General features: G+C 36.4%; 95 protein-coding genes, 1 tRNA gene and 4 pseudogenes (1 of these 100 running past the window's edge). 40 read left to right on the top strand and 60 right to left on the bottom strand.

Translation table 11 applies throughout. From position 1 onward, the window contains the following. The 3 genes in view from C1A06_RS11525 to C1A06_RS11515 are tightly spaced (at most 20 nt apart) and all read right to left on the bottom strand, a layout consistent with a single transcriptional unit that may run on beyond the window. Window positions 1-1,474 carry the 5' portion of a DUF3945 domain-containing protein gene (locus tag C1A06_RS11525; RefSeq protein WP_004291455.1) on the bottom strand. 98 nt of this gene lie to the left of the window's left edge, so 1,474 of the gene's 1,572 nt are visible here — the first part of the coding sequence; its start codon is at window positions 1,472-1,474; its stop codon lies beyond the left edge, outside the window. Between the two features lie 20 nt (window positions 1,475-1,494). Further along, entirely contained in the window at window positions 1,495-1,845 is a 351-nt protein-coding gene (locus C1A06_RS11520) for a helix-turn-helix domain-containing protein (RefSeq protein ID WP_004291454.1), read from the bottom strand. 3 nt (window positions 1,846-1,848) lie between these two features. Further along, window positions 1,849-2,274, bottom strand: a complete 426-nt coding sequence (locus tag C1A06_RS11515) for a helix-turn-helix domain-containing protein (protein ID WP_004291432.1) — start codon at window positions 2,272-2,274, stop codon at window positions 1,849-1,851. 138 nt (window positions 2,275-2,412) lie between these two features. Between C1A06_RS11515 and C1A06_RS11505 the strand changes: the two genes are divergently transcribed. Both C1A06_RS11505 and C1A06_RS11500 read left to right on the top strand, forming a co-directional pair. Further along, window positions 2,413-2,712, top strand: coding sequence for a helix-turn-helix domain-containing protein (locus tag C1A06_RS11505; protein ID WP_004291426.1), 300 nt, complete (start codon window positions 2,413-2,415; stop codon window positions 2,710-2,712). 31 nt (window positions 2,713-2,743) lie between these two features. Further along, complete coding sequence (locus C1A06_RS11500) at window positions 2,744-3,049, top strand: helix-turn-helix domain-containing protein (RefSeq protein WP_004291424.1); 306 nt, start codon at window positions 2,744-2,746, stop codon at window positions 3,047-3,049. 77 nt (window positions 3,050-3,126) lie between these two features. Here the strand turns inward: C1A06_RS11500 and C1A06_RS11495 are convergent, their stop codons facing one another. Next, on the bottom strand, window positions 3,127-3,489 hold the full coding sequence (locus C1A06_RS11495) for a hypothetical protein (protein ID WP_004291423.1): 363 nt from the start codon (window positions 3,487-3,489) through the stop codon (window positions 3,127-3,129). A gap of 11 nt (window positions 3,490-3,500) precedes the next feature. Continuing rightward, window positions 3,501-4,736 (bottom strand): site-specific integrase, encoded by a 1,236-nt coding sequence (locus C1A06_RS11490; protein WP_004291422.1) that lies wholly within the window; start codon window positions 4,734-4,736, stop codon window positions 3,501-3,503. Window positions 4,737-5,097: 361 nt separating this feature from the next. Between C1A06_RS11490 and metA the strand changes: the two genes are divergently transcribed. Genes metA through C1A06_RS11440 form a run of 9 tightly spaced genes read left to right on the top strand, consistent with a single transcriptional unit; the run spans window position 5,098 to window position 12,008 of the window. Continuing rightward, entirely contained in the window at window positions 5,098-6,051 is a 954-nt protein-coding gene (gene metA / locus C1A06_RS11480) for a homoserine O-acetyltransferase MetA (RefSeq protein WP_101690404.1), read from the top strand. Between the two features lie 24 nt (window positions 6,052-6,075). After that, complete coding sequence (locus C1A06_RS11475; RefSeq protein ID WP_101690403.1) at window positions 6,076-7,899, top strand: peptidase U32 family protein; 1,824 nt, start codon at window positions 6,076-6,078, stop codon at window positions 7,897-7,899. A 37-nt stretch (window positions 7,900-7,936) separates the two neighbouring features. Next, window positions 7,937-8,356: a VanZ family protein gene (locus C1A06_RS11470; protein WP_101690402.1), complete on the top strand. Its 420-nt coding sequence runs from the start codon at window positions 7,937-7,939 to the stop codon at window positions 8,354-8,356. After that, complete coding sequence (locus C1A06_RS11465; RefSeq protein WP_101690401.1) at window positions 8,353-8,886, top strand: TlpA family protein disulfide reductase; 534 nt, start codon at window positions 8,353-8,355, stop codon at window positions 8,884-8,886. The genes C1A06_RS11470 and C1A06_RS11465 overlap by 4 nt, the downstream gene beginning before the upstream one ends. Before the next feature lies 1 nt (window position 8,887). Beyond that, entirely contained in the window at window positions 8,888-9,475 is a 588-nt protein-coding gene (gene hisH / locus C1A06_RS11460) for an imidazole glycerol phosphate synthase subunit HisH (protein ID WP_101690400.1), read from the top strand. After that, the gene (gene hisA / locus C1A06_RS11455) at window positions 9,472-10,188 is read left to right on the top strand and encodes a 1-(5-phosphoribosyl)-5-[(5-phosphoribosylamino)methylideneamino]imidazole-4-carboxamide isomerase (RefSeq protein WP_101690399.1); all 717 of its coding nucleotides are present in this window, start codon (window positions 9,472-9,474) and stop codon (window positions 10,186-10,188) included. The genes hisH and hisA overlap by 4 nt, the downstream gene beginning before the upstream one ends. A 1-nt stretch (window position 10,189) precedes the next feature. Next, the gene (locus C1A06_RS11450) at window positions 10,190-10,651 is read left to right on the top strand and encodes a GNAT family N-acetyltransferase (protein ID WP_101690398.1); all 462 of its coding nucleotides are present in this window, start codon (window positions 10,190-10,192) and stop codon (window positions 10,649-10,651) included. A 4-nt stretch (window positions 10,652-10,655) separates the two neighbouring features. Continuing rightward, window positions 10,656-11,408 carry an imidazole glycerol phosphate synthase subunit HisF gene (gene hisF / locus C1A06_RS11445; RefSeq protein ID WP_101690397.1) on the top strand — a complete coding sequence of 251 codons (753 nt, stop codon included), beginning with the start codon at window positions 10,656-10,658 and terminating at the stop codon, window positions 11,406-11,408. A gap of 3 nt (window positions 11,409-11,411) precedes the next feature. Continuing rightward, complete coding sequence (locus C1A06_RS11440) at window positions 11,412-12,008, top strand: acyl carrier protein phosphodiesterase (RefSeq protein ID WP_101690396.1); 597 nt, start codon at window positions 11,412-11,414, stop codon at window positions 12,006-12,008. Here C1A06_RS11440 and C1A06_RS11435 read toward each other — a convergent pair. The 3 genes from C1A06_RS11435 to C1A06_RS11425 all read right to left on the bottom strand — a co-directional run bounded on the left by C1A06_RS11435 (window position 12,003) and on the right by C1A06_RS11425 (window position 14,320). Next, window positions 12,003-12,866 carry a hypothetical protein gene (locus C1A06_RS11435; RefSeq protein WP_101690395.1) on the bottom strand — a complete coding sequence of 288 codons (864 nt, stop codon included), beginning with the start codon at window positions 12,864-12,866 and terminating at the stop codon, window positions 12,003-12,005. The two genes, C1A06_RS11440 and C1A06_RS11435, sit on opposite strands and share 6 nt — an antisense overlap. A gap of 51 nt (window positions 12,867-12,917) precedes the next feature. Next, complete coding sequence (locus C1A06_RS11430) at window positions 12,918-13,655, bottom strand: LexA family transcriptional regulator (RefSeq protein WP_101690394.1); 738 nt, start codon at window positions 13,653-13,655, stop codon at window positions 12,918-12,920. Window positions 13,656-13,765: 110 nt separating this feature from the next. Continuing rightward, window positions 13,766-14,320 (bottom strand): hypothetical protein, encoded by a 555-nt coding sequence (locus C1A06_RS11425; RefSeq protein ID WP_101690393.1) that lies wholly within the window; start codon window positions 14,318-14,320, stop codon window positions 13,766-13,768. A 231-nt stretch (window positions 14,321-14,551) separates the two neighbouring features. On the opposite strand from C1A06_RS11425, the gene kbl reads away from it, so the two are divergent. After that, the gene (kbl, locus tag C1A06_RS11420; RefSeq protein ID WP_101690392.1) at window positions 14,552-15,745 is read left to right on the top strand and encodes a glycine C-acetyltransferase; all 1,194 of its coding nucleotides are present in this window, start codon (window positions 14,552-14,554) and stop codon (window positions 15,743-15,745) included. Next, window positions 15,742-16,698 carry an NAD-dependent epimerase/dehydratase family protein gene (locus C1A06_RS11415; protein WP_101690391.1) on the top strand — a complete coding sequence of 319 codons (957 nt, stop codon included), beginning with the start codon at window positions 15,742-15,744 and terminating at the stop codon, window positions 16,696-16,698. Before kbl ends, C1A06_RS11415 begins: the two co-directional genes overlap by 4 nt. A gap of 52 nt (window positions 16,699-16,750) precedes the next feature. Here the strand turns inward: C1A06_RS11415 and C1A06_RS11410 are convergent, their stop codons facing one another. The 4 genes from C1A06_RS11410 to C1A06_RS11395 form a co-directional block, all read right to left on the bottom strand. Further along, a complete protein-coding gene (locus C1A06_RS11410) occupies window positions 16,751-17,767 on the bottom strand; it encodes an AI-2E family transporter (RefSeq protein WP_101690390.1) in 1,017 nt (338 codons plus the stop codon). An 89-nt stretch (window positions 17,768-17,856) separates the two neighbouring features. Beyond that, window positions 17,857-18,873, bottom strand: a complete 1,017-nt coding sequence (recA, locus tag C1A06_RS11405) for a recombinase RecA (protein ID WP_101690389.1) — start codon at window positions 18,871-18,873, stop codon at window positions 17,857-17,859. 19 nt (window positions 18,874-18,892) lie between these two features. Continuing rightward, on the bottom strand, window positions 18,893-19,354 hold the full coding sequence (bcp, locus tag C1A06_RS11400; protein ID WP_101690388.1) for a thioredoxin-dependent thiol peroxidase: 462 nt from the start codon (window positions 19,352-19,354) through the stop codon (window positions 18,893-18,895). A 10-nt stretch (window positions 19,355-19,364) separates the two neighbouring features. Next, the gene (locus C1A06_RS11395; protein WP_101690387.1) at window positions 19,365-19,946 is read right to left on the bottom strand and encodes an LOG family protein; all 582 of its coding nucleotides are present in this window, start codon (window positions 19,944-19,946) and stop codon (window positions 19,365-19,367) included. A 120-nt stretch (window positions 19,947-20,066) separates the two neighbouring features. On the opposite strand from C1A06_RS11395, the gene C1A06_RS11390 reads away from it, so the two are divergent. After that, complete coding sequence (locus C1A06_RS11390; RefSeq protein WP_101690386.1) at window positions 20,067-20,573, top strand: surface-adhesin E family protein; 507 nt, start codon at window positions 20,067-20,069, stop codon at window positions 20,571-20,573. 137 nt (window positions 20,574-20,710) lie between these two features. Here the strand turns inward: C1A06_RS11390 and C1A06_RS11385 are convergent, their stop codons facing one another. The 12 genes from C1A06_RS11385 to C1A06_RS11330 form a co-directional block, all read right to left on the bottom strand. Next, window positions 20,711-21,079: a YccF domain-containing protein gene (locus C1A06_RS11385; protein WP_101690385.1), complete on the bottom strand. Its 369-nt coding sequence runs from the start codon at window positions 21,077-21,079 to the stop codon at window positions 20,711-20,713. Window positions 21,080-21,105: 26 nt separating this feature from the next. Next, window positions 21,106-21,522 (bottom strand): ribosomal maturation YjgA family protein, encoded by a 417-nt coding sequence (locus C1A06_RS11380; protein ID WP_221405685.1) that lies wholly within the window; start codon window positions 21,520-21,522, stop codon window positions 21,106-21,108. After that, window positions 21,506-22,432, bottom strand: a complete 927-nt coding sequence (gene rsgA / locus C1A06_RS11375) for a ribosome small subunit-dependent GTPase A (RefSeq protein ID WP_101690384.1) — start codon at window positions 22,430-22,432, stop codon at window positions 21,506-21,508. The genes C1A06_RS11380 and rsgA overlap by 17 nt, the downstream gene beginning before the upstream one ends. A gap of 78 nt (window positions 22,433-22,510) precedes the next feature. After that, window positions 22,511-23,071 (bottom strand): ribosome recycling factor, encoded by a 561-nt coding sequence (frr, locus tag C1A06_RS11370; RefSeq protein ID WP_101690383.1) that lies wholly within the window; start codon window positions 23,069-23,071, stop codon window positions 22,511-22,513. 41 nt (window positions 23,072-23,112) lie between these two features. Next, the gene (gene pyrH / locus C1A06_RS11365; protein ID WP_101690382.1) at window positions 23,113-23,823 is read right to left on the bottom strand and encodes a UMP kinase; all 711 of its coding nucleotides are present in this window, start codon (window positions 23,821-23,823) and stop codon (window positions 23,113-23,115) included. 60 nt (window positions 23,824-23,883) lie between these two features. Beyond that, window positions 23,884-25,584: a S41 family peptidase gene (locus C1A06_RS11360; protein WP_101690381.1), complete on the bottom strand. Its 1,701-nt coding sequence runs from the start codon at window positions 25,582-25,584 to the stop codon at window positions 23,884-23,886. Window positions 25,585-25,703: 119 nt separating this feature from the next. Next, the gene (coaD, locus tag C1A06_RS11355) at window positions 25,704-26,174 is read right to left on the bottom strand and encodes a pantetheine-phosphate adenylyltransferase (protein WP_101690380.1); all 471 of its coding nucleotides are present in this window, start codon (window positions 26,172-26,174) and stop codon (window positions 25,704-25,706) included. A 1-nt stretch (window position 26,175) separates the two neighbouring features. Continuing rightward, on the bottom strand, window positions 26,176-28,368 hold the full coding sequence (recQ, locus tag C1A06_RS11350; protein ID WP_101690379.1) for a DNA helicase RecQ: 2,193 nt from the start codon (window positions 28,366-28,368) through the stop codon (window positions 26,176-26,178). A gap of 154 nt (window positions 28,369-28,522) precedes the next feature. Continuing rightward, window positions 28,523-29,770 (bottom strand): ATP-dependent Clp protease ATP-binding subunit ClpX, encoded by a 1,248-nt coding sequence (gene clpX / locus C1A06_RS11345; RefSeq protein WP_101690378.1) that lies wholly within the window; start codon window positions 29,768-29,770, stop codon window positions 28,523-28,525. Window positions 29,771-29,773: 3 nt separating this feature from the next. Continuing rightward, window positions 29,774-30,445, bottom strand: a complete 672-nt coding sequence (clpP, locus tag C1A06_RS11340) for an ATP-dependent Clp endopeptidase proteolytic subunit ClpP (protein ID WP_101690377.1) — start codon at window positions 30,443-30,445, stop codon at window positions 29,774-29,776. Between the two features lie 171 nt (window positions 30,446-30,616). Further along, complete coding sequence (gene tig / locus C1A06_RS11335; protein WP_101690376.1) at window positions 30,617-31,993, bottom strand: trigger factor; 1,377 nt, start codon at window positions 31,991-31,993, stop codon at window positions 30,617-30,619. Between the two features lie 304 nt (window positions 31,994-32,297). Then, on the bottom strand, window positions 32,298-32,549 hold the full coding sequence (locus tag C1A06_RS11330) for a type B 50S ribosomal protein L31 (protein WP_101690422.1): 252 nt from the start codon (window positions 32,547-32,549) through the stop codon (window positions 32,298-32,300). Between the two features lie 195 nt (window positions 32,550-32,744). Here C1A06_RS11330 and C1A06_RS11325 point away from each other — a divergent pair, with 195 nt between their 5' ends. From C1A06_RS11325 to C1A06_RS11305, 5 genes are all read left to right on the top strand, one after another. Continuing rightward, window positions 32,745-33,920: a lactonase family protein gene (locus C1A06_RS11325; protein ID WP_101690375.1), complete on the top strand. Its 1,176-nt coding sequence runs from the start codon at window positions 32,745-32,747 to the stop codon at window positions 33,918-33,920. A gap of 130 nt (window positions 33,921-34,050) precedes the next feature. Further along, window positions 34,051-34,124, top strand: a tRNA-Arg gene (locus C1A06_RS11320). A 282-nt stretch (window positions 34,125-34,406) separates the two neighbouring features. After that, the gene (locus tag C1A06_RS11315) at window positions 34,407-35,633 is read left to right on the top strand and encodes a site-specific integrase (protein WP_101690374.1); all 1,227 of its coding nucleotides are present in this window, start codon (window positions 34,407-34,409) and stop codon (window positions 35,631-35,633) included. Window positions 35,634-35,641: 8 nt separating this feature from the next. Then, window positions 35,642-36,031: a virulence RhuM family protein gene (locus C1A06_RS11310; RefSeq protein ID WP_101690373.1), complete on the top strand. Its 390-nt coding sequence runs from the start codon at window positions 35,642-35,644 to the stop codon at window positions 36,029-36,031. 1 nt (window position 36,032) lies between these two features. Beyond that, window positions 36,033-36,578, top strand: coding sequence for an ORF6N domain-containing protein (locus C1A06_RS11305; RefSeq protein WP_101690372.1), 546 nt, complete (start codon window positions 36,033-36,035; stop codon window positions 36,576-36,578). A gap of 82 nt (window positions 36,579-36,660) precedes the next feature. On the opposite strand, the gene C1A06_RS11300 is transcribed toward C1A06_RS11305, so the two are convergent. Further along, window positions 36,661-37,254 carry a sugar O-acetyltransferase gene (locus C1A06_RS11300; protein WP_101690371.1) on the bottom strand — a complete coding sequence of 198 codons (594 nt, stop codon included), beginning with the start codon at window positions 37,252-37,254 and terminating at the stop codon, window positions 36,661-36,663. 805 nt (window positions 37,255-38,059) lie between these two features. On the opposite strand from C1A06_RS11300, the gene C1A06_RS11290 reads away from it, so the two are divergent. From C1A06_RS11290 to C1A06_RS11260, 9 genes and pseudogenes are all read left to right on the top strand, one after another. Next, window positions 38,060-38,605: a hypothetical protein gene (locus C1A06_RS11290; protein ID WP_145996397.1), complete on the top strand. Its 546-nt coding sequence runs from the start codon at window positions 38,060-38,062 to the stop codon at window positions 38,603-38,605. A gap of 273 nt (window positions 38,606-38,878) precedes the next feature. After that, entirely contained in the window at window positions 38,879-39,442 is a 564-nt protein-coding gene (locus C1A06_RS11285; protein ID WP_101690368.1) for a Crp/Fnr family transcriptional regulator, read from the top strand. A 104-nt stretch (window positions 39,443-39,546) separates the two neighbouring features. Continuing rightward, window positions 39,547-40,065: pseudogene (locus tag C1A06_RS15250) on the top strand (HAD family hydrolase); the annotation flags it as partial. 99 nt (window positions 40,066-40,164) lie between these two features. Next, on the top strand, window positions 40,165-40,797 hold the full coding sequence (locus tag C1A06_RS15245) for an NUDIX hydrolase N-terminal domain-containing protein (protein WP_281253954.1): 633 nt from the start codon (window positions 40,165-40,167) through the stop codon (window positions 40,795-40,797). 80 nt (window positions 40,798-40,877) lie between these two features. Next, a pseudogene (locus tag C1A06_RS15365) lies at window positions 40,878-41,570 on the top strand (RteC domain-containing protein); the annotation flags it as partial. A gap of 24 nt (window positions 41,571-41,594) precedes the next feature. Beyond that, window positions 41,595-45,374 (top strand): annotated as a pseudogene (locus C1A06_RS11275) (helicase-like domain-containing protein); the annotation flags it as partial. Window positions 45,375-45,488: 114 nt separating this feature from the next. Continuing rightward, window positions 45,489-45,917 (top strand): DUF3788 family protein, encoded by a 429-nt coding sequence (locus tag C1A06_RS11270; RefSeq protein WP_101690366.1) that lies wholly within the window; start codon window positions 45,489-45,491, stop codon window positions 45,915-45,917. Beyond that, window positions 45,914-46,435, top strand: a complete 522-nt coding sequence (locus C1A06_RS11265) for a DUF2867 domain-containing protein (RefSeq protein ID WP_101690365.1) — start codon at window positions 45,914-45,916, stop codon at window positions 46,433-46,435. Before C1A06_RS11270 ends, C1A06_RS11265 begins: the two co-directional genes overlap by 4 nt. Before the next feature lie 74 nt (window positions 46,436-46,509). Further along, window positions 46,510-46,806 carry a hypothetical protein gene (locus tag C1A06_RS11260; RefSeq protein ID WP_145996396.1) on the top strand — a complete coding sequence of 99 codons (297 nt, stop codon included), beginning with the start codon at window positions 46,510-46,512 and terminating at the stop codon, window positions 46,804-46,806. 88 nt (window positions 46,807-46,894) lie between these two features. On the opposite strand, the gene C1A06_RS11255 is transcribed toward C1A06_RS11260, so the two are convergent. Beyond that, window positions 46,895-47,254 (bottom strand): helix-turn-helix domain-containing protein, encoded by a 360-nt coding sequence (locus tag C1A06_RS11255; protein ID WP_101690363.1) that lies wholly within the window; start codon window positions 47,252-47,254, stop codon window positions 46,895-46,897. A 2-nt stretch (window positions 47,255-47,256) separates the two neighbouring features. Beyond that, window positions 47,257-47,622 (bottom strand): helix-turn-helix domain-containing protein, encoded by a 366-nt coding sequence (locus C1A06_RS11250; protein WP_101690362.1) that lies wholly within the window; start codon window positions 47,620-47,622, stop codon window positions 47,257-47,259. Between the two features lie 809 nt (window positions 47,623-48,431). Here C1A06_RS11250 and C1A06_RS15360 point away from each other — a divergent pair. The 3 genes from C1A06_RS15360 to C1A06_RS15095 are packed head-to-tail and all read left to right on the top strand — an operon-like array spanning window position 48,432 to window position 50,172. Beyond that, entirely contained in the window at window positions 48,432-49,439 is a 1,008-nt protein-coding gene (locus C1A06_RS15360) for an RHS repeat domain-containing protein (RefSeq protein WP_370738369.1), read from the top strand. 1 nt (window position 49,440) lies between these two features. Continuing rightward, window positions 49,441-49,992, top strand: coding sequence for a hypothetical protein (locus tag C1A06_RS11240; protein WP_145996395.1), 552 nt, complete (start codon window positions 49,441-49,443; stop codon window positions 49,990-49,992). Between the two features lie 42 nt (window positions 49,993-50,034). After that, window positions 50,035-50,172 carry a hypothetical protein gene (locus tag C1A06_RS15095; protein WP_159461414.1) on the top strand — a complete coding sequence of 46 codons (138 nt, stop codon included), beginning with the start codon at window positions 50,035-50,037 and terminating at the stop codon, window positions 50,170-50,172. Between the two features lie 66 nt (window positions 50,173-50,238). Here the strand turns inward: C1A06_RS15095 and C1A06_RS11235 are convergent, their stop codons facing one another. After that, entirely contained in the window at window positions 50,239-52,542 is a 2,304-nt protein-coding gene (locus C1A06_RS11235) for an outer membrane beta-barrel family protein (RefSeq protein WP_101690359.1), read from the bottom strand. A gap of 235 nt (window positions 52,543-52,777) precedes the next feature. Here C1A06_RS11235 and C1A06_RS11230 point away from each other — a divergent pair, with 235 nt between their 5' ends. Both C1A06_RS11230 and C1A06_RS11225 read left to right on the top strand, forming a co-directional pair. Then, window positions 52,778-54,151, top strand: a complete 1,374-nt coding sequence (locus C1A06_RS11230) for a sensor histidine kinase (RefSeq protein WP_245872053.1) — start codon at window positions 52,778-52,780, stop codon at window positions 54,149-54,151. Continuing rightward, window positions 54,151-54,837, top strand: a complete 687-nt coding sequence (locus tag C1A06_RS11225) for a response regulator transcription factor (protein WP_101690357.1) — start codon at window positions 54,151-54,153, stop codon at window positions 54,835-54,837. The genes C1A06_RS11230 and C1A06_RS11225 overlap by 1 nt, the downstream gene beginning before the upstream one ends. A 345-nt stretch (window positions 54,838-55,182) precedes the next feature. On the opposite strand, the gene C1A06_RS15355 is transcribed toward C1A06_RS11225, so the two are convergent. The 17 genes from C1A06_RS15355 to C1A06_RS11145 form a co-directional block, all read right to left on the bottom strand. After that, window positions 55,183-55,329: a phage integrase SAM-like domain-containing protein gene (locus C1A06_RS15355; RefSeq protein ID WP_159461413.1), complete on the bottom strand. Its 147-nt coding sequence runs from the start codon at window positions 55,327-55,329 to the stop codon at window positions 55,183-55,185. Between the two features lie 15 nt (window positions 55,330-55,344). Beyond that, window positions 55,345-55,668, bottom strand: a complete 324-nt coding sequence (locus C1A06_RS11220; protein WP_145996394.1) for an Arm DNA-binding domain-containing protein — start codon at window positions 55,666-55,668, stop codon at window positions 55,345-55,347. Window positions 55,669-55,834: 166 nt separating this feature from the next. After that, window positions 55,835-56,944, bottom strand: coding sequence for a metallophosphoesterase (locus tag C1A06_RS11215; protein ID WP_101690355.1), 1,110 nt, complete (start codon window positions 56,942-56,944; stop codon window positions 55,835-55,837). A 99-nt stretch (window positions 56,945-57,043) separates the two neighbouring features. After that, window positions 57,044-58,510 (bottom strand): RagB/SusD family nutrient uptake outer membrane protein, encoded by a 1,467-nt coding sequence (locus C1A06_RS11210; protein WP_101690354.1) that lies wholly within the window; start codon window positions 58,508-58,510, stop codon window positions 57,044-57,046. 21 nt (window positions 58,511-58,531) lie between these two features. Continuing rightward, window positions 58,532-61,570 carry a SusC/RagA family TonB-linked outer membrane protein gene (locus C1A06_RS11205; RefSeq protein WP_101690353.1) on the bottom strand — a complete coding sequence of 1,013 codons (3,039 nt, stop codon included), beginning with the start codon at window positions 61,568-61,570 and terminating at the stop codon, window positions 58,532-58,534. 608 nt (window positions 61,571-62,178) lie between these two features. Then, complete coding sequence (locus C1A06_RS11200) at window positions 62,179-63,390, bottom strand: glycoside hydrolase family 88 protein (RefSeq protein ID WP_245872054.1); 1,212 nt, start codon at window positions 63,388-63,390, stop codon at window positions 62,179-62,181. A 38-nt stretch (window positions 63,391-63,428) separates the two neighbouring features. Further along, window positions 63,429-65,096: a glycoside hydrolase family 43 protein gene (locus tag C1A06_RS11195; RefSeq protein ID WP_101690351.1), complete on the bottom strand. Its 1,668-nt coding sequence runs from the start codon at window positions 65,094-65,096 to the stop codon at window positions 63,429-63,431. 3 nt (window positions 65,097-65,099) lie between these two features. Continuing rightward, window positions 65,100-66,452, bottom strand: coding sequence for a hypothetical protein (locus tag C1A06_RS11190; protein ID WP_101690350.1), 1,353 nt, complete (start codon window positions 66,450-66,452; stop codon window positions 65,100-65,102). Further along, window positions 66,449-69,193: an endo-acting ulvan lysase-like protein gene (locus C1A06_RS11185; RefSeq protein ID WP_101690349.1), complete on the bottom strand. Its 2,745-nt coding sequence runs from the start codon at window positions 69,191-69,193 to the stop codon at window positions 66,449-66,451. The genes C1A06_RS11190 and C1A06_RS11185 overlap by 4 nt, the downstream gene beginning before the upstream one ends. 6 nt (window positions 69,194-69,199) lie before the next feature. After that, window positions 69,200-71,134, bottom strand: coding sequence for a glycoside hydrolase family 127 protein (locus C1A06_RS11180; RefSeq protein WP_101690348.1), 1,935 nt, complete (start codon window positions 71,132-71,134; stop codon window positions 69,200-69,202). A gap of 9 nt (window positions 71,135-71,143) precedes the next feature. Next, a complete protein-coding gene (locus C1A06_RS11175) occupies window positions 71,144-73,135 on the bottom strand; it encodes a glycoside hydrolase family 97 protein (protein WP_101690347.1) in 1,992 nt (663 codons plus the stop codon). A gap of 61 nt (window positions 73,136-73,196) precedes the next feature. Then, window positions 73,197-74,813: a hypothetical protein gene (locus tag C1A06_RS11170; RefSeq protein WP_101690346.1), complete on the bottom strand. Its 1,617-nt coding sequence runs from the start codon at window positions 74,811-74,813 to the stop codon at window positions 73,197-73,199. Between the two features lie 113 nt (window positions 74,814-74,926). Next, on the bottom strand, window positions 74,927-76,318 hold the full coding sequence (locus C1A06_RS11165) for an alginate lyase family protein (protein WP_101690345.1): 1,392 nt from the start codon (window positions 76,316-76,318) through the stop codon (window positions 74,927-74,929). Window positions 76,319-76,387: 69 nt separating this feature from the next. Beyond that, window positions 76,388-77,950, bottom strand: coding sequence for a DUF4979 domain-containing protein (locus C1A06_RS11160; RefSeq protein ID WP_101690344.1), 1,563 nt, complete (start codon window positions 77,948-77,950; stop codon window positions 76,388-76,390). Between the two features lie 32 nt (window positions 77,951-77,982). Further along, window positions 77,983-79,728, bottom strand: a complete 1,746-nt coding sequence (locus tag C1A06_RS11155) for a RagB/SusD family nutrient uptake outer membrane protein (RefSeq protein ID WP_101690343.1) — start codon at window positions 79,726-79,728, stop codon at window positions 77,983-77,985. Window positions 79,729-79,738: 10 nt separating this feature from the next. After that, window positions 79,739-82,963, bottom strand: coding sequence for a SusC/RagA family TonB-linked outer membrane protein (locus tag C1A06_RS11150; protein ID WP_185116840.1), 3,225 nt, complete (start codon window positions 82,961-82,963; stop codon window positions 79,739-79,741). Window positions 82,964-83,280: 317 nt separating this feature from the next. Further along, window positions 83,281-84,678 carry a glycosyl hydrolase family 28 protein gene (locus C1A06_RS11145; protein ID WP_101690342.1) on the bottom strand — a complete coding sequence of 466 codons (1,398 nt, stop codon included), beginning with the start codon at window positions 84,676-84,678 and terminating at the stop codon, window positions 83,281-83,283. A gap of 186 nt (window positions 84,679-84,864) precedes the next feature. Here C1A06_RS11145 and C1A06_RS11140 point away from each other — a divergent pair, with 186 nt between their 5' ends. After that, window positions 84,865-87,588, top strand: a complete 2,724-nt coding sequence (locus C1A06_RS11140) for a ligand-binding sensor domain-containing protein (protein ID WP_101690341.1) — start codon at window positions 84,865-84,867, stop codon at window positions 87,586-87,588. Window positions 87,589-88,080: 492 nt separating this feature from the next. On the opposite strand, the gene C1A06_RS11135 is transcribed toward C1A06_RS11140, so the two are convergent. The 14 genes from C1A06_RS11135 to C1A06_RS11070 all read right to left on the bottom strand — a co-directional run bounded on the left by C1A06_RS11135 (window position 88,081) and on the right by C1A06_RS11070 (window position 109,793). Continuing rightward, entirely contained in the window at window positions 88,081-90,369 is a 2,289-nt protein-coding gene (locus C1A06_RS11135) for an OmpA family protein (protein ID WP_159461412.1), read from the bottom strand. A gap of 80 nt (window positions 90,370-90,449) precedes the next feature. Continuing rightward, entirely contained in the window at window positions 90,450-91,439 is a 990-nt protein-coding gene (locus tag C1A06_RS11130) for a DUF5106 domain-containing protein (RefSeq protein ID WP_101690339.1), read from the bottom strand. A gap of 43 nt (window positions 91,440-91,482) precedes the next feature. Next, window positions 91,483-92,646 (bottom strand): clostripain-related cysteine peptidase, encoded by a 1,164-nt coding sequence (locus C1A06_RS11125; RefSeq protein WP_101690338.1) that lies wholly within the window; start codon window positions 92,644-92,646, stop codon window positions 91,483-91,485. A 167-nt stretch (window positions 92,647-92,813) separates the two neighbouring features. Continuing rightward, a complete protein-coding gene (locus C1A06_RS11120) occupies window positions 92,814-93,524 on the bottom strand; it encodes a TlpA family protein disulfide reductase (protein ID WP_101690337.1) in 711 nt (236 codons plus the stop codon). Between the two features lie 34 nt (window positions 93,525-93,558). Next, window positions 93,559-95,499: an FISUMP domain-containing protein gene (locus tag C1A06_RS11115; RefSeq protein WP_159461411.1), complete on the bottom strand. Its 1,941-nt coding sequence runs from the start codon at window positions 95,497-95,499 to the stop codon at window positions 93,559-93,561. A gap of 42 nt (window positions 95,500-95,541) precedes the next feature. Then, window positions 95,542-97,569 carry a fimbrial protein gene (locus C1A06_RS11110; RefSeq protein WP_101690335.1) on the bottom strand — a complete coding sequence of 676 codons (2,028 nt, stop codon included), beginning with the start codon at window positions 97,567-97,569 and terminating at the stop codon, window positions 95,542-95,544. 38 nt (window positions 97,570-97,607) lie between these two features. Then, complete coding sequence (locus C1A06_RS11105) at window positions 97,608-98,510, bottom strand: FimB/Mfa2 family fimbrial subunit (protein WP_101690334.1); 903 nt, start codon at window positions 98,508-98,510, stop codon at window positions 97,608-97,610. Between the two features lie 198 nt (window positions 98,511-98,708). After that, window positions 98,709-99,797, bottom strand: coding sequence for a hypothetical protein (locus C1A06_RS11100; RefSeq protein WP_101690333.1), 1,089 nt, complete (start codon window positions 99,795-99,797; stop codon window positions 98,709-98,711). A gap of 77 nt (window positions 99,798-99,874) precedes the next feature. Continuing rightward, on the bottom strand, window positions 99,875-101,329 hold the full coding sequence (locus C1A06_RS11095) for an OmpA family protein (RefSeq protein ID WP_159461410.1): 1,455 nt from the start codon (window positions 101,327-101,329) through the stop codon (window positions 99,875-99,877). Window positions 101,330-101,401: 72 nt separating this feature from the next. Further along, window positions 101,402-102,052, bottom strand: a complete 651-nt coding sequence (locus C1A06_RS11090) for a DUF3575 domain-containing protein (RefSeq protein ID WP_245872052.1) — start codon at window positions 102,050-102,052, stop codon at window positions 101,402-101,404. A 567-nt stretch (window positions 102,053-102,619) separates the two neighbouring features. Beyond that, window positions 102,620-104,404 (bottom strand): helix-turn-helix domain-containing protein, encoded by a 1,785-nt coding sequence (locus C1A06_RS11085; RefSeq protein WP_101690330.1) that lies wholly within the window; start codon window positions 104,402-104,404, stop codon window positions 102,620-102,622. Window positions 104,405-104,543: 139 nt separating this feature from the next. Beyond that, window positions 104,544-105,731, bottom strand: coding sequence for an OmpA family protein (locus C1A06_RS11080; protein WP_101690329.1), 1,188 nt, complete (start codon window positions 105,729-105,731; stop codon window positions 104,544-104,546). A gap of 30 nt (window positions 105,732-105,761) precedes the next feature. Next, window positions 105,762-108,518, bottom strand: coding sequence for a collagen-like domain-containing protein (locus tag C1A06_RS11075; protein ID WP_145996392.1), 2,757 nt, complete (start codon window positions 108,516-108,518; stop codon window positions 105,762-105,764). Between the two features lie 645 nt (window positions 108,519-109,163). Beyond that, entirely contained in the window at window positions 109,164-109,793 is a 630-nt protein-coding gene (locus C1A06_RS11070; protein WP_101690327.1) for a hypothetical protein, read from the bottom strand. Window positions 109,794-110,039: 246 nt separating this feature from the next. On the opposite strand from C1A06_RS11070, the gene C1A06_RS11065 reads away from it, so the two are divergent. The 6 genes from C1A06_RS11065 to C1A06_RS15085 all read left to right on the top strand — a co-directional run bounded on the left by C1A06_RS11065 (window position 110,040) and on the right by C1A06_RS15085 (window position 114,659). After that, on the top strand, window positions 110,040-110,648 hold the full coding sequence (locus C1A06_RS11065; RefSeq protein ID WP_145996391.1) for a hypothetical protein: 609 nt from the start codon (window positions 110,040-110,042) through the stop codon (window positions 110,646-110,648). A 26-nt stretch (window positions 110,649-110,674) separates the two neighbouring features. Beyond that, a complete protein-coding gene (locus tag C1A06_RS11060; protein WP_145996390.1) occupies window positions 110,675-111,865 on the top strand; it encodes a hypothetical protein in 1,191 nt (396 codons plus the stop codon). Then, window positions 111,834-112,697 carry a hypothetical protein gene (locus C1A06_RS11055; protein WP_101690324.1) on the top strand — a complete coding sequence of 288 codons (864 nt, stop codon included), beginning with the start codon at window positions 111,834-111,836 and terminating at the stop codon, window positions 112,695-112,697. The genes C1A06_RS11060 and C1A06_RS11055 overlap by 32 nt, the downstream gene beginning before the upstream one ends. 87 nt (window positions 112,698-112,784) lie before the next feature. Further along, window positions 112,785-113,444, top strand: coding sequence for a hypothetical protein (locus tag C1A06_RS11050; protein ID WP_101690323.1), 660 nt, complete (start codon window positions 112,785-112,787; stop codon window positions 113,442-113,444). Next, complete coding sequence (locus C1A06_RS11045) at window positions 113,437-114,375, top strand: carboxypeptidase-like regulatory domain-containing protein (RefSeq protein ID WP_101690322.1); 939 nt, start codon at window positions 113,437-113,439, stop codon at window positions 114,373-114,375. The genes C1A06_RS11050 and C1A06_RS11045 overlap by 8 nt, the downstream gene beginning before the upstream one ends. Window positions 114,376-114,503: 128 nt before the next feature. Beyond that, window positions 114,504-114,659 (top strand): hypothetical protein, encoded by a 156-nt coding sequence (locus tag C1A06_RS15085; RefSeq protein ID WP_159461409.1) that lies wholly within the window; start codon window positions 114,504-114,506, stop codon window positions 114,657-114,659. Between the two features lie 406 nt (window positions 114,660-115,065). On the opposite strand, the pseudogene C1A06_RS11040 reads toward C1A06_RS15085, so the two are convergent. After that, window positions 115,066-115,343, bottom strand: a pseudogene (locus C1A06_RS11040) (MFS transporter); the annotation flags it as partial.

Here is a 115,343-nt window from a genome sequence, read left to right as displayed (position 1 = left end):
CTCTCAGATTCTTTGTAGCCTCGTTGGTCTTGCCATCGTTGTTCACCGCCACCTGCGTGCGGCTCTCGTTGGACGGAGCAACCTGCTGTGCATTGTCAGGGTTCGTGTCGTAGCGGTACGGGCGTCCCTTCTCCGGGTTGAACTTGATATACATCGTGGCATGGAAGCCCTGCTTGTCGGTCACGTTCTCCAGCTTCACGGCTTTACCCGCCACATAGTCGGCTTTCTGCTGGTCGGTGAAGCTCACGCCGCTCCATTTGCTGATGGGGCGGATGCTGCCGTCCTCGTTCGTCCACGTGTTGCGGCGTTGCTCCTTCTTGGTCTGTGCGGCATTTTCCCCGCCCTGCGCCTGACTTTTCGATGTGTCGCCTTTGGTTTCCTGTGTCTGTGCGGTACGGGGCGACTTGCCGGTTCCCGGCACGAACTCCACGCCGCGCTGCTCCACGTTCACTTGCAGGGTGGTGACGAACTTTCTGCCGTCGTTGCGCTCGATGAGCTTGTCGCGTACGGGCAGTCCGGCGCGGAGCATGTCCCGCTCCTGCGTGGTGATTTCCGTCTTGCCGATGCGCTCCGGGATGCGCACCCTGCTTGCCGGAATGTCCGTGATTTCATTCGTCTTGCGGTCGATGCTGATGTAGGAGGGGATGATCTCGCCCGTTTCCCTGTCCACAATGTCCACGACCCTACCGAGATTGCCCGTTTCGCGGAGGTTCTTCCGGTCATTGTCGGAGAATTTGTGTTCCTTGTACTCATCCAGCTTCTGCTCCTTGCGGATGAAGTGCGGCACGAGGCTGATGTTTCCCTCACCGTCCTTCTTGAAGGAGAGGCGGGCGTCCAGCTCGAATGATTCGCCGCCGAAGGTCGGTTTGACCTTTACCAAGTCGGACTTGCCATAGTTGAGCATCTTCGTAAGGTCGCCGGACTTTTCAAGGTTGTCCCGCTTTACGCCCCATCTGTCCTCCAGCTCCTGCCAGTTGATTTTACTCTCGTCGATGGGCTGGTAGCCACGTTTGCCCTGCATCTGTTCGGATTTGTCCTGTTGCTGTTCTTTCCGTTGTTCCATGTTCTCCTGTTTTTGAGGTTCTTGTTTCTCTGTCTGTTGTGCTGCCATCTCTTCCTGCACCTTCTTCTCATAGTCGGAGGTGTCCACCTTGTGAGGGGCGAGCAGCTCCTTGTTCGCTTCGGGGTCTTTCAGCAGTTGCTTCATCACCTCTAAGAGATTTTCAGCTTGGTCTGCCGCAATGCGGTAGAAACCGAAGCGGCTGGGTTCCTTGCACTGCCGGAAGAAGTTCTTGAAGAAGTTGTCCAGCACGTCGCCATGTCGGTCGAATTGCAGGAAACTCTGCGCGTTCTCCGCTTTTGCGGGGGTGCGCTTGGGTGTGCCGTCCGCGTTCAGCCCGGCTACCACGCTGATCTCGCCTGTCTTCTCGTCACGGACTACCAGCACGTCCTTTTCGTCTTTTTTCTTTGCCATCTGAAAAATGTTTTAATGGGTTATTTATGAAAGAAATTATGGATACGAGCCTTGTAGAAGGCTATATCTTCCTTTTTGAAGTCCTTGATATGGTTGGAAAGGAATGTCAGCACGTCCTCCTCGCTGTAATAGGTCTTCTTGCCCAGCGTCTTGTAGGGCAATGCGCCTACGCTGCGGTAGCGTTGGAGGGTGCGTTTGCTTATCTGGAGCAACATGCACAAATCCTGATTGTCGAAAAGGCGGATGCTTTCCGTGATAGTGGGCTGTTTCCCCTCAGCCTTCATCGCCAGCAGCAGTTCGTCCTGACGGTCGAGCCGTTCCATCAGCTTCTGCATCCAGCCCTCGAAGTTGTTTCGTGTGAGCAGTTCCATGACCTATGTCCTCCTTCCTTTTGGTTTGCCGCCCGTGCGCAGCGTGTGGTTGTGGAACAGGGTGTCTATTGTCCCTTCCTCGTTCCTTACTGTGTTGTCCTCCAATAGCCGCAGTATCTCGGAAAGGCGGTAGCGGCAGCTTCCGCGTACCACCACATACTCGATACGGTGGTCGGTGCGCATACGCTGCATGGTGCGCTTGCTCACGTTGAGCATCTTCGCCGCCTGTGCCGTGTCAAGCAGCTTGTCTTCGGTTTCCCGCTTCCGTTTCTTCTCGTCCCTTGCCTCGCGGATGTACCCTGCGATGTTCGCAATCTGCGCCATCATCTCCTTGTAGGCGGAACTTTCCATTGTTATCACTTTCATGTTCAGTCCTTTCTTTTTGTTTCTGCGACAAAATTCGGCAATAAACAAAAGGGGCTTTAACAACTCACTACGTGACTCACGTAAGATTTTTGCGGAAGATGGCTCCGTAACCCGGTCAAACGGCGCAACAGGCAGCCTTTCAGCGGAAAACGATACGTCTTGTATGCCGTTTCGTTACCTTTGCGGCAAACTCTAAATGACATGAATATGGAAATAGTATCTATCGAGAAAAAGACTTTCGAGATGATGGTGGCGGCATTCGGCGCACTCTCGGAGAAGGTCGCCGCCCTGAGGCGCAAAAGCGACACGGGGCGCATGGAAAGATGGCTCACGGGCGAGGAGGTCTGCGGGCAGTTGAGAATAAGCCCGCGCACGTTGCAGACGCTGCGTGACAGGCGGCTTATCGGCTACTCGCAGATAAACCGCAGGTTCTATTACAAGCCAGAGGAGGTGAAGCGGCTGATACCGCTTGTCGGCACGCTCTATCCGCACGGCAGATGATTTGATTTATTCACCCACTGAATCCGAAGTTATGATGAACGAGAACAACGATGTTTTTACGATGGAAGACGAGCCGATAGCCTCTGTGGTGCAGGATATGCGCAAAGGCTCGAAATGGCTGTCCGCATTTCTGGAAAGCTACCGTCCTCCGCTGGACGGGGAACGTTACCTGACGGACGGCGAGGTGTCGGAACTGCTCCGTGTGAGCCGGCGCACCTTGCAGGAATACCGCAACAACCGCGTGTTGCCCTTCATACTTTTGGGAGGGAAGGTGCTTTACCCGGAAACGGGGCTGCGCGGGGTACTGGAAGCGAACTACCGCAAGCCGCTGGAGTGAGGCGGTTTCATGAAAAAGTAAACGGGTGACACCTTTTGTGGTGCTACCCGTTTACTTGTCTTATGGGGTATGTGCAATCAGCAATACCCGGCTTTTCCGTTCTGTATGAACATCACGTATGTCTGCCGTTTCTCTTGTGAGAGTGCCTTTCCCACCAGCCATGTGCGGAACAGGTGGGTGTTGTAGGTATTCACCCTGAAAGCGACCGGGATGATGATTTCAAGGGCGTACACGTCCGCGTGCAGCCCGTTTTCAAGCTGCATGTAGCGGCACACCTCGTAGTCGTTCAGCACGTCCGACTTGCGGACGGCTCTGATGGCGGCGTTCACTGCCGGGACGGTCGTATGGAACAATCCGGCTATTTCGGTGGCGGTCATCCACACGTCGTTACCGGTTACGCTGACTGCCTTGTCCTCGATGATGATTGTGTCACGTTTCATGGCTTTTCTTTTTAGATGGTGCAACCTGCAAATTCCTCGACGCCGTTCAATCTTGCGGCAAGGTTCTCCATGTCCTGATTGAGCTTCTCTTTGGTTATCTTTGCGTAAATCTGCGTCGTCTTTATGCTCTTGTGTCCGAGCATGGAGCTGACCGTTTCGATGGGAACACCGTTGGAGAGGAATATCGTCGTGGCTGCCGTGTGGCGGCTCTGATGCCACGTGATATGCTTGGTGATGCCGCAACGCTTGGCGACGGCACGGATACCGGCAAGGCACGTGTTATAATGCGGAACGGGAAATATCCTGCCGTCCCCGCACAGTCCCCGGTATTTGCCGATTATGCGGTTGGCGATGTCGAGCAGGCGGATGTTGGACACCACGCCCGTTTTCTGGCGGTTGATGTTTATCCACTCGTGTTCGTCGAAGTAGGTGCGGATATTCTCTTCCGTAAGGTTGCGCATATCCGCGAACGACAGCCCCGTGAAGGCGCAGAACAGGTAGAGGTCGCGGTACAATTCCTGTTTGGCGTTTTTCAGTTTCCCCTCCATCAGCAGGCGGATCTCATCTTTGGTCAGGAAACTGCGTGTTGTTTCCTCCTTCTTGATTTCATACTCGCGGAACGGGTCGCGCGTCAGCCACTCGTTGTTGATGGCGATGAATACCATCGTCCGTAACGGGCAGACGTACAGCCACACGGTATTGGTGCAGCAGTGCTTGTCCGTGCGCAGGAACATCTCGAAGTCGGAGATGAAAGCCGGGGTAAGCTCTTTTAGGGCGATGTCCTTCACATGGTAGCGGATGTCGAGGAACTCTTGCATGTGCTTGTAAACGGTGCGGTACTTCAGCAGCGTGCCTTTGGCTTTCATGCCTGCCTCCACCTGCTTCTCGTAGTCCTCGTTGTGCTGGCGGAACACCTGCATCAGCGTGTGGTAGCGGTGTTCCAGTCCGAGAAAGGCGTTCTTCACCTTCTCCGCCGTGACGAAGTTGTCACGCTCCATGATTTCCTGATAATGCCTGTTGATGCGTACCCGCATCTTGTCAAGCATACGGTTCGTTTCGAGTGCCGCCGTGCTTCTGCCCGTGACACGTCCACCTTTGGTGTCCCACAGTTTCGGATCGACAGTCAGTTTGCAGCTGAACTGTGTCTGGCTGCCGTCCACCGTGATGCGTCCCATGACGGGAACTGTCCCGTCCTTTTTCACTACCTGACGCTTGAGGTAGTAGATTACTGAAAATGTACTCTTCATTGTCCTTAATTTTTGGGTTTCAAAATTAGTTGGTGAAGAGTCCGGTGTTGGTACGCAAAACGGGGAGGAACGGCGCAATCTTTTTCCGTAACCTGATTTTTCGCATGAGTTATGGATAACTCACTATTCCTTAGAGCCTTGTTTCGCTATTCGTACCCGTTTGTCGCATTTTCGGGCATGGTTACGAACAAGTAACGTAGCGGCGTCAGGATTTGGCTTCGGCAGGGATTGTAATGGCTTCACGGATTATCGCCACTTCAACCAAAACCCTTGTAACTCAATTCTATCACTATATCTTTCCGCATTTCACTTTTTTGTAGTAACTTTGCATATTAAAGATTAATCTGAATAACTTTTTAAGATGCCAGTTAATATACCTCAGAACCTTCCGGCAATAGATATCCTGAAAAAGGAGAATATTTTTGTATTCGATCAATTGCGAGCTAATCAGCAAGACATACGTCCACTGCGTGTACTTGTATTGAATCTGATGCCGATAAAAATAACAACAGAAACGGATATTATCCGTTTACTATCGAATAATCCGTTGCAGGTAGAGATTGATTTTCTGAAGCTCGAAACTCACGAATCGAAAAATACTCCGGAAGAACATCTTATTATGTTTTACAAAGGATTCAGCGAGATAAAAGAAGATTTTTACGATGGTATGATTATTACCGGAGCTCCTGTAGAATTGTACAATTTTGAAGATGTCAACTACTGGCCGGAAATTACTAAGATCTTTGATTGGGCACGTACGCACGTTACATCTACTCTTTATATTTGTTGGGCAGCACAAGCAGCAATGCATCATTTTTATGGTGTGGAAAAAGTAGCTCTCGAAAATAAGATGTTCGGAGTCTTTAAACATTTAGTACAACAGAAGAGCTTCACTCTTTTCAGAGGGTTCGATGATGAATTCAACATACCTGTCAGCCGTCATACAACAATAGACAGAAACGATATTCTTTCGAAAAACGGATTAACCATACTTGCCGAATCTAAAGAATCTGGTGTAGGTATTGTCTGTTCCCGCGGAGGACGCGAATTTTATTTTACCGGTCACTCTGAGTATTCGCCATATACTTTGCACAATGAGTATATTCGTGACTTAGAGAAAGGACTAGAAATTGAAATTCCTCACCATTATTATAGAGATAATGATCCTCAGAAAGGACCACTGGTTACATGGACTGCTCATGCAAACTTATTATTCAATAACTGGTTGAACTACTTCGTATATCAGGAAACTCCATACAAGATAGAAGATATTGAAAAACTGGGCGAAATAGCTCAACCAAACTATGAGGACTAACCCTTAATTATAATTGACAAGAACTTGATCACAACTCGTAAAATAGAACTTTTAGCTCCGGCTAAAAATTTGGAATGTGGTATCGAAGCCATCAAACACGGAGCTGATGCGGTATATATAGGTGCACCTATGTTTAGTGCACGGTCGGCAGCTGGAAATACAATAGAAGAGATAACAGCATTGTGCGAATATGCTCATATGTACAATGCTAAAATATATGTCGCACTAAATACAATCCTCAACGATAAAGAGCTGAAAGACGCTGAAAGACTCATCAAACAATTGTATTATGAAGCAAAAGCTGATGCGCTGATTATTCAGGATATGGGAATACTAAAGCTGAATCTCCCCCCTATCCCACTTCACGCTAGTACACAAATAGATACTCGTACTCCCGAAAAAGCGAAGTTTCTAGAAGAAGCCGGGTTCAAACAAATAGTTTTAGCTCGCGAATTGACAATTGATCAGATTCACGATATAACATCACAAGTAAAGACTCCAATCGAAGTTTTTGTTCACGGAGCTTTATGTGTTTGCTACAGCGGACAGTGCTATTTAAGCGAAGCACTATCTAACCGCAGTGCAAACAAAGGTTCGTGCGCACAATATTGCCGCTTGCCATATACGATGGAAGATGCTAAAGGCGAAGAAATAATTGCTCGCAAACATCTTCTTTCGATGAAAGATCTAAATCTCTCGGATGATCTGGAAGATTTATTGGATGCAAGAGTTACTTCCTTTAAGATTGAAGGTAGATTGAAAGATGTAGAGTATGTAAAAAATACAGTTGCATATTATCGAAAAAAATTAGACTCAATCTTTGCTAGACGCCCAGAGTATACGAAAGCATCTGATGGGGTATCAACATATACTTTTGAACCAAATTTGGAGAAAAGTTTCAATCGTGGATTCACAAAGTATTTTTTACATGATCGCACATCAAACATTTGGTCGGTAGATTCCCCGAAATCGGTAGGTGAACCTATTGGTAAGGTTTCTGAAATAACAACCAAATTCATAAAGATTAATACAACAAAGCAAATTAATAATGGTGATGGACTTTGTTTCTTTAATCACAAGAAAGAATTAGAAGGCATACATGTTAATCGTGTAGAAAAAGACATGATATATCCATTAACAATGCCAACACTACGTAAAGGGGCTTATATATATCGTAATAATGATCACGAATTCAACAAACTGCTTTCAAAAGAATCGGCTCAGCGTAAAATCGATATCCGTATCGAAATAAAAGATATCCCATTGGGATTCTCACTTAAAGCTACAGACGAATCTGGGCATTATGTAGTACTCAATTTTGATCAGACGAAGGAAGAAGCTAAAAAGGATCAGACTGATAATATCAAGAATATTCTTTCTAAGACAGGAAACACGATATTTAACACAATTGAAGTGGCAATCAATTTATCAGACAATTGGTTTATCCCGTCTTCTGTACTTACAGAATGGCGCCGGCAACTTACTGACAAACTTCTTTCTCTGAGAAAAACAAAGTATAGTCAAGATATAGCTAAGATTATTGAAACTAAACATGCTTTTCCAACTAAAAACATTACTTATCTAGGAAATGTTATGAATGATAAAAGTCGACAATTTTATGTTCAACATCAAGCTAATGTATCGCAAGTAGCATTCGAAAAAGAACATTTAGATGCTGTTCCGCTGATGTTTACACGTCATTGCGTAAAATACTCGATGGGCTGGTGTCCTAAAGAGCAATCGGATAAACACCCCTATAGCGAACCATTCTATCTTATATACAATAACACAAGGTTACGACTTTCATTTGATTGCAAACTATGTGAAATGAAAGTATATAAAGATTAGTCATAAATCATTATCTTTGATTTTCAAAAATAGAAATATGCTACAAGCAATCTGGAATTTTATCAAATATACATGGGCACCATTTGTAGTGGCCGCCATTATTTTCTATCTGTGCTGCCTTATCTCGGTAGACGACATGCCAGAAGCAGGCTTCGAACTTTTCGTTCACGCCGATAAAGCAGTACATTTTTTAATGTTCTTTGGATTATCACTTGTAGCGTCATGTAACTATGTCTATTTGAATAAAGGGAAAATAATAATATTGAAAATGATCTTTTTCGCAATATTATTACCAATAATTTATGGGGGATTGATTGAAGTCATTCAACATGAATATTTTCCAAACAGATATGGAGACTGGTTTGATTTTCTAGCAGATAGCTTAGGCGCAATATCTGCAATTCCATTCGCTTTAATTTTAAGAAGAAAACTATTAATAAAATATCATACGATATGAAACGTCTTATACTATTCACACTGGCATTGACGCTAACATTTGGACTATATAGTCAAACCTCGAACAAACCGAGTGATTATCAATACATCGTTAAAGTTGGAGATATGGCTCCAGATTTTGATATGACACTTCCTTCAGGTGAAGTTGTAAAATTATCAGACTTGAGAGGTAAAGTAGTTATGCTTCAATTTACGGCTAGTTGGTGTGGTGTATGCCGAAAAGAAATGCCGCATATAGAGTCTGAAATATGGCAAAAGCATAAGAATAATTCAGAATTCGCCTTATATGGTATAGATATGGACGAACCCGCTGAAACAGTTATACAGTTTGCTGAAAAAACAGGTGTAACCTATCCTATTGGTCTAGATCCTAAAGCTTCGATATTCAAACTTTATGCCGAAGAGGGTGCGGGCGTTACGCGTAATGTCATTATTGGTAAAGACGGACGAATAGTAATGCTTACAAGATTATATAAAGTAGAGGAGTTTAACGAGATGGTCAAACTTATCGACTCGCTATTAGATAAATAAAATGATTGCAATTATAAATTATAACGCAGGTAATATTTATTCAGTCGAACACGCTTTTAAGCGTTTAAATACTGAGATTGTAGTTACTGACGACAAAAAAATCATCTCACAAGCTGATAAAGTTATTTTCCCTGGCGTTGGCGAAGCTAGCTCTACTATGCTATATCTTCGTCAAAGTGGTATGGATGAACTTATACTAGGCTTGAAGCAGCCAATACTAGGTATCTGTCTGGGGATGCAACTTATGTGTTCTTATTCGGAAGAAGGTAATGTAGATTGCTTAAAAATTTTCGATTGCGATGTAAAACGTTTCGTTGCAAATAAACACGAGGACAAAATTCCTCATATGGGTTGGAATACTATTAGCGATCTAAAAAGCAATCTTTTCGATGCTTCGCTGAATGATCAGTACGTATATTTCGTTCATAGTTTCTATGCTCCAATATGTGAGTATACGGCTGCAACGACCGATTACATTCTACCATTCAGTGCTGCGCTACATAAAGACAATTTTTATGCAACACAGTTTCACCCCGAAAAAAGTGGCTGTGTGGGAGAACAAATACTTAAAAACTTTTTAGAACTATGATAGAAGTTATACCAGCAATAGATATAATAGGCGGCAAATGCGTGCGCCTATCACAAGGAGATTACAATGCAAAGAAAGTTTACAACGAAGATCCTCTTGAGGTTGCGAAAATGTTTGAAGATGCAGGCTTGTATCGTCTGCATTTAGTAGACTTAGACGGTGCTAAAGCTCAACGTATTATAAATATAAAAGTACTTGAACGAATTGCGAATAAGACAAATCTTATTATAGACTTCGGTGGAGGTATTCAAAGTGAACTGGATATTGCTAAAGCTTTCAATGCCGGAGCTTCGATGGTAACAGGCGGTAGTATTGCTGTCCGTAACAAAGAATTATTCTGCTCGTGGATTGATAAATATGGAAGCAACAAAGTCTTTTTAGGAGCCGACTGTAGAAATCATAAGATTGCAGTATCTGGTTGGCAGAAAGAAACAGAGATTGATGTTATTCCATTTATTGGCGAGTATAAGAAAAAAGGAATCGAATACGTTGTTTGCACCGACATAAGTAAAGATGGCATGTTGCAAGGTTCCTCAGTTGATCTATACAAGGATATATTGAAAGCATATCCTGATCTATACCTCATAGCCAGTGGAGGAGTTGGAAGTATGCAAGATATCCGTGACCTCGAAAAAGCCGGTGTTCCTGCCGTTATTCTAGGTAAGGCTATCTATGAGAATAAAGTTAGTTTGAAAGAATTAAGTTATTTATGATATGCCGGAATTGCTAATAAGAAAAGTAACGAATACCGAAGATATTCCATACCATTTATTACATCTAGCCGATCCTTCGGAAGAAGCTGTGCAATACTACTTGAATAGAGGGATATGCCATGTAGCCTACCAAGGAAAAGATACCATAGGTATCTATGTTCTTTTGCCCACTCGCCCATTCACTATGGAATTGGTAAATCTTGCTGTTGACGAATCATTTCAAGATCAAGGGTATGGTAAACGTCTAATTCATCATGCTATCGAGACTGCACGAGAAGAAGGTTTTAAGGTATTGGAAATCGGTACAGGAAATGCTGGAATAAAACAATTGGCATTGTACCAAAAATGTGGTTTCACAATTAGTTCTGTAGATTTTGACTTTTTCAGAAAACACTATCCAGAACCCATATTCGAAAATGGCATCGAATGCCGTCACATGGTACGTCTAACAATGGATTTATAAAATTATGCTTGCAAAAAGAATTATACCCTGTCTTGATGTAAAAGATGGAAAAACCGTTAAAGGAACAAACTTCGTAAATCTACGCGATGCAGGAGATCCCGTAGAACTGGCTGTAAAATACAGCCAAGAAGGAGCTGACGAATTAGTCTTTCTTGACATTACTGCCTCGCACGAAGAACGAAAGACTTTTACCGACTTAGTAAAGCGCGTAGCTGCCAATATCAATATTCCTTTCACTATTGGTGGAGGCATAAATGAGCTTAGCGATGTAGATAGACTACTAAATGCGGGTGCAGATAAAATCTCCATCAATTCAACAGCAATCAGAAATCCTGAACTTATTAGTGAAATCGCTCTGCATTTTGGCTCACAAGTTTGTGTATGTGCTATAGATGCTCAATTGGAGAATAATGTATGGAGTTGTTATACTAGCGGCGGTCGTAATAAAACCGACAAAGAACTCTTCACTTGGGCTAAAGAAGCCGAAGAGAGAGGTGCAGGTGAAATATTATTCACCAGTATGGATCATGACGGTGTAAAAGCAGGATTTGCAAACGAAGCACTACGAAAACTATCTGAATCTTTGAATATACCAATTATCGCTTCTGGTGGAGCTGGTAAGATGGAGCATTTTCGAGATGTATTTATCGAAGGTAAAGCTGATGCAGCACTTGCTGCCAGCGTCTTCCATTTCGGAGAGATTGCTATTCAGGATTTAAAGAGCTATCTTAGAAAAGAAAATATAATAATACGTTAGACTATGAATTTCTTGGCACATACTTATCTTTCATTTGGTAATGATGATGCCATCGTCGGTAATCTTGTTGCCGATATGATAAAAGGGAAACAAATAGATTCACTACCTGAGAATATTCAAAAAGGTATTGTATTGCATCGCCAAATAGATGCATTTACGGATAGACACGAAGTAAATAAATCAGCCAAGAACATATTCACAAAAAGTGTCGGCAGATACAATGCCAGTTTTCTTGACGTAGCATACGATCATTATCTAGCTACGGATACTCAAAGAATACCCAACGACGGTTGGCAAAGCTTTGCCAACAAATGCTATTCAGCAATAGAATCAAGACATCAACTTTTGCCTCAAGATTTTCTAAATATGTTTGTATATATGAAAAATGAAAACTGGCTGGCAAACTATCAGAATAGTTGGCTTATCGAACGAAGTTTCGAAAGGTTGGCACGAAGAGCAAAATACCTTGATGAGTCTGTTAATGTATTCAATGACTTCGAAAAGAACTATACACTGATAGCTGATAGTTATGGAGCCTTTTTCCCTGAATTAGAAGAATTTGCAAAGAACACTTACATAGAGCTCTATGGAGATTTATGAAGCGGACATTCTTATTATTGCAACAATAAACATTACAGCCGATATTCCCATATAGATCATCCCATTTGCTAGAATATCATCTTTTTCTTTCTTATTCGCAGGCATGCGAATCGTTAGATTAGAAAAGCCCATTTTCTTTTCTAAAACTACGTGCGTTCTCTGACGGTAAAAATACGACCAAGCCATTGCACCAATAGCTCCGGCTAATTGAAGTAGAATTGTTGCAATCAGAGCAAATAGTCCAAACTTAATAAAATCAAGAGACTTTTTCTCCTTATAACCAGCATAGTCTAATATTTTACGAGCCTCTTTTTCGTCAATAAGCTCCTTATTAACCATTTCACGATAAACTCCATTGGCTTCTTCTCTAACAGGTAACATCACTAAAGCTCTGTATGCATCATAATCACGAACTTTTGAGTTTGTATTCTTCCTAAGCTCAGTTTCTTTTACTACTTGAACTTTAGGAACGATAGGCTTAGGAGATTGTTCTTTTGATACTACTTTAATCTCAGGAACTGGTGGTGGTATAACTTGAGCTGTTTTTTGTTCTTTTACTTCGGTGTCTTCACTTGTGGATACAGATTGTTTAATCGTACCCTGATTTCTATTCTCAAGCTTTCTTGTCGGAATCCTCTTTATTGGTTTATCAAGTACATCAATTGTTCGCTCGGTATTTCCTGGATCATAAATACCTTTTTCTTGCTTACTATATGCTCCTTCTTGCTGGGTAATTTCTTTATAGGATTTAACACGTCTTTCAAGCTCTTTCTTTACCAAAGCTTTATCTTCATATGATTTGACATAATCACCATCATACGTCTTTCTATATGTACTTTCCGAATAATTTTGCCCCATAAAGTGATAACCAATTTCTTGATTCTAAGATAATAAATATATTACGATTTATTAAAAGCTACTTGATACTCTTTGGACAATATTGCACAATTGTCTTACATCTGATAATTTCAATTCGAAATCAGCATATTCAGGAGAAGGATTTAAAGAATGGCAGATTATTGAAAAATCATTTATATTCTGATTTATAATCTGTTTACATAATACAGTATTATCAAGAACAATAATCCAATTAGGGAAATCATCTGTCCGTAATTTATTATGCCAATGCTCTTGTCCTAATTCACGGGCCAGAACAATATCACCATTACATAAACTCCTTTTACTATCATCATCCATGCTATCGCCTTTTATTTCAAAAGCGTAATAGCGTCCATGTCCGATTTGATCGACAATGAAATCAAATTCATCAAAACTCTCACCAACAAATTCAGCGTCTCTACTTTCATCAACATATTTAGCATAAGCCTTTACAGGTATAAAAGGAACACGCATACGGAATTTACCACTAGCCATTTCATAATACTTTGTACCTGATTTCGTCACAAGAAATGGTTCTTCAATTTTCACATTTCCCTGACGTTCCATCTGTCCCTCACCTGTAGCAAGCCATTCTTCATTGACATCAAAATACTGAGCCAATAAAGCTATATTTGATTTGTTGGGATTTGTCTTACCCTCTAGATAATTTCCTATAGTACCTTTAGTAATAGCAGTATCTTTCCAAATACGATATGCTGTTACATTATCTCTATCTAATAAGCTTCGAAGTCTATCTTTAAAATCCATAAGATTCAATATTTAACCAACAATATTATATACGGAGCAAATGTAGTTAAATTTTAAATCAAGTTCAATAATAATTTACAGAACTTGATCTAATATAAGTATTAATTCAATCAGTTTATTAACTGAAGAATAGTCGAATCATTTTGTTCTTTTATAACATACTTCTTTTTGTAGAATAAGGTATCTGGACGGCCTTCCAATTGATGTGCATAAAAGTCTAGCGCATCTAAATCTCGCAGAATATCTGATTCATCAAATATATTTTGGCTTATGCCCTGTTTATTTCCATAGTACAAAATAAGATTTTTCCCTAAACGGGTATATCCTTCAACTTTATCCCGATTTAAACCATAACCTGTCATAAGAGTTACAATATTATTATTTCCTTCTTTTGTAAATGATAAATAATATAAGCGACGTAATTTCTCATAACCTGCCAGATTAATATCTGACATAGCGTTTACATAACTTTCCATCTCAGCCTCTAATGATGGACTCATCGGACGAAGATTATTCAATGAATCCTGTTTAGCTATCTCTTTTTGGCGCGCTATCTCTTCAAACTTCTCAACTCTTTCCCTAAGCTGATCTTCCTTATATCCATAAACAAAATAACTGACAACAAGCATTACAAGGCAAACTATTACTAAAGTCTTCTTTTCCATAATTCAAAATTTAGAAGTTATACAATCTTTTACTTAATAGGTGCAAAAGATTCTTATATTCCATAAAACAGATCAATATTTTTCTACATCAATATTCAAAGATACAATTTTGGCTAAGACGACACTAATTATACAATAAAATCAATCTGATTTTTAGCAAGCAACAACTAACATTTTGCTATCTTTACACTATCATACTAATGGCTAAACACCAAATCTAAATTATAAGCTATGAGCAAATATCAAAATTTCCAACAGTACCTCAAAAAAGAGCTGAATGATATACATACAGCGGGTTTATACAAAGATGAGAGAATCATAATTTCTCCTCAAAGTGCAAGCATACGTGTAAGTTCTGGACAGGAAGTTCTCAACTTTTGTGCGAATAACTATTTAGGCTTATCTGACAATAAGGAACTTATTGAAGCTGCTAAGCAAGCATTGGACACTCATGGCTATGGCATGTCTTCTGTTCGATTTATATGTGGAACACAAGATCTACATAAACAACTCGAAGCTTCAATAGCTAAATTCTTCGGGACAGAAGATTCTATCCTATACGCTGCTTGCTTTGATGCAAATGGAGGTGTATTCGAACCACTTCTTACTGATCAGGATGCTATTATATCAGACTCATTGAACCATGCATCTATAATTGATGGCGTGAGACTCTGTAAAGCAGTAAGATATAGATATGCCAATGCTGATATGGCTGATCTGGAAGAACAATTGAAAAAAGCTCAAGCTCAACGCTTCCGCCTTATAGTAACCGATGGAGTATTTTCTATGGATGGTAACGTTGCTCCTCTAGACGAAATATACGAATTGGCTAAAAAGTACGATGCAATGATCATGGTTGATGAGTCACATTCAGCCGGAGTTGTAGGACGTACAGGACGAGGAACTACCGAATTATTCAATCTTCGTGGAGAAGTAGAAATTATCACCGGCACATTAGGTAAAGCTTTCGGTGGTGCTATTGGAGGATTTACAACTGGTAAGAAAGAAATCATAGATATGCTTCGCCAGCGTTCGCGTCCATACCTATTTTCCAATTCAATTCCTCCACTAATTGCTGCAGCAGGTATAAAAATGTTTGAAATGATAGATCGTACAAATGATCTACAAGACAAACTTCATAGTAATACAGCCTACTTTGTAGAAAAACTAACAGCAGCTGGTTTCGATATAAAACCGACTCAATCGGCAATCTGCGCAGTGATGTTATACGATGCTAAATTATCGCAAGATATGGCTGCACAACTTCAAGAAGAAGGAATATATGTTACAGGATTTTACTATCCGGTCGTTCCGAAAGGCCAAGCAAGAATACGTGTTCAAATATCAGCAGCTCATGAAATAGAACATCTTGACAAATGTATCGCTGCTTTCACTAAAATAGGTAAAAAACTAGGTGTTATATGAAGAAAATTCTAATTGTTGGTAGTACCGGACAGATCGGATCGGAACTGAGCGTAAAACTTCGATCAATCTATGGAGAGGATAATGTTATATGTGGATATTTCAAACCTCCATTTCCGGAGAACTTCTTCGAAGCTGGACCAACTGAAGAGATTGATGCCACAGACATTAATCAAATAGCATCAGTTGTCAAGAAATACAATATTGATACAATTTACAATCTTGCAGCTATTCTATCAGCCACAGCCGAGAAGAATCCGAAATTGGGTTGGGATGTTGGAATGGGAAGTTTAATGAACTGTCTGGATGTAGCTCGTGAATACAAATGCGGTTTATTCACACCAAGCTCAATCGGAGCATTCGGAGCAAATACACCCAAGGATAAAACTCCGCAAGATACAATTCAACGGCCTAATACCGTTTATGGTATTACCAAGGTTGCAGGCGAGTTACTTAGCGATTACTATTTCTCCCGATGGGGTGTTGATACAAGATCGGTTCGTTTTCCCGGACTTATCTCAAATATGACATTGCCTGGCGGGGGAACAACAGACTATGCTGTCGAAATATACTACAAAGCAGTAAAAGGCGAGACATTTACCTGCCCTATTGAAGCCGGCACATATATGGACATGATGTATATGCCTGATGCTTTGAACGCGATGGTCAACCTGATGGAAGCAGATCCTAATAAGCTTATACACCGTAACTCATTCAATATTGCATCTATGAGTTTCGATCCTGAGATGATCTATACAGCAATCAAGCAGCATTATCCTAATTTTATTATGGAATACGATGTTGATCCTTTGAAGCAAGCTATTGCAGATTCGTGGCCTAATTCTCTTGATGATTCTTGTGCCCGCGAAGAATGGAATTGGAAACCCGAATACGATCTAAATAGTATGACCGAAGATATGATTAAGGTTTTAAAACAACGACAAGTACATTTATAATAAGCTCTAATGAAATAAAAGACCTACTAAAAATTAGTAGGTCTTTTATTTACTATGCCTTCAAGTATTCATTTTTGAATATATTGACTAGGACAAAAAACATTGACAACATAAGTGGGCCAAAAATCACCCCCCAAAAGCCAAACAACGTAAGACCTGCAATAGCACCAAAAACAGTTATCAACGGATGAACATCTGCCAGCTTCTTTTGAAGCATAAATCTGAACAGATTGTCTACATTAGAGATAACAAGCAATGCATAAATCAAAAGCCCTATTGCATCTTGCCAATTACCGCTTAAAGCTAAGAATAGGACTAGTGGTGCCCATAAAAAGCCTGTACCTACAATCGGTATTATACTAGCAAAGCAAGTTAAGAATCCAAATAAAACAGGATTGGGCACATCAAACAGATAATAACCTAATGTAGCAATCGCTCCTTGCAAGATTGCAAGAATAGGTATTCCCACAGCATTAGAAGTCACCATCCTTTTCACTTCATCCAAAACAATTCTCTTGTTTGACTCATTAAAAGGAAGCAAGTCGTATATAAATGTTTCCATCTCTCGATTACCTATCAACATAAAGTATAAAGCAAATAATAAGACTACTGCATTAACTACAAAATAGCTTATTTGTCCAACAAGCGTTTGTAGAAACATTGAAAAATAGGATGTTGCTTTCGTTATATTCTCCTGACTCAATAGATCATACCCTGTTCGTTCCTGAAATACAGATACAAACCGCTGCATCACGTTAAAAAGCTCTGATGGCTGTATATTTGCCCCATAGTGACTGAGATTACCTACAACCAACCAAATTATTAGAAAAGTGGGCAAAAGAATGCAGAGTATAACTTCAAGCAGAATAATAACAGCTGACAAGTTCTTACCTAACTTCTTCGTTTCATTGAGGTATATCATCTGTCGACGTACAATTACATAAACAGTGAATGCACCCAAGAAACCTCCTAAAAAAGGAGTTAGTTCAGAAAATATCAATATAGCAAATAATAAAATAACTGCTATTAAAGATAAAAGCTTGTAATAATCTTTAAACGTTTGCTTCATATAGATAACAATATAGAGTTTGCCCTATAAAAGTACAATAAAAGGGCTTATTTTTAATGAAATAAGCCCTTTTTAGAGAAATATTTTGCTTAATGCTTTTCTTTCAGTGCTGCGAAGATCAAAGCTTCTAGTTCTTCCGCTAATTCAGGATTATCTTTTACTGTATCCTTAGCAGCTTCGCGTCCTTGACCTAATTTGGTGTCGTTATAGCTATACCAAGATCCGCTTTTCTTAATTACTCCCAACTCTGCACCTAAATCGATAATTTCACCTGCACGAGAAATTCCTTCACCATACATAATATCGAATTCTGCTTTGCGGAAAGGAGGAGCTACTTTATTCTTAGCAACTTTCACTCGCGTTTGGCTACCTTTTACTTCATCGCCATCTTTCAATTGCCCGATACGACGTATATCAAGACGGACTGATGAATAGTATTTCAATGCGTTACCTCCGGTTGTAGTTTCTGGCGAACCAAACATAACACCAATTTTATCACGTAGCTGGTTGATGAATACACAAACAGTATTTGTTTTATTGATAGCTGCAGTCAGTTTACGTAAAGCCTGAGACATCAAACGTGCCTGAAGTCCCATTTTAGAGTCGCCCATCTCACCTTCAAGTTCAGCTTTTGGAGTCAATGCCGCAACCGAGTCAATAACGATAATATCGATAGCTGATGAACGAATCAATTGCTCGGCTATTTCCAAAGCTTGCTCACCGCTATCCGGTTGAGAAATCCATAGATTATCGATATCTACTCCAAGTTTTTCTGCATAAAAACGATCGAATGCATGTTCAGCATCGATGAAAGCAGCGATACCACCTAATTTCTGAGCTTCGGCAATTGCGTGGATTGCCAATGTTGTTTTACCCGACGATTCTGGTCCATAAATTTCCACAACACGTCCACGTGGGTAACCACCTACTCCTAGAGCCGCATTAAGGGCAATCGAGCCTGTAGGGATAACTGCTACTTCAGTTATTTTCTCGTCACCCATTTTCATGATCGAACCTTTACCGTAGTTCTTCTCTATCTTATCCATTGCTGCCTGCAATGCTTTCAGCTTCTCTGCATTTGCCGGAGCCTTATTCTCTTCTGCCATTTCTTATATTTGATTTAAATTATTGATTTACTAATATTTGTGCTGTATGATCTTTTGTTTTCACTTCTTTTGGGCCAATAACGCGAGTTATAACTCCATTCTCATCAATCAAAAATGTTGTACGTAATGTCCCCATAAACTTTTTACCCATAAACGACTTTTCACCCCATACACCAAAAGCCTCTACGAGTTTCTTATCTGTATCAGCAATCAATCGGAACGGAAGTTCTTGTTTCTCTATAAATTTAAGATGCGATTTTTCGCTATCTACACTTACACCAAGCACTTCGTATCCCTCTTTCTGCAATACTGAGTAATTATCTCTCAAATTACAAGCCTGAGCTGTACAACCCGGTGTACTATCTTTCGGATAAAAGTATAATACTATTTTTTTACCTGCATAGTCCGAAGCTTTCACTTCGACACCATTCTGATCCAAACCTAAAAGGGCTGGTATTTTATTTCCTACTGTTAGTCCCATATTCTTTTATTTATTTTAGAGCAGGTTCAAACCACTTATCATTTAAAGGAGCAACATAATGTTCCATTTTATTAAGTAATTGCTCTATGTTATTATCTACAAGCATCATATCACGATATTCAGCTTTAACGAAACGTTTCTCTATCATCTGATCCACAAATGCCATCAATGGATCATAATAATTCTCTGTATTGAGTAGACCAATCGGTTTCCGGTGCAAAGCCAATTGTCCCCAAGTTAGCATTTCAAACAATTCATCCATTGTACCAAAACCTCCGGGAAGAGCAATAACTGCATGACTCAACTCATCCATTTTCGCTTTTCGCTCGTGCATAGTCTCTACCAGATAGTTTGTTTTTACTCCTGAGTGAGCTAATTCCTTCTTCTCTAGGAAACGGGGAATTACTCCAATCACATCACCTCCTGCATCCAATACACCATCAGCTACAGCACCCATTAACCCTACGTGAGCACCACCATAAACAAGTCCGTAATCGTGCCTTACCAATGCTTTTCCCAATTCGAATGCTTGTTCTCTATATATTTTTTCTTTACCTTCGGCTGATCCGCAGAAGACTGTTACGTATTTCATATTTTTGCAAGTTTACCAACAAAGATAAGAAATAATATCAATCTCGTCGGGTAGTAAACCATCAAAGAGAACGGAAGTTTTCCACAATTGATACATTATTTTTATTTAATTCATAACACAATGAAATACAATACCATAATACTTTTATCTATTCTAGCAATTCTATCGTTTGATAGCTGTAATTCTTCAAAAAAAGTACAGAATACTGTTGAGAATTGGGCAAATACAGCCGCTAGTGCTGACTTCGAAATATATGTAGATTTATCATCTATCAAGCGTGAAGGCTCTATTGTTTATGCTCGTGAAAAACGTATATATACCTCTCCTGAAGATAGGGCAAAATATGTCGAAAATATTGCCAGCAAGGGACTGAAAATGTACAAAATTGAAAGATGGAACGATTTCAGTTATTGTATATACGAATATGAATGCGATTGTGCTAACAAGAAATCTCGGGTTATTGCTGTTGAGGATTATGACTCTACGGGCAAATTGATCCTTCGCTCAACCATTGACAAAAAGAAAAGAGCATGGAAAGATGTAGAGCCCGATACGGTTGAAGATTATACCTTCTTTTTGATTTGTGACTATGAGGATTTAAAAAGTAATTCTGAATCTAATCCTTAATCAACGAAGTACCAATTGTTAAAAAGTAACACTTGTATACAGTTTTTGATTGATTACAGTATTGTATACTTCTGAAATATCAAAGAGCTTTTCTTGTATAGATAAAGCTCTTTTTATTTTATGCCATTTTATTTAGTCTAGACAATTCTTTTACCGAACGGGCTAAGAGCTAATGCCATCAGCTTGAAATGCTGCTTTCCGAATGGGATTCCTATAATTGTTATACAAAAAAAGATTCCCCACAATAGATGAGTTAGCATTATCCAGAAACCTGCAACAAAGAACCAAATTATATTCATCACTACATTCAGGTAACCAACAGTATCTTCTGCTTTTTCTATTTTATGCCCGAATGGCCATATCGAAAAAACACCTAACTTGATACTCTGAATACCAAAAGGGATTCCTATAATAGTAATCATCAGGGTAACACCGCCTAAAATATACTCCAAAGCTATCATCCAGCCTCCGAATATAAACCATATCAAATTTCCTATTGTTTTCATCGTTCTAACATTATTGGATTTCTAATCTATTCACTTATTGTACTGACACTTGTAGCTGACTTATCAAAAAAGTAACACAAAACTCCACCTATCGTATAGCAAAGCATATCGCCCCACGTGAAAACTGTTCCAAGAACAATACGTGCTACTCTATTATTTTGCAAACCAAAAAGTTCTACCATATTCAGATACTGACCAAATTCTACTAAATAGGCAAATAACAGAACTGCAACAACCAAATATAGTTTTTTAATTTCAAAAAATGCTTTTATAAAATAATATATTAGTATGACTACCAATATATCGCCGACATAAGGTCTTATGATTTTATCATCAACATACAATGCTATCAGAACTTCAACGAAGAAAATAGTTATAGCAATAAGCAACGATTTCAGATCAAATCGGAAACGCAACAGAGGGGATTTATCGGTATTTTTCATCAATATCTTCCTCCATCATACTCAAGTATGATTTATAGCGACTTTCGCTGATATAATGGTTTTCGACTGCATCTCGGACTGCACAACCCGGCTCGTTCAAGTGTAAACAATTGTTGAATCGACAGTCTTTCGAAAATTTAAAAATATCTTTAAAATAATGAGATATCTCTTCTTTTTCCATATTCACCGTACCGAAGCCTTTCACTCCAGGTGTATCAATTATATAGCCTCCCGATTCCAGTTCGAGCATCTCAGAAAAGGTTGTAGTATGCATCCCTTTATTGTGAATTTCAGAAATTGCTCCCGTTCGCAATTCGGCTTCAGGTACCAAAGCATTTATCAATGTTGATTTTCCAACTCCCGAATGCCCCGAAAACAGTGTTACTTTTCCTTCAATCAGCTCATGAAGTGTATCTAGATTCTCTTTCTCTAAAGCAGAAACTTTAATACACGAGTAACCTATCGTCTCGTACAGATTTGTTAGAGCATCAAGATAAGCTAATTCATCTTCATCATAAATATCTACTTTATTGAAAACAATACAAGTAGGTATACTATAAGCTTCACTCATAGCTAGAAAACGATCGATAAAAACTGTCGATGTTTCAGGGAAACTCACAGTTACTACTAGAAAACACAAGTCTACATTCGCCGCTAAAATATGAGATTGTTTCGATAAATTCGAAGCACGGCGTATAACGTAGTTCTTACGATCTTTTATTTCTGTAATAAAGGCCGTACCCTCAGGATTCTGAATGATAGTTACCCTATCCCCTACTACAACCGGATTTGTACTCCGGATTCCCTGCAAACGAAAGTTACCTTTAATTTTACATTCAACATCAGTACCCTCATCCGTACGAACAAGATACCAACTACCAGTATTTCTTATGACTAATCCTTCTGTCATTCAATATATTTATATAAGCAACGAGAACCCAAAGTAACAAATAGTACTTTGAGTTCTTGTTTATTTCATTGCTTCAATTTAGACTGTCAAGATTTCTTTTTCTTTCAATGCAAAAACTTCATCTATCTTTTTGATATACTTATCATGAATTTTTTGCATGCTAGCTTCAGCATCTTTCGCTAAATCTTCGCCTAAACCTTCTTTAACAAGTTTTTTGTATCCGTCAATTGCATCACGACGAGCATTACGAACACTAATTTTTGCATCTTCAGCTTCGCCCTTAGATTGTTTTACCAATTGTTTACGACGCTCTTCTGTCAAAGGAGGCATACTCAAACGGATCATCTCTCCATTATTGTCCGGTGTAATACCTACATCCGAATCAAGGATTGCTTTTTCTACTTCACGCAACATTTGCTTTTCCCATGGTTGTATCACGATTGTACGCGCATCAGGCGTATTGATCGATGCAACTCCACTCAATGGTGTCAATGTTCCGTAATAATCTAGTTTAATTCCGTCTAAAATATGAGGATTAGCTTTTCCTGCACGAATACGTGACAATACTTCTTCCAAATATTCTACAGAACCTTGCATTTTCTCTTCTGCTTTCTTGGTTATTGCTGCAATATCTGACATAGATTTTTACTTTTATATAATTATTTTATCAAATTCTCAATTTATGCATGAACATATGTTCCAATATTCTCGCCACGCATTACTTTTTCCAGATTACCCGGTGTATCCATATCGAAAACTACAATTGGCAGATTGTTTTCTTTACACATTACTGTAGCCGTTAAGTCCATCACTTTCAGCCCTCTTTCCAATACTTCGTCATACGAAATCTTATCAAATTTAGTTGCTGTAGGATCTTTCTCTGGATCAGCTGTATAGATACCATCTACACGAGTTCCTTTCAGCATAACATCGGCCTCGATTTCAATTCCTCGAAGAGAAGAACCTGTATCTGTTGTAAAGAATGGATTTCCTGTTCCGCATGAAAGTATAACAACTTCGCCGTTGTCCATAGCTTCAATGGCTTTCCATTTTGTATATATTTCGCCAATAGGCTCCATACGGATAGCTGTCATCACACGCGATTTAACTCCGGCAGCTGTCAATGCTGAGCTGAGAGCTAAGCTGTTGATAACAGTAGCAAGCATTCCCATTTGATCGCCTTTTACTCGATCAAAACCTTTGGATGCTCCGCTCAATCCTCTGAAAATATTTCCTCCACCTATCACGATACTTATCTGAACACCCATTTCAGAAATGGATTTAATTTGTTCAGCGTATTCGTTTAAACGCTTTGTATCAATACCATATTGCTGATCGCCCATTAGCGATTCGCCACTCAGTTTCAGGAGGATTCTATTATATTTAGCCATTATATTTCTTAAGTTTTTACAAATCTAATATTTTTTTCTACACTAAACAATATGAATTTGTTACTCACGTCCTTTCTGTAAAAGCTCATTATACAGATTTTCGTCAGTAATGATTTCAATACCTTTCTTATAGATATTGTTCTCTTTATTCATAATTTTATAATATGCTGCATTTTCGTACAGATCACGGGCAATTAGAGATTTAAGCTGCGCTTCTATCAATGTCTTCGAACGCTCCAACCCCTCTTTATCAGATTCCTCGTCTTTCTTCTTGATTTCTGTTTTTTCTTTTTCCGCCTCGTTATGTTGAAGTCCAGTACTGCTTATTTGTTCTGAGGCCACACTTGTTGTGTCCTTTATTTCAAGCTTCATTTCTTTATCAAGTTTAGCAAACATTTCGTCCGAAACTACATATTTTGCATCAAACTCTTCGACTGTTGGATATTTAGCCAATAGCTGTTTCCTGTTTTTATCGACTTCATCCATCGATACTTTGTAAATAGCACCACTATAAATCAACTTATTATGATAAGCCGAGTAACGCGATGTATCGATTGGTACAAAATAGTCAGGCATAATACCTCCGCCACCATAAACAGTACGTTCGTTGACTAATGTTTTATATTTTAGAGAATCAGGAAAATGAATACTATCTGCCGACATCATCTCACCTTTATTGTATCTATCAATCACATCTCGCGCGTATGATTCAGGTTTACCATTTTCATACGGCTTCTGAATACTTCTACCTGTAGGTGTATAGTATCTTGCGACAGTCAATCTTATTTCCGAATTGTCATGTAATCTGAAAGGTCTTTGTACGAGTCCTTTTCCGAAGCTTCTACGTCCAACTATTACTCCCCTATCCCAATCTTGTACGGCTCCCGAAACAATCTCACTTGCCGATGCCGATGCTTCATTAATCAGAATAACTAATTTGCCATCAGTCAATGCTCCACGGCTGTTTGCTTCTGCAACTTGTCTCGATTGTTTTGTACCTTCTGTATAAACAATCAATTGCTTCTTATCTAAGAACTGATTTGCTATTTCAATTGCAGCAGTCAGATATCCTCCGCCGTTACTTTCAAGGTCGAGAATAAGATTCTTCATCCCTTCTTTTTTCAATTTACCACAAGCTTCCATAAACTCGGCTGTAGTAGTTGCTCCAAAACGGCTCAATCTGATATAGCCAACTTCTGATGCTACCATATATGCAGCATCTAAACTATAAATCGGAATTTTGTCTCTTACAATCTTGAAACTTATCAAATCAGGAACTCCACGACGCATAACTTTTACGTTTACAGAAGTTCCTTTCGGGCCTTTCAATCGCGACATGATATTCTTATTCGACATTTTCACTCCTGCAATCACAGTGTCATTCACCATGATAATTCTGTCGCCTGGTAGAATTCCTACTTTTTGTGAAGGCCCACCCGAAACAGTCTCGATTACATACAATGTATCTGTCATCATATTGAACATGATACCTATGCCATCAAAGTTACCTTGCAAAGGTTCTTCCATTTCTTTGATATCTTCGGCACTAATGTAACTCGAATGCGGGTCTAACTTTTCTAATGTAGCTTTTATAACGTCTTCAGATAGCTTCTTATCATCGACTTCATCTACATAAAAATTTTCAATAAGAGCCATCGTATTTGCGACCTTCTTGGTTCCTTCGCTCATTCTCATACTCTGAGCATAACCTGACAAACAGAAAATTGCTAAAAGTAAAGCCGTGAATATCGTTTTTTTCATATTTGGTATATTAAAATAAAACTCGATAACAAATTATCGAGTTGTGTTTCGAATTAAGTTTATATTGAAATGTAAAGATGTAAAAAATTTACGATTCTCTATTACAGCAACGAAATCAATTAATCTTTTTTATCAATATCAATTCCTTTGGGTACAAACTTACTGACATCGTGTCCATAGCGTATAAGTTCGCGTACGATCGTCGAGCTAATATGAGTAAGTTCAGGTTCAGTAAAAAGTATAACAGTTTCTATTCCCGACATTGTTCGGTTCATATCTGCTATATTCTTTTCGTACTCAAAATCATTGATTGAGCGTATTCCCCGAATAATCATCGTTGCATTTTTCTCTTTAGCAAAATCGATTGTCAAACAGTCGTAGCTAGAAACAGAGATACGGGATTCGTTTTTATACAAATCCCGTATTATTTCTAAACGCCTTTCGAGCGAAAAGCAACTTTTTTTAGTATCGTTAATACCAATGGCAATTACCAACTCATCGACCAAATCCAACGATCGCTTAACCAGAGAGTCGTGACCAATAGTAAATGGATCGAATGTACCTGGAAATAAGCCTATTCTTTTTTTCATATTAGTTAGCCATGTCAGAGATAAACTTGATACGCACCAAGCGTATTTCAGTTTCTGTATATTCTCCTAGTTCATTGATAGCTTCTTCCAAATCATCTGATTCTGCCTCTTGGAAATACATAAATATATCATCAAGGTGATCTTCATCAATTACCTCACGCAAGAAATAATCAATATTAATCTTAGTACCAGAGAATACGATAGCTTCTACCTCGTCCAACAACTCATTAAATTCGATACCTTTCGATTCTGCCAAGTCATCTAAAGCAACTTTTCTGTCAATGGCTTGTACGATAGCTACCTTCATTTTTGATTTATTAGCAACAGTCTTAACTCGAAGATCCTCAGGGCGAACCATTTCATTCTCTTCAACGTGACGTTTGATAATATCAACAAACTCTTGTCCGTATCTTTTAGCCTTACCTGCACCTACACCCGGTATATTCTGCAGTTCATCAAGTGTAATCGGATATATTGTAGCCATCGCCTCGAGTGATGGATCTTGGAAGATAACATAAGGTGGCACATTTAACTTTTTTGCCATTTTCTTACGTAAATCTTTCATTATCGAGAATAGCTCAATATCAACGGCCGAACCTCCGCCACCAGATTTGATTGCAACTTCGTCTATATTTTCATCGTCAATCTCATCTTCATCGATCTTCGATATCTTGAACGAAGTTGGTTTCTTCAGAAAGCTATTGCCTTTTTTCGTGACTTTCAGCAGTCCATAGTTTTCAATATCCTTTTCGAAAAAGCCGTCAATTACAGCCTGACGGAACACTTCGTTCCATACCTGTACATCAACATCATCTCCCGAACCGAATACTTCCAATTCCTGATGACCATAAGTTTCAATCTCAGAGGTTTCTTTACCTCTCAATACGTTAATTACGTAATCTGTTTTAAATTTTCCTTTAAGCGCGATTACACCTTCAATCGCTGTCAATAATAAGTCTTTTGCTTCCACTAGAGTTTTTGGATTAATGCAATTATCACAATTCCCACAATTCAATTCTTTATATTCTTCGCCAAAGTAATGTAAAAGTACTTTTTTACGACACATAGATGTTTCTGCATAAGCTGCAGTCTCCAGCAATAGTTGTTTTCCTATTTCTTGCTCGGCCACAGGTTTACCTTGCATAAATTTTTCCAACTTTTGCAAATCTTTGCTCGAATAAAAGGCTATACACTTACCTTCGCCGCCATCACGGCCTGCTCGTCCCGTTTCTTGATAATATCCTTCCAAGCTCTTAGGTATGTCATAGTGAATAACATATCGAACGTCTGGTTTATCAATTCCCATACCAAAGGCAATCGTAGCTACAATTACATCTACTTTCTCCATCAAAAAAGCATCCTGATTTTCAGAACGTGTATTTGCATCTAATCCTGCGTGGTAAGGACGGGCATTTATATCATTTGCCTGTAATATCTCGGCAAATTCTTCAACTTTTTTTCTACTTAAACAGTAAACTATTCCCGATTTTCCGGGATTAGCTTTAATATACTTGATGATATCCTTATCTACTTCATTCGTTTTGGTGCGAACTTCATAATAAAGGTTCGCCCTATTAAACGATGATTTAAATACATCAGCCTCTATCATACTAAGGCTTTTTTGGATATCATATTGCACTTTAGGCGTTGCAGTTGCAGTCAGCGCAATTACCGGATGCTTACCGATCTCATTTACTATCGGACGAATACGTCTATATTCAGGTCGGAAATCGTGTCCCCATTCTGATATACAATGCGCTTCATCAATTGCATAGAACGATATTTTAACATTTTTGAGAAATTCTACATTCTCTTCTTTTGTTAAAGATTCCGGAGCAACATACAACAATTTAGTCTTTCCACTCAAGATATCACCCTTCACTTTCTCTATAGCGCTTTTATTCAAAGACGAATTCATGAAGTGTGCAATACCATCCGTCTCGCTAAAATTACGCATAGCGTCTACCTGATTTTTCATCAGGGCTATCAACGGAGAAACAATAATTGCTGTTCCATCCATTATCAATGCAGGCAATTGGTAGCAAAGCGATTTACCGCCACCAGTTGGCATTAAAACAAAGGAATCTCGTCCATCTAATACATTTTGTATTATAGCCTTTTGGTTTCCTTTAAATTTATCGAAACCAAAATACTTTTTTAGATCGAGTTGCAATTTATCATTCTGATTGGGCATTTTCTAAAAGCTTCAGTTTGGTTGTCTATTTTAATATTTGTATATATCCAGCAATGGTTCTATACGAACTTAGTTCTTTTACACTAATACGAAGTTATACCCGAATTTCAAATAAACAAACCTTTTCCATGTTTTTTTATTCACATATTCATTTTTAACATGATGCCTTCAGTCTGTCCATATTGGATTTGCTCAATTGATCTTGAGCATAATCTCTTGTAATATGCAAGCTGTCAGTCTTTGTAGACGGCACGTTATACATCGCATCGATCATAATTGTTTCTACTATAGAACGTAGTCCACGTGCACCCAACTTATACTCGATAGCCTTATCGACTACATAGTCATAGACATCATCATCAAATGTAAGATCCACATTATCCATTTTAAACAATTTAGTGTATTGTTTAATAATAGAATTCTTAGGTTCTGTCAGAATTCGTCTTAATGTTTCACGATCCAACGCATCGAGATTTGTCAATATAGGCAAACGACCTATTATCTCGGGAATCAAGCCAAACGACTTCAAATCCTGAGGTGTTACATATTGCAACATATTATCTCGATCAATATCGGCAGTACTTCCGGCTGATGCATAACCTACAACGCGTGTATTTAATCGCTGTGCTATTTTTCGCTCAATACCATCAAAAGCTCCACCGCAAATGAACAGAATATTTTTCGTATCTACTGCTATCATTTTCTGATCTGGGTGCTTACGCCCTCCTTGTGGTGGCACGTTAACAATTGATCCTTCGAGCAATTTCAGCAAACCTTGCTGTACTCCTTCGCCACTCACATCACGTGTTATCGACGGATTATCACTTTTGCGCGCAATCTTATCTATTTCATCAATAAATACGATACCTCGTTGAGCTTGATCAACGTCATAGTCTGCAGCTTGAAGCAAACGGGTCAAGATACTTTCGATATCTTCTCCTACATAACCGGCCTCAGTTAATACAGTCGCATCCACTATAGCAAAAGGCACATGAAGCAGTTTAGCTATTGTTCGAGCTAAAAGTGTCTTACCTGTACCCGTAGGACCCACCATGATGATATTCGATTTCTCAATTTCTACTTCATCATCAGTTTCCTGCAGCAGTCTCTTGTAATGATTATAGACTGCTACAGATAATGATCTTTTTGCTTTGTACTGACCAATAATATATTGATCAAGATATTCTTTTATTTCCTTTGGTGTTGGCAGCTTATCTTTCTCTACATTAAGACCACTTTTGGCAGTCTTTTTTGTTTTCAGATTTTCTGTCACTATTTGATATGCCTGTTCAACACAGCTATCACAAATTTGTCCTGAAAGTCCGGAGATCAAGAAGCTGACATCATCATCACTTCTCCCACAAAACGAACAGTAGGTATTATTGCTATTTTTTTTAGCCATTTGTTATTTTTTCTCCCTGATTAAGACTTTATCAACCATACCGTAAGCCAAAGCTTCGTCAGAAGTCATCCAGTAGTCACGGTCCGAATCACGTTCTACGTCTTCGTATGGTTTACCTGAATGGTCAGATATAATTGTATAAAGTTCTTTCTTTACTTTTCCTATCTCGCGAGCTGTAATTTCGATATCAGAAGCTTGTCCCTGAGCACCACCTAGAGGTTGGTGAATCATCACACGCGAGTGTTTAAGTGCAAAACGTTTTCCTTTCTCTCCTGCAACCAACAGAACTGCAGCCATCGAAGCAGCAATACCTGTACAGATAGTTGAAACGTCGCAACTTATATATTGCATAGTATCATATATACCGTAACCGGCATACACTGAACCACCTGGAGAGTTAATATATATCGAAATATCTTTTCCTGGATCTGCAGTATCAAGGTAAAGTAATTGAGCTTGAATTACATTTGCTGTATAATCATCAACTTGCGTTCCCAGAAATATAATACGATCCATCATTAAACGTGAAAAAACATCCATTTGAGCAACGTTCAACTGACGTTCTTCGATAATAGTTGGCGAAATATAACTACTTGTTATATCCATATACTTTTCAAGACCTAAACTATTTAGACCTAAATGCTTGGTAGCGTATTTCTTAAACTCGTTATTCATAATCTTCTTAATTTTGTTTCAAATATACTACTTTTTAATGAACAATTACCATGCCATTTAGTTTCTTCGCCATAGAAATAAGCTCTTAACAATCTTCCTTATGTCTACAAAAGAAAATTCCCCAAAACGTTTACATTTTTGGGGAATTTATATATGAATGTAAATTTCCGATTAATCTTCTGTTTGTTCTGCTGTTTCAAAGAATTTTTTAAACTCATCTAAAGAAATAGCTTTTTCTTCAAGACCTAGTTTTTCTTTCAATGTTTCAATAATTTTGATTTCCATTGCACGGTCAACTAGATTGCGAGCGCTATCTTGATTTTTCAACATATCGTTTGCATAGTTTTCAACCATACTTTCTGGCAATCCCATCATACCATATTGAGCAAATTGAGCTCTTGCAACTTGCATTGCAACCGCCTTAACATCCGCTTCTTCGATCTTCAGATCATTATCTTTTACAATTTGTTCTTTAATCAAATGGAAACGAAGGTCTGCAATAATTTTTGGATAGCTAGCTTCAAGCTCTTCGGCTGACTTATCTTTACCTGTAGCCATCAACCAACGTTTCAAGAATGCATCTGGGAATTGAATATCACCGACTTTGTTTTCTAAAACTTCTTTTGCATCAAGCAAGAATTTATAGTCACTATCTGGTGCAAACTGAGTAGAAATCGCTTCACGTACTTTCTCACGGAATTCTGCTTCAGTTTTCACATTTCCTTCTCCAAAGATTTTAGCGAAAAGCTCTTCATCAAGATCAGCCTCTTTGTAACGAGTTACTTCAGTCACTTCAAATTGAACTTCAGCAGGAATAGATTCCATATTTTCTTTTTCAATATGAAGTAGAGATGCTATTTCAGCTTCATTTCCTTCATAAGCTTTTCCTGGATTGAATACTACTACATCACCAGGTTTTACACCAATAAACTTAGCTTTTTCAGCTTCATCTTTGATATATGAAGCCATTACTACCCCAGCTTCAACTTCGATGCCACCAACTTTTACTTTTCCATCTTCAAGTTCGTTGATTTTACCTTTCACTAGGTCAGTTTCAGTAGATCCTTCTTCAATTTTCTCATACTTGCCGTAATTAGCTTTGTATGATGCTATTTGTTGGTCTACCAATTCTTCAGCAACATCTATTTTATAGTAGTTTACTTTATCTTTTTTAGATAATTCTAATGAAATTTCAGGAGCAAGAGCTACATCGAAGAAGAACTCATAATCACCCTCAACCTCAAAATTGATAGGTTGTTGTTTTTCTTCATTCGGAAGAGGTTCTCCCAAAACATTCAATTTATTTTCTTGAATATGTTTGTATATAGCTTCACCAACCAATTTATTTACTTCTTCGGCTAAGATTGATTTCCCATACATTTTTTTAACCATTCCCATTGGAATAGTTCCAGGACGGAAACCCGGTACATTTGCTTTTTTACGAAAAGTTTTAAGTGATTCGTTCAACTTTTCCTGATAATCGCCTTTTTCGATATTTACTTGTAGAATAGCATTTACGCTATCAACATTAGTCAGAATAACATTCATTGTTTTTGGCTAGTTTATTATTATTGTTACTTTCTATATTTCGTCAAAATGCCTTGAAAGTGAATTAGTTTTAACTACAGCTTTTTAGGCGGTGCAAAAATAGCCTTATTATTGTTATATTCAAAATGAAACAAGAAAAAACGAGATTGATTTTTGAAAAATTATTATCTAAACAACTTTATCACAAACGTAATTAAATAAAAATTCTTTATACAACCCAAACGACTCGTTAAGTTGAAATATAAAAAATAGGGCTATCCAAATTTGGATAGCCCTACCATAAGTCTTATCGTTTATTACGATCTTATTTTTTACGATTACCGTAACGGCTCATGAACTTATCAACACGTCCTGCTGTATCTACAAGAGTTTGTTTACCTGTGTAGAAAGGGTGTGATGAACTAGTGATCTCAAGTTTTACCAATGGGTAAGTTACGCCGTCAATTTCGATAGTTTCTTTCGCGTTAATAGTTGAACGTGAAATAAATACTTCATCATTCGACATGTCTTTGAAAGCTACAGCGCGATAGTTTTCTGGGTGTATACCTTTTTTCATTTTATAGTGATTTTTCGTTATTTTCTCTATTTCGGACGACAAAGATAATTCTTTATCGTATTATTTCAAAATAATTTACATCGAATTTTATGAATTAAAATATTTCACATATATCTGATCAATTATTATTTCTCTTTGTGATTGAAGTCAGAGAGATATCATTAATTTTACAAATACATATATAATTAAACAACTATGATAAAAAGACTATTACTAGCCGCTGCAGTAATACTGAATATAACAGCTTGCAACAATAAAAAACACGCACAAGATGAAGCAATCATCAAAACAGAGAATATGACAATAAATCAAGACTCAGCATTATATTTATTGATTGGTACATACACCCAAACTGATAGCAAAGGTATCTACATATATATGCTAGATACAATAAATGGCAACTCGAAATACATTAGCGAAGTTGAGGTCGAAAACCCTTCATACCTCACTTTAAGTAAGGATGAACGTTTTGTTTACTCAGTATCCGAAAACGACAACGAAACATCGCCAGTCAGTGCGTACTCTTTCAACAAAGAGAATGGTAATCTTACCTTTATCAACAGTATTCCTGCAGGAGGCGCTGCACCCTGCTATATAAATACCGATGAAACAAATTCGCATTTGGTTACTGCCAACTATTCTAGCGGTAGCATTACTGCGATCAATATTGCAGCAGATGGCTCACTTGTTGAAGGTTCTCAACAAATCGTCACATTTTTAGGAAAAGGTACAGATCCAGAAAGGCAGAGTCAACCACATCTACATTGTGTTCAATTTTCTCCTGATTATAAATATCTATTTGCTAATGATCTTGGGACAGACAAAATACATAAAATGGATCTAAATAAAACAAATGATGAAGGTAAATTCTTATCACTTGCTACTCCCCCATTTTTTGGCACTGGAGCAGGAAGTGGTCCTCGCCATTTAGAATTTCACCCAAATGGTAAATACGCATATCTTATAACTGAGCTTTCTGGTGAAGTCTTAGTCTATGATTATGAGAATGGCGGTTTACACGAGAAGCAGAGAATAGTTGCAGATTCTCTTCAAGCAGAGGGCAGTGCAGATATACATATTACACCGAATGGTAAATTCCTATATGCATCCAATCGCTTACAAGGAGATGGGATTGCTATATTTTCTATCGGACAAGATGGCACCCTCACTAAGATTGGATATCAAGAAACTGGTATTCATCCTCGTAATTTCGCAATCACACCAAATGGCAAATTACTTTTAGTTGCCTGCCGTGATAGTAATGTCATACAAGTTTTTTCGATTGATCAAAATACAGGGCAACTCGAAAATCTATATAAAGACATAGCTATAGATATGCCTGTCTGCTTGAAATTTGCATCATGTAAATAATTATCTGCATTAACAAGATATTCGTCTTTCAATGCGGATTTGCTGCAAATAAGAAAGAAACTTTCATTTATTTTGTTTGCATTTAAATAAAAACATATTATCTTTGCACACGCTAAAAGCAAAAAGGTGAGGTCCGGTAGCTCAGCTGGATAGAGCATCAGCCTTCTAAGCTGAGGGTCCCAGGTTCGAATCCTGGTCGGATCACTAGAGGCACAGAACTTAACAGACAGTTCAACGCCAAAACAAGACAAATATCTCTAAATAATTAATTTAGGGATATTTTTTTATATCCCCATCAGACAATAGAAGACAAAGAAAGGTAGCCAAAAGACAGGCAATCGGTACCAAGATCGGTACCATTTTCTGATATTTAGTTTGGGTACCGAATTAGAACTTAATTCTCTCATTTGTCGCATATTGGCAGCGTAATGTCTTCCATAGTTTTGTAGTTAAGATTTATTTTTACCAACAAAAAATGAGAAGATTATGAAATCTACATTTAACATTTTATTCTATTTAAGAAAGAACAGACCGAGTAAAAACGGAATGGTCCCTATTATGGGTAGGATTACCATTAATGGAGAACGTGCACAATTCAACACAAAAACGGAAGTATATCCGAGCCAATGGGATGCTAAAACAGGAAGATGTATTGGCAGAACTACCGAAATAGCCAAAACTAATCGGATATTAGATTCTCTCCGTGTCAAAGTAACAGACCTTTACCACAGCCATCTGAATGACTACGGCTATGTATTACCCGAAAAAATCAAGAACATCTTATTAGGTATTGATACCGATAAGAAGAGAATGCTTTTAGAATATTTTCAAGAACACAATGAATTCTATTTACTCAAAATAGGTAGAGATACTTCTAAAGTTACTCATGGAAGATACGAGCTAACTAAAATCCGATTGAAAGAATTTCTTAAAGCAGAATACAAGCTATCGGATATTCCCGTAATGGAACTCACCCCTATTTTTGTAGAAAAATTCTTTCTGTTCTTGCAAAACGACTATAACTGCAATAATAATACAGCATTGAAATTTGTTCAGCGTTTTAGGACAGTATTCAATTACATCAAAAGTACGGGTGCAGATATTAAGATAGACCCTTTTGTAAGTTTCAGATTTAAGACGACTAAAGTTGTTCGTGAAATACTTACGCAAGAAGAAATTGATATCATTTACAAGAAAAACTTTCTATCCGAAAGACTTAGTCATGTACGTGATATTTTCATTTTTATGTGCTATACTGGACTTAGTTACATTGATGTGGCTCAATTAACAGAAGATAATATCAAGATTGCTTTTGACGGGCATCAGTGGGTAATGACTAAACGACAAAAGACAAATGTTCCTTCCAATATCCGCTTACTTGAAATCCCTTTGAAGATAATAGAACGTTACAGAGGAAAGCATAAAAACGGAAAATTATTTCCTGTATGCTCCAACCAAAAGATGAATGAATATTTGAAGGAAATTGCTACAGTCTGCGGGATTGATAAGTCAATTACCTGCCATGTTGCCAGACATACGTTCGGAAGCACGGTTACGTTGGCTAACGGAGTGCCTATTGAAACTGTTTCAAAAATGCTCGGACATACAGATGTAAGAACAACCCAAATCTATGCTCGTATCGTAGATAAAAAACTGAGTTCGGATATGGACAGCCTAGCCAGAGTTTACAGAACAAGAAAAACTGCTAAATAATACGAACTATGAAAATAGGATATATTAGATTTTCAGAAATGAATACCATCGAAATAAAATTAGTAGATGGTACGGTTTGGATGACAGCCAATGAGATTTCCGATTTATTCGGAACGAATATTTCCACGATCAAGAATCAACTGAAAAGGATATTCAAAGACAATCTTTTGAGAAAGAATGAGGTTACCAGAGAACATCGTTACACTTGTCCGAAATATGGTGAATGTATTCGTATATACTACAACTTAGAGGTTATTATCTTTTTATGTTTTAAAATAGAAACGCTTTATACAAAGGTATTTCGGGAATGGGTGTTTTCTTCACTACGCAAATCGAACAGCGAGCTTATCGACTGTGGTTTAATTATCAAAGAGTATTCATCATTTAATTTGAATTGAAATGGAACTGCAAAAAATAGAAGAAAAGATAATTTTGATTCAAGGTAAACAAATTATTTTGGATAGTGATGTTGCTGAACTCTACGGAGTGGAAACCAAACGTATTAATGAAGCGGTAAAGAATAATCCAGATAAATTTCCTGATGGATATATTATTCAACTAACAGATGAAGAGTCAAAAGTTCTAAGGTCGAAATTTTCGACCTTAGAATCAGGTAAAGGACATTATAGTAAATATGCTATGCGAGGATTTTCTGAAAAAGGGCTCTACATGGTTGCGACGATACTCAAATCACCTAAAGCCACAGAAACGACTATTGCTATTATTGAAACATTTGCAAAGGTTAGAGAGTTATCCCGTAGTATAGCCGAGATTTCAGAAACTTCCGATAAGGATATGCAAAAATCATTGATGCAACGAAGTGGAGAATTGATTTCAGATGTATTGAGCAGTGATTTTCAAACTGTAGGAACAGAAACCACAATCGAGTTAAATTTTTCTGTACTAAAGGTCAAGCATACGGTAAAAAAGAAGTCGAAAGAATAGGCAAAGTTTAACTCTAAAATAAAGAATGGCGAACTGATATCAGTTCGCCATTCTTTATAAAAAACAGGTGATATTTTTAAAGTCAATTATCAATGTTTTTAATTACCCTACATGGATTACCAACAGCAACACAATTAGCAGGTATGGAACGTGTAACTACACTTCCTGCTCCGATAACACTATTTTTGCCAATGGTTACATTGGGAAGTATAATAACACCGCCACCGATCCATACATTATCTTCTATGGTTACAGGCAGTGCGTAACAATGACTAAATTCTTGTCCAGAATTTTCATCCCAATTTTGCACTAATCTTTCTGCGACCTTAACCGGATGAGTAGCCGTATATATTTGCACGTTTGAAGCAATAAGAACGTTATTACCAATTTCTATACGATTATTATCTACAAAAGTGCAATTCATATTAATAATGACATTATTACCTACAAAAATATGTTTCCCGTATTCGCAATGAAAGTCAATATCAACATGCACTCTTTTACCAATAGAGCCGAATATTTCAGTTAAGATTTCATACTTCTTTTTATTGTCGGCATAATCAGCAGCATTTAGCTTAGATAAAAGTCTTTTTGTACGAGTACACATCGCAACTAATTCGGGATCGGCACCATTGAACAATTCTCCTGCAAGGCATTTTTCTAATTCTGTTTTCATGAAAAAATATCTATAATAAATAATAGTTATAAATTTAGTGTTTTATTTGCAACACCCTTATTTAAGTATTCCACAAATACTAACCAAAGTTAGAATAGAGTAATGAGACAATATTTGTCATAGATTAAAATCGCAATTAATACTGAAGTGAAGTTGGATAATCTATAAGTAGTAAAAAACAGCTTGATAACTTTAATATTAGAATTTGACATAGTATTTTCTTTTTCGCTTCTCTTATTCTAATTACTCCACATATTCGATAGAGCCACCCATCAATCGGTTATTAGTTCAATGGACAAAGGTATGTGCGGATTTTAAGAGTACATATTCAAGCCTACGATTATCGAAACAAATCTTCCTCTTTCCTTTCAGGTGAGCGTATTTATTCCGATAAAATATGCCTCAATAAAATACCTATACCTCATTATTGCCCTTGAAACATAAAACGACCGACCGACGGATGACGCAAAAAAAATGTCATAATTATGAGAAACGAAAGAAAAATAGTGAAACAAAACTCCCTCCGCTTTGGAATCATCATAAAATTGGTTTTGAGGGTAATACTAGTAACTATCGGTATATGGTTGATTAGCCAATTGAGTATCAATGTCCTTATGGTGGTAAGCCTCGTTAGTGTCTATCTGATGATATGTTTGCTCTTCAAGATTGTCAAGTTTCTGATAAAGATAATCTTCTCCCTCCTGTCCCTTGTCATTCTTACATCCTTATCTCTAATGTTCTTCTTTTAAAATACACAACTATGGATAATTATAAATCATTAGATAAATACCAAAAGTTAGAGCTAATGCAAGATGTTAATTATTGCAGAATTGAAAGGCATGAAGCCGCAAAATACCTGAAAGCACTTTGGAAAAATGACACAGCTACTATCGACTATTACGAGAGCTTTGGTGATTCCCCCCGACAAATCATTATGAACAAAAGAGACTATGATCGTCATCTATTATTTGGCTTTACAAAGAAAGAATTTAATCAGTACGGATGGTTGGAGAAATCCGATTTCTTAGAAAAGGAACATTTTGAGTTTCCACATAGAGATGGATGGGCAGTGAGTAATCATATAACTATCGGCAGGGGTATAAATGGAAAATGGTCCTATGGAATGTCCTATTCTTATTCTACTGGAGGATCAGGTTATGGTCTAAATGCTTGGGGTAAAATCTTTGACTCACGAAAAGAATGCATAATTACAGCATTAGAGGAAATGATAAAAGACTTGAAAAGAGATTCCTCCACTTCTGATAAATATGCAACGAAAGTTCTGAAGCAAGCTAAAGACTTATTTGATGAACTTACTGGAAGAAAAGCAATTCAGTTATCTTTATTTTAACCTATCTGATTATGTATGAGCTGTTTTTTTATTTTACAAATAAGGAAAGTTCAAGACGATCTTTGAAGCCAAATAAATTACTCTTAACAGTGAATTATCGGGAGTATTAAGTTCGATTGGGGATGTAATCATCACGATAGTTGGTATATTTCTAGTAGACAAAATCAAAAAACACTAAATAGAACCTCTTCCCACATTATAATAACACCTATATATTCTTTTGTCATCAGGCAATTAACTAACTTTATACTCTAAGATAATGGCTAGTCGAATATGAAGAATGTAATAGAATCCATTAAAAGCAAATATCCTGTATCGGATGAAGCAATAGAATTACTGACTTCTCATTTTGAGGAGCAGATATTTCCTGCTAAGACTCATATTATAAGAGCAAATGTTCGAGATAGAAAAGTCTTCTTCATCGAATCTGGATTAACCAGATCCTATGTCTTGGCAGAAGGAAAAGAAACAACTACATGGTTTTGCAAAGAAGGAGATGTTAATTATGGCTCATTAGATATGTTTAAGAATCAAGCAGGTTTTGAATATGTGCAAACTCTTGAAGCAACTAAGGCATACACAATTCCAATAGATACTCTTAATGAATTATATAAAACAAATATTGATATTGCCAATTGGGCACGTGTATATTATCAAGACATATTTTTATTGCTTCAAGATCTAAGAATAGATAGATTAACACTATCAGCTAAAGAACGATACGATAAACTTGTAAGGGATTTCCCTAATCTGCACAATAGAGTGAATCTTGGATATATTGCATCTTATCTTGGTATTACTCTACCTACTTTGAGTAAGTTACGTGCTGAGGGTTAAAGTATTTTTTAATCTATGACAAATTTTATATCTTTTCTATTCTCTACTTTTGCTTTTGAATATGATCGCTTCAACATATATTAAAAAGTAAATAAAAATCAAAAATGGTAAAATCGGTAGTATTCGATATAGATGGTACTTTACTTGATACAGAACATGCTGTTCTATGCTCTTTGAGAGATACTATGCTCGAATATAAAGGAAAAGATGTAGAATTATCCGAATTGAAATTTGCTCTGGGAATACCGGGGGAAGTTACTTTAAAACGGATTGGAATCACTAATACTCTGGCTGCAAACCAAACTTGGAATAATTACATGGCAAAGTATTCTCATACAATTAAACTATTTGAAGGAATTGAAGGTGTTATTCAAGAGTTAAAGTCACAAGGGTATAAACTAGGTATCATTACTTCAAAGAGTAGAAACGAATACAACAATGACTTTATCCCTTTCGGTCTAAATGATTATTTCGATACCGTTGTTTGTGTAGATGATAGTGAACGTCCTAAGCCATATCCTGATCCAATGCTCAAATATCTGGAGCTATCAGGTGCGAAAAAAGAAGAAACCATTTACATTGGTGATACAATTTATGATATGCAGTGTGCATCAGAAGCAGGGATAGATTTCGGAGTAGCTCTATGGGGTTGTAATTCTGTAGAAAATATCCATGCGACCTATTATTTCAGCTCCCCTAAAGATATTCTCTACAGTTTATTGATAGACAAGAATAATTCTTCAGAATTGCCTTGGATAAAACTAGCTATGGAACTACAGTTCTTAGCACAAGGTGGTCTTGCCTATACCAAAGACTCTTTTGATATGGAACGTTTTGAAAGAATACGTGAAATATCTGCTGAAATGATAAGCTTGGGTAGCGGTTATTCATTAAGCCATGTTAAAAATGTGTTTTGTAATGAAACAGGGTTCCAAACACCTAAATTAGATACTAGAGCCGCTATCTTTAGAGATAACAAGATACTCCTTGTAAAAGAAAAGAATGCCACATGGTCTTTGCCAGGAGGATGGGTAGATGTCAATGAGTCAATAAAATCCAATACGATAAAAGAAGTGAAGGAAGAAGCGGGATTGGATGTAGTCCCAATAAAATTAATAGCTATTCAAGACCGTAATTTACATAATGCACCCCTATACGCTTATGGTGTAGCCAAAGCCTTTGTATTATGCGAAATAGTAGGTGGAAATTTTACTCCTAATATAGAAACAAGTGAAAGCAGTTACTTCAGTCTAGATAAACTACCTCCTTTAGCTAAAGAAAAAAACACCTCTGAGCAGATAAAGCTATGCTTTGACGCATATTACTCTTCCAACTGGACTACTATATTCGATTAATCTTAACAGTCCGTTTAATTTCTAATTTCTCCAGAAGATGGATTTATACCATTTTCCTCTAAAATCATGTCTTATTCACCATGAAAACTAAGATAGCAGAGATCGTATCCGATTTAAATTCTTCAATACAAATAAAGGAACTGGAACTATCCGATGTAATTCAGGATGTCCCATCAATAATAGTAATGATGGAAACTGTTTTTGAGGAACTCAAAATGATTGTGTCTGAATATAATTTTTTGAATGAGAATGAGGAGATTTATTTCTTCAAGGAAATAAAACCAAAACTATTTAGTAAACTTATTTACTTCCGAAAAATTTATTATCTGGAATTAAATCGTCCTGTTGCAGACTTTAACAGAATAAGGAAGTATTTGCATAAAGAACAATATCGAATACATTTCTTTAGCGAACGAAATGCAGATTTTATTCAATATTATCGTTCTGGGAAGACCACACTAGATAAATTCTATTTTTTGAGAAATAGACGAGAATTTGAACTTAATCTCGAATGTTTTTATTTTGAACGTGATCCTAAATTCTCTACCAATTTCGATTTTAAAGTAGCCAAATTATTAGCAAACGATATGCTTGCTGCCTATTTGAATGCTGAGTTAGCTAAGTTGACAAATGACGAAAATAATATTGGAGCAATTTGTAGCTCTAAATCTAATGAAAAGTGGACTGATACCAAAGCTGCCCTTACTGAGATTATCTATGGAATTCACCTTTTATGTAGCATCAATGCAGGCAATACCGATATTAAAATATTAGCTTCTATTTTTTCTAAAATATTTTATATTGAGATTCGGGATATCTATCACACTTTATATAGTCACGAAGCCAAACATCTGACAGAACACGCCTCACTTCGGAGCAACCTAAATATCGTCTATGACAATTTTATCAAACGATACGGAAATCTCAACGACAAAAAGAATCTGGATATTTTCAAGATGGACACAGGAGGTGTACAGATGCTTTCTTTGGAACGTTCGGTGGATGGGAAATTTCAGAAAGCGGATATCTTTCACAAAGCTGTTGCCTTTAATCCCAATGAAATTAAACACGCAGAAACCTCGCACGAGGCTTTGGTCGCTTCTCTCAACAAATACGGAGAAATACGATTGGATTATATGGCTTCTTTGTTGGACAACCAAAATAGAGATGATATAATCCGAGACTTAGAGGGGCAGATTTACTTTAATCCACTGATTCAGAACTACGAGATTCGGGATAAGTTTATTGCAGGGAATGTAGTCGAGAAAGAAGTACAGGTAAAGCGATACACGTTGGAAAATCCTAACGATCAACATGCACAAGTTTCGCTCAAAGCCTTACAGGATGCCATCCCGCAACCGATACAATATGCCGAGCTTGATTTCAACTTTGGAGAACGATGGATACCGATGCAAACCTATCGGGACTATGCCTCACAGCTATTTGATGCTAATGTGAACATTGAATATTACGCATCCCGTGATGATTTTAATGTATCGACTAACAGTAACAATCTGATTATTCGGGAAAAATTTGCCGTACAAAGCGAGAGCCAATTATTCACAGGTATTCATCTTTTAAAGAATGCTTTGCTGAATACCACTCCGACTATAACCAAGACTATTCAGGTATTGGATGATAACGGAGAACAGAAAAAAGTAAAGGTTGCCGACTCGGAAGCCATACAACTTGCCAATTCCAAGATAGATGAAATACGAAATGGTTTTACGGACTGGCTCAATGAGCAATCGCCCGACTTTCAGAATAAGTTAGCTGATTTATACAATCAGAAGTTCAACTGTTATGTCCGTCCACAATATGACGGTTCACATCAGACTTTTCCTGATTTGGACCTCAAAGGATTGGGAATACCCGACCTTTATCCGAGTCAAAAGGATTGTATTTGGATGCAGAAATTGATGGGTGGAGGTATTGCAGACCATGAGGTCGGTGGAGGAAAAACACTTATTATGTGTGTTGCTGCTTATTAAATGAAGCGATTGGGATTGGCTAATAAGCCCATGATATTGGGACTGAAAGCCAATGTACATGAGATAGCCCACACCTTCAAAACAGCCTACCCAAATGCAAAGATTCTCTATCCCGGCAAGGAGGATTTTACACCTTCCAAACGGGTAAAGATCTTTAACGAGATAAAGAATAATTCTTGGGATGCCATTATTTTAACACACGACCAGTTCGGGAAAATACCTCAATCATCTGAAATGCAACAGCGGATATTCCAAGAAGAATTGGATTCAGTGGAAGAGAATCTTCGGGTACTTGAATCAATGACAGGTAAAGCTGCATCTAAACGTATGCTGAGAGGCTTGGAGATACGAAAGAATAATCTGGAAGTAAAACTAAGTGTATTAGCAGACTAAATTAAAAATCGAACAGATGACGTCGTCGATTTTAAGATGATGGGCATCGACCATCTATTTGTAGATGAATCGCATCAGTTCAAAAATCTGACCTTTACCACTCGTCACGACCGAGTAGCAGGGTTGGGTAATCCTGAAGGAAGTCAGAGAGCTTTGAATATGCTCTTTGCTTTACGTACTATTCAAGAGCGTACAGGCAAAGACTTAGGAGCTACATTTCTTTCGGGTACGACTATTTCAAACTCTTTGACAGAGCTTTACTTGCTCTTCAAATATTTACGTCCGAAAGAGTTGGAGAAACAGGGTATCAATTCTTTCGATGCTTGGGCAGCAATCTATGCCAAGAAAACGACTGATTATGAGTTCTCGGTTACCAATCAGATCGTGCAAAAAGAACGCTTTCGCTATTTTATTAAAGTTCCTGAACTCGCCAACTTCTATGCTGAAATAACTGATTTCCGAACAGCAAAAGATATTGGAATTGACAGACCAGAAAAGAACGAAGTACTGTACAATATCCCTCCAACTCCGCAGCAGGAAATATTCATCGGAAAGTTGATGGAGTTCGCCAAGACTGGCGATGCCACCCTACTCGGACGAGCCCCACTCTCCGATAGCGAAGAAAAAGCAAAGATGCTTATTGCCACGGATTATGCCCGAAAGATGTCGCTTGATATGCGTATGATTAGCCCGCACTATGGCGACCATATCGACAACAAGGCTTCGCATTGTGCTGCTAAGATTGCGGAATACTATAATCAGTATGATTCGCATAAAGGAACACAATTTGTATTCTCCGATTTAGGTACATATAAACCCAATCAATGGAATCCCTATTCAGAAATCAAGCGCAAGTTGGTAGAAGATCACAACATCCCTGCCCATGAGGTCCGTTTTATTCAAGAGGCTAAAACAGACAAAGCTCGTAAAGCGATGATAGACGGGATGAACGACGGACGCATCCGTGTTTTATTCGGCTCTACCTCTATGTTGGGAACAGGTGTTAATGCTCAACAACGTGCTGTTGCCATTCATCATTTAGATACACCGTGGCGACCTTCTGATCTGCAACAGCGAGATGGTCGGGCGATTCGTAAAGGCAATGAAATAGCCAAGCTATATGCCGATAACAAGGTAGATGTATTGATCTATGCGGTTTAAAAGAGCTTGGACTCTTACAAGTTTAACTTATTACAGAACAAACAGACTTTTATCAATCAGCTAAAAAACAACAGTATGGGTAGCCGTACCATTGATGAGGGCAGTATGGACGAAAGTGCGGGCATGAATTTTTCGGAGTATGTGGCTATTCTTTCAGGGAATACCGATCTGTTGGAAAAAGCCAAATTGGAAAAGAAAATCAACGCTTTGGAGAGTGAGAAGAAAGCCTTTGTCAAGAGTAAATCTTCAGCAACATTCAAGTATGAAGATAGTACACGCACTATTGAAGGAAACAGCCAGATGCTTGTTCGTATTCAAAAGGATTGGGATGATTTCAATGCCCGTGTTCAGGTGGATAAAGATGGAAACAAACTCAATCCAATTCAATTGGAGGGAGTTAATTCCAATGACATTAAAATAGTCGGAGAAAAGTTGAATCAACTTTCAGATAATGCCCGAACTAATGGAGAATATTTTAAGATTGGGGAACTCTATGGTTTTAGGTTGCTTGTCAAAACAGAGGAGAGCCAAAAGGAAGGCTCTATTTTCAAAGACAATCGTTTCTTTATCGAGGGCGAAGGAGGTATCAAATACAATTACAACAATGGTCATATTGCTACTGATCCCAAATTGGCATCTATGAATTTTCTCAATGCACTGGAGCGTATTCCAAAATTGATTGAGAAATATCAAACAGATAACGAACGCTTAACCAAGGACTTGCCCATTCTCAAAGAGGTTATTGGCTCGGTATTCAAGAAAGATGCTGAATTGAAAGATCTGAAAGAGCAGCTTATTACTTTAGACAGGCAGATTTTACAAACGCTCAAAACGAAGGATGAGCCTGTACAGGAAACACAGATTGTAGAGCCTGTGTCTAAAGCTATTGTAGGCGATGATTCTATCCGTTTGGGAGAGCCAATGAGTATCAAGGATATTATTGATAGTAATCGGGATAGAATTTTAATTGGGAAGGTGGAATCCGAAGGAAATAAGCAAGAGGAACAACCTTACAAGGGTGTTCGATTATAGATAGTTAGATTCACTCAGATTGGATATTGGCATTGACAGCCCAAGTTCTATAGGTGGGTAACAGTTTTATTCTATTGAAAATAATATCTTTGCTTAGTAGTAAATACAACAGCTATGGAAGCACAAATGTTATTAAGAGATGCGGAAATATTTCCCTCAGACAAGGTTCTCAAAGATATACTAGGAGAAAATCTTTATAGTGTGTTGGTGTCTTTTATCGGAACAATTACAGACGAAGAGTATGGTTTAGCCATTGAATGGCGATACTATAACGATGGTAAAGCATGGCTTGGCAAAGTAGTATACAAAAAGAAAACTATCTTATGGCTTTCAATTTGGAAAGGCTTTTTCAAAACAAGCTTTTACTTTACTGAAAAACATCTCGAAGCAATTGCTGAACTGAATATTTCGGAGACTATTAAGGAGGAGTTTTTCAAATCTAAAACTATTGGTAGATTGATTCCAATGATTATTGATGTAAATATTGAGGAACAATTGGTAGATTTACTGACGGTTGTACGTTTTAAGAAAGGTTTGAAATGAAAAGTTATAAGACAGATATTCCCGCCAGTAGTTTAACCCAAAAGTATTTTCCTGTTGATTACTCAGATGCCTTTGCCTGTGAAGTAATGGAAGATAAGAAATTGTCAATGGAGGAAATAATGATTAGTTTCTGGACAGTTGGAACCCCTGCTTGGGTAAATACATTGTTTAAACTGCGAAATATATTGGTCCGCCCGTTTGGATTGGAAACTGGAGAAAGTGAAGACCGTTCCCAAAAAATAAAAGAGATAATACAGGCAGGAAGTGGCAATAACGGTTTGATGTCGGTTACGGATAAATCGGATAACGAAATAGTTGTTCTGCTTAGCGATAAACACCTTGATGCTTATATGTCTATCTTCATTGATAAAAAAGAGGAATTACAAACAGTTACAGCAATAACACTTGTTCATTATCACAACAGGATAGGGAAAATATACTTTTTCTTTGTTCGTCCATTTCACAAGGTAGTGGTCAAATCTATGCTTAAAAGAACTTTAAAAACGAATTCGAAATAAATATGGTAAGAGTTAATACAAAAGCAGGATTGAACAATGAAAAAATGAGCAACTTAAATTTTTTTATAACAACTATGCCTAAAACCCGCCCTGCTGATTATTATTTAGGATGCTTGGATGGATCTGTTTTCTTGGACTTCAATGATACCAATGATTTCGTTTCTTTGATAAGAATATCTTTTGATGGTTATGGTTGTTGCAATTTAGGCAGTGATTCTGTTCCATTAAACGAAAACGATTCTTCTCTTTTAAAAAAAATGATGCAAAACGGAACAATAGATCAGGATATACTCGAGGAAATCGTAAGAAAGGCAATATCATTGAATAAATCTTTGATTTGGGAAGATGCACTAGAGGAGTATTTCTCATAAAATATGTTAATATGTCAAAAATCCCTTTCTGTCGTGATGATAGAAAGGGATTTCAACTTCAAGAAAAAATCAAAACAACAAAAAACAATCAGACTAATACATCTTCATCGTCATCTCTACGTTTATTTTTTCTTCCCCATTTATCTTTATCAGTAGGATTATCTTTTCCTCCAAAATACTTTTCTATAAACTCTTTTACATCCGATTCCCGATAGTAGTTACGACGACAGATAGTTTTGAAAGGAAGTAATCCCATATTGCGGTAGCGTTGGAGTGTACGAGGGGTAACTTTCAAGAAAAGACATAAATCCTGATTATCAAGCAAACGTTCATTCATAACAGTATTGCTGCTGACTATCAACTTATCCACTTTCTCCTCAACTCTTTTTATGAGTTTAGCCAAAGCAGAGATATTCGCTTCAAATATTTCGTCATCAACTCGTAGCATAGTTATGGCATTTTAGATTTATTCTTCTTCCTTTGTTCAGCATACTCCTGATGACCTTTGATCAGGTCTTGTAGATGTTTATCAGTAGATTTTATCAATCGCTCTTTGAGTACACGTTTGATTTCTGCAATGGTATAGTAAGTTTTGCCTGAGATGATAGAATAGGATATTATTCCATTGGTACGCAAACGTTGTAAAGTGCGTTCGCTTATTTTCAGAAAAGTGCAAACTTCATAACTATCTACCCATTCATCATCCAAGACTATAGAATCATTTCTATTGTTTCCTCCTTTGACATAGTCGGCTATAGAGTCTATCTTCTCTATTATATTTTTATAAGCTTCGGATTCAAGTGTAATAACTTCCATATCAAATTTCGTTTGGTACAAAGGTCAGTAGTTATTCTATAACTATTTAACAAGGTTATACCAAGTAGATATAGATTTTTATTATAAAGCTGAATATCATCAAACTAACTATTTTTGGTGAAATGTTTTTATATGTTATATAGAAGGATTGTGGATAAATTAGCTATAAAACAAAAAAACACCAAGTCAATAGCAACTTGGTATAATATTTTGGGTACAATAAAGAATATTCCAGCAAATATTATCTTGTTATATCATTAATTATTAGTAAGTTTGTTGGTAGAAATCTATGCAGACAGAACGCTGTCATAGCTAGATAAAGGATTAAGTTTACTCTCGGTACCAAATCGGTACCACAGAAGAAAACTAAGTCTATTTGGTGCTGATTACTAATCATTTATAAGATATAAAAGTGTTCCCGCTCGGATCACTGAAAGATCGGAAAGTTTAAGACAAACAACCGACAAAATAAGACAAAACTCTCTAAAATGCTATTTTAGAGAGTTTTTTATTTTCTGCACAAAGACATCATCTGCCACTTTATTTCCAATAATTGACAACGAATCGTTACGGTATCGTTACGGATTTCACTTTTTCATAAAACCGTAACGAATAGATTCATAAGATATTCATTGTACTAACAAAAAAACTCCAATCATCACAACAGAAAAGGATTTCAACTTCAACAAAAATCAAAACAAAGCCAGCAGACGATCAAGGACAATTATGCTTATTTCGAAGTTGAATACAACGGAATAGATAACGATGATTATGTCAACGGAGGAGGTTTCTGTTGTGATGACAAACCGATGACTAAATCGTTTGTACCGCAAGAAAACGATAATCCTGAATTGTTTCAATATTATTATCATTCCGATCATTTGGGTAGTTCATCACTTATTACTAACTTAGACGGTGAAGTAGTTCAACATATCGAGTATGTTCCGTTTGGGGAAGTGTTTATCGAAGAACGCAATAACAAGTGGAATACTCCGTATCGCATCAATGCCAAAGAGTTGGATGAAGAAACAGGATTGTATTATTATGGAGCAAGATACTATGATTCGAGAATTAGTGTCTGGTTGTCTACTGATCTATTACAAGAGAAATATCCGAATAAGACACCTTATCATTATTGTTCTCAAAATCCAGTTAATTTGGTTGATCCTGATGGTCTAGATGATTACTACAAAGAAAATGGAGAATTTCTTGGCAGTGACAAGCAAAAAACTGATTTTGTACATATTGTTAACAATGATGTTATAGGTGATTCAGATGGTAATTATGTGATTTTAGATGATGATATTTTATATCAATTAACAGATAAAAATGGAAATGCTATATCTGGTGAAACATTTAAGTATATGGCTTCCGTTCTATATGCAGAAGGGGGATATGGCGCAAGTCAAAAAGAACGAAATAAGTACAGTGATCCAACTGCGAATAAATCACATAAACAAAATGCTAACAGAGGTGTAATCTTAGGTTATTCTTCTACAGAAGATTATTCAAAAGGTGCATATTGGTGGGATGGAAAAGATTTCAATGGTAAGAACAAGATAAGAGGAGGATATTTAGAAAGGTATGTTCCTGGCTATAGATTTACAGAATCATCACATGACTTATGGAAACAAGGTGACAATCTAAAGTCAGGTGTAGGACAAATGAAAAGAACATATAATTATAAATATGAATCAACTCATGCCGCTGGGAATACGACTTTTTCAAGGCTTATTGAAAGTTATAAAAACTCTTTATTTATTAACAAAGATGGAACTATTCGAGACTCGAATTGGAGTGGACAAAAACCATTATAGGATGAAATTATATTTTGGGATTTTTGCGTGTCTTTTTATGTCTTCTATAGGAATGGGATGTAATAATACATCTAAATTTCAAAGACACTCTTTAAAGATGGCAATTGATACGGTTTATTACACTGACAAATTATCATTTAGTTTGGGTCATTACTCATATTGTGATTTCGCAAATTTAGATTCATTCAATATGATTCCAGCAAAAGTAGCATTTTCTTCAACAATGAATGAATCAACTTATAATGTTAGTTATCTTAAAGATAAGATTAGTTTTATATATAATTTTAAAAATGGAAACAGAGAGATTTACGTAAATTCCCAACAAATTCCTATATGTAGATTCATTGATAAAAATGAAGAATTTATTTTTGATAATTTTAATTGCGATTATTCAAATGACTATTACTATGAGAATGATAATTATTACTTGGTAAGTTCTGTTCCTTCAAATTGGACAGGTTTAATAACTTCAAAGGTACGTTTTGTCCAATTGATAGATAAGAAAGCCAACAAATGTTTTGAGTTTTTTGTAGACATATCATATTGTTTATAAGGTAATATATAAATTAGTGAACAGGCATACATTTATTGATGTATGCCTGTTCTATTTTTATGGGACTACCATGTCGAAGGTGCTACGATAGACTATGCTGCCAAGTACAAACAAAGCCAGCAGATTATCAAGGATAACTATGCATATTTCGAAGTTGAATATTTTGAATCTTATCGTTAAACTCTTGTCGAAGATGTTGAATAAATTGCTCCATGATAATTCCATCTAAAAAACAAATTACTGATTCTACTTTGCTCCAAATCTTGAAGTATCCACTTCCTTATGTTCTTTATCTTTATATCCTCCAAACTTATAGGTAAATGACAAACTTACATATCTGGAATCAGGTATCATACGCATACTTAGATTCTGGTTGGCGAATTTCGTTTCCATCAATCTTGGTTCCGACCAATGATTAAATATATCATTAACTTTCAGACGGATTTCAGCTTTATTGTTGTTAGATATCCATTTTATTCCTGCATCTACTTTGTACATTTTATAAAGCGTAGCTGATCCTTGAATGTTTTTCGGAGTATACATACCTGACAACTCTGCCTTTATGTTTGGTTTGGAAGATATATTGAATGTATTGTTTAGGATGACAAAAAAACTGAAAAGGTCATTCTTGAACGATAAGTCATGAAAATTACTACTTTTTACGTTATCATAGAATCCAATTAATGTCAGTCTGGAATCTAATACTGATCCAAGACGTAATGGTATAATTGCATTTAAACCAATTCTACTATTATAATCAAAATTTGAGAATTTATAAATTAATGCTAACCGCTCTGTTGATTGGTAAGGTAGTTGTGCAAAAAAGTTATCCTGATAGGTTGCGTATAAGGTGAAAATATATTTGCTCTTCAGTGTATAATTAAATTGCATTTCATAAGATCTTGAAGGTCGTAAGTCTGGATTACCATGGATTTCAGAGTAACCATTTAGATGTGAAACAGAATTGATCATAGCCCAATAGCTAGGGTAATCTTTATCAGATGATATAGAATACTGAAGGATATGATTTGGATTGATGACATAAGTCAAATCCAATTGGGGATAAATACTCCAATAATCATTGTTATTATGTTTGTAATATTCACCTATTAGATATACTCTCATTGAGAGTTTATCAGAAAAGTCTTTCGTAAATCCAGCATATAGTTCATAAGTATATTCATCTAATTTGGATTCAGTATCTGAATTTGAGAGATCGTTTCCTATCAAAGATGAATAGAGTTGTGAACTTTTATCAGATGCGTAACTAAATTTTGTTCCATAATCCAAAGTCCAATTTTTACCTAGCGAATGACTTTGATCTGCATAGAATGAGAGTCTGTTAATATTTTGCTTCGATTGTGTATTGAATGCATCTTCTTTACCTGTCATCATTTCCTTATACTTTTGTATAGTATGACTTTTAAAGAAGGTGTAATTTACTCCCGTGGTTAATCCGAATCCTGTACTATAATCTAATGCCACATTATGCATTTGAGTAGGTGTGTCTGCTCCTTTCTTATTCTTAGAATCAGAGAATGTACCTTTTGACAATTCTTCTGCACAAGTCCAAGCCTTAATTTGTCCGGTATATACTAAACTCAACTTATTTTTTTCGTTGAAATAATAATCATTTCCTAAGCGAATATTATGTATTGGAGCAATACTATAACCTCTATTGTATTGTTCTATTTTATAAGTAGTACCATTAAGTGTATGATGAGAATCAATATCAAGGATTGAATGATGATTTATATATCCAAACTGATACATAAAATCGGTTGATGTCTTAGGTGTACTGTACATCAAAGTTACACCACCTTTATAGTCTGCATAGTGATATTGATTGTATTCACCATTCACTTGTCCTTGCAGTTGTGGCGCTTCTGAAAGATTACTTGTAAGAACCAGATTAATAGCTGCTCCACGAATATGATATTGAGGAGGAGCACTATACATAACTTCTGCTGATTGGATGCGTTCTTTGGGCATATTTTTCAACAATGTAGTTAGTTGATCGTTTGTCAATGTTGTAGGTTTTCCATTGATAATCACAGTCATACCATTGCTTCCCGCCAGTCGTATAGCATCACTTTGTTCATATACTCCGGGAAGCTCTAATATAGCATCATAAGCATTATTAGCCATCTTATTCTTTAATAATTGAGGCATATCATAAGTCATCTTCCCATCAATAACTCTTACCAAAGGACGTTCACCTTGAACAACTACTTCTCCCAAGTTGAATTCCTTACTTTCCATTACAATAGTTTTCATATCCAAAGAAGAAAACTCTTCATTTATTGGATTATACATAAGATGCTGTACAAGTAATCTAAAATTTTCAGGAGTTTCTTTGAAAGAAAAATAACCCAATGAGTCGCTGTAAGTAGTATTGATGAATAGAGAATCCGTTGTTTGTAAAACAATGGTCGCAAACTCTATCGGGTTATTTTCAGTATCTATTATTTTTCCGCTTATAGATTTTTGTGCATTGGCTGATGTTACCAGGCCTGATATAAATGCAACTAAAAAAATTAACTTTTTCATATTATATTCTGTTTTAATTTTGTTTCTGATACAAAGATTTACAGAATAACAGACAAAATAGGTTATCATTTACTTATAAAGTCTTATCTCGTCTTAACGGATTACGAATTGTGCAATATTTCTTCTTACATTTGTCATGGTATAATCCCGTAATATCATGAAACCCAACTTTAAGTATATTGTTTTTTCTATTATAGGCTCATTGTTTATGGTTTTTATTGCTCAACTTTTTTGGTTGAGTAGCTTATATAATACTATTGAAACTGAAACCGAAAAGAACATCTTTGAATGCCTGAATATTGCTAATTCTTATGAATTAGAATTCAGAATGGATAGTTTAGAGAGCTCATCAGATGAGGATAAACCTAAAGGCGTAATATCAATTACCCAATCTTTCGAAAATAATGATGATAAAGAAGAAAACTCATCCGAATCAGGGGGAATGGTTAAAAGTAAACGAGTCGTCCAAAGTGGAGATACAGTACAGGATAGCAAAGAAGAAATAGGTGATGAGGAATTTAGCTTAGCTCAATTTGAAAAATTAGGGATAATGATTCGTGAACTTATGCACCAAGCGATGGATTCAATTGCACCAATCAGATTAGACACACTTCATGCAGCTCTATTGCCTGCATTAGAAGTACGAGGAATTAAATCTACTATATATAAGATTGAGGTTGTTGATTTTACAAAAGATAGCGTTATACATAATTTAGATATAACAGAAATAAATAAATCTCCATTTGTGTTTGATTATACATACGACTCGACTAACCAATTGGGATATAGAGTATATTTCGAAGCATTGACAAAAACCATTCTATCTCAAATGTTCGGGATTCTGGCTACAACAGCGCTTATCATCCTTATTTTGGCTTTTGCATTTTGGTATCTGATTAGGACAATTTTTCAGCAAAAGACATTAGACGAAATGAAGGACGATTTTACAAATAATATGACCCACGAACTGAAAACACCGATAGCTGTAGCTTATTCTGCTACAGATGCTTTGCTCAATTTTGGACAGGGAGACAATAAGAAACGTCGAGAAGAATATTTAGCTATAACCAAAGGTCAATTAGAAAATCTGAGTAGTTTGGTAGAGCAGATATTATCTATGAGCATGGAACGTCGCTTGAAACTTATCCTTAAAAAAGAAGATATTTTTATTAAAAGTATGCTGGAAGTATTAACAGAGCAACATCGGATGAAAACAGAAAGGGAAGTTGAATTTAATCTCGATGTGCAGCCTGACGACCTAACGATATATGCCGATAAAACTCATCTGAATAATGTAATCAGTAATTTGATTGACAATTCTATCAAATACTCTAAAGGAATTGTTGTTATAAATATACTTGCCTGCAAGGATAGCAGATATACTACAATAAAAGTAAAAGACAATGGAATTGGAATTGCTCAGGAAAAACAAAAGTTTTTGTTCGAAAAATTCTATCGTGTACCTCAAGGCAATAAGCATAACGCTAAAGGCTACGGAATAGGACTCTTCTATGTGAAAACAATTATAGAAAAACATGGGGGAACAATTGATGTTGTAAGTACTGTAGGAAAAGGTTCTGAGTTTACAATAAAAATACCCAATGAATAATGGAAAAGATAAAAGTATTACTTGCCGAAGACGAGCAAACACTTGCCATGATTATCAATGATACGCTAACCGATCAAGGTTTTGATATAACGATGGGAGAGAATGGAATCGAGGGATTAAAATTGTTCTTTGACGTTCGTCCTGACATTTTGGTAGCAGATGTAATGATGCCTGAACTAGATGGTTTTGAAATGGTCAATAAGATACGGCAAACAGATAAAACAACCCCTATTCTTTTTCTTACAGCACGATCGGCCATCAAGGATGTTGTAGAAGGTTTTGAACTTGGTGCTAATGACTACCTGAAAAAACCGTTCAATATGCAGGAGCTGATTGTAAGAATAAAGGCTTTAGTGGGAAGAGTACAAATTGCTCAGGGGGGAAAAAACACAAGTGAATTTACGATTGGTGATTATCATTTCAATGCTGTAACACAAATACTGTCATATATTGGAGAACAAGAAGAGTTATCGCATCGTGAGTCTGAAATCTTAAAACGATTGTGTATCAACAAAAACAATGTAGTAGAAACGCAAAGTATTTTACTTGATCTTTGGGGAGATGACAGTTTTTTCAACACAAAAAGTTTACATGTATTTATTACTAAACTGAGGCATAAACTAAATAAAGACGACAGAATAAAAATCATAAATGTAAGAGGGATTGGGTATAAGTTGATAGTGTAATAGGAGAATATAACCAAAGGAAATATGAAATAATTGCATAGTTGCTTATGTATTCAAGAATAATCTCTACATTTTATAGGAGAAGTTTAGCTTACAATGGTCTGCCGATACAAAGACAAAATGGACATATTTAATCGTCACGAACTCATTATGGCGCGTCTTATGTAAGAATATAACAAAATGATAATTTATCCATTAAGAGAGAAAACCTCCGAAGTTACCAATTTTATATAATGAGATTAGATTTAATTATCTAGTCGCTTTTTTCTTTATTCGTGACGTTTTGAGTGTTTGAATATAAATATACCTGCGAACTTCATTCATCAAAGTACGGATATTGCGCATCTACATGCCGATGGTTGTATATCCCTTGCCTTTGGACAGCCAGAAGATTTCGCAGCGTTTGAGCCATTGTAGTGTAATCATGTCGAAACTGATGTTGTCTCCTGCAAACTCGGTAAGCAGGCGAAGGGTTTCTTTATAAGTCTGCATCGTACCTATACGTTCTCATTTTTCAAGGGTCTTAATTCTGGAACGGATCGCATTGTTCTGGGTATCGCGCGTTGACTTTCCCAACCGCGTGTCAAGCAGGTGAAAGGAGAATTCGTCTCTTTCGAGCAGGGATGAAACGTTGTCTTTGACCAGATAGAAACTGCTTTCAATTTCTTCACGAAGACATTTTGCCTCTTTTGACCGTTCTGTGGGCAGTTTCTCCCACTCTTCACGTGTCAGCGATTTACCTATCGGATAATATTGTCTTACACGATTCTGATTGACTCTGATTTTAACAGGATATTTTCCTTGTACATTGGCTTTGCGCGTATAGATCATTGCGGCGACAGCTACGCCGTCTTTAGAATGGGTATACACGAATGTTGTTTAAAAGTTACATTCGATATATCCCTTAAAAACATTATATATAAGTTGAACGGTTGTGTTTGCGATTTTTGAGAAGAGGATGTTTGAAGGGATAAAATCTCAAAACACCTCTCACTAATCAATGGGAACCCATTTCATTATTACGCAAAAGATCATCATAGATTAAGTATCGCTTGTTTCTCTTGATCAAAACACCGCGACTGAGATTGTTCTCTTTATTCTTCTTATTGTTAACATTCACTCCAATGACTTTTCCATTATAAAAGCTATGAACTTCAGGAAATATTGTGTGCCCTAAAAATATATGCTTTACATTATATCGTTTTAGTATAGCATCTACATCTTCTTCTGAAATAGGATTGTATTTAATATCATCTCGAACCATTCCCCGATACCACAAAGGGCCGTTACTTCCATATAGAAATTTACCGATATCAGACTTATTCCTTTCAATCCTTGGCTCTCCAAGAAATGAACTCACAGAGTCATTTAGCTGAGGAATCGACCATTTTTGATCTAAAAACTCCTTACTCAGGCCAGCGTGAACAAATAAATTATCTCCGATTATCTCTATTGTGTTACGTGTAGATAACCATCTACCAAGGATACTATTTCTATTCCAAAGTTCATTGTATTCAACATTTAGTTCTTCGGCAAGATACTTGTATTTATCTTCTACATACCTAATGTCATTGCGCAATACAAGCTCTTCATGGTTGCCTAGCAAAAAATGGACTCTACCGCCTTTCTGGATAGCTTCTCCTTCGAGCTTGTAGATAAGCCAAAATATTGGTAATACATCATTACCTCTATCAAAAACATCACCAATAATCATCAAATGATTTGTTCCGAATGTCCAGTTATATTTATCATCAATAACCTCTTGCGCACGAAGTATTGACAAAAAAGCGTCTAAATTACCATGAGGATCAGATATTACAATTAATTTTTCTGGAGAATCATACGCATACTCAGGACGTATTATTGGATGTAATTTCACCCTAAATTCATGTTCATTACAATCTGATTTTACGACGAATGAGGATGGCTCTTCTGCCGTTTTTTCTATACTTAGATTCCCATCTGACACTTTTATTATCTTAAATGTATCCTGATATTGGAAAATGTATGGACCATCATTATATATAACCTTCTCTTCAATTTCTTGGCTCCATGAGAATAGAAAGGATAGGAAATAGATAGCAGTAATAAGTTTCAAATATCTCATAACTCGACTTAATTTATATTTACATAAGGAACTAAAAGAGTAACTCTCTATCAAGAATTACTCTTTTAGATATAAATAGATTATTTCACGAATTGAATATCAATATCCCGGATTATTAATCATATTTTTATTGAGATCCATTTCTCTTTTAGGGATCGACATTAATGTTTTAAAATAACTTCTATCAAACGAACGAGACTCATCAGTCAATAATGGCGATGTATGTGAAGCTCCTTTACGCTCAATACGTTTATTATTGCGCATTGCGTCGAAAAGACGATGCCCTTCTCCAACTAGTTCTTTTCTGCGCTCTGTAAGCACCTGATCTAGAGTCACTGTACCTGTTACTGATTTTTCAGGATTTGCACGCGAAACTATAGCATTCAGATACTTAACAGCATTTGTGTTATCATTCAGTTTAACTGCTGCCTCGGCAGCAATCAAATATGCTTCTGACAAACGAAGTACTGGGATATCAGCATATGTCGGATTTTCCTGAGCGTCTGCATTTCCCGGATACTTATTGAGATAATACAATATCTTTTCTTTTGGTTTACCTTTATCTTTCACATATTTAGTTACTACCTCAAGTCTGACATCATCAGGATCAGCACTTAATAAATCTACATAATCGTAAGTCAGAATGATATCATCATAACCAGATCGCCACATAAGGTATCCTATGAATTCTTTACTATCTTTTATCTCATCAGAATGAACAGCAAGACCAAACAAAATCTCTTTAGTAAAATCTTTTGACCATACAGTACTATATTCTTCATTAGTCCACAAAGTGTATTGTCCTTTTGTCTTAGAAGCAGGCTTTTCTGCCTCTTCAATCATATTAGTTATAGTAGTATAAGCATTTTTATTATCATCTGTATATAGATATGCTCTAGCTAGAAGTTGTTGTGCTGCAAACTTATTGATTTGGCCATTATTTTGAGCGGCGCTCAATAGCTCTATTGCATCCGACAAATCTGTGATGACTTGCTTGTATACCTCAGCTACTGTATTTCTTGCTGGCTTATGTTTCGGATCTTTTTTCTTCAATTCGATCGGTACACCTAGCGATGCTCCATTATCTTTAGTAAATGGAGCCCCGAAAACTTTTACTAAATCAAAATGTCCCATAGCTCTAAGTGCAAGAGCTTGCCCTTTAATATCAAGAAGTTCTTCTGTCATATCGCTATCAGCTATACTTTCTAGGAATTCAAGTACATTATTAGCATTTCTTATGACTTGATATGGATATTCCCAAAAGGAAGCTGGTGCATTTTCTTTATTGAAATTAAAAAGATAATAATTTGAAGCCCGCTTTGTATCGCCATTTGCTTGCATATCCTCACCAGTAACATCCCCATAGTATGTATAACGCGCACCATAATATTCATATTTGCGCATGATAAAGTATATTCCATTCAATGCATATTGAGCTTCTCTGGCAGATGTAATTACTTTTGAGCTTTCATCAGATGTAGATGGTGTTGATTTATCGAGCCAACTATCTCCACAAGAAGAAAAAATGCAAGTTCCAATAATTAATAGTAATATTATTTTTTTCATATTATGATATTTTTTGAGGAATTAAAATTTAATATCAATACCGAATGTGATTGTCTTTAATTTCGGAGATTCGAAATATACAACACCATTGATTGGCACTTCGGGATCGTAATTATCATATTTAGCAAATGTCAGTAAATTAACAGCAGACATATACAGCCTTACATTGTTGAGCTTAACACGATTAACTATATTCTTTGGAATAGTAAGTCCCAGCGTTATATTTTTTAATCGGAAATGGTCTGTTGAGTGAATTCTTCTTGATGTTATATTTTTACTCATGTCATACTGATTTCCCACCATATATTTTTCTATACTGGTTTTATCACCTGGTTTCTGCCATCTTTTACTGTAGTATTGCGGTATATTATCATATCCATTAGATCCAGCGGTTTCAGTCTTCTGAGCACCACTGTCATAAGAATATCCGCCAAGTGTAAATGTCCATGTAAAATTCAGATCCACAATTTTATACTTTAATGAGTTAGTCCAACCACCGGTTAACTTAGGGGTCGCTTGCTTATACAATATTCTATTTGCTTCTTTATAATTTTCAGTAATTTCTTTCGGATTATCACTTTCCGGATCATTTACATAGAATTGAGGGACTCCCGTATCTGGATTTATTCCTGCAAATTCCACCACATGGTAGCTGTACCAAGGTTTACCAACACGACGAATAAAGGAGCCATCCCTTAATTCTTTTTCACCAGTAGCTAATTCTACTATCTCATTTTTATTGTAGCCAAAATTTAAATGCGAATTCCAAGTAAAGTCTTTAGTTCTTAAAATATCAGCCGATATATCTAATTCAACACCTCTATTACGCAGCACTCCAACATTATCCATGAACTCCTTAAAACCAGTAGTATAAGATATTGGCGATGGATTAATAAGGTCTGATGATTGGCGGTTATACCACTCAAATGATACGCCAATTCGTTCAAATAAGCGGAAATCAACTCCTATATTTAAATTTTCTTGTTTCTCCCATTTCAGGTTTTTGTTACCGATTTGTTCTTCGGCAATTCCTGGAGCTTTATTGTATGGATAAGTAAATTTTGTTAAATCCAAATAATAATAATCATTGCTAGGAGGCGTTCCATTTGTCCCGTATGAAGCCCTAAGTTTCACATCTGACAATACTGGATCAAGAGATTTCATGAATGCTTCTTCTGATACTCTCCAAGCACCAGAGACAGACCAGAATGTTCCCCATCGTTGACTAGGGCTTAATCTAGACGTACCGTCAACACGAACACTCGCACCAAAAAAATACTTTTCGTTGAAATTATAATTTGCTCTCGATAGATAAGACAACAATCTCCAACTTGATAAATAACCTGCTACATTTTTAGGTTCTGCTCCATTAGATGGATAAACTTTATCCGTTGACGGAAAATTAGTCTTTTCACCAAAAAGATAATCAGATTTATATTGATTCACCTCATAACCTCCTAGTATATCGAGGTTGTGCTTTTCTGCAAATGTTTTTACATATGTCAAATTATTCTTCCAGACAATTTGATCTCGTTGTCTTCTATAGATACTAAGAATACCATTATCTTTTCCTCCGTCATTGGTACGAGGATCACTCCATGATCTGTAATTATTATTACTATGGTCGTAGCTGAATGTAGTATTAAATACGAGACCATCCATAAATTTATAATTTGCGAAAACCGTGTTAAATGATCTGTCAATTTTTTCAGTTCTAGTATTATATTTCATAGCTTCTACAGGATTTCTAGGGCCATTAGAGAAGAAATCTGTAAAGAAAGTACCATCTTCGTTATACACTGGCTCTGAGGCAGTTATTTTATGGCGCGACGTATATATTGGAGATGCATAGGCTCCTCCTTCAGAGTTTACATCTTGCGAAATATGCGAGTAAAGTATATTTGCGCCAAGCTCTAAACGATCAGTCATTTGATATTTAACATTAAGTCTACCCGAAAGACGGTTAAAACCAGATTGATATGAGAGTCCTTCTTGTTTTGTATGTGCTAAAGACATATAATACGACAGTTTTTTGTCTCCTCCTGAAGCTGAAAAATCAATATTCTGGAAAGGTGCATTTTCTCTAAACAGCTCTTTTTTCCAGTCTGCCCAACCACTCCATGGTATTGGAGCATATGTGTCAATATTGTCTTGTACATATGCGTCTATTTCAGTCTGATCTGTCATATTTTTAATATATACAGCTTGGTTTCGAAGGCCTTCCATTAGCATTTCACGTCTTTGAGGTCCATTCATAACCTCACGGTAATCAGTCGCTTGCCTTGAAAACCCAAAATCGGCTTTAAGATTAAAGACCGGTTTACCTGCTTTACCCGATTTTGTCGTAACTAATATAACGCCATTTGCTGCGCGCGAACCATAGAGTGATGCTGCCGAAGCATCTTTTATAACAGTAATATTCTCGATATCTGATGGATTTATAGTAGACATCATATCCAGACCGGCATTATTACTTGTACTAGATGATACGTTTCCTGATATAACTGGAATACCATCAATTACATACAAAGGACTATTCGATGCATTGATGGAACCCATACCTCTAATCCGGACACTAGTGCTGCCTCCTGGTTGTCCTGAAAGTGATGTAATTGATACTCCCGGAGCATTTCCTTGCAACATCGTTGTAAAGTCTACTGCTGGAATATCTTCCAGATTTTCGGTTTTAACAGTTGATGCAGAACCGGCGTATGCTGATTTTTTATAAGTACCATAGCCAGTTACAATAACTTCTCCTAATATTTGATCATTATATAGGAGCGTTACATTTAATGTTCCTCCACCCTTGGGTACAGTTAGTTCCTGAGCATGCATTCCTACAAAAGAAAACACCAAACGAGAGTTTTCTGGTGCCTGGATACTGTATTTTCCGTCAAGATCTGAGGACACTCCCGTAGTTGTCCCTTTGACAGCAACCGAAACCCCAATTAGGGGTTCATTCAAGTTATCAACAATTGTCCCACTCACTGTTACATTCTGCGCATGGGCTATTGCAAAGCTCAATAAAAACAGATAGATAAATAAAATTTTAATTTTCATAGGTACAGATTAAGTTTAATATTTTTCAACTAAGAGTCAATAAATATAACATTTTTTCTCTACCCAGTAAAATATATGTTAAAACAAATAGATATTTCTATTATTAAAATCCATACAAAAGAGGAGAAACAAGAGTGTATTCTATCTTATTCTGGTTGTTTTCTTTACAAATTGACTATTCTTCTTAGTTACGCACGTTTTGCATATAACTTTGGAAAACAATGAAAAAGGATGTAAACAAGAGAAAATTAAAAATCGCATAAAGTATTGGAAACCAGCGAGCCATTGACTACTTAAAACAGAATAAAACATCTAAAATCTAGTCAATTACGGCTCTTAATCAATAGGAAAATGGTTCGATCCCCTCCGAGGCCACCTGAGAATCAAAAGTTTAGAATTACTTCTAAACCTTTTTTATTGATCTATAACGTTTTCGAGACGTTTAGATTATTTGAATATAATGATAGGGTTTTAAGATATAATTAATCCTTTATCTTATCCCAAAAAATTAGCAACTACAGTTTTGTCTTAGTAATACATACAAATTATAACAAGAGCAATTATATAAATTTATATAATTGCTCTTGTTATTCATATTTTATATCAGGTCATTCAACAACATTCAACCCTTCTTTCATCCTCTTATATCTTACTAAAGCCTCAATGTAATAATAATCAGCATAGTTTATAGAAGCATTAATTTCAGATCCATTAGGCCAATGCCCAGTTGAATGCAATAGGAAAGAAGATGCGCTATCTCCACTTTGATATTTATCTGATGATAACTCTATCAGCATGTTTATAGCAGCAGCTTTATACTCATCTGCTTTGTTTTTATCATCTTCAATTTGTGACAACTCTAACAGAGCTGAAGATACAATTGCAGCAGCTGAAGCATCGCGTGGCTCGTTCGGAATATTAGGTGCATCAAAATCCCAGAAAGGGACATATTCTCCTCTAGGAAGCCTTGCCAAATATAGATCTGTGACTTTTTCTGCAAAACGTAAGAATTCCTTATCTCGAGTTTCACGATATACCATTGTATAACCATAGATAGCCCATGCTTGTCCTCGTGCCCAAAGCGTACTATCGGCATATCCTTGATGTGTTACCCCTTTTATGAAATTTCCGCTGATAGTATCATAAACAGCGACATGATAGTTACCTCCATCTTCACGAAACTGATGCTTCATAGTAGTCTCAGCATGCTTAGTAGCAATATCGTATAATTTTTCATCTCCCCCATTTTTGGCAGCCCAGTACAGCATCTCAAGGTTCATCATATTATCCATGATCGTATTGTGAGGCCAATTGTTTGGCTCTACTTCTCTAGGCCACGAAAGAATTGTTCCAACCTTGGGATTGAACAGCGTAGCAAGAGTATCAGCAGCATTTAGTACGATTTGTTTATATTCTTCCTTTCCCGTTAAGCGATAAGCATTACCATAACTGCAAAATAGCTGAAACCCTAAATCGTGATCATATGCAGGTAAAGTTGTCAGAGGCTTTAATAGTTCAGTATAATGAATCGCATGGTTTTTCATTTCATTCTGCATGGAAGCCTCATAGTCATACCACAAGATTCCCGGCCAAAAGCCTACTGTCCATTCTGTTATATCTACCTGAACTAAATTCCAATCCCTTTGTCCTGTCAGAATATTACGCGGAACCAATACAGTATCACCTATGCTTGTTAAAGTCTTATTCAACTGAACATTACAATAAGACAGTTGTCTATTAACATCCAAATTAGGAGTTTTTTCGGCTGAAGAACAAGACAATAGTTCCACAAAAGAAATAGCCAAGCTAATTCTTCTTATAAATTTCACAAGTTGCATATATTTCTAAATTATATTATTTATTTCGTTATTCTAAACCAATCTATATCAATCCACGACCGTTGTGTATTTTGCTCTTTATTGAGTATAAACATTCCCGTTTTGGCACCAATCCATTTACCTTGTCGGGCTTTGAATATTTTTCCAATCGGAAAAAATTTCACACCATCTGCACTATAAGAAAATTCACATAAGCCACCTTCTTTTACTTTCACTCTAAAGTAAAACTCAACATTCTCCAACTTGGTTTGATAGTTATATTTAACCTCGGTTTTCAAATCATTGAGTTCCATTTGAACTACTCTATGTTCTTTATTTTTTTGTTCAGCGTCTTTACAAACGATCTGCTCTAAGCAATACCCTGATGCTGACCTGACTAATGCTAAGTATGAATAATCCCATCCCATCATTATCAATCCAGCCTTATCTCCTTCGTTCTGAAGAACTGCTGTCAACTTCATTGTAGCCGTAAATTCAGGGGCTGTAAGTTTTTGCATCAGCAGATTTCGAATATCCCAGAAATTACTGAAGTTATCTGGATAGTATTGTCCATACATTCTGTAATATCCAAGATTCGAGGCATATCCCCATGTTTGTTGCGGATTAGCATGCCATGACCATTGTAGACCTAGTTTCGGCGAATTAAACTCATCACTCTCTATTGGAGTCTCTTTTGGATAAACTTTACCAACATTAGGTTTCTTATATTCTAAAACAGGCTCACCACAATAATCTTTATCGTTGATACCCATAATAGGCCATCCATCTTTCCAATTCACGGGTTGCAGATGAATTATACGTCCATAAGCTCCTTTATCCTGAAAATGTATGAACCACCACTCGCCGGTTTGAGTTTCTACCAATCCACCCTGATGTGGTCCGTTGATATTAGTACTACCTTGCGCCATTACTTTCTTCATTTCATAAGGCCCGTATATACTTTTCGATCTAAGAGCTATCTGCCAACCCATTTCTACACCTCCGGCAGGAGCAAGCAGGTAATAATATCCATCTTTTTTATAGAATTTTCCTCCTTCAGTCGTATGATTACCATGCAATAGCCCATCATATATGAGTGATTCTTCACTAATTACTTTCGTCCCCTCTTCGTTCAGTTCGCAAATGGTCATAATGCTATTCATCTGAGCACGGCTACCTGCCCAAGCATGAGTCAGATATACTTTACCATCATCATCAAACAGAGGACTTGGATCGATACGTCCTTTTCCGGGTAAAACCAAGATTGGCTTATCCCATCTGCCCAGAATATCTTTGGTCTTTACAACATAAATCCCAAAATCAGGATCTCCCCAGTAAATCATATACTCACCATTGTGATATCGTATACAAGGAGCCCAGACTCCTCTCCCATGTTGTACCTTATCGAAAAAGTTTGTGGGAACAACACCTTCCAGATTTAGGTCGGTCAAAGCATAGTTTACAATTTTCCAATTGACCAGATCTTTCGAATGTAGAATTGGTAGACTAGGAACACAATTGAAACTAGATGCCGTCATATAATAGTCATCTCCCACTCTGATCACGTCCGGATCGGAATAGTCGGCATAAAGAATCGGATTCTTATAAGTATCATTACCTTTATCAGCTACCCAAACGTCTGAAACATATGTCTGAGCTGAAATTGCAGCCGATAAAACAAGGCTTATAATCAATAGTATTTTCCTCATGATTTATTTCAAATATTTTATAATATTATTCGTACCTCCATCTTCGACAACAGAATTGGTATGTACCGAACAATCGTTTGTATGATCGCTTATGACTATAGGCATATTTGTCGAATTGTATAGTTCCAGATTAGAACATGCTCCAAAACCATAAGGCGACATAGCTTCTCCATGTTCGGGATGTGTATAACCTACCAATATTGGTAATGATTGCATACGTTGCTTACCTTGCTCTGATTTTAGAATAACCTTATTATTATTTCCTTGTATAGTAGCCAAGGCATGGACTTTGCGATCTGACTCTCGCGATAAGACTTCGATTTCTATATCAGTGTTGCTACCTTCCAGAAATAATAAAGGCCCATACATGGCATCGCCTTTACAATTTTTAGCTATGGCATTGTTCCCAAACCAAAAGCCACGTTCAACACCTATAACTTCACAGCCATCCAAATCAACCCCTCCATTTGTACGCAATTCGAATCCTCCTCGCGTATTTTTAGCTGTGCAGTTTTTAAATCGTATGTTTTTATTCTGACCATATGTTCTGAAACCATCTTCACAAAGCGATTTCATATAGCCGGGCGTTACAATATATTCTCCTTCCCTGTTAGGAGTCCAAGTACGGAATTTTACATCAAATGCTGGTCCTGATGTTTCTGCCAAAACATCATCGGTAGAGCGTACATTACCTTCCACATAACAATCCTCGAAATAAATATTCCCTGCATCTTTTTGAATGAAGAAGCCATGTCCAAACGATTGCATAAACAGTTTACATCTATAAATATTCGTATAACTGCCCGTCACAAGGAAACCACTTTGCTTCTTATGACTAATAACATCCGGTCCTCCCTTACCGAATAGATCACCGTAACCATAAGGGAAAGAACCTTTTACCCAAAGCTTAAAATCTTTGATCGTATTATTTTCTCCCGAGACCTCCAATGTTGCCCCTCCAGGCGAAAGACCATCGCCAATACATCTAATATTTAGTCCTACGAAAGTATTGCCATTACCTGAAATGATAATTTCGTTGGTATGTATCGGATATTTCAATAATTCACGTAATTTCGTATCAATCTCAAACTCGACTCCTCTCAAATCAAAGTAATTATTATTACCTCTGAAATTGAAGTACTGAAAATCTTTTCGCTCCAACTTTGCAGCAATAGAATCTGCCGTAAGAAAATCGGATATTTTATAGATACCAGGTTTCAAACGTATCTTATTACCATCCGTATGTGCATATGAGGATAACTCTTTCAAACTCGAAATTATTACAGACTTGGCACAGACTACGGAAACAAATCCTAGAAGCAAATACAGAATAATTGCCGTTATAATTTTTTTCATAGTTTTATTCTCTTGTAACCTATTTTGTCAATATTTATACGATTCCCTTTTGCAGTTCTTAACATCACACTTTTTTCACATGTAAAGAAATATTCACCGTTCTTGAATTCTAAAACTGCATTGGTAGGTTGATCCGCTTCTATCGAAAATCCAAAGCCTTCTATGTAAGTTCCATTACCTAGAAATAAAGTAAAGTCTTCTCCGTTTCTGCTGATGACGGCATAAGTACCTTTAACTGACATTTCTTTATATTTAACAAGCTCATTGACGATAGAAGAAAAAATATAATCTATCCTACCCGACCTACTCTTGACTTTGATTCCTACAAAATCGTCAGATACTTTATTATCTGCATCGAAAGACTTTATTGATTCGATAGAACGTCCTTCTTGTTCTGTCGTAGGTTCGAATATCGAAACGAAAGGACGATTCCAAGCCTCGCCATGCTGGCGGGCGGCAATAGTCAGATAAGGCGCTTTATTAACTTCGTAGGGAAAATCGACATTAGAGCGAAAAGCTTTACATGATGGCGCTTTAATCGAAAAAATTTCGCGTCCATCATAACCTTTCATCCATAGATTCATGTATATATTATTACCATCAGGATAACTCATTTTCCAGATAGCTTGATAGTCTCTATCGGTTTTTGCCGAGCGTTTATCCCACATATAATCTAGAGCAAATAAGTGTCCTCCGGCAAAAGCCATCTCATCACTAGGTAGGAGCTCTAAATTTTCACCTTTGGTATTTTGAATAAATAATTCTTGTCCTAAATTATGATAGAAATAATCATGAAATTTATCTCCTTTACGTTGCTTCTTTGAACGAAAAATATCAACATAATACCCTGTTGTCTTACCTGTACTGACAATGCTCAACAAACGATTTTGATCGCTGCGGCTTTCAGGTTCAAGAAAATACACATCCGAATAGGTTATACCTGAATAGAGCCCTTCTTTTTGGCCCGATTGAGGATACGATGCCAATAGATCAAACGAATGATTGCTCAGCATCTCGGGATATTTCGATATACCATCTACCATTACTGTATTGTGTGCCGGGAACTGAGAATAATATTCCAAATAAGGTTTTTCAAAATAAGATGATCCAATACCAGATTCGGCACCTAATACGTGTCCTTTGCCATAAAGTTCCATAGCCACACCATTCGAGTGCGCATGGTTACCATAAGATGCATACTGAGAAATCATCAATCCATTAACTGGATCATCGTATTTATTTCGTTGTACGAACCAACTTACATTTGGAGCATAGAAAGTCTGTGTTACAAAATCTTGTAGCTTTCCTTTTCCTATTTTTGTGTTCAATGAAAGAGGCTTGCCTGTAAAGAAAGATGCTACCTGAGCTGGCAGTCTCTGTTTATTTTGATCTTTTCCATCTGCAGTTGGTTCGAAGAGCTTATACATCGAAGTAAATAATTGCTCATCTTCTTTTTTATTGTATTTCTGAGCCATGCGAATCATGTCGCTCATAGCCTCAGTGTTTAATCCTCCGTAATATGTGTCTCCGAAAGCTGTTATCTGATTATTCGGGAACAGATATTGAGGTAATATTTCGACAGCTTTTTTCATTACCGGAACATATTCCAAAAGATTCTGATTAAAGGTATTATCGTAATCTCTGATAAAATTGGTCAAATCGCGAGTTACGCCCTGAGCATACCCCGGACACTCGTTCCAGATACCAGTATTCTTATCATAGCCATAATCCATAAATCGGGTTAACGACCATTGACGGGACGATGTCTTATTCAAAATATAATCAATATAATATTCTCGTCCTTTACCATCTGTATAATTCTTGTTATCCTCCAGAACCATTGCGACTTTCAGTATGAATTTCGATTTATGCAAATTCCAATTATTGTGAGGGACACCATTTTTGATACTGATATCGATCCATTTTTTGAATGCTGATGCATATAAATCTATTTTATCGATATGCTTCTTTTCGATGTATGGATAAAGAAAATCGTAGAGATATGCAAGTTCATTCAGAATACGTTCTTGTATGACTTCGAACGTAGAGAGACCAACCAGAGATTGAGCATGACCATTACCTATATCAATAGGTTCGTCACGATAATACATACCATTCATATAGGTATCAAACAGATCAAAAGCAAATTTTGCATACTTTTCATCTTCGCACAACCAATAAACAAATGCAGCATCTTTACCCAAACGCATAATCTCTTCATTGATACTCTCTATTGCATTGCCAGAAGCATTCGATTGGTCTGCCCATTCCAGAGGGTTGCCTTCTTTCCCCGTATTATGGAAATAGACGCCTTTGGTATCGTCCATATAAGGAATTATATCTTCAATCTTCGGACGTTTAATAGATGAGCTTACTCCGCGAGTGCTTCCAAAACGAACTGTCGGAACCGGGGCTTGCCCATCGGCATGAGAATATACTCCTCCGTTGATATAAATGTTTGCAGCCTTGCTCTTCCAATACATCATCAACCGAGACAAGAGCCAATCGGGCTGAGTTTGAGTCTTTTCAACATACGGATCAATACGATCCAAGATTCCTGTCAAAATATCTTTTGCCCAAGCTTCATTTTTAACCTGAGTCTGCAATGCAGATTTATCCTTATCTCTTGTCATCAAGCGAGGATGTCCTTGAGGCAAATTATCGGGTAGAGGTATCGATTGACCATGAGCGGATGCCCATGCCAATACCGAAATCAACAGTAATATATATATCCTTTTCATCGTATTTTATTTTTTCAGATCCCAGTAAACAACATATCGCTGATGATGTATCTTATGAATTGGCATCAAACGAATGTTTCCATCCATAGCCACAAATACAAGTTTCTCATCTATTTTGGGCTTTATCGAGTTTGACAATTTCTTAGTATCTAACTGCAAATCAACCTTCAATGAGCTTGGAATATTATATTCGTATGTATAGTAATCATTATATAACGATGGATCAGAAAATGGAGCGTGTCCGGTCATTCCTTCAGAACCCATAGCGCCGGCCAATACCAGAGGACCATACATCACAGCAGCTTTATTAGGATTGTCGTTTGTTTCGCACAGATATAAATGCATTGGGTAGTTTATCTCTACTTTATCTCCATCGTTCCATGTACGATCCAATACGATATAACTCGAAGGCGATTGTTTTACTTTGATCTTTTTACCATTCACTTTCACCTCAACATTCGAAGCCCACGACGGATAACGCAGATTCAATGTGGTTTTAACCGGCTTCTTCACCGAAATAGTAAGTGCGACATTACCACTTTCGGGGAAACTAGTTTCTTGACGCAGCACCATTTCTTTATCTTTCCATATCAGTTCCGATGGAATGAATAAATTAACATATACACCACTATTATTATGATAATAAATTGCTTCGCCATACTTTGCATGGTTCTCGAATCCGGTACCAACGCAACACCAAAACGAATGCTCGGGTGTACTATAGACTTTATGAGCTCCCGACAGCAATGGCAAGAAATAAGCTACCATCCCGGTTTCAGGATCCTGCTGACCAAGAATATGATTATATAAAGCTCTCTCATAATAATCAGCATACTCTGGATTGGCATCCCAACAGAACAGATGACGTGTCAGTTTTAACATATTATTCGTATTGCAAGTCTCTTGCGTATATCCAGTCAAATTCTCGGAAATCTTATTAGCATGAATAAATTTCTCTTTATGACTATTTCCTCCCGTACAATATGTCTGCTCAGCAATCACCGTATTCCAGAAAAAATGTGCAATATCTTTCGAACGATTATTTGCATGAAGTTCATAATTACGTGCTTCTCCTATTACTTTTGGAATAAATGTATTGGCATGTTTGAAGTATAAGTCGCCATTATGTTCAGCTAATGGATCGATAACATCGGCATGATAGAAAAATTCGGCCAGCCACTTATGATCAGCATTTCCAGTTATTGCGTATAGGTTATAAAAAGCTTCATTGACCCCTCCGAATTCATTACGAAGCATCAATTTACGTTGCTCTTGGGTCAAAGGTTTCAATTTTTGATAAGCCCACGAAGCAGCCTTAATCATAATATCCAAAGCTTGTTTATTGTCACAATATAAATACTGGTCTAAAAGACCTGCATATATCTTGTGTAATGTATACCATGGAGCCCAGACGCTTTTTCCTGCTATATTACGATTAATCAAATTTTCGGCATAAGCACTGATATATCCTTTCTGTCCTTGCAATTCTAATGCTGTTTGTACTTCGGCCAAACCTCTCACTAAACTATCTGCTTTCAGTTTATACTTATCATCGCCCATAGATGCATACAGATAAGCTAATCCCGAAAGGATATGCCCCGTACTATGTCCTCTAAGATCGCAGTCCAGAGACTCCCATCCACCAAGTTTTTCGACAGTCATATATCCACCTTCGCGACTTGCAAACACTCCGGCCGTATTCCGAAAGCTATGTAAAAGTCTATCGGTAGACAGCGACATAATCCACTCCGATTCACGATTCATATTCTGTTTGAAAGGAGAATCAAGAAGACGGATATCTTTCAAGTCGAAACTGTAAGCTTTTACTTCACCTGTTATAGGTTGTTTTAGCTTGCCCACATGCTGTCCCGGATATACCGATTGTCCTCTAACAGATAATATAGAGAGTGCTATTGCACTTAATACGAATAATTTTCTCATGTTATATTTTTATAGTACTTGATTCTTTTTATATCCTTTATATTTTTTCAGATCTCCTTTCGTTGCAGGAACAAAATGAATAGCACATCCTCCACTAGCTTTTAGTTGAAAGTTTAGAATATCAGATGCAGTCACAATTAGTCTACTTACCCTGACTTTAGTCTTTGTCTGTATTTTATCGTCATCCGTATAAATATTGGCAACATACTTTCTTCCATCTTCAAGAAAATATAGGGGAGTCGCAAGTTTTTGTTCGTCATTATTACCTATTGTCCCAAGAAACCACTCTTCATCTTTCTGACGAGCAATTGTCACAAATTCCCCTATTTCGCCATCAATTATTTTTGTATCATCCCAAACTGTATGCACTTTGTCGAAGAATTCGATTTCTAGCTCATTATTATAGGCCGATGGCTGATCATACCAATACAAAAATTGTAAAGGACTATAATATACAGCAGCCATAGCTAATTGATGCGCATGCGTTGTTTTGATTCGTTTGTCGTAATAACAGATTGTATAATCACCAGCTCCGCATAAGAATCTGGTAAATGGAAGGATTGTATTATGTTTTGCATCCGGAAATTCTTCGTTACCACGTATGCCTTCTTGAGTGAGCAGATTTGGAAATGTTCTGGAGAATCCGGTAGGACGGTATTCGTCATGTATATCTACAAGAATCTCATATTCGGCACATTTACGGATAGCATCGTGCAACCATGTCGACCAATGTTGATTCCCGATTTGTACAAAGCCGAATTTAATACCTTTTATACCCCATTTTTTATAAAGTGGAAGTATCTCATCCAATTGTTGAACAAGAGCTCGCTGATTGACATATACCCATAGACCTATACCTTTTGATGCAGCATAAGCTGTTATAGCAGGGATATCTAAATCGCGACTTTCTTGTACTTTTGTAGCATCCGAGCTCATTTTCATCTCTGGCCCATACCATCCGGCATCAATATGTATATATTGCAAACCTCTTTCGGCTGCAAAATCAACGCATTTCAAGACCTCGGCCTGCTTCATATTTGTTGCACGAATAACTTTCCCGGGTTTGATCCACGAAGTATCTTTGATCTCGTTTTCTGGGTTAAGATTTAGAATAATATCATTATTTGCTATCAAATCAATAGGTTTTTCTCCAACCATTATCACTCGCCAAGGAGTAGAATATGGAGTTATGACATCGACTGAACTATATAGAGAAGCTTGCAATGTATTTGATTTAGTATCGTTCAATTTGAATTTCATTCGTGCATAATCTACCATTTCAGCTTCGCCAAGAGCAACAGTCAATCCATTTGCCAGCTTCATTGTCAATGGTCGTTCACATTCATCACCCCAATTTTTCAAGGGTTTCAATAGATATGGACCTTGTGCCCAACGCTCATAATAAGCCATTGTTCCTTCGGGTAAGCTAAATTGTGTTTGTTCACCTACTATATGTAGAAATAGGCCATTTGTAGCCTCCGGAAAATGATAGCGGAAAGCTACTCCTTCGTTATAAACACGAACTACGAAGTTCATGCTATAATAACGTCTTTTATCATATCCCTGATCTAATGATTTTGCATCAGCTATATCTCCTTTTTGGAATTTAAGTACCAGTTCTTTATAATTGTCACGCACCTTGCTACGTTCTCCATAAACGGGACTCCATATGTTGTCTACTGCTTTGGTTTGTTTGTCGATCAAGGTAAGATTATCTCCCCAATGTTCGTAAGAATCGTTTGGTATTCCTAAAGCCGATTCAAACAGATTATTTTCGATCAAAATACCCAACTCTGATTCTTTTATAATAGATTTATTATCATATGTAAGCTTATAATAAAGTTGTTTTGAACCTCCTACCTTTTCTTTTTGATAAACTTCAAACTTATATTTTCCATCAGGAGATTCAACAATAGAGTATGTTGCCTCCAATTTGTTCTGGGCTTCTAATCCCCACATACAGAAATACGACAACAGTGCTAATAGTACTACTTTCTTCATTTATATGCTATTTATATTATTTCTTACTTATTTTTTCATCATTTAGAGTTCGACATCTGCTCTAATCTCTAGTCAAATAAAATGTCATTTCTTTGGAGTCTGCTGTTTGAACTTTTACCCCATTCAAACATCCATACTGCCATGCAACTACCGTTATTTTTAATGGGAACTTAGAACGTGGAGGAATTTTAGTAAAGACTAACTCGTTCCCAATTATTTTCGCTGGCCCTTCTTTTATATAAAAACTAACAGGAAGCCCGCTGTCTGAAGTCGCCACCAAGGCTACTAAATTCGTCCTATAATCTACATCTTCGATAGGCTCGAAAGTTATATTTTGTTCTATACCCTCTTTATTAGGATATGGTATTCGCAAATTCAACTGTTGAACTGCACTTTTGTAGTTCTTATCACCCCGATGATTTGCCAACAGCCAAATATCACCAGTTCTTTTAGGATTATTCAGTCCCATTCTATAAAAACAAACTGAGAATGTTGTATCGTTTATTTTCTCTACTGGTCCACAAATACGGTTTATTCTGATGACATCTGAGCGAGAATACTCTGTAGTCAAAGATGTTCTTGTTGAATCAACAAAAGCCGCTGATATGTGGAATGTTAAACCATCTTCTTCCGGATCGAAATCCAATTGATATTCAAAGTGTGTATTCTGATGCTTCAACAAATTTCCATCCTTCACAAATCCAATATGTTGCATTTTTTTGTTTCTGCTACTAGCATAGTATGCCTCTGTTAGATTAGCAATTTCTTCGTCGAAATACCAGAAAGCGTCGTGTTTGTCTCCTTTATACTCGGAGTATGGAGCTACTTTTGGTCTCTTTTTCTGATTAGGATACCACCTTTCGGCTAACCAGCCATTTTTATTATTTATCTTGATGAGTTTATTAGGCTTATCTAACGATATTTCCTTCGGCAAACGTTGCTCTGCAGACTTTTTGATAAACATTGAGATATAATCGACAACATCATCCGAGACATCGAAATGACCATGCCCAGCATCGCACAAAAAAGAGATACAACTTTCGGGGTACATCACTCTGAAAGCCAAAGCCGGATTAACCCGTGCTTCCCACCACTCGTATTCTCCTTCGATCATTAGACCTGGAATACCATCGATATTGCGAGTCCTACCCCACTCTAAATTACTTCCGCCATAGCCAGTAAGATTCGTACGCGGCGCATCGCCACAATAGGAAATCACAGCCAAAGTTCGATCAGCATTCCACGCAGCAAAATTCCAAGGAAATGTGCCCATAGCCGAATGACCAATTGGCACGATCGGTGCATACTGTAACTCGGAGTATCCACTAACAACAGCAAAATCTTTCAACATTGTATCGAAATGATCTTGGCAACCATTAGTTACATCCCATGAATAGTCTATGCCTGGAGTTATCCAGATAATCGCAATATCCAAATCAGACATCGTTTTCCTAAATGCAGTATTCTCGAAAATAGTTTCCTCGCACATATTATGTTGCCCTACAACAATACCCCTTACCTGCTCGCAATCTCCGGGAATCCATAAGAAAGCTTCAGGGTTTGTATTCGTTTCTGATGATATATAATTTCTTACTTTCACAGACCATTGCCATTCGGCAGCCGAAATGCTGCCAAATATGATTTGTAATATAAGTAGTATAAAAAAATGAACTTTCATTGGTGATATTATATTGCGTTCAGATGAATCTCGTAAACTTTACCCGAGTAAAAAAGCAAGGGGCAAATCCTTAAGCTTATCTGATAAGCCCCTTCGCTCGAATTAGATTCCTATTATTCTCTATACATCATCAGAGTTCCCCATCCTAACTGATCGAATGCTCCACTATTTGTTCCATAGCGGCTATCACCAGATCCTCCTTCAGGACGAATTTTATCCGAAATTTGTTTTACATATTTATAGCCACTACCTACTTCTTTTACTTTAGCATAGTGATTATATAATATCTCCCATCCCGGACGAACTCCGCCTCGGCTTGTATCATCTGCCACAACACTCTGTGTTGCTCCATGATTTTGATCTTTGCAACTACAACCGATACAATACAAATATTCTTTGAAAGGCATTTTATTAACTGTAATAAGCCAAGTTCCGGTTGAATTCGAGTTATCAGTTCCGTTTTTTAGATTGAAAAGAGCTGTATATTCACCCATTTTCATCATCGCATTATCGTTAGCCGCAAAGAAATCAAGTTCTGGAACCGATTTATTATTTAGATACAATGTATAAGCCATCTGGCTAAGATGAGCAGCAACTGCAACTGACATAGATGCATGCCCCTGATCACGTCCGCTTTCTTGATTCTGACTTATAGATTCACCTGTTCCTAGAGGATCATCAAAAGTTGCCTGAATCAAATTCTTTATACAGCCATTGCCCTTTCCATTATAGAAATAGTTGACAACGTAATTGATCATATCATCGTTTTCGGTAAGAACACCAATTGCCCAATACGAGCACATATTCACCAAATCCCAGTTTGCCCAATAATGTAAAGGGCAGTTATTCGCCCCTTGATGATTATCCAAAAATTCACGATTTTTAGATGCAAATACGTCAACCATCCATTTCTTGAATGCAGATAGATCTGTAGCATTCCATCCTTCGTAGGTCTGCATTATCTCGGCAGCATTAGCAAAAGTATACCCCTGACAGCCGGCAGCTAATTTATGATTCGCATCGTTCGATGTAATTTCCTTACATGTCTTAGCCCAATCGTTTAAAATTTGGACAGCTCCCTTTGCATACTGATCATCTCCTGTCAATTTCCACAGAAGAGCTTTCTGATAAGCTGCTGCTGCGTCATACATTGCATAGCTATAATTTTCTTTGGCAACCCCTGTTCCGGTAACATCTCCACGAACTATTTTTTGTTGAGGATTATGCACGTAACCAAGAGCAGCATAAGGGCTATTTTTCAAATTCTGAAATTCATCTTTTACTGCCTGCGGAGCTGTATTATTATCAAGCATTGCTTTCACTCGGATAAAGTCGTCAGCACTATACATACCACTCGGATGATTGTATGTATATTGCGCTTCTACTGGCTCTATCGGCTTCTCAGGCAGAGTCAAATCAACCGTACCGTGTTCATTCTCCTGACAAGAAACTAAACCGGCAAAAACAAGTGCAAAACCAGCTATTAAATATATCTTTCTTTTCATCGCTATTTCTTTATTGAAACTTGCCGAAGTATAATTATTACTCCGGCAAGTCGGAGTTTATTATTCTGGTTATTCAAAAGTTAATCCTTCTGATATAATATAATTCTTCACATCATCTAATGTCTTAAATGTCTGTATCCAGTATACATTATAATTGATCTGACGAGTTATAGTTTTTATGTCAGCATATTTGAACTGCAATGTAGTGAAGGTAGCTACCGCATTGGTTGGAAGAATACCTCCATTAGCCCATTTCTGCTTGGTTAGGTCATATACAAACACATGGCTACCATCGCTACATTTATAATCATAAAGCCACTTGTTATTATTTCCATCCAAGCCTCCACTGAAAGTAGCTCCGTTACAAGTTCCAGATGCATCAAGGGTAATATTCCGAGCAGTTACTTCACTATATAGGTCTTTCACATCATCCATTTTAATAGCAAATATTGGATAATTTCCGGCATGTAGCCATGTTTTAGGGCTCCAGCATTTAAAGTCGCCACGTTGGTTAGTCGCATTCTGTGTATATGTTGTTACTGTAACTTTTCCATAACTCCAAACATGCGAAGAAGAAGTCCCATTACCTGATTGCTGAGCGTTATACCAAGTATAATTATTTTGATCGTGATACAACTCGCGAACTAAACCTTCCTCCAAACGAAGCTTGATTGACGAGCTGTTTCCCGTAGTAGGGCATTTTGCTTGTATCGTCACATCACCAAATACGCCATCCTGATTGAACGATACTATACCGTTTTTCACAGTTGCAATCGCTTCGTTGCTCGAAGTCCACTCAATTAGTGAAAGAGTAGCATCAACTGGGTCGGTAGTATATATAAGCGTTATGGTTTTATCGGCAATAGCACATAAATATCCTTTGTCGACTGAATATCTTTGATCAATAGTCACATTCAACGGATCTACAATCTGTTTAATTGTTATTGTCTTTGTAGCAATAATTTTTGCACCATCCAATGATGTAGCTGTTATCATAACCGATGCCGAGTTTTGTCCGTTCTCTTTACCTGTTACAAGTCCGGTCATATCTACAACTGCAATATTCTCGTCCGAGCTGGTCCATTTCACTGTTTTATATGTTGCATTTTCAGGTAATATTGTAGTTGTCAATTGTAAAGTCTCGCCTGCAAATACTTCGTCAGACGGAGAACTTATCGCAATCGATTCGGCATTCACTAAAGAATTGGCTACAACGATCTTCATCGTTCCGTAGATGTTGCTACCAGCATAAGATGCATCCGGAGCTACTTGAATAATGGTGTAACCTCCGTCATCGCCACTAATTGCTGTCAACTTATTATTTTCGTCGATAATTGCAACTTTCGTATTACTCGAAGTCCATTTCACATCATCAAATGTGACATCTTCGGGCAAAATTGTATAACCTAATGTCACTTCTTCGCCTTTTATCAGCGGAAGCACTTTTACTCCTAAGTCTTTATCGTTATAGATAAATGGCTCTAGTTCAGTTGGCACACTTATCTTGATTGCTTTGGGATATATGGCCGATGGCAAATTGGATGTTACGTCTTCATCGCTACACGAGAATGTCATCAGCACACTTATAGCCAAGGCAAAACATCCTAAACTATATTTCAATATATGTTTCATAAATATTATACTTTATTATTAGACGTATCTGATTAATTTCCCCATCCTGGATTTTGTCCTAACTCAGGGTTCAACTGTCTTTGATCAGAAGGAAGAGGATATAGATAATGCTTATTTTCCCATTTTCTGTCATTATACAATATGATGCAACCATCAGTGTTCAAAGGTCGTGCTTGTGCTGCCCAGTTTGCCTCGAACCATGTGCCTTTCACTTTTACTCCAAGCTGATCTTGTGGCATTTCGGTAGAGGCTGTTGCCCAACGTTTCAGGTCATCGATACGAAAACCTTCCAATATGAGTTCGACAGAGCGCTCGCGTCGAATTTCTTCGCGCATCGACAAACCATTTGCTGCAACCAAACTATTACTCAATTTTGGCATTTTAGTATTCACTCGTTGACGTACCAGATTTAATGAATAGTCTAATTCTTCGTCTGATATAGAACCTTTCAACTCGTAAACCGCTTCTGCATAATTGAGAAGAACCTCTGCATATCTAATTACAGGATAGTCCATCGATTCGTAAGAGTCTGCCACTTTACGTTCTACGGCCCATTTATTATTTTGATATCCACTATTCGAACGTACATTGGCAATCAAGCTATTATTTAGGTCTTCTTCATCCCAAGTTATACGCCATTTACCATCGTTATTCCAATACTTCTGTCCGTTTTGCAACATCATATTATTCATACGATTATCACGATTCAAGAACTCATCTGTTGCATATATATATCCTTTGAATAGAGGAGATTTATCAATAGGAAGGCCATCAGCACATAAATACATATTAGCCAATTTGCGAGTGATGAAAGCTACGTTACCCTGCATTCCGTGCGTAATATTTGTTCCAAGATTATCTCCATCGCGATGACGACGAGCCAGAATATATTCCAGATTATCTTTTTTACCTAGATTAGCTGGATTACATTGCCCTCCATCTTCTAAGATGAACATATACTTATAGCTTTGATCTCCTAATACTTCGTTATAAAACAACTCGTGCTTACCACCTTTTATAACTTCGTCGGCTGCATTCTTTGCTATAGTCAATAGCTCTGTACTACGTGTTGTATTCGCTGTAGCATCTGCTCCTCCGGTATGGAATTTTTGCCAAGAGCCTTCATATAGCGCAACTCGCGACAAAAATGCATATGCTGCATATCGCGTTAGACGACCAGCTTCTGAAGCTGTTTCGGGAAGATCCAAAGCTGCTGCTTTCAGGTCTTTTACAATTTGATCTATAACAATACCTCTATCATCGCGTGGACCATATAGCTTTTCAGATTTAATATCAAGCGGTTCTGTCAGAAGAATAACATTGCCCCATATTTGCACTAATTCGAAGTGTAAATATGCACGGAAGAATTTAGCTTCGGCTATTGGAACCGAAATCTCATTTTTATCTGAATATCCTTCGGCTCTATTCAGTAGAAGATTTGTATAATAAATACGTTTGTAGATCTCTGTATAATTTGCATCTGTAGCAGGAATTGAGTTTGTTCCTTGGCTGAATGCATTTATTGCTGTCGTTGCAATCAAATCGGAGCGATAGTCGCTATGCGGACCATCGGCAATAGTTGCAGCATAAGTGATACTTCCTGCTTGGAAATCACGCGTCCAGCTGTAAAACTGATTTGCAAACAATTGAAAATTATCGGCTTTATTCCATACCAGATTGTCACCCATTTCTGCCTTTGGATCGAAATCGAGGCAAGAAGACGAAAACAGTGCAACCAAAGATAGGCAAGCTACTTTTATATATTGTATCTTATTCATACTGATTTAATTAAAAAGTTAGATTAACACCAAAAGTAAAGTTGCGGGTAAAAGGATAACGCTTAACACCTTTTGCTGATGTACCTTCATCAACAGGAGCCTCAGGATCCCAACCGTCTTTGATTTCTGTTGTTTCCCAAAGATCGGTACCTGTAACATAGAGACGAGCTCCTTCTATAAATTTAGTTTTATTCAATAGTCTTTGCGGGAATGTATAACCTAGAGTTATATTTTTCAGACGTAAATAACGACCATCTTGCGCCGACAAAGTAGAAGCTTGATAGTTATAATTGTTGATATTACTATTGTTTGTATATGGTGCATAATACGCATTTCTGTTATCTTCGCTCCAGGTATTTCCTAAAGAAGATGTAATCGTATTTGTGTAATTTGCACGGAAAGGTACTGTCCAGTTATCGATTCCTCTGTATACAAATCTGTTTGCTGCTCCTTGGAATATTACGCTGACGTCGAAACCTTTATAGCTAGCACCGAGATTGAATGAATATGATATTTCGGGTGTATCACTACCCAAATGGATATAATCTTTCTCGTCCAAAACACCATCACCATTTTCATCGCAGTACATATTATCCCCAACTCTCAACTCGCTAGGCATACCTATCCCATTATTTGGGAAATATTTAGCAGTATAAGCAGCTAGCTGTTCTTCGTTTTGTATTTTACCTCCATAACGCAGACCGAAAATTGATTTCAATGGGTAACCTTGGAAATTTTTAATATATCCCGATTTCATTACCGATGTTCCACCCATATTAACAACCTTGTCACGAGCAAATGTTAATGTTCCTCCAACATGATAATCAAATTCTCCAACTTTACCTCGATAGTTTATTTCACCTTCTAATCCCCAAGTCTTGAATTTACCATCGTTCAATAATGGAGCTTTATCTCCGAGTGTTCCAGGCAAAGTAATATTGACTAACATATTGTCATTGCGTTTCATAAATGCATCAACTGATCCACTCAATCTGCCACCCAAGAAACCGAAATCCAATCCTAAATTGTAATTCTTAACACGTTCCCATTCACGCTCTTTCGAAGACAAAGTACCCGAGGTCTGTATTAATGGTAGTTTTTCCGAACCAACATATGCACCCGAACCTGATTGGAAAGAATAGAGTTGTATTCCGTCATAATTGTTAATACCACTTTGATTTCCCATTTCGGCATACGATATACGTAACTTCAGATCTTGTAACCACTCTACATCTCTCAAAAAAGCCTCTTGCTGTATACGCCATGCCAATGAAGTTCCGTAGAATAAATCCCAACGGTTGCTCGGTTCGAATTTAGACGAGCCGTCATAACGAGCATTAAATTCGAATAGATAGCGGTTATCAAAATTATAGTTTAAACGTCCGAAATACGACATCAAAGCAGTTTCATATTTACTATTCTTATCTGTTACGATATTGATTTCATCGCTACCATTAGGTATTTCCAAACCTTCTAGAATATTTTTTGCAGATACACCAAAGTTTCTAAACTCAGTATATTCGTACTGAGCTCCAAGAGTGAGGCTGAAATTATGTTTTTCGATAAACGAACGAGTAGCGTTTACATAACCCGATATAGAGTAGAAGTTATTTCGACCACTAGTTTCTCTATAGCTCGAACTTTGTTGTGTAGGACTAACTAAGACTTTTTTATCTCCTTTATAGTTATAGAATGTTACCGGATTCTCGACAATCGATCGATTAGTATTGCTTGAGTTGTATCCAGCATCAATAGTAGCTGTCAACCAATCATTTACAGCATAGTTTAGTTTCTCGTTGATATTAATTCCTGATACTGACAATTTATTGTCGCCACCTTCTTTCAGTCTTGCCACTGGTGATCCCCAAGTTCCCCAAGCATAAGCTTTTCCATTCATTGCTTCGAATGGTAATCCTGGCATAGGAATATTTGTAGTCAATGCAGATCCAATCTGAGAAGGGGCTATTTGCTCTTGACGATTGTATGCAATTGACGATTCTAAAGTTAGTTTATTCGATAATTTAAAGTTATTATTCACTCTCAGATTGTATCGTTGGTTATTATTTTTCCCAAACTGTAATGTCGATCCATCGTACATGTAATTTAAAGATATACGATACGAAGAACGTTCTCCACCACCCGAAACACTCAAGCTGTGTTCGGTAGACCATGTGTCACCAAAAAGTGAATCTAACCAATTGGCACTATCATCAAATACAAAGTCAGCCACATCAGTAAAAGCTGCAGTACCAAAAGGGTTTTGACTTGTAGACAAATCAATATAAGAACCTTTGTATTTTCTAGCCAATTCGGCATACGAATACCACACGTTCGACATATTATTATCGTTGCGAAGAGCAGTCATAACTCCTTCCGACCATTGATCTATATTCATAGCCGATGGCATTAGACCAACCGTTTTCAATGTAGCCGTAGCGCTATATTCAACTTTAGTCTTTCCAGCAGCGCCTTTCTTTGTAGTGATCAGTACGACACCGCCTGCAGCACGCGAACCATAAATTGCAGCAGCTCCGTCTTTCAGAAAGTTCATACTTTCAATATCGTTCGGATTCAGCAATCGTAAATCATTTACAGTACCAGATGCAACTCCATCAATGATAATAAGTGGCTCTGTTGTATTCATAGATGAAGCTCCGCGCAGCGACATTCCCCAACTCTCGTCACCTGGAGCCGAAGAACCACGAGTAATGATAACTCCGGCAACTTGTCCTTGCAAGGCTTGAAGTGGACTTGACAACCCGCCCTTTTCATCGAAAGCTTTCGAATCTATTACAGTAATTGCTCCTGATAAAGTTTCTTTCTTTTGTGTACCATATCCTACAACTACCACCTCACCCAATACTTGACTATCTTCTTCGAGTGTAAGGTTGATTTGATTGTCGCTACCTATCTTCACTATTTGTTCTTTATAGCCTATATAGCTAAATTTCAGATGTGTTGCACCCTCAGCTATAGATAATGAATAATTTCCATCAAGATCAGTCAACGCACCGTTTGTAGTTCCTACTACAACAACCGATACACCAATCAAAGGCTCACCTGCCGCGTCCAGAACTCTCCCTGTTATTGTCCGTATGCTTTGAGTTGTAATCAGGCTTTTACCTAAGCCACTCTCTGCAAAGAGTGTGGAGTTATAAACTCCTCCAAATAATAAGGCAAGAGCAAGTATGATGCTTTTGTTTTTTTGGAATTTTGATTTAAGTGTTACATTCATATTTCCATTTATTAATTTTAGTTATTTATTTTCATATACAGTATTTTCAATGTTTTCATTGATTTCCAATTTCAAAATAATTAAGGTTAGCCATGTTTCTATTTCATATAGTATATAGATTTTAAAAAAGGTTTATAAAAAGATGAACATCACAAATGTAATGTGACAAATTGGAGTCATCATCTTCATTCTAGTTCAAAAAAGTCCAAAAAAAGGTTTCTGGACTTAATAAACAGAGTACAAAAATATTTTAAGACCCAAATTAGAACTCTGTAATACTGAAAGTTATCGAAATGTTTAACATTATAGGGCAACCTTTACTTCACTGTGACCTCATTGACATACTTCCCTATTTTCACGTTCATATCTTTTAAAGAATTAATCTTTTTGCCATTAATAATAATATTTTCGAACTTAATGTTGTTGATTATATTCTCGTCAGAAAATCCTTCAATAATTGATGTATTTTCACCCGATCCTGAATAGTATATATTCTTGAAAACTATATTGTCAATTCCCAAACCTTTGCCTTTACTATACTTTTCATTGAATAACACTCGTAAATTTAGTAATTGCCCTTCCTGAATATTTTCAACATACACATTCTCAAATGTAATATTCTGAACAAAGTTATGATCGCTAACACTTAATGCCATACACCCCTGATAATTTCTATCATCTTCATCGTGCTCTAATATATGGATATTCTTAAAATGAATATTTTCAATTAAGTTTTTATCTACCGACGTATCACCATGAAGACCAATATTGATAGGATGTGCTACATCGGCCCACAAAATAGCGTTGGTTATTGAATAGTTCCGAGCATCTCCATAAAAATTCCATCGGTGCGAATATATTGCTATGCAATCATCCGAATTGCGCATGAATATATCATTTATGTTGACATCCGAACAGCTCATCAGATCGATTCCATCACTCCAGCCTCTACAACTAAAGGACTTCAAATTATTTATTCTAATTCCACTAGATTCTCCGCCATAAACTGTATAGTGATTGGGATTAATCACGGTGATTCCGTCAATCTCAATATTCTTCGAGTGTGTTATCTCTACACCACGCTCAGCTTCTAGTATAATCCCTCGACCAATAATTTTTACATTTTCTACTTTATTACATACAAGTTTGCCTTTTAAAATAGCTCCGGGAGCTAAATAAACTGTCTTATTAGAAGGGATTCTGAACATATTACCCGGAGAATCGGCCGGTGTATGAAAGCCTGCATCGAAATAGATTACATTAGGATCGTTACGATCTGGTACATTTTTTTCAATCTCATTTGCGAATATGTGCAAATTATGCAGACGATCACCATTTATTTCCAATGATAATTTCGAAGGCTTTGATAATGTGAAATAGATATAGTTCCCGTCTTTCGTATAGTTGATTTGTTCATGTATTGGACGTACTTTCACTTCATGTACAATACCGTTATTTACCTTGATACGCATATCTACTTGTCCTTCAAAGTCAAACTGAACCATTGATGCTTCTTGCGGTTTATCCAAATCTACCAGTACTTTGTATTCATACAAATCGCACCACTCGTTGCCCGTAAGACGAACCTGAACTGTAAAGTCATCGTTATGATATTTGTATAAAATATTATTCGGAACCGGATGAATTTTTAATTGCTGAGCTGATACAAGAACACAAAATAGTAATAGATGGATTAATAATAATTTTCTTTTCATTTTTGTAATAAATAACGTTTCTCAATTTTAGACTAAACAAATCTAGTGATGAATTGATTTGCATGCCGCCCTTTTTTTTATCCTTTAGTCCCAAATAACTATATTGGACACATTCGCTGGATATTTTTCAATAGAATCTGTTATCTAGAGATTTTATTTTAAATTTGTAAAGCATAATGTTCTGAGATGAAAAGACAGATTCTTTTATTTTGTTTGATATTATCCGTACTGTTCCTTTCAGCACGGGAGAAATCGTCATTCATTGCCATCACTACGGAACAAGGTCTAACTAGTAATACTATAAACTGTATCCATAAAGATTCTAAAAACTTCATCTGGATAGGTACGGCAAACGGATTAAATAGATTTGATGGAATTGATATTTTAGCCTTCGATGATTTTAAGAATAAAAATATACTTGATATAGCTGAAGTTGATAGTACTTTTCTATATATACTTTCTGAAAAAAATCTATATAAATATAATCGCTTAAAAAGAAAAAACACATCAATCGAGATAGAAAACAATATTTTCAAAACATTTGCTTTTGATGGTAATAAAAATCTATATATACTCAGTCAAAGTGGTATATATAGATTATCTCCGGATGATAATATAGCAACTAAAATAAAGGGAGTAGATATATTAGAGACTTCTAAATTTTCCGATATCTATATCGATAAAAACGACATATGCTGGCTTGCTAGCTCTGAAGGACTCGTGAAATATGATTTAGCAAAAAAACAAGTAGACATCTATAAAAATAATATTGATAACAATATCTTAAAATTGACTCAGGGAGAGAATAATTTATATGTTGCAACATCAACAAGTGCTATTTTAAGTTTCGATATCTTGAGTCATAAATTTTCTGATCTGGCAACTATCGAAACTCCTTATATACAAACGATATCATACAATGCTAACAAATTATATGTCGGAACAAATGGTAATGGGTTGAAAGCAGTAGATATAACTAATAAGATTATTTCTACAGTAAAGCTTGATGACAAATCAGCCACCGACAACCATCTGAATACAAATGCCATATACACAGCACTGATTAATGATAGTTCCTTCTGGATAGGTACCTTCTCCGGTGGACTTCTTTATAAACCTCATATACGAGATACATTTAAAGTCTTTTCTTTAGCAAATGATAATCTGCCAACTATTAACATTAGATCCTTCGTCGTAGACAATAGTGGCTACGGACTATATGGAACTAGAAACGGATTGGTATTTTCTACCATCTCTGGAACGACATACTATACTACAGAAAATACTCCGGAGCTAAAATCTAATATTATATTATCAATTCACCCATACAAAAAAGACATGTATTTAGTGGGGACATACGGGGGTGGTCTATATTTGTTCAATACCAGAACACGTCAAATCAATAAATTTGAAGACAAGCCGATATATACTGATAATTCATTCTATTCGGTGATCGAAAGTCCTCATTCTGATGATATTTTATGGTTCGCTACACTTTCCGGTTTGATTAAACATGATGTAAGAAACAATACACGACAAATAATAAGTACACAAAATTCGAATATAATCTCGGACGATATATATTTCTTAGAAACAGATTCATCGAATAGAATATGGATTGCAACAAGAAATGGTGTTTGTTACTTAGATGAAAATGATCAAATTCATCCATTATCAATAGAAGGATTACCTTCAATAGGGATTGTGAGATATGTATACGAGGATTCGAAAAACAATATATGGCTAGCTTGTGAAAATCAAGGTACGTTTGTTATTTCTAATGATCTCTCATCATTCAGGCACTATAGCACAAAAGATCTATTGCCGAACAACTATGTAGCATCAATCGTAGAAGATAAAATGGGACAAATTTGGATAGCTACAACTAAAGGAATTGTTTCATATAAAAATGATAATGACTATGCAATATACTCACTATCGGATGGACTTCCTAGTTATACTTTTAACGATGCAGCTGTACAAAAAACAGACAACAATTATATCTGGTGGGGGAATGAAAAAGGACTAGTCTATCTGGATCTATCAGAAATGCAACAAAAATCATCGAACAAAATCAATATTACTAGTATTATTATAGATGGATATACCGAAAGTGCAAACCTTAATTCTTTAGATGTAGCACCCGAATATATAAATACGCTTAGATTGTCATCATCCGAAAATAATCTGACATTCAGATTCTCTGATTTTTCATATGACTTTCCATCCTCGAATATATATGAATATAAGTTGGAAGGTCTCGACGATAGTTGGCAAAAAACGACAACAGGAAAAGATGTTATTATTCCTCAAATTCCAAGTGGAAAGTATATACTGAAAATAAGAGAGGCTGGAAATAACAATAATATTAAAATCATTCATGTCGTAAAAGATAAATCATATACAAGTATATATGTATTATTGGGAACCGTATTACTTATTCTCGTACTTCTATTTAGTTATAAATATCTACTGAAAAAGATTCGAAGAAATTCTGAGACGACTTCGGACAATGATAAAGTCAAATACCAGAACCTTAAATTAGAGAAAAAAGAACTTGAAGATATAAAACATTCAATAATTACTTTTATGGAAATAGAACAGCCTTATCTGGACCCGAATTTTAAGCTAGATGATCTAGCAAATGCTGTCAACTATTCCAAAATAAAGATATCTCAGGTATTGAATCAACACCTGAACACGAACTTTTCAAACTTTATATCACTATATAGAATCGAAGCATTCAAGAAAAAGGCAGAAGAAGGATTACTACAACAATACACATTGAGTGCATTAGCGAAAGAATGTGGTTTTAGTTCTAGGAGCTCATTCTTCAATAGTATAAAGAAATTAACAGGACAAACTCCTTTAGAATTTTTGAAAGAATCTGGCATCAATATTGAAAAATAATTTAGTGCCATTTCGAGATTGTAAACTGAACTGTATATAGACGATAAACAGAAAAGCTCTTACTCGTTTATTCCTTACCTTCCCAAACTTCTTCAGGATATACATTATTTTATGCCTCGAGAAGTTATTGACAAGTTCTTCTAAGCCTCATTTCTAAATACTATAAAGCCAAAGAAATGGCTATTTTCATTTATTCTTGAATAATCTCTGAAACAGTTATTCGCTTAGGCAAAGACATTAGAACATCCTCAGAGCTTATTTACTTTTGATTTAAGTTTTTTACTTCTCGATCGTAAACTTTATCGGAATAAGATTAGTAGTGCCTCACTGCAGGGGAATGACAGCAAAAATACCTTTAGCAGCAACTCCCCTATTCTACCATAATAAAGTTATCTAATATGTATTGATTTTCTTAGTATTGCAACTATAACAAATAGATTCAAACAAATAGCCTAAATTTCATTACATTCATATCATCTGCAGTTAGTTATATTAATTGTTATTATTTGCAATGGCTTGGATTTGCCCTTGTAAATTATATTTGCTCACTAATGCACTAACCTCTGAGTCGAGCATCCAGCGAAAAGCCTTTCGAGAATCTAATTCTACAGCCTTTAGCAAGTGGGCTATAGCCTCTTCTTCTTTATTTAGTCGTTGGGTAACGATTGATAGTAAATATTCAGTATTACTATTAGGAGTCAGTCTGATTAATAAATCATAGGCCTTTCCATTATATCCCATACATGCCAGACAAAGAGCAGCATTATAATCCGGATAATTTTTCAGTATTTCCAAAGCCTGCCAATATTCACGATTCTGCAAAAGACGCAAGCCTTCTTCATAGCCATCTTGAGTTTCTCGTATTATGGTATCCGACACAGCCATATCAGGATGGCTTACATGAAAGCTTATATCCATTCGTCTCAATTTCGGATAGATCTCGTTTTTTATGATCTTATAGTCATTCCTATAAAGTTTCTGAATCTCGCGTTCAGTTTCATCAGGATTAACCGTCCTCTCTATTTGAGCCAATATAGAATCTGTATTAACAATATCATCTCGTTTCTTTATCTCGTCAACTAAACCTTGCCAGTCCTCACCTCTAGGTTTAATCCTGATAATATTATCAGATACATCGTCTTTGTAATATGTTTCTAAATAGGATTTAAATGCTTCTGCCCTCTTCTCCGACAGTTTATAGTTTTGATCATAGTTGCCATCTAGTGATACACGAGAATTAATCACCATACTATCCATATTTAAGCCCATATCACGAGTCATTTTACGATAGAACTTCATCAATGTATCAACTTGCTCTCTATTGTTTTTATAGTTTAAACTGAATTGATTTCTATTAAACTCGAACTCCGGATATATAGATAAAATATCATACATATTTCGGTATAATTTAGTCTTCTTGACTATGAGTGAAGTATCTACAAGCTGTACTAAAGATGATATCAAATAATTTAGTGTATCTGATTGAGATAAATTATAGGTACTCTTATCTGTTGCTATTACCTTCCCATTCATTGTGATACGTAAACGATCAAGACCTGATGTTACAGGATATTCTTTCTTATAATAATACACAAAATCGCTGCCACCATCTACGATTGTATCTAACAACATACCGCTGTTCTCTAAAGGAAAAGGCATCATACGTTTACGAATCTCATCACGGCGTTCTTCTTTAAATTCATTTTCTGCTATTAGGTCAAAATAATATAAATGCTTTGCAATTCCTATTGAATCTTTATCTGTAGTACTACGTCCCATAAGATCATTAAAGCTTGGTTCGTTCAAGAAAAAATCTTTGTATTTCTTAGGGACTTTTTTTATTGTCAAATCCTTTTTACGGTAGAAAGGTGAAAGCAAACGAATTCGTTTATTATACCTTTTCATGTATTTATTATTTATTCCAGTAGTATCGACATCTGCAGCTAATAAGCGCATAGATTCATTATCAGCTTTTCGCATATAGTCATGATATATACCTAAACGTTTTCCTTCGTATTTTGAATTTACCCCAGCATAGCGATCGCTAACTTTATATTTCCAATCATAATAGTTCTTTACTTCATTATATTGCTCACTATATTGATTCCAATAGAACTCTTGGCGTTTGCGCAGATCTCTCGAAACACTTTTATGATCTAAAAAAAGGCTATCATATGCTGATTCAGGAATGATTGAGCTCTCATATTCAGCAAATGACTCTAAATCTGCTTTTTGCTTATTATAGAAATTACTCCCTTTAATCACTAAGTCTTGCAATAAGACAATAGAATCGTTATGAAGAAGTTTCGGAGACAAAGTCAATCTCCAATCAGTAGAAAGTAACTCTTTCGGAACCTTAACTATAAAATCGACATTGACTTTTCCATCTCGTTCTGGGGCAAACTTTTGCTTCAGCTTGGCCGTTACCGTTACCTCATTCAACCTTTGTACGTCATTGATACTTGTTTTTGCCCGGTTAGCTGAATCTTGTTTATTTATAGTTACAGAAATGTTATCTTCATTTCTATAATCTACATACTCTGAAAGAAGAGCATTTCCTTTTTCATCAGTCATACTCTCGGGTATTTCTAAATACACCCCTTTGGATTGCATGAACAAAGGTTTCGTCATCAAATCTTCGCTTTTACAAGAATGTCCACAAAAAGTGAACAATAGTCCCAAGCATGTATAAGATACAATCCGTAAAGCCGAATATTTATTAAATATTATATTCTTGCAGTAGATTTTATTTCTTTTATCATTCTCTATATCGTACTTCATACCTTTTATCATTCATGAAAACATCAATCATTTCACTATTTTTAGAAACAATCATGCTTTCCTATTCATTATTAATTCTTCTATTTAATGAGGTTGTTTTCTAAAAAAGACTCAACATCTACGGCATCAGCATCTTTCAGCAATACCGTTTTATCTTTATCCAATAAGTATATTGTTGGAATAGCCTTCAAATCGTATATCTGTTTTTTGTTTATATTCTGTAACTTATCGTAAGCATTAATCCATTCAGCGGGTATTTCATCACTGTATTCTTTCCATTTATCTAATTCTGTATCTGTGTATACAGCAAGTATATCGATCATACCTTTTTTCAACAAATGATTGATAATCGAAGATTTTCTCAGATAATCTTTGATTTCCTGACAAGCTACACAACCTGGATTATAAAAATAAATAAGGGTATACATCTTCTTCAACTGATTTAGATCTCCTTTGCTCCCGCTAATTGTTATATATGAGAAATTTGAAGCTTTTGTCCCAAGCCTATTCTTAAGCATCATTTTATATTCAAACTTGGCTCTCGATTTAGTTGACTCATCACTCACTGAGTCATTTATAATAAATTTAGTGACTTGTATATAAAACTCTTCATTCCGAAAAGGAGAATTCGGATCATTCAGATATTTCTGATATAAATCCAAAAAACAAGTATACATTTTTCTTGTTTTGTCTTCGGCTGTACACCTTTCCAAATTTGTATGAATAGAAATTATTCCAATTTCAGGCGTAGTATGAGGTAGTACTGACAAAAAATCAACAAAAGCTTGCTCTGTCACTTCTGGCATGTGGATAAAAGCAGTATCACTGAAATTAAAATTATTCCAATAATTCTGTGCTAAATATGCAGCACGATCCTCGGGTTTTGTCAGCATGGCTGGTATTTCAATGACACGAAACACCTTATCTCCTGATTCGGCTTGAAGCTTTATAGATTGATCGTCATTATTTTCTACTACCACCTTATTATTGCAAGCTGATAATGGTAACATTATTAGTAGTAACAAAGCAATACTTCCCCATAGTTTTGATATCGAACTTATTGTTTTCATTCTCTTTCAATTATCTGATATGATTATCTTATCTGCTCTTATTTCATTTAATAATAGCTTTATACCATGTACTTTTTTCATAGGCTGTATTAAGATTAGCATACCTATCTTGCATAATATATGCTGTTAACCCTGAATGTTTTTTAATAAAAAAGCCATTGTAACCTTCCATGAAATAAGGCGTAGATGCTTTCCAAATTACACACTTATTGACAAGCTGACTTAATGTTTTTTGCTGCTGATCATTCTCTAATAATCTTGAATAATAATCTTCAAAGTCACAGAATAAATGGAAGTTTTTACGATCGAAATATTGAATATTTCCGGTTTCAATAACTTTTGTAAAGTCACAATTGTCTCTAATAAAAGTGGCTAAATTCTCTAATTGCGAAGTCTCGATAATAGAGAAAGTAGCTGAGTACATATATGACGTCTGGTTATTGAAAAAATCAAATACAGCTTGTATAAAATCGGTTGGTTCTCCATTTATCAGGTCATTTATATTTGAGCTATAGACATCAGTGAATCCAGGAGAAACTATTTCAGCCGAAGATGCCACAATATATTTTGCTTTGTGTCTCAGTTCATAAACCACTTCTACTCCTGCCATATGGCAAGTTTCGAAAATAATATACTCGAACATATTATTTGGAATAGTTCGCGCGAAGTCTGATAGATCCATCTCCGAATTTTCATCAACAAGAATTGAGCGCTTTGAAGGCATCTTATCGAATGCTGCTCTAGGATCCGTATAATAACCTTGTGGCAACCACCCTGTGGCATGAGAAAAAACTAAAAAATTAAAATCTGCTTGTGGGTACAAACTTTTAGCCTTAGCTATCACTCGGCCTAAAACTGCAGGATCGGCTGAATTTTCGGAAGAATAATTTTCTAGAATCTGATATTTATTTTTGTCTGTAATTTCTATTAATTGTGGAGTTTCTCCTTTTGAATCTAAATAAACTAGAATACGTCTGTCGCGAGCTCCATCATAACCTTTTACAATGGCTTCGAATTTTTCATGGCTTTCTCCGGATAAATTATTATCTCCAGCCAGATAAACAAGCAGAACATCTTCCACTTCTATAGGTGGATTATCATCGCTCGCACAACTACTGAATACAACTGTACAAATCGTTATCAAGATGAATACAACCAATAGTATTCTAATTATCTCAAAAAATGCAGATCTTCTTTCACTATTCATAATTGTGGATTTATTATATATATAGCATCTTACGATTGAAACTATTACGAGTTAAAAAAAACCGCGCGAATTATCGCAACTCACGCGGACTTACACAAACTTTACAAAACTACATATTAGGCTAAGTCCCTAATAGTATCCAGCCGCTTTGTGCAGCAGCATTTCTTTTACTTATTTCTTTCTTTTATATCATTAAGGCTGTAGTAACGGCCTTTAACAATTCCTTTATAATTGACAAAATACATCGTTGGTGTTGAGGCTACGCCCCATAAGCTGAAATAATCTCCTGAAAATGATCTATAATCACAATATTTATCTTTCCATGGAAGATCGGCAGCATATACATTATATATATCTGGATTTACATCCGATGCAATACTTACTACTTTAATTCCTGCTTGCACTAAACTGTCATGAGCCTGTTTTAATTCTTCGATCATGTTGTGACAGTTGACACAATCACTCTCGAAAAAAAGGACAATACAGCCGTTATTCCTCAATATCAATAAATCGTCCTCTTCAATGGGTAATGGTGGTCCATTACGCCCTGAAAGTTGTAATTGCGTGAGTAGCCTATGTCCTATTTCACTGTATTCTTCTCCCGAAAGGTCTATCCCATGTGGGTAGGCAGCTATAGAAGCAGCCTTATGTTCTCGACCTTCAAGACAAAGCGCATCAGCTATTCTGCGAACAAAACCTTCCATATCATCCGGAGAATGTTCTGCAACACTGTCTATCAGTAGTCTGGCTTGATCAATAAAATTAGTATCTGCAGCATGAAGCTTTGTCCAATCTTCTATATTTTGCGTCTTACCCTCTCGTGTCGAACAAGAGGATAAGATGCTTATTAAAAAGAATGCATAAAGTAGTCGCTTCATTGGAATATCGTGGATTTGTCTTTATAAGCTATATTTACTCATTTTTGATGCAGCGAACAGAGTAAAAGCCTAGTTCTAACAAACTAGGTGCTTGTGATCTGAGTAATATCTTATTAGTACTACCAGAAGAACCAGACACAGCATAATAATTGGGAGTTGCGGTAAGATAAAATCCAGTATGACTCCAATCGAACCAATTTCTATTTCCTAAATCGTCCAGGTAAACCGCACCAGCAAAGGCATTATTTTTCCGTCCTGTACCTAATGGAAGCCACCATCTGGATATAGTTGGGTACACACCAGGATCTGTTACGAGACTAGGATCCTCAGCTCTCATTACATCAGATAAGTTTTCAAATTCATCTTTTGTAGGAAGTCTCCAACCAGTAGGACAGGCGTTGTTTGCTTGTGTTGCCTGAGAACGATTGTAATAAAAGCCATTAATTCTGTAAGGGTCACCATCAAATTCTTGAAAGCCACTAGTTCCTTCCATTGAATTTGCTACCATCCAACAATTTTCGCCATAGCGATGTGTTATATAGTTATGTTTACCAATTTTTTGTTCTACAGCATAATTATAACGACCACAATTGTCTTGAATAAAGTTAATAGTACGTCTAAGATTACCTGATACTATTATAGCTTTACCACCTCTTCCTTTTGGCATAGATGTAGTTATATCTGTTGTAGCCCATTCAATACTGACATGCTGTTCTTTTGCTCCACCCATTGTAGTAACTCCGAAATCGGCTAATGTTTGTTGAGTTTCGGCATCATCACTCCATGTCCAACCATTAATATCGGTAGTCATAACTATAGAATTTCCGCTACCTTCAAAAGCTTCTGTAACTCCATCAAGTTTTACAAAAAGAAGAGAATTCGAAACATACAAATGATTATTTCCTAAGTCAACATTTCCTTCTGCCATATTCCAATCCTCAACTTGAGCTTTGATCTTACTTATACCTCTATAAGCCTCATCAGGTGTATCAACGCCTTCTCCATCTACGCTGGTAATACTTATATTGTAAGAGTGATTGCGCAAAATATCAAAATACGTATTTGCCGTATAATCCTTAATGTCTACACGATAATAATGGGTTTCTGTACTTCCTTTATACGAACCTCCTACTACCACACAAGTAGCATCAAATACATCGGCTGCCGCTTTTGTTTTATTGTCAGCCTCGAAAGTATAAATCTTACTTTCTATTTTATTTGCAGCAGAAGTTGTGTAAGGACCAAATTTTGTTCCTTGAGCTAAATCTGCCCCTGATACAATTGTTGGAGTAACCACTGTGCTCATTGCACTGTTATAGTTATCAGGTATAACAGCACCTTTCGAGCGTGGATTATATAGGTAAGATTCTTTCAGGACAAAATCAGTAGCCGTATTCACTATATTTACACGAGCCAGCATACGAGTTAAAGTAACTGTCAATCCAACTGGATTATAGGAATCTGTTACGTTTTGATTTGTAATTTCGCCCCACATACCTATGCTCTCCATTGATGATGCATCAAATCCTGCTGCTTTACTTTGAACCAAGGCCTGCATCACTTCAGCTTTAGTCGTAACATCAGGTTGTAGCGAAGCCAATAGTGCATTTACCTCAGTACGACAATTGACCAAAACCAAAATTGTCTGATTTGTATTTCGCTCTATAAGACGAGTTGTAAAACTTGTGTTCCCCTGAGTATGGCCTACCGCTGGCTGATAAATATAAGTACCTTTAGCAATATCATTCGGAGCTGCCGGATCAGTTGCAAACACCAATACATCTACAGTCTTAACTGTAGCTTCATCGGCTGGCATCGAATAGGTTTTAGGACTATCATAAATATTTTCCATCCCAGGAACAGCCAGATTTATAGTTACTGTTTTGTCGGTCGAAGGAATCTCAACACCGTCCTGTTGACAGGATAACATTCCTATCGACAAAAGAGATACAAAAACTGTTTTTATTAATTTCATATTCATTATTCTACTATGTTTTGCTATTCTTATTTTCAACGATTACTCGTCTTTGACACAGCGAACTGATACTCTATAATCAGCATACGACTGGCTAGGGATTATCAATGTACCAGGCGTACCTTTGGCTACCCGATTTGCTGTAGATGTCCACCAGTATCCAGCTGCTCCCCATTCTGCCGCACCCCAGGTAGGAACTCCCACTCTATTGTCAAGTATACCTGCATATGATTTGTTGACACTATTTTGGGATGAAGCTCCGATAAACCATCTTCCAGTGTTATTGGGGTCAGGTTGAATAGCAGCAGCTAATTTAGTCCATTCTTCTAATGTTGGTATCCTCCATCCTTCGGCACATGATACTGACAAATAACTATCCCATCTCACATACTTTCCATTTACTCTAGCCAAGTCGTTACCATAATGCTGAGGCGCGAAATATTCGTATGACATTGGAGAATTTTCAACCATCCAACACTGCATAGTTCCACTATTACCAGTTGGGTAAGCATGTGTTAAGTAGGATAATCGGTAAAAAATCAATTGACCATTATTGGATGTAAGATCAGTAGGTATAGCTTGTTTGAGAGGTATGCCATTTATACCGCACCATTTTTTGTGAACGGGTACCTTATCCGAGCGCAATCCTCCTGCCCTTATTATGATGTAACCTTCCTTTTCCTCACTAGCATATGTTAATGCTAAATTTGACTTTAAATAGACCTCTGTTATATATCCTTCGCCTTTATAACTAGCAGCAGAAGCTTCAAACCAATCAGCAGGAGTTCCATCAAGATTATAGCAGTCAATCGAGAAACTATCTTCAGTAGTGTAAACGTTGAACGTGTTTTCTAGATATCCATCATCATAAAGTTTAGCTCCTAATACAAGCTCCACATCAGTGGTGTTGACTGCTAAGATTTCTGATGAATTATAATATATATCTGTAAATTCTCTATCGTATTCTAATATTTTGTAAGCAATGCCATTTGTAAAGCTTCCTGGGAAGTTAAGAGCTTCTTCAGCAGTTCCAAATCCAGGACCATACACCCTCTCTATCATAAAGATGTAATGATAATTGCGAATAATAGGCATTAATGTTCCTCTATAAGCACTTGACCCTGCACCCATATATTTGCTATATGTAAAATCAATCGGATAATAAGTCTTCTCTCCTTCATAAATACCCTCAACAATAATACGTGGGGAAATTGCAATCTGATCTTCTACTGCAGCATCTGATTCGAAAAGATAAATCTCACCATTCATTTCATTGCTAACACTAAGAGATGCAAAATCGTATGTAACTGGAGATACTATTTTCTGAAGCGAAGTCGGAAGATTAGGCTTTACCAGAGGTGTTGCTGTGTAATTTTCGTCAGCTACGATCAGACCATTACGGTTCATATTATACAGCATCACTTTTTGGAGCGTAAAAATGTCATTGGCTTTATTATGTATGTCTACTTTTGCCAACATACGGATTAGCTTAATATCTTTATACACCTTTGATCTACCATCTTCCACAATAAATCCATTTGAAGTTCCTGCAACAATTTCACCCGACATTGGAATGTGGTCCGGTGTTGAAACATTCCATCTTCCTGTAGCGTGTTGGAATTCTAATTCTTCTAGTTTAGAAAGATCGTCACCTCTATTTATCGAGGCAATTTGAGCATTCGCATTGGCAATCAATACAAAACGATTGTATCTTCCTTTCGTTAGAGTTAATTTAATAACTACATTTCCGTTTCCGTCATTTGTGATGCCACTTGCTGGTACTTCCATCTTTCGAGATAAAACCTCAAAAGTTCCCATATCTTGATAGGCTAGTACTGTCATTTCTTTAATTTTGTCTTCATTTACAGCACTCATTCCATAAGTTGTAGGAGTTTTAGCTCCCGGAATCTTGACTTCCAAGATGACATTCTTATCTGCAGAATCTATAGGTGGCTCAGGACTGATTTCATCCTCTGAAGAACAAGCACTGAAAAGCAGCATCAAGCAAAAGAAAAAAGGAAGTGCTGATTGCTTTAAAGCCTGTATAGATATATATTTATTTACTTTCATATCAATTAATATTTCTTTCTTCGAATATATTTTATGATTTATACCTGTGGTACAGGATTTACCGGTTGCTCTTTCCAATCCTCGATTATAGTAACAGATACTTCTCCGAAGAATGAAATTAAGATAGGAATAACGACCTCTTTTCCATCTTCAATTTTAATATCATTAGCTGCAATAAAATCTTGGAGTTTGACTGTATGTAAAATTTTATTTGTCGTATTATTCTCAATTACATCAATAGTAATTGGATTCTTTTCTCTGAATCGGAGTACGTCCAATTGGCTTTCACCTAATTTCTTATCTGAAAGAAGAGCCATAGTTGGATAATATGTTGTTAAGTCACCATGAGTAACCATTTTATAGTCATAAGCAGGAGCAAGGTTATTGACCTTGATATAAGGGAGATCAGCAATAGGTGCTCCTTCAGTTAAACTCTGAAGTCCCTCGATTTGAATCACCAGGCTTATATGAGCTGGTGTAAAATCAACCGTTTCAGTGGTTTCTGTATTTTTTATTATTGTAAAAGTGTGTATGCCATAATATAGTGCATCATTAGTCGGAATACGCGCTGGCACAAAATATCCCGGATGCGCAACTTCGTGCAAGTCTAGCATTGAGCCAGAAGTGAATCCTTCAATTTGAGTATTGTCAAAAGCATTTCCCCAGCAAACTGCCTTGTAAGCACCTTCAGACAGATTCAGTCTAATACCTTGCAATATATCTAATTCGCTTTTTTCGACTTGTCTGATTTCTACAAGCACATCATTTTCGTCGTAAATAGCCACATTTACACGGCTGATATGATCAGGAAAGTTCGGGTATTGAAATAGAAGAGTTAAATTATTATCCGGTGGACAATCGCTCATATCTTCCCCGACACACCCCGACAGAAACAAGGCTGCGGATAATACAAACAGGCATAAAGTCTTCAGCAGATTCATGTGTAAAATTATTAAGTGTTATAGACTGACAGGCAGATTTAGAATGCTTGTCATTTTTTATTTTTCTAATGGTTTTATACCACTTGTATTTTAATTTTAAAGCCTTCCCTACCCTATAGAGGGAAGGCTTTAAGTGTAGTTTTATAAATACGGTTTGTATTCTTTACGATTCAGACCGTACTTGTTGTCTATAGTGGGTTATGGAAGAACTGGAGTTACAGGCTCTTCGATCCAAGGAGTTACTTCAGCAGTTACAGTAATATCTTTCAATGCTGGAAGTTCTGGTTTTGGAGCTAGGTTTTCACCACCGATAGATAATGCCATAGTATATACTTTACCTCTTGTCAATTCTGTTAAAGTAGTAGCAGCACCAGCAACTTTGATATCTCTCACTGTTACATACATTGTTTCAGCAAATGTATATCCAGTAGCTTCTGCATTTTTGATTTTCAAGATAACGTGAGGTATAGAAGTTTGAAGTTCACCATTAATAGTTGTTCCTTTACCTGCTACTACTGGCATAACGAAATAAGCCCATTTATTATCTGGTGCGAATGAAGTTCCTGCTGTAGGAGCTGCAAATTCATCTTTGTAACGTGCTGGGAAAGTTCCATCAGCCCACTCTGTATCATCTGGTCCAAATTGAAGGATATCAGCTGCTCCAGTAGGAAGAGTTGTATAATCTGTTCCACATTTTGTGTAGGTATTGTTAATATAAATACCTGCAAGTTCGAAACTTGTTAAAGGAATTTGTGCACCTGGATTAGCTTCTACCTTAGCAATCTCGTAACGAGAAATAGCTGGTGCTAAAATAACGTTTGCAGTATTGCCTGTAACCGTATTTGAACCAAATAAGTTTAGTTTATCTTTTGGATCTAATTGTTTACTTTGTTCGAACATCAATTTATTTAATTCTGCAACAGAAGTTCCTACTGTAAGTTTAGCAGGAGAGGTTACAAGAAGTGGATTAGCTATAATAACAACATTACTAGCTGTTCCCGGTACATCTTCGAACAATTTTCCTCCTGCCATTTCAGTTGGAAGCATTGTTCCTTCAGCTTTGATACTGATACCATCTGTAAAATATACCTGAAGATCAGAAGCAACTGGAGTTACTCCAACAGCTGTAGCTTCATCGGCATACGTAGAAGGTACTGAAACCATTACTTTCACGCTTTTAGGAGAATCGTCTACTCCTGCAACATTGTCATCATCATTTGAACAGCTGTTAAAACCCACTAATAGTGTAGCTGCCATCAGCATTACATACTTAAAACTTTTTTTCATCTTGTTTAATTTAATTAGATTAATTAATTTGAATTTCTTCTTGTTTAACTGTTTGTATTAATATTGGATAGTATCGGCTATTTTTTATAGCGTTCCATTCTTGTGTTATCTTCTAACTTTGTCTGTACCTCCTGACGATTATGTGTGGCTTCTTTGATTCCGGCTCTTTCGGCCTGCTCAAATAGTTTATCAGCTTTTTCCAAATCACCTTTCAGAAGATATAAAACTCCACGATTATTTAGAGCCTCACCCGTTTCTCCAGCTTTCTCAAGATGACGTGCAGATGTCAGGGTTTCTCCGGTATTGAGCAAGTATGCTGATGCATTATTGTTTCCCACTGCATCGTCGGCAAAATAACGAGGAATTATTTCTGTCAGAATTCTGCTATATTCTTTACTCTCTTTTCCATATAATTGAGCTAAATCGTAAAGTTCTTTCTGAGATAAATCTATTGGTCTGCTATTGACCAGTGCTTTCGTTTCTTCAACTCCGTAGTCTCTAACCGAATAGTCTACCTGATATTCTACTCTTCTCAACTCCGGAAACATTTCCTTTAACATATAGCGATAAGGAACTCCACCTGCAACTCTTTTAAGAGCAGCCTCTTTACTATCTGGAGCATCTTGAGATGTGATAACTTGCAATACCTTATCTTTATCTTTCATATCACTAGCTTGCACCAGAGCTTCTAATCCAGACCAGTCTTCAGCTACAGCACTTACTTTAAGTAAAGATTCGTCCAAAGAATATCTATTTTTTAGGTAATCTTTCAATGCAGCAGCACGATCTCTCGACAAACGTTCATTCAGGCTATAAGGTGCTTCTGGTGAAGCATATCCTTCTACATACAAACCTTCTAAAGAAACATCATTGTTACTTACTACTTCTTGAATAACATCATTGATTTTTTGTAACTCTTCTGGGTTACGTCTGAAGTCCGGAAGTATCACAGACCTACCTACTTGAAAATCCAGATAAGCTTTACCCTGACGTTTTCGACGTTTCTCCTCTTTTTCAGGAACTATATACGAAACCTGAGGATTTACTCTGTATGGTGTGCGAGGTGCCAGATCTACACGATCACTCAATAAGTATCGAGTAACTACTTTTGCACCACGATAGCCTGCCACTTCCTGACGAATACACAAGCGTGCTGTATCCATCCACATCTGATATGGTAGTCGAATTTGATAATCGTATGGAATACTGTCAGGTTTCATCGTTGTTGGGGGATTACCCAACTCACTATTTTTATGATAACGATTCAATACTTTATGCTTATTTCCCCCAAGAATAGTTACACGAGGAAGAAAGACAATTGAATCACCTGCTTCGAGTATTGGAGATATACGTAAACCTTGCCCAGTTTCTACAATATAAGATGGTATATTTACCTTATAGTTTAATATCAGGCTATCATTCTTCTCTTTGAAATCGCGTATATCCATTGTCACAATCCCTTGACCAAAAGACGAGATGGCCAGCGATAACATTAATAATGTACAGACTGTGTATAGTAGATATTGTTTCATAATTATATTTTTACTTGTTTCCTTATATTTTCCCGATAATTCTTTATTATAAGCATCCATGATTCCTCCTCCTTATTTCATTATATAGATCAATGATAGGGCTAGCTTAGTAGGACCGAAATAATGCTTAGTCTCCTCTCCCAGTTTTTTCCCACACGTTTGACATTCATAGACATCATAATTCATATACATATAGCCGAAGCCAAAAGAGGCTTCAAAACTCCAGCGTGGTGAAAAAATCCATTGGTAACCATAAGAAAAACCAAGGCCATAGGCATTACCTCGAAAACGATGTTCGTCAAGTCTCGGAAATATATCGAGAGGAAGGTTCAGATTTCCGGCATTGAAGTTGTTATATAATAAATGGGTTCCTAAAAAGTGTCCATTAAATGGCTCATAAATCCAGTAACGCAATTCAGGTTGTACCATTATATGCTTAAGTTTTCGGTTATCAGAGAATGTCCACGGATTATAATTTGCAGAAACATCTAAAGTCAGGTAATCCGACAATCGGAACTCTAGTCCCAGATTGAACGTTGTAGTTAGATCGTACAGTAGATTGGTTTTGATAGCTACCGTCGGGAAAACCTCTTTACCCGGCAGACGTGTCATTCTATTTACATAGGCAGTTTCTTGTCTTATATACGAAGACTCTTGTGCACATAAACACGTCAATGAAACGACAAATAATGTGTATAGTAATGTAAATCGTTTGGACATCATTTTATTTATTTTTGATTAGACTATTTTTCAAATACAATTTTTGATTTATTATGGCAGATAATCAATCTTCAACCGATATGAATTCAATTATCTTTAGATCCATAGACATTAAGAATAATTATTATGAGTAATGGTTGTGTTATACATATGTGTGTCTGTAAAATTTGATATTTCTTTTGTTTATTTACATTGGCAAAGGAAAGGAATGAAAGATTGGAAGTGGTGTCTATTCTGCAGACAAACCCGCAAAACAGTTGTTTTTGCAGAATGTACCCCCTTTTTGCAAAAGGGGGACGCGATGAAATGAATTATGGCTTTTTTCTGTAATAATCATCTATAAAGAGATGGCATTTTCAAGCTTAGATAAAAATTCGATGTGTTAGAATATCATTTTTTATCTTAAGAAAACTATTGAATTCTATATTTTACACAAATACTTATAAGTTTACTAACCAAAAGGCTTGAAAAAACCGACTGCCAAAAAAAAGAGGAAACAAACGTTTCCTCTAAATCATATTATAAAATTAATATCGAATCCAGGTAATTACTAAAGATATTTCATAAGTATTACTGAATAGCATTTCTTAACTCGCTTGGAGTCATACCATATATTTCTTTAAAAGCTCGGTTGAATGTACCTTTTGTTTGAAATCCTGCTTCAAAATAAATTTCAGATATAGGCTTATCTGGTTCCTTCGTTATCTGATCATACGCATATTTCAGGCGGTAAGAGTAGATATATTCGTTGAAGGTCTTTCCTGTTTTTTCTTTAATAGCTTCAATCAAATATTGCCTATTGGTACCCATGTCCAATGCAAGTTCTTCTCGTGTGAGACCTGATTTTCTATAAATTTGTGATTCTTTCAGATAAGCATCTAACCGGGATACTAAACTCTGATAAGGATCAACCTCGCCACTATTACTATCCGAATCATCAAGTTTCGATGACTGAAGATCTGTAATTATCTTATTCCTATTATCGAGTTCTGAATATTGCTGTAGCAATCTTTTATTTTTCTCTTTCAAAACTTTAGAGTTTTTGAAGGATGTATAAATGATATATGTCAATAGCAATGAAATAAGAACTGAGCCAATCAGAGCATAAAGAATTATGCGCATCTTCAACTTATTCTGTTCAGATTCATTCTCTAGCTTATCTACTTTATACAATGTCTGGATTTCAGCAATCTGATTGGAGTAATTTATTGCTGTAATTGAATCATTCAGCTGATACAATTCAGTAAGTAATTCATATGCCTTATCACTATTTCCAGATTTGTATAAAAAATCGGCTTTAACTAAATTAGATTCAATATAGTAAAAAACTCCTTCAAATTCTTTTTTACTACTAGTACATTCAAGATAAAGGTCCAAATATTCTTTTGCTTTAGCGTAATTTTTCAGGGCAATATAATATTGAATCTCAACCTCATAGTAGTTACATGTGTATGCTGTCCCCCAAAAATTATCCAATGCAATTTTTTTTGCATCATCTAGTTTTTCCCGAGCTAGAGACAAATTCCCTAGCATTATAAATGCATGTGCCAACTGACTTCTTACATTAAACTTTGAAATATGATATGGATACTGTTCACTACCTGTCTGTTCATATTCTTTTGAAATCATTTCTTCAAGCTTATTATTTAAAAGGATCATTTCCTCGTAGTCTTTCAACTTCATTAAAGCATGAGACATACCCTCAAAAAAACGAGAATATCCATAAGGTTCGTTCGGTTTTGAATATTCATTATAAATTTCATAACCTTTCTTAAAACTGTCAAATGCCTGTTGGGGCTTCTGTGCATGCATATAACATATACCCAATAAGGAATAGATATCGTATTCTAAAAAGTTAGTATTTCCAGATTTATTATCTTCCAACATATCATTCAAAAAATACAGAGCTAATTCATACTTATTCTCTGAAAGATATGTCTTTACGATACTATACGCGATATTTGTTTTAACAGATTGATAGATTTTAAGTTCCTCTTTATCAAACGTTTCAGTATACTTTTGGAGTATCTTTAATTTTTCAGATGCTAATTTAGCATAATAAGAGGACAATGAGTCTTCAGCATTTTCAATAAACTGATAATGAACTTGTTTTAGATAATAAGCTTGGGCCAATCGTAAATCATCATTTTGTTTAATCGCTTCTTTCTCTAGATTTTCTATGCTGACAAGATCATTGGCATTAGCACGTTCTACTAAGAATTTTAATCTGCTTTTTTTATCAAGTTTCTCTAAAGATAACTGTATATTATCAAGTTTTTCTTGAGAAAATAACACAGGTATGATGCTAATGGAAAAGAGAAAAAGAAATAATGAGAAAATATGTTTTCTTTTCATTACATAAATTATTGAATTAACTTGTAAAGTTAGTAAGTAAGTTATCCTATATTTATAAAGGGTTTGAGTAGTGATTACTCAAACCCTTTTGGGAAATCTGTATTAAATCACATAATCAGAGAAATCTCCATCCGACTTTTTAGTTAGGGATATTATCCCAATAACCAATATTATTAATGAGTTCGATAGTAACTTTTCTATCGCCTTCACGAACATTATCATCTGCATCAGACTGCATATGTGAGATTTTTTTGCCGACACCAACTGATTTTAGTATAGATGAAGGGACACCCCTATTTATCAATGCATTAACAACTGTAGCTGCACGACGTTTCGACAGATCTAGATTATATTCAGGAGATCCTTTGGAGTCAGTGTAACCAGTTATCAAATATTTATTCAATGTATTTTCTTTCAAAATTTCAGCAATCTCATCCATTATTTTTTCAGATTTGGATGTCAGACTTGCTTTATCAAAGTCGAAATAAATATTGTTAAATAATTCATATAATTTCGTATACTCAACTCTTTCAACAATTTTTTCGACCTCAATAGGTTTTTCTATTATACGTTCTACGATTCGTTCTCTGTCGATATATTCAATACTAGGTTGAGATTTTTTAGATTTTCCACCTAAACGATACATCACACGAGCTGTACCTTGCAACGAATTGGCAATCTGACCATAAGGCATAATCAAATAGTCGGCTTGTATTCCTACCCCCCAACGATCATTGAGCCACATGTTGATACCTCCACCAATCGCTATAGGAATAAGATGCTTTTTATCACGTCCTTCTTTATTCAGATCATTCGCTAGAATCCAACTCATTTCTTCCTCAGAGAGACCTTCATATTTGTAATTCATATTAAAACCTTTGTTCATATAATTTACTCCGGCACGTAGATACGGATCAATATATTTCGATCCAAAGTATTCGCCTAAACGCCATTGAATACCTGGGCCAATCATAAACAACATCTTCGTTTTATCCTTTTCTCCAATTCGATCTTCGGTGGCTCCTATTGTTCCTTGTATATCAAGATAGAAGTGTTTGCTAAGTTCTCTCGCAACATATATATTACCTCCGTAAACGGCATGTTTCAATTTCAAGTCGAAGGAATAGCCTTTGTCTTTCAAATCGGCGAAATTAGTAAACTGAACACGGCTAAACTGAAAGACAGAAGCCCCTACTCCGAATTCCCATGCTTTTCGATTCTCCTCTTTATCACTGTCTTGCGTCAAGTCGATTTCCTGTGCAGCTAGAGGTAGCAAGCCTCCAATAAATGAACACAGAAGTATAATTATATTCTTTGTAATTCTCATAACTTTTAATTTAACTGTCCTAGATGGCACTTAAGGAACGACTGTTATAGCTATATCAGGCAATTCTGTTCCATGCCATTTATCTGATTCAATAAAGTAAGTACCATTATTATTTCTAAGGCTTCCCATCCAACCAAATCCATGGAACAGATGTGTTCTACTCTGAAAACCGACACCAGAATCAAAGAATGGAACCAATACTTTGAATTCAGGATTAGCGAGTGTACCTATATTCGTACTATTGCTTGCGGCATTACCATCTTTACTAAATACTATATATAACGTTTTTATTTTATCAGCATCATCTTTCGACATTAATGTTGGACTATATTTTACCCCTGACTTCACATATTCTTTATTAAAGAACAGGCTATAATCAATATCTGACAAATCAAATTCGCCGGTTACCTCTGACAAAAATAGAGTTTGAGGATCTTTACCTTTTAAATTCTTAACTAGAGGCATTAACTGTACTGGAACAAGTTTAACTATCACATTTGCTTGAGGACTTTCTCCATAGTAGCTTTCAAGTACGACATTGAAATAATGATCATTTCCATCCCATGGATTCAGATATTCTTCTTGCCATGACAATGATAAATAACTAACCTTTTTTGTCGGACGATTTACTTTTATTTCAACTGGTTTAGAGATATCTAACTGAGCAGAGGCTAACTTTTTCGATAGCGATGAATATGAAAGCGGATCATTCGGATCATTCAACTCGTATGCTATAATATTCTGATCCAAGCTCCCAAGTCCTATTGGTAAAGCTTCCCAGTTTCCACTTAATCCACTTCTTCTTTCCACCAAAAGTTTCACGTTGACAGTAGAATATTCCCATTCATAGGCCGTTTGCGGTTTATCCCAGCCCAGATAAGGGACTTCACTTACACTGATACGAACATACATTCTATTTGGCACATATGAGTTTGGCGCTGATATTTCTGAAACAATTGCTCCTGACGATTTTGTATATTTCACGGTACAAGTTCCTGTTCTATCAGTCTCAGATAAATCTTGAGGCAAGTCACCTTTAGGTATAATAAATGAGCCATTTGCATCTGCAATATATGTTTTTCCTGGTATACCAGGTATATTTGTTACTTCTGCATTAGGAGACGGATCACCTTTGTCATCATATACTTTAAAGAGAACACTTCCATCAGCTACGTTTATATACTCTTTCAATGTTGCATTAAAATATTCGGCAATTACATTGGGCTTACCCTTTATAATAGTTTCACCATCTTCCCCATCGTTGCCATCTTTTCCATCCTTACCTCTTAGATATTCCCAGAAGTCTTCTACTGTAGTCTGGTCTTGAGGCCAATTGCCACCAGTCTCATCATGAGGATTCAATAGACCTTCTGCTACTTTCTCCTTCCATAATTCATATGCTGATTGGCCATCTGTTCCATCCTGACCATCCTGACCGTCAGTCCCATTCTGGCCGTCCTTACCTTTCAAATACTCCCAGAAGTCTTGAACTGTAGTCTTTTCTTGAGGCCATTTCTGTCCAGGATTTTTAGGGTCATCCAGCGTTCCGGTTTCAGCTTCTTGTTTCCATAGCTCGTATGCCGAAAGGCCGTTTGCACCATTCTGTCCGTCTTGACCATCGGATCCATTCTGACCGTCCTTACCAAAAGCTGGTTTACCAGTATCTTCGCCATCAATAAACCAATTACCATTATCACCTATCTCGACGCTAGGTGTACGTCCATCTGTACCATTTGTACCATCTTTGCCATCTTGACCGTCCTTACCAATAGCTGGTTTGCCGGTATCTTTACCATCAATCCACCAATTGCCATTATCACCTATCTCGGGCGTAGAACCATTTTTACCATTTTCACCTTGCGATGGTTTACCCGTATCTTTACCACCAATAAACCAGTTGCCATTATCGCCAATGCTTATAACGCTTCCGTCTTTACCATTCTGCCCATCTTTACCATCAGCTCCAGTCTTACCACGAAGATAATACCAGAAATCATCAAGCGTAATCTTAGATTTATCCCAGTTTTGGCTTGGATTATGAGGATCTGTCAAGCCATTCATTACTTCGACAACCCAAACTTCATAAGCACTCTTGCCATCGATGCCACTAGTGCCATCCTTACCATTTGCACCGTCTTTACCTCTGGCTGGTATAGTAGTATCTTTACCGTCAATAAACCAATTGCCATTGTCACCGATGTAAACTTCTTTACCGTCTTTGCCATCGGCACCGGTTAATGGAATTCCTGTGTCTATTCCATCTATAATCCAAGTATTATTTTCACTAACTGTTATTTTAGTACCATCTTTACCGTCAGCACCTCGTGAAGGTAGTCCAGTATCTTCTCCGTCTATCCACCAGTTACCATTTTCACCAATCTGAGGAGTTGATCCGTTTTTACCATCTTTTCCGTCGGCTCCGGTCAAAAAATACCAAAAATCATTTTTATCTGTCTTACCTTTATCCCACTCCTTACCTATATTATGCGGATCATCAATACCTTTTTTAACCTCTTGGACCCAAAGCTCATAAGCACTCAGTCCATCTTGTCCGTCTTTACCATCCTTACCTTTTAGATATAAGAAGAAATGTTCTGTTTCTAGACGATCTTTTGGCCAATCAATATTTCCATTTTCAACTTCTTGAACCCATACTTCATATGCTGATTTACCTGCCGGACCTTCTGGCCCTTGAGGCATAGTAACGTGTAAATCATTGTCACACGAAAACATGTAAAATGATAGAAAAAACAATCCTATCAAATGTAAAATAAACGATCGTTTCATACTTGTTTGTTAAAATGTGTAGTAATATGTTTATATGCTTATTAGTCAAGCGCCCTTTTGTAAGTGTTCATTTCTCTCTTTATAACTTTCCGTTCATTATAAAGGTTTATAAAGATTGTGAGTGTGTGCTATAGGCTTATATAAATACTCAATAATTTATTGATCAAATATTATATAATTTGATTTCAATTAACATGCTCTCTTTTTTGTCTAGCTATTAATAATGAAGCGAAAGTATTCAGATTGTCAGATCAGGGGGTATCTAAGTTGCAAAAAAGGGTATCTATTCTGCAAATGAAGATATATTCAGCATATTACAGTATCAATAAGTTACTTTTCATAACACACTTGGTTATTATATTTACTCTCGGTAAATTTGCGCAATTGCACTTTTTCAAGTAGTTATTTTTCTGTTACTAAGTTTATTTTACTATGATGAATGAGAAAGCCTATCTGCTTAATTGCAGATAGACTTTCAATCGACCTTTTGTTGTTGGACAAACATATCTCTATAAATGTTGATGAGTATTATTTTTCTAAAATATTAAGTAAATCTTTATTCGTAGCGTCAAATTCCATTCAGATGTTCTTGATCTCATATATCTATTTTACGACTACTTTCAGATCACTATAATCACTTACTGATTATCTCAAGAATCCCTTCTCTCTAAAATTCTTATGTATTGCAACTATATTATCTGGAATTTCTGTTCGGTAAAGCCAATTGACATCTAATCCATTGTGCATAGCAATATGCATAAGATTAGGATTGTCTCCTATAAATTCGGATAATTCTTTTAGACCATCTTCAAATTCGACTAAAAAATCTTCGTGTAAAGCTTTGATTAACATCAGAATTTTAAATGCTCTAGAAATAACATAAATTCCAAATTTATATACTTCTAGCTGTTTCACTTTTCTAGTAGTATTACCTTTCTTGCGAAGAGCTTCATTAAGCATTAACAAGTTTAAGCTTGCTTCTCCATATTTATCTTTCGTAACCTTAACATGCTCCGTTATCGCGGCACTTAACGATTTCATTTCTCTTAATAAATAGGTATGAGAATAGGTAGAACCTGATATTTTAGCTAAATCATTCTTTATTTTCTTTTCGACAACCGCTCTTCTATCTTGAACGCTATCTCCACTTAATAATTGAAAGTAAAGTCTATCAGCTAGAATTTTATCACGCTTTAATAAGCGAAAAAGAAGTTTGTCTTTTTCTTGTGTTGGTAACTCAGATACGGCTCTTTTAAATTCAGAATCAAATTTCATTTTCTATTAGCATTGTATTATTTCTGTAAACTTAGTAACATTGTCTTTATCAACAATATTTTCAGTATTAATATCCTATATTTAGCGATATCTAGCTATCAATAAACCCATCAAATCGATTATAAATTTGATCTAGATCAAGCTTACTATGAATAGAAAATCCTACCTTTATGGATAATGCCAAAACACTGAACAACCAATAGAGAACCTTAGCTTATAAACAAAATATTCCCCAATAGTATGATAATGAAGCAGATTTTATATATATCAATATATCTGAACTTTTTTTTACTTGGTAGTATATGTCTTCAAGCTGAAAATAATACTTCTACGATTATCCCAGATCAAAGTAGTATTCTTTCTGCAATCGTAAATGATTCATTAAAAGGATATGATATAGAAATTAGAGACCTGACAACATGTATTGCTAAAGATAAGACGAGAGATGACATCTCTGGCATTATTACAATTGATGAAACGCTGAACAAAGCTAATATTAGGGCATATTTTGATACAAATTTAGACATTATCGACTATTGCAACGACAGCTTCTTAGACAACTATCCTTCAAATACAATCATAATAGAAAAATTAACTTTATCTGTAGGCAATGACCTGAATGGCATACAGATAACACATTTCATACCTCAACGTATATTTTCGATAAGGAAGGATCAATATTGCTTCTTTGTTTTTGAAATGTACAATTTTAGTTATACTACTGTTGGTGGAGGATACACATACATAATAATCCAAGTGGGAGAAAATAGCAGCATTGATGACTATAAAATTTATGAGTATTCCGAAGAGCCTATTATGATAGATTTATTATTAGATGAATGCTTGAGAGAATGAGTACAAAACAACTATTAATTTATAAGATGAAGAAAGTAATATTTTTAGTAATAACCTTAAGTTGTATCTGTTGTTGTATTTACGCGCAGAAAATTGCTATAGACAACGAGCAAAATATTGCAGATATTGACGGCGATCATATAATGGACTCACTTTATTATGATTTACAAGGTGATTCTATTATGGTATCGCTATCTACACATGGTTTTAAATCATTTGGCTTGGAGTTTAACCCTGGAGTAGATAAAGTGAGCCTCTCAGTTACTGATGGCAAATTTATAGTACATTCTACTGGAATGGAAACAACGGAAATAGAGTCTTATATTTATGAGAAAGAAACTGAACGTTTTCGCTTAGTTTCTCTCTATAAAGAAAATCGGGATGTGTATGGTGGTTATACTGAATACTCCTTAGATTTGCTAGGTAGTGAGTATGAAGCATCCTTTTCGCGTTATGATGAGGAAAGTGATTTTCTCAGAGAATATTCAAATATTCGCATGGTTGTCGATAATGAACCTATCTATTGGGGGAATTTCAGTAATTTGCATTTACCTGGAGACGAATTTTTCAATCAATATAAAAACAACTATACTACTGCTGCCCCTGATACCGCTATATTTATAGGAATAGACAAAGATTACGATATTCATTCTCTGATGGGTATAAACCTTAAAGGAGAAGGCATCAATATGACATTCGCTGCAAATGCAGATGAAATCTACAAAGGAGATACTATCTGTTTACATTTTGGCATCTTTTGCTCCCAAGAAGCGGGAGATGGTAATATTTTTTATGCACTTAGTTCTGTGGAAGGTATAGATAAAATTGCTGATGGTAGTTTGGCGAAATTCTATAAAACAAATAAAAAAGAGATCGTTTATCTAGATTTTGGTGAAGATGATCAACTAGCTGTAGATTATTTTCTTGCGAATACAACAGATATGACCATTACCGAGTATTTAGAATCGTCGGGACAATTTAAGATAACTCAAACATATCTAGAAAATAAACTTCCAGATTATAATTATGAAGGAAATTTGCTTATTGAGATTCTAAATATAGATAAAGGTAAAGAAACCTTTGTCTGTAAATTCATTATCGATCATACTCTGATGCGCTATGGAATAACAACTTACTATATTTGGGATGCTGGAATCAATAATTACAAAAAATGGCAATCAGAAGATGAGCAAAAAATGGAAAACATACATAAATAGTAAATTTATATTTATTATACTAGGACTAATCTTATCTAGAGGAGTAAAGGCAACTCCGGAATTGGATGTATATTCATTTGAAGGCAAACATATCAGCGTAAGTGTAATTTACAGATACAATAATGATATTGAAAAATTATACTATAAATCCTTAACCGAGAATTTAGATGAATATATAGCTGTCTTAAAACAGGATAGGAAACTAGATAGAGGTAAAATAAATTTTCAAATTATGACCGCCGCTTGGATGGATCATAGTATTGGTGTAGAAATGTATCGATATAAGAATGGTTATTATTGTTTCCTTAATGGACTTCATCAAACAATCAATCAAGACTATTTGATGAAGATTATCAATTACTTTACATCCGATACATGGGAATCTTTTTGCTATGATGAGACCAAAATATCTCCAGAAAAAGCCTTGTACATCTTTAATAAAAGGCTTGAAGAGCTTCCCGAATTACCTCAACCAGACATCGAAGAACGAAAGATATTCGATGTGAATAATGTATCTCTTTATTTTCAAAATGATTCACTAATTTGTAAAAATGAGAATTTAAGACTAGGGAAAATTGAACATATTTTGCCCTTTTCAGCAAAATCGAAAGACTTTATTACAATTGGAGAAACTATTTATGTAATAGAGAATAACAAAATCATCAATTCTATTAAGCTATCTGCATCTGAGTTCGATGGTGGTCGTATTTATGAATCCCCTTGGGTGGAAATATTTCCTAAATGGGTCAATTTCAGAAATAGAGAAGGATACTTTCTCAGTTATTCGATAGATGATAATTCATTTTATAGATTATCGGACAGTAATAACTAAAAAATATTTTGTAAGTAATTGTCATACTGATTAATTATGAGATAAAACACATAAGACTGCATTAATAAATATTCAACTAAAATTTAAATGAAAAACTTGAACATATTCGCCAGTATAATCGCCTTGATATTAATAGCATGTAACTCATCTCAGATACTTGCACAGGATAAACAATATCGAATTCGCTCCAAAGCGTTGGAGATCGGAGTTTATGATTACAGTAAAGTGAAAAAGAAACTTTATAAAATATATTATGAAGAAGAGGCTGAAGAAAAATTCAGTGAACTCCTGATGTCGGATGAGAGACTTCTAAATTCTAGAATTTTCGGGGAATATATAACATTCGAGAATGACAGCATTGAATTTTTCAGAGAGCAAGAAGCATATGAATACTGTCCTGAATTAGCATATGTAATGATAACAGGTGGTCATGGATATGTATCTGCATATGACTTGAATACTTTGGAACAGATATTTGTAAATCCATCCAGTTACATTTATTCTCCATCCAGAAAGTATCGTTTCGGTACATTTGAATTTGACGGAATACACTATTACTTAGAGGTAAAAGAAAATAACAAATATATTCCTTATCTTCTTTTTTCTGGATCAGAAGGTGATATGACCGGAGTATATTGGATAGATGACGAAACAATACACTATCTGAAAGAAAAAAAGAGGCAGGATGACTCCATATATTGGATAGGTTATTCTGCAAAATTTCATAAAATCGACAACAATGAATAAGGGGCTAACTTTAATAGTAATTCTTCTATCGGTACTGATAGCGATATCATGCAAAAACTCGAAATTACGGGATCATTATTCCGGCTTTGTTGTTGATGAAGCTGGCGCACCTATTTCAGGAGTATTGGTAAGAGAATATTTTTCTATCGAAAACAGTGATACAACGGATAATTTAGGCTATTTCAAAATAAAAAGGATCGATAATACTTTGGAAGATCTGATTTTCTCTAAAAAAGGCTATCGAACAGATACTGTTAGGACAGTTTGGCTTATGCATGGAGAAAAGGAGATATACTCAGATTTAATTACAAGCAATTCGTCAAAATGGGTCATGCGCGCAATAGTTTACAGAGATTCGATCTTGAACTGGTCTGATAAATTACGTATCTACAAGAATGATTCTATTGAAATGCGACGCGACGAAAGATTAATGTATACTCAATACCTGAACCGTCCAAAAGGTGAAGTAATCTATCGATATTACAACTATGATGGAGCACCCGAAAGAGAAGTTTACAATATAAATATGGAAGTGGGACAAATTCATTTCCGGGATTTTTACAGGCATGACAGCAAGGGAGTTGAAAACATAGGCTATTTATCTGCCGCCGATTCAATCCCTAGACCATCGAATGAGGATTGGAGTAAATATAAATACATCAGCGTAATAAAAAAGGTAAGGAACGGACTATTACTTTCTGAAACATATATCTCATGGGAATCTTTAGAAGATTGTGTTGTGGGACGAAACGAAGAATATGTCATAAGAAAAGATTATTATAAGGATAATTCATATCAAATCAAGAAAAATACAAGTGACGGAACTATCTATTGGCATTATTTCCCAAATGAACAACTCCATAGTCATGGAGCTTACAAATCATTATACGGAGGGATTTTTCAACTTTTGACATCACTTACGATTCCTTAGGTCATAAAATCGAAGAAACTAATTGGGAGCATTTATACCCTGAATGGGGCAATAGCTATAACAGTACATTTTCTGTTGCAGTAACTCGAGAATATTATTTAAATGGAAAATTAAAATCATTGACAAAAATGAAATCGTTCGCCGAAAGCGACAGCTATCGTTGTGAAACATGGATTTATTACGACGAAAAAGGAAGGATACCAAAAACTGAAAAATATGGCAATTGCTACAATTTCGAATTAGAAGACAAGTATGCCGATTACCATTTTAATGAAGTGGAATAAGAAGAGATTAATGCTCGTTAATTAATTGATCTGACTAATAATAGTGATGAAGGTAAATTTAAATATATTATTGAATGAGAAAATGTCTTTTAACAGTTATTGGAATTATAATTGTATGTCTTCAAACTAAAGTTCACCTTTAAGTGTTAAGTCTTTTATATTTTTTGAAATAGTCACGATTTAATTTGACAGATACCAATAAAAACAGTAACAATATCAAAAGATTAGTTTATTACATCATAAGAAAAAATCATTAAGAACAAGCTATAACACTGTGGAGTCAGAGAGCATTATGAATATCAACTATATCTTGCAATTGAAGGAAATAGAAATCTGACAATTATAGAAAATCTATAACTGTCAGATTAAGTCTTAGTACTACAAATCAACAAATGAAACTTTCAACTTACTCTTTAATTTTCTTAGCCGTCCATAACATCGCACAAAATACCACCGAAAGTGCTGCCGCACCAATCCAAAAATACTGAATCGATGAAAAATCATAGGCTGCCACACCCGAGGTTATCGTCTTGCTGTCCCCGATCAGATGACCACTTAGAATATCCTGAATACCTGCTCCAATATAACTGGCTATACCGACAACACCCAAGGCTGCTCCTGATGCCTTCTTAGGTGCAATATCCGTTGCCATCAAACCTCCCAAAAAGCAGATAAGCACTCCAA

It is taken from the genome of Dysgonomonas massiliensis, assembly GCF_900240225.1.
In the GTDB taxonomy this organism is placed as follows: domain Bacteria; phylum Bacteroidota; class Bacteroidia; order Bacteroidales; family Dysgonomonadaceae; genus Dysgonomonas; species Dysgonomonas massiliensis.
Note: the sequence above shows the minus strand (reverse complement) of the source record. Positions and strands in the feature narration are given on the sequence as shown.

Coding starts and splice junctions, on each gene's coding strand:
- C1A06_RS11225 (WP_101690357.1), top strand. CDS start 54,151: ATGGAAAAGATAAAAGTATTACTTGCCGAAGACGAGCAAACACTTGCC.
- C1A06_RS11265 (WP_101690365.1), top strand. CDS start 45,914: ATGAAAAGTTATAAGACAGATATTCCCGCCAGTAGTTTAACCCAAAAG.
- C1A06_RS11410 (WP_101690390.1), bottom strand. CDS start 17,767: ATGAAGCAAACGTTTAAAGATTATTACAAGCTTTTATCTTTAATAGCA.
- C1A06_RS11215 (WP_101690355.1), bottom strand. CDS start 56,944: ATGAGATATTTGAAACTTATTACTGCTATCTATTTCCTATCCTTTCTA.
- C1A06_RS11305 (WP_101690372.1), top strand. CDS start 36,033: ATGGAACTGCAAAAAATAGAAGAAAAGATAATTTTGATTCAAGGTAAA.
- C1A06_RS11300 (WP_101690371.1), bottom strand. CDS start 37,254: ATGAAAACAGAATTAGAAAAATGCCTTGCAGGAGAATTGTTCAATGGT.
- C1A06_RS11085 (WP_101690330.1), bottom strand. CDS start 104,404: ATGAAAAGAAAACATATTTTCTCATTATTTCTTTTTCTCTTTTCCATT.
- C1A06_RS11380 (WP_221405685.1), bottom strand. CDS start 21,522: ATGAAAAATACCGATAAATCCCCTCTGTTGCGTTTCCGATTTGATCTG.
- C1A06_RS11270 (WP_101690366.1), top strand. CDS start 45,489: ATGGAAGCACAAATGTTATTAAGAGATGCGGAAATATTTCCCTCAGAC.
- C1A06_RS11495 (WP_004291423.1), bottom strand. CDS start 3,489: ATGAAACGTGACACAATCATCATCGAGGACAAGGCAGTCAGCGTAACC.
- kbl (WP_101690392.1), top strand. CDS start 14,552: ATGAGCAAATATCAAAATTTCCAACAGTACCTCAAAAAAGAGCTGAAT.
- C1A06_RS11310 (WP_101690373.1), top strand. CDS start 35,642: ATGAAAATAGGATATATTAGATTTTCAGAAATGAATACCATCGAAATA.
- C1A06_RS11120 (WP_101690337.1), bottom strand. CDS start 93,524: ATGAAGCGACTACTTTATGCATTCTTTTTAATAAGCATCTTATCCTCT.
- C1A06_RS11390 (WP_101690386.1), top strand. CDS start 20,067: ATGAAATACAATACCATAATACTTTTATCTATTCTAGCAATTCTATCG.
- C1A06_RS11520 (WP_004291454.1), bottom strand. CDS start 1,845: ATGGAACTGCTCACACGAAACAACTTCGAGGGCTGGATGCAGAAGCTG.
- C1A06_RS11090 (WP_245872052.1), bottom strand. CDS start 102,052: ATGATGTCCAAACGATTTACATTACTATACACATTATTTGTCGTTTCA.
- hisF (WP_101690397.1), top strand. CDS start 10,656: ATGCTTGCAAAAAGAATTATACCCTGTCTTGATGTAAAAGATGGAAAA.
- hisA (WP_101690399.1), top strand. CDS start 9,472: ATGATAGAAGTTATACCAGCAATAGATATAATAGGCGGCAAATGCGTG.
- C1A06_RS11290 (WP_145996397.1), top strand. CDS start 38,060: ATGCAAGATGTTAATTATTGCAGAATTGAAAGGCATGAAGCCGCAAAA.
- C1A06_RS11255 (WP_101690363.1), bottom strand. CDS start 47,254: ATGCTACGAGTTGATGACGAAATATTTGAAGCGAATATCTCTGCTTTG.
- C1A06_RS11150 (WP_185116840.1), bottom strand. CDS start 82,963: ATGAATGTAACACTTAAATCAAAATTCCAAAAAAACAAAAGCATCATA.
- C1A06_RS11075 (WP_145996392.1), bottom strand. CDS start 108,518: ATGAAACGATCGTTTATTTTACATTTGATAGGATTGTTTTTTCTATCA.
- tig (WP_101690376.1), bottom strand. CDS start 31,993: ATGAATGTTATTCTGACTAATGTTGATAGCGTAAATGCTATTCTACAA.
- C1A06_RS11395 (WP_101690387.1), bottom strand. CDS start 19,946: ATGAAATACGTAACAGTCTTCTGCGGATCAGCCGAAGGTAAAGAAAAA.
- C1A06_RS11170 (WP_101690346.1), bottom strand. CDS start 74,813: ATGAAAGTTCATTTTTTTATACTACTTATATTACAAATCATATTTGGC.
- C1A06_RS11195 (WP_101690351.1), bottom strand. CDS start 65,096: ATGAGGAAAATACTATTGATTATAAGCCTTGTTTTATCGGCTGCAATT.
- C1A06_RS11105 (WP_101690334.1), bottom strand. CDS start 98,510: ATGAATCTGCTGAAGACTTTATGCCTGTTTGTATTATCCGCAGCCTTG.
- C1A06_RS11425 (WP_101690393.1), bottom strand. CDS start 14,320: ATGGAAAAGAAGACTTTAGTAATAGTTTGCCTTGTAATGCTTGTTGTC.
- metA (WP_101690404.1), top strand. CDS start 5,098: ATGCCAGTTAATATACCTCAGAACCTTCCGGCAATAGATATCCTGAAA.
- C1A06_RS11140 (WP_101690341.1), top strand. CDS start 84,865: ATGAAAAGACAGATTCTTTTATTTTGTTTGATATTATCCGTACTGTTC.
- C1A06_RS11095 (WP_159461410.1), bottom strand. CDS start 101,329: ATGAAACAATATCTACTATACACAGTCTGTACATTATTAATGTTATCG.
- C1A06_RS11070 (WP_101690327.1), bottom strand. CDS start 109,793: ATGAAATTTGATTCTGAATTTAAAAGAGCCGTATCTGAGTTACCAACA.
- C1A06_RS11330 (WP_101690422.1), bottom strand. CDS start 32,549: ATGAAAAAAGGTATACACCCAGAAAACTATCGCGCTGTAGCTTTCAAA.
- recQ (WP_101690379.1), bottom strand. CDS start 28,368: ATGCCCAATCAGAATGATAAATTGCAACTCGATCTAAAAAAGTATTTT.
- C1A06_RS11205 (WP_101690353.1), bottom strand. CDS start 61,570: ATGAAAATTAAAATTTTATTTATCTATCTGTTTTTATTGAGCTTTGCA.
- C1A06_RS11490 (WP_004291422.1), bottom strand. CDS start 4,736: ATGAAGAGTACATTTTCAGTAATCTACTACCTCAAGCGTCAGGTAGTG.
- C1A06_RS11450 (WP_101690398.1), top strand. CDS start 10,190: ATGCCGGAATTGCTAATAAGAAAAGTAACGAATACCGAAGATATTCCA.
- C1A06_RS11415 (WP_101690391.1), top strand. CDS start 15,742: ATGAAGAAAATTCTAATTGTTGGTAGTACCGGACAGATCGGATCGGAA.
- pyrH (WP_101690382.1), bottom strand. CDS start 23,823: ATGGCTAAATATAATAGAATCCTCCTGAAACTGAGTGGCGAATCGCTA.
- C1A06_RS15355 (WP_159461413.1), bottom strand. CDS start 55,329: ATGCAGACTTATAAAGAAACCCTTCGCCTGCTTACCGAGTTTGCAGGA.
- C1A06_RS11155 (WP_101690343.1), bottom strand. CDS start 79,728: ATGAATAAGATACAATATATAAAAGTAGCTTGCCTATCTTTGGTTGCA.
- C1A06_RS11250 (WP_101690362.1), bottom strand. CDS start 47,622: ATGGAAGTTATTACACTTGAATCCGAAGCTTATAAAAATATAATAGAG.
- frr (WP_101690383.1), bottom strand. CDS start 23,071: ATGTCAGATATTGCAGCAATAACCAAGAAAGCAGAAGAGAAAATGCAA.
- C1A06_RS11125 (WP_101690338.1), bottom strand. CDS start 92,646: ATGAATAGTGAAAGAAGATCTGCATTTTTTGAGATAATTAGAATACTA.
- C1A06_RS11500 (WP_004291424.1), top strand. CDS start 2,744: ATGATGAACGAGAACAACGATGTTTTTACGATGGAAGACGAGCCGATA.
- C1A06_RS11260 (WP_145996396.1), top strand. CDS start 46,510: ATGCCTAAAACCCGCCCTGCTGATTATTATTTAGGATGCTTGGATGGA.
- bcp (WP_101690388.1), bottom strand. CDS start 19,354: ATGGGACTAACAGTAGGAAATAAAATACCAGCCCTTTTAGGTTTGGAT.
- C1A06_RS11055 (WP_101690324.1), top strand. CDS start 111,834: ATGAGCAAAAAATGGAAAACATACATAAATAGTAAATTTATATTTATT.
- C1A06_RS11185 (WP_101690349.1), bottom strand. CDS start 69,193: ATGAAAAGGATATATATATTACTGTTGATTTCGGTATTGGCATGGGCA.
- coaD (WP_101690380.1), bottom strand. CDS start 26,174: ATGAAAAAAAGAATAGGCTTATTTCCAGGTACATTCGATCCATTTACT.
- C1A06_RS11325 (WP_101690375.1), top strand. CDS start 32,745: ATGATAAAAAGACTATTACTAGCCGCTGCAGTAATACTGAATATAACA.
- C1A06_RS15360 (WP_370738369.1), top strand. CDS start 48,432: ATGACTAAATCGTTTGTACCGCAAGAAAACGATAATCCTGAATTGTTT.
- C1A06_RS11100 (WP_101690333.1), bottom strand. CDS start 99,797: ATGAAAAAAAGTTTTAAGTATGTAATGCTGATGGCAGCTACACTATTA.
- C1A06_RS11210 (WP_101690354.1), bottom strand. CDS start 58,510: ATGAAAAAAATAATATTACTATTAATTATTGGAACTTGCATTTTTTCT.
- clpP (WP_101690377.1), bottom strand. CDS start 30,445: ATGAATAACGAGTTTAAGAAATACGCTACCAAGCATTTAGGTCTAAAT.
- C1A06_RS11235 (WP_101690359.1), bottom strand. CDS start 52,542: ATGAAAAAGTTAATTTTTTTAGTTGCATTTATATCAGGCCTGGTAACA.
- C1A06_RS11130 (WP_101690339.1), bottom strand. CDS start 91,439: ATGAAAACAATAAGTTCGATATCAAAACTATGGGGAAGTATTGCTTTG.
- C1A06_RS11180 (WP_101690348.1), bottom strand. CDS start 71,134: ATGAGAAAATTATTCGTATTAAGTGCAATAGCACTCTCTATATTATCT.
- C1A06_RS15085 (WP_159461409.1), top strand. CDS start 114,504: ATGAAATCGTTCGCCGAAAGCGACAGCTATCGTTGTGAAACATGGATT.
- C1A06_RS11285 (WP_101690368.1), top strand. CDS start 38,879: ATGAAGAATGTAATAGAATCCATTAAAAGCAAATATCCTGTATCGGAT.
- recA (WP_101690389.1), bottom strand. CDS start 18,873: ATGGCAGAAGAGAATAAGGCTCCGGCAAATGCAGAGAAGCTGAAAGCA.
- C1A06_RS11385 (WP_101690385.1), bottom strand. CDS start 21,079: ATGAAAACAATAGGAAATTTGATATGGTTTATATTCGGAGGCTGGATG.
- C1A06_RS11135 (WP_159461412.1), bottom strand. CDS start 90,369: ATGAAGTACGATATAGAGAATGATAAAAGAAATAAAATCTACTGCAAG.
- C1A06_RS11190 (WP_101690350.1), bottom strand. CDS start 66,452: ATGAAAAAAATTATAACGGCAATTATTCTGTATTTGCTTCTAGGATTT.
- C1A06_RS11045 (WP_101690322.1), top strand. CDS start 113,437: ATGAATAAGGGGCTAACTTTAATAGTAATTCTTCTATCGGTACTGATA.
- C1A06_RS11160 (WP_101690344.1), bottom strand. CDS start 77,950: ATGAAACATATATTGAAATATAGTTTAGGATGTTTTGCCTTGGCTATA.
- C1A06_RS11430 (WP_101690394.1), bottom strand. CDS start 13,655: ATGGATTTTAAAGATAGACTTCGAAGCTTATTAGATAGAGATAATGTA.
- C1A06_RS11440 (WP_101690396.1), top strand. CDS start 11,412: ATGAATTTCTTGGCACATACTTATCTTTCATTTGGTAATGATGATGCC.
- C1A06_RS11435 (WP_101690395.1), bottom strand. CDS start 12,866: ATGGGGCAAAATTATTCGGAAAGTACATATAGAAAGACGTATGATGGT.
- C1A06_RS11465 (WP_101690401.1), top strand. CDS start 8,353: ATGAAACGTCTTATACTATTCACACTGGCATTGACGCTAACATTTGGA.
- C1A06_RS11505 (WP_004291426.1), top strand. CDS start 2,413: ATGAATATGGAAATAGTATCTATCGAGAAAAAGACTTTCGAGATGATG.
- C1A06_RS11220 (WP_145996394.1), bottom strand. CDS start 55,668: ATGATCTATACGCGCAAAGCCAATGTACAAGGAAAATATCCTGTTAAA.
- C1A06_RS11240 (WP_145996395.1), top strand. CDS start 49,441: ATGAAATTATATTTTGGGATTTTTGCGTGTCTTTTTATGTCTTCTATA.
- C1A06_RS11050 (WP_101690323.1), top strand. CDS start 112,785: ATGAAAAACTTGAACATATTCGCCAGTATAATCGCCTTGATATTAATA.
- C1A06_RS11315 (WP_101690374.1), top strand. CDS start 34,407: ATGAAATCTACATTTAACATTTTATTCTATTTAAGAAAGAACAGACCG.
- C1A06_RS11175 (WP_101690347.1), bottom strand. CDS start 73,135: ATGAAGAAAGTAGTACTATTAGCACTGTTGTCGTATTTCTGTATGTGG.
- C1A06_RS11145 (WP_101690342.1), bottom strand. CDS start 84,678: ATGAAAAGAAAATTATTATTAATCCATCTATTACTATTTTGTGTTCTT.
- C1A06_RS11115 (WP_159461411.1), bottom strand. CDS start 95,499: ATGAAATTAATAAAAACAGTTTTTGTATCTCTTTTGTCGATAGGAATG.
- C1A06_RS11060 (WP_145996390.1), top strand. CDS start 110,675: ATGAAGAAAGTAATATTTTTAGTAATAACCTTAAGTTGTATCTGTTGT.
- clpX (WP_101690378.1), bottom strand. CDS start 29,770: ATGGCTAAAAAAAATAGCAATAATACCTACTGTTCGTTTTGTGGGAGA.
- C1A06_RS11065 (WP_145996391.1), top strand. CDS start 110,040: ATGAAGCAGATTTTATATATATCAATATATCTGAACTTTTTTTTACTT.
- C1A06_RS11110 (WP_101690335.1), bottom strand. CDS start 97,569: ATGAAAGTAAATAAATATATATCTATACAGGCTTTAAAGCAATCAGCA.
- hisH (WP_101690400.1), top strand. CDS start 8,888: ATGATTGCAATTATAAATTATAACGCAGGTAATATTTATTCAGTCGAA.
- C1A06_RS11165 (WP_101690345.1), bottom strand. CDS start 76,318: ATGAAAAGAAAGATATATTTAATAGCTGGTTTTGCACTTGTTTTTGCC.
- rsgA (WP_101690384.1), bottom strand. CDS start 22,432: ATGACAGAAGGATTAGTCATAAGAAATACTGGTAGTTGGTATCTTGTT.
- C1A06_RS11470 (WP_101690402.1), top strand. CDS start 7,937: ATGCTACAAGCAATCTGGAATTTTATCAAATATACATGGGCACCATTT.
- C1A06_RS11080 (WP_101690329.1), bottom strand. CDS start 105,731: ATGAGAATTACAAAGAATATAATTATACTTCTGTGTTCATTTATTGGA.
- C1A06_RS15095 (WP_159461414.1), top strand. CDS start 50,035: ATGCCTGTTCTATTTTTATGGGACTACCATGTCGAAGGTGCTACGATA.
- C1A06_RS11360 (WP_101690381.1), bottom strand. CDS start 25,584: ATGAAAAAAACGATATTCACGGCTTTACTTTTAGCAATTTTCTGTTTG.